Source organism: Burkholderia sp. 8Y (assembly GCF_902506145.1).
GTDB lineage: Bacteria > Pseudomonadota > Gammaproteobacteria > Burkholderiales > Burkholderiaceae > Caballeronia.
Map to the genome: position 1 here is coordinate 2,747,032 of NZ_LR733520.1, position 115,343 is coordinate 2,862,374.

Below are 115,343 nucleotides of genomic sequence, written 5' to 3' on the forward strand. Positions count from 1 at the left end.
TCATGCTGTTTCCCGGCGCGAGCACGTTCGAGCCGATCAGCAGCGCGGCCTGCGTGGACTGGCCGGCGGAGAGCTGCGTCGCGAGCGAGCTCAGCGACGTGTTCAACTGGCCGATGCCCGACACCGTGTTGATCTGCGCGAGCTGCGAGGTCATCTGCGAGCTGTCGGCGGGATTCGTCGGATCCTGGTTCTTGAGCTGCGTCACGAGCAGCGTGAGGAACGTGTTCTGCAGGTCCGAAGCAGACGTGCCGGACGTGCCGGACGTGCTGCTGGTGCTGCTCGACGCGCTCGACGCGCCGTTCATGGTGTCCAGCAGTGTCTGCGACACCGTGGTGCCGTTGCTGCCGATGGTGGTGTTCGTCGTCACGGTTGGATTCCTCAGGTTCCGATGGTCAGAGTCTTGAGCATCAATTGCTTGGCTGTATTGAGCGTCTCGACGTTCGCCTGGTACGAACGCGACGCGGAAATCATGTTGACCATCTCCTGCACCGGATCGACGTTCGGCATGGTCACGTAGCCGTCCGCGTTCGCTGCGGGGTTGCTCGGGTCGTAGCTGGTCTTCATCGGGCTCGGATCGTCGACGACGCCGGTCACCTGCACGCCGCCGACTTGCTGGCCCGAGCCGCTTTTCGCGCCGCCGAGCGGATCGACGGCGAACACGACCTGCTTCGCCTTGTACGGCTGTCCGTCGGGGCCGGTCGTGCTGTCCGCGTTCGCGAGATTCGACGCGGTCACGTTCAGGCGCTGGGCCTGGGCAGACATCGCCGATCCGGCGACGCTGAAAATGTTCATCAATGAAGGCATGGCTTTCTTAACTGTTGGACGTGATGGCGGACATCATCGACTTGATCTGCGAACTCATCACGGTCATGCCCGCTTCGAAGTGCAGCGCGTTGTCCGCGAACTGCACGCGTTCGGCGTCGAGATCGACCGTGTTGCCGTCGAGCGAAGGCTGACTCGGCACGCGATACGCGAGGCGGCCATAGTCGTCGGTCGAGCCGCCCGAAGCGGAGAGCGTCGAGGTGCCGGACAGGTGGCCTTTCGCGGTCACGGCCATCGACCCGCTCGTGCTCACCGAAACCGGCTGCGCCATCCTGAGCGTCGCCGTGTTCGAGGCGGACGCGGACGCGCCGCCGTCTTTCTTCAGCGCCCCGGCGAGCGCGGTGGAGAAATCGACATCGCGCGCCTTGTAGCCGGGGGTGTCCGCGTTCGCGATATTCGACGACAGCAGTTCCTGCCGGTAAGCGCGCACATCGAGCGCCTCGCGGCCGAACGCAAATTCCTTGTCGAGTTTGTCTAGCATTCGTTTCCTCTCCGGTCCCATCCGGGATGGTTGTCGCCTGTCGCCGCCCAGTCGCCGGGGGCTTTTTGCATGACACGCATCTTAGGAGCGGCGCGCAATAACTAATCCGATGAATAACCGGGAAACGCGGCCTCTATTCGAGGCTTGAGCGCGGCCGCGCGTATCTAGAATCTGGGTCGAGAGTGGGAAGCGGCGTTTTCATGGCCGCGACCGCATGCAGTGGCCGCCGGACGCGGCCAGATACATTCAGGTACGCCGCGCGATGCTCGGCGGGCGAGGAGAGCAGTGATGAGCAGGTCCGCCGGGCAGTCGTCGATCGTTGCGATGCGTGAAGGCGCGCTCAAACGCGGCGCGCGTGCCGGACTGCGCGGCATGGCGGGCGCGTCGCTGATCGCGGGCTTCGCGGCGGGCGCGTTCGCGCAGCAGACGGACGGCATGATCGCGATTCCGGGCAATGCGGAAACGAATCCCGCCGCAGTCGCGGAAATGGCGAAGAATCTTGGTTCGTCGAAAACCGTGGCCGCAGCCGCGCCCGCGCCGACGCCCGCTGCGGTCGCCGACATGGCGCGGGCATCGGGATACCGCGCTGCGACGCGTGCCGCCGACGCCGCCATGCGCCATGCCGCGCTCGCGCTCGAAGCGCACGCCGAAGCCGCCGACGACGCGATGGACGACACGGGCGGTTTGATCGTGGTTCCGGGCCCGGGCGAAGCGAAGGCCGCTGCCGCGCCGGCGTTGGCGAAAGCGCCCGTCGCGGCTGCATCGCGCGACGACGCCGCTACCGTTCGCACAGCGGCAACGGCGGGCGTACGCCCGATGGCGCCCGTCACGGCTGCATCGCGCGATGTGATTCCGGTCGTCGTCACGCGCGACGACGCCTCTACAGCCGGCGCGCGCGCGATCGCGGCCGCCGCTGCATCGCCGATTCGCTCGACCAATTATTCATCTGCAGCCGCATCGCCGATGAAGCGCGTGAGTTTCTCCCCGGCCACGGCCGCCACTCAGGCGCCCGCCGCGTCCGCGACGGCGCAGGACGGCGAGTCCATCCGCGCCGCCGCGCTCGCCTTTCTCCAGCAGCAGGCGGCAGGCTTGCCCGGCAAGGTCGATATCACCGTGACGCCGGTCTTCCCGCGCGGCCTCGCGCCCTGCTCGGCGCTCGATCCGTTCATGCCGACCGGCGCGCGCCTGTGGGGCCGCGTGACGGTCGGCGTGCGCTGCGTGGGCGAGCGTCCGTGGACGCTGTATGTGCAGGCGCGCGTCTCGATCAACGCGACGTACTACCTCGCGGCGCGCGCCATCGCGCCGGGCGAAGTGCTCGCGAGCGCCGACCTCATCGCCCGCGACGGCGATCTGACGGCGATGCCGCAAGCCGTCGTCACCGATCCGTCGCAGGCGGTCGGCGCGGTCGCGTTGTCGCGCGTGCCGGCCGGCTTGCCGCTGCGCTCGGACATGCTGCGCGCCGCAAGTTCGGTGGCGATCGGCCAGACGGTGCACGTCGTCGCCGACGGCACCGGCTTCTCCATTTCCGCCGATGGCGCCGCGATGAACAACGCCGCGCCCGGCCAGCAGGTTCGCGTGAAAACCGCCGGCGGACAGATCATCACCGGCATCGTGAAGGATAGTCAGACCGTCGAAATTCGCATGTAACTGGACTTGTGTGCGGCAGCAGACGTTCTGTTGCAATTTGTTGCAAAGCCGTCAAACCCTTGTGGCACAAGGCAAAGCGGCCGATGACCAGGCACCGCGCAGGTTGCGCCTCCCCCGGCAGGGTAAAGTTTTTCAAAGCCCCCGCCGATAAAGGACTCAACACGTTCGGGAATGGACATCGTGAAAATCGAATCGAATAGCAACACCTCTTTGGCCGGCCTCCAAGACGGGCCGCAACGCGCATCGCAGAGCGATGCGAAAACGGTCGCGCCGACCGCGCAAGCGAACGCCACCGCAGGCCAGTCGACGGTCAGCCTGTCGACGCTGTCCTCGGACCTGCGCGCGTCGAACGGCTCGGACATCGATACGGCGAAAGTCGAATCGATCAAGGCTGCGCTCCGCGACGGCAGCTTCAAGATGGACAGCAGCAAGATCGCCGACGGCATGCTCAGCACCGCCCGCGACCTGCTGCAAACGAGAACCCCGCCGACCGGCGGCTGAACGCAACGGCCCGGGCACGTCCCGGCGCGCGAAGTGGGCAAAGCCGGGCGGCTTTTATGAACCGCGTTTTTAGCGAACTGCAATGAAAGACGCCCTGCTTGCCACTGTCACCGAAGAAGTCGCCGCCGTTCTGGCCTTCGAAGCCCTCCTCGCGCACGAGGAGAAAGCCCTGATTGCCGCGCAGCCGCTCGCCGCGCTGCCGGAGATCATCGGCGAAAAGACGGCGCTGACCGAGCGCATCAGCGGGCTCGAAAAAGAGCGCGACGCGCACTTGAACGCACTCGGTTTTCCCGGCGGATTCGCCGGCATGGAAGCCGCCGCGGAGGGCGACGCCCGCATCGCCGAGCAATGGACGCTGCTGTGCGCCGCCGCCCGGCGCGCGAAACAAGGCAATAACAATAATGGCGTGCTGATCCGCACGCGCATGGAATACAACCGCAAGGCGCTCGCCGCCTTGCAGGTGGCGCCGTCCAAGGCCGGCTTTTATGGCCCGGACGGACGCGTGCCGGGCGTTTGAGTCCCGTTCGCGTGGATGCCAAGCGGCGCATGCCCTCTGACGAGGCGCGTGCGCCGTTTTCTTTTATCCGTCGATTAACCCCCTTTTCCCCGACTTAATCCGCCGATAGCCCCTCGACGCCTTCCGCAATAATCGTTTGCATCAGAAAGCGGCTTCATGCCGTTGGCAACGAAGCACGAAGCGGAGCACGCAGTGGCAGAAGAAAGCGATCTCGAAAAAACCGAATCAGCCACTCCCAAGCGTCTGGAAAAGGCGCGGGAGGAAGGTCAGGTCGCGCGCTCGCGGGAGCTTGCCTCGTTTGCGCTCGTCGCGGCGGGATTTTTCGGCGTGATGGCGATGTCCGGTTCCATCAGCGGGCATTTGCAGTCGATCCTGCGCGCCTCGTTCACGTTCAATCACGACGTCGTGCTGGACACGCATCAGACGATGATCGGCGCGGCCAACGCGGGCAAGGAAGGCATGCTCGCCGTGCTGCCCGTGCTCGTGATGACCGCATTCGCCGCGCTGGCCGCGCCGATGGCGCTCGGCGGCTGGCTCATCACGACGAAGCCGCTCGCGCCGAACTTCGGCCGGCTCAATCCGGTCAGCGGACTCGGCAAGATCTTTTCGATACAGGGCCCGATTCAGCTCGGCATGTCCATTCTCAAGACGCTCGTCGTCGGCGGCGTGGCGGGCTGGGAGATGTGGAGCCGCAAGGCCGACGTGCTCGGACTGCTGACGAAGCCGCTCGGTCTCGCGCTCGCCGACGCGATGCATCTCATCGTCGTGTGCTGCGGCATGGCGATCGGCGGCTTGTTCCTCGTCGCCGCCGTGGATGTGCCCTATCAGATGTGGTCGCACGCGAAAAAGCTGCGCATGAGCAAGGAAGAAGTGAAGCGCGAGCATAAGGAAAGCGACGGCGATCCGCACGTGAAGGGCCGCATCCGCTCGCAGCAACGCGCCGCGGCCCGCCGCCGCATGATGCAGGCGATTCCGACCGCCGACGTGATCGTCACGAACCCGACGCACTTTGCCGTCGCGCTGAAGTACAGCGACGGCGAGATGCGCGCGCCGCGCGTCGTCGCGAAGGGCGTGGATCTCGTGGCCGCGCGTATCCGCGAACTGGGCCGCGAGAACAACGTGCCGCTGCTCGAAGCGCCGCCGCTCGCGCGGGCGCTCTATCACAACGTGGAGATCAACCGCGAGATTCCGGGCGCGCTGTATGGCGCGGTGGCGCAAGTGCTGGCGTGGGTTTACCAGTTGAAGCGTTACAAGGAAGACGGCGGCATGAAGCCGGACGATCCCACCGATCTCGACGTTCCGAAGGAACTGGACAAGGGCGCCGTTTCCGACGCCGACGCCGATCAGGAAGCTGCCGAAGCCCTGGACGACGGTAACACTGACAAGGGAGCCGCAGCATGAACGCGCGCGCTGGATTTTTCGCCAAACGGCCCGACGCGCTGGGCACGCAGAACTTGCGCGCCCTCGCCGGCCCGATCCTGATCTGCATGATCCTCGGCATGATGATTCTGCCGTTGCCGGCGTTTCTGCTGGATCTGCTGTTCACCTTCAACATCGCGCTGGCGGTCATGGTGCTGCTCGTCAGCATGTACACGCAAAAGCCGCTCGACTTCGCCGCATTCCCGAGCGTGCTGCTGTTCTCCACGCTGCTGCGCCTGTCGCTGAACGTGGCGTCCACGCGTATCGTGCTGCTGCAAGGCCACACCGGGCCGGACGCGGCGGGACAGGTGATCGAATCGTTCGGGCACTTTCTCGTCGGCGGGAATTTCGCGGTCGGTATCGTCGTGTTCGTGATTCTGATGATCATCAACTTCATGGTCATCACGAAGGGCGCGGGACGTATCGCGGAAGTCGGCGCGCGCTTCACGCTCGACGCGATGCCCGGCAAGCAGATGGCCATCGACGCCGACCTGAACGCGGGCCTCATCAACGAGGAAGTCGCGAAGAAGCGCCGCCAGAGCGTGGCGCAGGAAGCGGAGTTCTACGGCTCGATGGACGGTGCGTCGAAGTTCGTGCGCGGCGACGCGATCGCGGGCTTGCTCATCATGGTCATCAACGTGGTGGGCGGGCTGATCGTCGGCATGCTTCAGCACGACATGGACTTCGCGCACGCGGCGACCAACTACACGCTGCTCACCATCGGCGATGGTCTCGTGGCGCAGATTCCGTCGCTCATCATTTCGACGGCGGCGGGCGTGATCGTCTCGCGCGTCGCGACCGACGAGGACATCGGCACGCAGCTGACCGGGCAGTTGTTCCAGAACCCGCGCGTCCTGATGATCACGGGCGTGATCATCGGCGTGATGGGACTGATCCCGGGCATGCCGCACTTCGCATTCATGCTGCTCGGCGGCGGTCTCATCTACGCCGCGCGCACGATGAACAAGCGCGCCGCGATCAAGAAGACGAGCGTCACCGATGTCACGCCGATTGCATCGGCTGCGGCGGCATCCGCCGAGAACGCGGAGGCGAGCTGGGAAGACGTCGCGCTCATCGATCCGCTCGGGCTCGAAGTGGGCTACCGGCTGATTCCGCTCGTGGACCGCAACGCGGACGGCGAACTGCTCAAGCGCATCAAGGGCATTCGCAAGAAGTTCGCGCAGGAAATCGGCTTTTTGCCGCCGGTCATTCATATCCGCGACAACCTCGAACTGCGGCCGAACGGGTATCGCATCGCGTTGAAGGGCGTGGAAGTCGGCGTGGGCGAGGCGTTCCCCGGCCAATGGCTCGCGATCAATCCGGGTCAGGTATCGGCAGCGCTGCCGGGCACGCAGACCACTGATCCGGCGTTCGGCTTGCCGGCGGTCTGGATCGAGACGAACATGCGCGAACAGGCGCAGGTGTACGGCTACACGGTGGTGGATGCAAGCACGGTGGTCGCGACGCATTTGAATCACCTCGTGGTGACGCATGCGGCGGAACTGCTTGGCCGGCAGGAAGTGCAGGCGCTGCTGGAGCGTATCGGCAAGGACACGCCGTCGCTCACGGACGACCTCGTGCCGAAGACGCTTTCGCTCACGACGCTGCAGAAGGTGCTGCAGAATCTGCTCGACGAGAGCGTGCCGATCCGCGACATGCGGACCATCCTCGACGCGTTGCAAGAGCATGCGCCGCGCATCTCCGATGCGTACGAACTGACGGCGGCGGTACGCCTGGCGCTGGGCCGCGCGATCACGCAGCAGTGGTATCCGGGCGCGGACGACTTGCAGGTGATGGGCCTCGATCCGACGCTGGAGCGCGTGCTGTCGCAGGCGCTATCGACGGGGCCGAATCCGGGACTGGAGCCGGGACTCGCGCAGACGCTGATGAATTCGACGCAAAACGCGATGCTGCGACAGCAGAATCTGGGACTGCCGCCGGTGCTGCTCGTGCAGCATTCGCTGCGCGCGATGCTTGCGCGATTCCTGCGCCGGAGCCTGCCGCAGTTGAAGGTGCTGTCTTATGCGGAAGTGCCGGATACGCGGAATGTGAAGGTGGTTAATTTGATTGGGGCGTGAGCGTCCGTCTCAATGTAGGACGGACCCGATCAGGCTCCGAAGATTGCGCGCATCGAAAACGACCGTCTTCCACGTGTAGTAGTTCGCGCGCTCGAACTCCGTCTTGCCGACCGCCTGCTGACTTTCCGCGATCGCCAGCACGGAGCCAGGAAGTTTCTCGGCGCGGTATTGCAGGTGAATGAGCTCGCCTTCCAGCAGCCGCTTGGCGGTGGTCGCGGCAATGACGAAGGAAGGCGTCGGCGTCTCGATCACATGGTCGGCGACGAGCCCCCCAGAGATCGGCAATTCGACTTCCGACCAGTGCTCGAGCCCGAACTCAGCGGCGATATCCGCGATCGCGCGGGTGAGCCGCGCTTTGAAATCGCTTGGCGACTGACGCTCGACGCGGGACGTGGCGACCGCGAAAAGCTGCTGGGCTGCCTCCGCCACGCGGAAGACGTAAGGCGCAAGAAGACGCTCATCGGAGGTCGAGGCACGGATGACTTCGTCCTCGCACAGCCGCGCGGGACTCAGTTGCGCGATGTCCTGCGACCAGCGTTCCACGGCGCCCGACTCCACTTCGCCGCCCATCATGCCTGCGTTGAAGCAGGCTTCTCCGTTTTCATCGATCGAATAGCCTTCCTCACACGGGCGAATGCGGATGACCACGTGATCCCCCGTTCCCGGATACTGCAGCGGCGTAACGATTCGATGCACGCCGTTGGTGTCGGCATGCACTTCGAACAACGAGCAGAGGGTTTGTTTGAGCGGGTCCGCTAACACAGTAAGTCGCTTGTCCGTCGTGTTCGTGGGAAAGGGATATGCCTACAGCCTTGCAGAAAAAAACGATCAGGGCGGCACGGTCATCCGCGGCGCGCGGGTCATAGCGTCTGGACAGCTTCAGATTGAGTTCGGGCGCGCCGGGCAACAAGCGATTCGTGTAATCGCTCGAAGCATTGCAGGGCAGCTTGCAGTGCAGACCCTTGTGACTCGGATGGTAATGCAGTTCGAACAGCGGGTACAGATCGCCACGCGGCAATGTGCAGACGAGGTGGCCGTAGAACGAGCGGTCTTCGAGCTGGTCGCCATCGCGCCACAGAAAAAGCACGGCGTGATCGTCTGAAACGGGAATCAGGTCCGTCGCCTGTACGCGGGGCCGGGCCATTCTGTTGAAGGGCTTCGGCCATCGCTGCTTGACCATGGGCCGGAACCTCGGGGCGCGGTTCAGCGTTTTACACGCATCCTTGTGCGCGGCAAGATCCATCGGTTTCAATGCGGTTCTCTCAGGTATTTCTACCGACGCATTGAGCGGCGCGCAGTCATCATGAGACGTGCATTGGAATGCGGTCGATAGATTTCGTTATGACTCTAACGATGCTAACCGCTTCAATCGACGCCGCGCGCTCCGTACAAGGAATGTTGCACTCGCAGGACGAAGCGCCTGCCAGCACGCAGCAAAGCTCAACACTCCACAATATTCACCGCCAACCCGCCGCGCGACGTCTCCTTATATTTCGTCTTCATGTCCGCGCCGGTCTCGCGCATGGTCTTGATGACCGAATCCAGCGACACGTAATGCGATCCGTCGCCGCGCATGGCCATGCGCGCCGCGTTGACCGCCTTGACCGAGCCCATCGCGTTGCGTTCGATGCACGGAATCTGCACCATGCCGCCCACCGGATCGCACGTGAGCCCGAGGTTGTGCTCCATGCCGATTTCCGCCGCGTTCTCCACCTGCGCGGGCGTGCCGCCGAGCACCGCCGCGAGGCCGCCCGCCGCCATCGAGCACGCGACGCCCACTTCGCCCTGGCATCCCACTTCCGCGCCGGATATCGACGCGTTCATCTTGTACAGAATGCCGATGGCCGCCGCCGTCAGCAGAAAATCGATCACGCCTTGCGCGTTCGATCCCGGCACGAAGCGGTCGTAGTAATGCAGCACGGCCGGGATGATGCCCGCCGCGCCGTTCGTCGGCGCCGTCACGACGCGGCCGCCGACCGCGTTTTCTTCGTTTACCGCGATCGCGTACAGGTTGATCCAGTCGATCATCGAAAGCGGATCGCGCAGCGCCTGCTCCGGCTTCCCCGTCAGCGCGCGATAAAGCTGCGGCGCGCGGCGCTTCACCTGAAACGGCCCCGGCAGATGCCCTTCCGCAGCCGGATTGCCGATGCCGCAGCCCCGCGCGACGCAATCCTGCATCACGTCCCAGATGTGCAGCAGGCCCGCGCGGATTTCGTCGGCGCTGCGCCAGACGCACTCGTTCTCCCACATCAGTTGCGCAATGGATTTGCCCGATTCGGCGCACATCTTCAGCAGTTCGTCGCCGGTCTGGAACGGATACGGCAACTGCGCGTGCGCCGTGAGCACCGCCGTGTTCGGCGCGCCCGCCGTCACGACGAAGCCGCCGCCCACCGAAAGATACGTCGCTTCGCGCAGCGACTGCCCGCTGGCATCGAATGCATGCAGTTTCATGCCGTTCGGATGCTCAGGCAGCGCCTGCCGATAGAACGCGATGTTGTCCTTCACCGTGAACGCGATCTCGTGCTTGCCGAGCAGCGCGAGCGTCTTGGTGGCGCGCACGGCGTCCAGCCGCGGCACGATGGTGCTGGCGTCGACGGTATCCGGGGCGTCGCCCATCAGGCCGAGCATGACGCCGCGATCGGTGCCGTGGCCCTTCCCGGTCGCGCCGAGCGAGCCGTACAGCTCGCATTTGACCGATGTCACCGCGTCGAGCAGCGCGTCGCGTTCGAGCCCCTGCGCGAACATGAGCGCGGCGCGCATCGGTCCGACCGTGTGCGAGCTCGAAGGCCCGATGCCGACTTTGAAGAGATCGAAAACGCTGACTGCCATGACTGCTCCTGCAAATGGAAATTACCGCGCCGGCAGCGGCAGACAAACCGCGAGCCAGGCGGGAGGCGTCGGCGCGAGCCGCAGCGCCACCGGCGCGTAGCGGCCGTCGAGACGCGCCGCCAGATAGAAAAGCTCCGCCGCGTTTTTTGGGTCCCATTGGCCCGAGAAGCCCGGCAACCCGGCCTCGCGACGTTTGGCATCGAAAGCGACGCTCGAGTGCACGAACTCGTCGTGCGTCTTCGTGCCGAGCGCGTACGGCGTCAGCCAGTTGAGCGCACCGGCCAGCGTCGCGCCCGTCGGCGCGCGCTCCGGGAGCCAGTTGCGGTTGTGCCGCCGCGCCGCGAGCGCCGCCGTCACGAGCGGCTGCAAGTCGTAGGTCACGTAGTGCAGCGCGTCGCGTTCGGCGAAATCGACCGTCGAACCGTCCGGCGCGATGTTGTCGCCGATATGCTCGACAAAAAGCCGCTGCGCCGCGTCGATGAGCTTGCGGTCATCGATGGTGAACGCGCCCATCGCGATCAGCTTCACGCGATGGCTCTGCCAGTTGTTGCGGTACGTGCCCTTGAGCGGCCGCGGCTGTTTATCGATATCGGCGACGTAGCCGTTCACCAGCCTTGCGATGAACGCGTTCGCCGCGTTGCGCGTCTTCACCGGCAGCGCGCTCGCCGTTAAATCGTAGGCGAGAATCAGCGATTCGAAGTTCGTCTCGTCGATCGGATTGAAGCTCGGCTGATAGGTCGTCGTCCAGGCGAGCAGAAAACGGTCGACGAGGCGCAGATAGCGTTCGTTGCCGGTCGCACGCCAGGCGAGCGCCGCATCGCGCATCAAGTCGAGGTCTTTCTCCGCTTCGACGCTTTCGTCGTGAATGCCTTCGTGCGGCAGCGTGCCTTCGGTGTGCAGCGTGGCGCGCGCCTTCGGTGTGTCGTTCACATGCAACTGCACCATCTTTACCAGCGCTTTCACGCCAGGGTCGGCGTTCGTGCGCTCGCTCGTCTGCATGGCCGGCGCGGCGCAGAAGTTCATCGCGGCATGCGCGGCGGGCGCGGTCATCGCAAGCGTGCAGAAGGCCGACAGCGCCGCCAGCGTTGCGCGTGTCGCCCTGAAGCGGCTCGCCTCGTTCCCCTTTCGCACCTTCGGCGCCATACGCACTCCCTGATTCGCTTCTGTCCGGGGTGAGATGTTAGCCGTTCTCGAACGCACCGCGAAACCGCCCGACAAAGCTTGACGCTTGCGGGCGGCCCGGCGCGTCGTGCGTCACGCGTCCGCGTACTCCGAAACTGGCACGCACGAACACATGAGATTGCGGTCGCCATACGCGTTGTCGGCGCGGCCCACCGGCGACCAGTACTTGCGTGCGAAGAGGGTTTTAACCGGATACGCCGCCTCTTCGCGCGTGTACGCATGGTTCCACGCGTCCGCCGTCACGACCGCAGCCGTATGCGGCGCGTGTTTCAGCACGTTGTCTTCGCGATCGGCGCGGCCTTCTTCGACGGCGCGGATCTCGTTGCGAATGGCGATCATCGCGTCGATGAAGCGGTCCAGCTCTTCCTTCGATTCCGATTCCGTCGGCTCGACCATCAGCGTGCCGGGCACGGGGAAGCTCATGGTCGGCGCGTGGAAACCGTAGTCGATCAGGCGCTTGGCCACGTCCTCCACCGAGATGCCGCTCGTTTCCTTGATCGGCCGGACATCGAGAATGCACTCGTGCGCGACCAGCCCGCCCGGGCCGCTGTACAGCACCGGATAATGCGGCGCGAGACGCTTCGCGACATAGTTCGCGGCGAGAATCGCGCTTTCGGTGGCGGCGGTGAGGCCCTTCGCGCCCATCATCGCGATATACATCCACGAAATCGGCAGAATCGCAGCCGAGCCATACGGCGCCGACGACACCGCACCGATACCTGCTTCGTCGCGTTGATAGCCCGTCGAAGTCTGGTTCGGCAGGAACTTCGCGAGATGCGCGCCGACTGCAACCGGACCGACGCCCGGTCCGCCGCCGCCGTGCGGAATGCAGAACGTCTTGTGCAAGTTCAGATGCGAGACGTCGCCGCCGAACTGGCCGGGCGCGCACAGGCCGACCATCGCATTCATGTTCGCGCCATCGACATAAACCTGTCCGCCGTGCTGATGCACGATGTCGCAAATCTCGCGCACGTTGCGCTCGAACACGCCGTGCGTCGACGGATACGTGATCATGATCGCCGCGAGATTCGCGGAATGCTTCCCGGCCTTGGCCTTCAGGTCTTCGATATCGACGTTGCCGTTCGCATCGCACGCCACGACCACGACCTGCATGCCCGCCATTTGCGCCGACGCCGGGTTCGTGCCGTGCGCGGACGCCGGAATCAGACACACGTTGCGATGCCCTTCGCCGCGCGACTCGTGATACGCGTGAATGATGAGCAGCCCCGCGTACTCGCCCTGCGAACCCGCGTTCGGCTGCAACGACACCGCCGCGTAACCCGTGCACGCGACGAGCATCTGTTCGAGCTGGTCGATCATCGTGCGATAGCCGAGCGTCTGCTCGGCCGGCGCGAACGGATGAATCTGCGCGAACTCGGGCCACGTGACCGGCAGCATTTCCGACGTGGCGTTGAGCTTCATCGTGCAGGAGCCGAGCGGGATCATCGTGCGGTCGAGCGCGAGGTCCTTGTCGGCGAGACTGCGCAAATAGCGCAGCATTTCGTGTTCGGAGTGATGGCGGTTGAAGACCGGATGCGTCAGGTAGTCGCTCGTGCGCTTGAGTCCCGCCGGAAGCGAATCGCTGATCGAGGCGTCGAGCGCGTCGATATCGAACGTCTCGGTTTTGCCCGCCACTTCCGCGAACAGCGCGAAGAGCTTTTGCAGATCGTCGCGCGTGGTGGTTTCGTCGAGCGATACGCCCACTTCGCTCGCACTCACGCGGCGCAGGTTGATATGCGCGGCGGAAGCGGCCTGATGCAGCGCAGTCGTGCTGGCGCCGCTTTCGATCGTGACCGTATCGAAGAACGTTTCGTTGGCGATGCTGTAGCCGAGCTTGGCCACGCCCGCCGCCAAAATCGACGCGATGCGGTTCACCCGCTGCGCGATCGCCTTCAAACCGCGCGGGCCGTGATAGACCGCGTACATGCTCGCCATAATCGCGAGCAGCGCCTGCGCCGTGCAGACATTCGATGTCGCCTTCTCGCGGCGAATATGCTGTTCGCGCGTTTGCAGCGCGAGACGCAGCGCGGCGTTGCCTTGCGCATCGACGGTCACGCCGACGAGACGCCCCGGCATCTGGCGTTTGAACTCGTCGCGCACGGCCATGTACGCCGCGTGCGGACCGCCGAAGCCGACCGGCACGCCGAACCGCTGCGTGTTGCCGATCGCGACATCCGCGCCCCATTCGCCCGGCGGTGTGATGAGCGTGAGCGCCAGCAGATCCGCCGCCGCGACGACATGGCCGCCCGCCGCGTGAACCGCTTCGGCAAGCGCGCGGTAGTCGCGCACGTCGCCGTTTGCGCCGGGATATTGCAGCAGCACGCCGAACGCATTCGCGCTCGCGGCGTCCGCTGCCGGACCGACCTGAACGTCGATGCCCGCCGGCTTCGCGCGCGTCTTCACCACTTCGATGGTTTGCGGCAGCACGTCGTCCGCGACGAAGAACACGTTCGACTTCGGCTTGCCGACGCGTTGCAGCAGCGTCATGGCTTCGGCGGCGGCGGTCGCTTCGTCGAGCAGCGACGCGTTCGACATCGCGAGGCCGGTCAGGTCCATGACCATCTGCTGAAAGTTGAGCAGGGCTTCCAGACGCCCCTGCGAAATCTCGGGCTGATACGGCGTGTAGGCCGTGTACCACGCCGGATTCTCCAGCACGTTGCGCAGGATCACGGCCGGCGTGTGCGTGCCGTAATAGCCCTGACCGATGAACGTTCGAAACACTTGGTTCTCGTCCGCGAGCTTGCGCAGCGCCGCGAGCGCCTCGGCTTCGCTCTTCGGCTGCGTGAACGCGCCGAGCGGCAGCGTTTCCTTGCGGCGGATCGTGTCTGGAATCACCGCGTCGATGAACGCCGCGCGCGACGCGAAACCGAGCGCATCGAGCATCGCGCGCTGGTCGGCCTCGTCGGGGCCGATGTGCCGGCCGGCGAACGCATCGTGGCATTCCAGCGCGGCGAGTGACAGGGAAGTGCGGTTCATCGGGCGATCCGGGTGTTCGAGCTTCATGTGAATTCCTGCGAAAGCGGTTCTCGCTCGAACCGCTCTCGTCTGATAGAGAGTTATTCGCCGATCGACTTGCCGTAGCCTTCGGCGTCGAGCAGTTTTTCGAGGCCCGCGTCGCTCGCGGGCTTGATCTTGAAGAGCCAGCTTTCGTACGGCGCGCCGTTCACCTGATCCGGCGACGACGTCAGCGCGTCATTGGCCGCGACGATTTCGCCTGAAACCGGCGCGTAGATGTCGGAGGCGGCTTTCACCGATTCGATCACCGCGATGGCGTCGCCCGCCGCGACGGACTTGCCCGCCGCCGGCAGCTCGACGAACACGATATCGCCGAGCGCCTCTTGCGCGTGATCGGTAATGCCGACGGTCAGCGTGCCGTCCGACTCGGTGCGGACCCATTCGTGCGATTCGGTGTATTTCAGATCGGCCGGGATGCTCATTGGATGCTCCTTGCGTGGTTCGTTCGTGAGGTTCTTGATCGGAGGAAACGGGCGCGACGGCGTTATGCCAATTCGACGAGCACCTTGCCGTTGCGCACGAACGGAAGTTTTACCACGCGCGCGGGAACTTGCTTGTCGCGGATGACGACCTGCACCGTATCGCCCGGTGCGACGGCAGCCGGGACGCGAGCGAACGCGATCGACTCCTGCATGGACGGCGAAAACGTGCCGCTCGTGATTTCGCCTTCGCCGTGCGGCGTCACGACTTTCTGATGCGCGCGCAGCACGCCGCCCGCACGACCGTTCTCCTTGATGAGCACGAGCCCGACGAAGTTCGCCTTCGATCCGTTCGCCTCCAGCGCCGCGCGGCCAACGAAATCGCGCGGGGTTTTCAGATCGACGGTCCAAGAGAGGCCCGCGTCGAGCGGCGACACGGTTTCGTCCATGTCCTGACCGTAGAGGTTCATACCGGCTTCGAGCCGCAGCGTGTCGCGCGCGCCCAGACCGGCGGGCTTGACGCTTGCCGCGAGAAGCGCGTTCCAGAGCTTTTCGATGTTCGCGGCCGGAACCACGATCTCGAAGCCGTCTTCGCCCGTATAGCCGGTGCGCGCGAGCATCAGTTCGCCGTGTTCGGTGGAAGGGAAGATGACCGCGTTGAACGGCTTGATGGCTTCGGTCTCGGCCCGCGTGTCCGGCAGCACGTTCCAGACCTTTTCGCGTGCGTTCGGCCCTTGCACCGCGATGATGCCGAAATCGCGGCGCGGCGTGATCGTGAGGTTGAAGTTGCCGTCGGCGTTCAGTTGCCCGAACCACGCGATGTCCTTGTCCGCCGTGCTCGCGTTCACGACCACGCGAAAGCGCGTTTCGGAGAAGTAATAGACGATGAGATCGTCGATGACGCCGCCGTCAGCGTTGAGCAGACATGAGTAGAGCGCCTTGCCGGGCGTGGTGAGCTTGTCGACGTTGTTGGCGATCGCGTGGCGGAAGAACGCGCGGACGGCGTCGCCTTCGAAATCGACGACACGCATGTGCGACACGTCGAACATGCCGGCGTCGGTGCGCACGGCGCGATGCTCGTCGATCTGCGAACCGTAGTTGACGGGCATGTCCCAGCCGCCGAAATCGACCATGCGCGCGTTGAGCGCGAGGTGAGCGGCGTGCAGGGGCGTGTGTTGGAGTTCGGTCATCGGGGCCTCGGTTCGCGGAGCAAAAAAGGCCACGCAGCGCGTTCTCGCCTGCGAAGTGCCGCCTTGCTCGCTGCCGGATGCAGCGTGGACAAGGCATCGACTTCGCGATGCGGTTGCGATGCGTGACCCCTCTGTCCTCGGTACCTGAGAGATTGCGCGGATTCGCGAGCGTGTGCTTGCGGGTCCATCGCGCGCCCCTTCGGTGGGCAACTGGCTTCGTGCGTGCCGTTGCCGCTCTCCAGAGTGCGAGGAATGTGTCCTCGACGCGGCCGGTCCTTTTGCCTGAGAGTTTGTGGGTGTGCCCCTTCGGCGGCGCGACTCTCGCTTGCACGAGCAGCCACGCGCTCTCCCGACGCGTGCGGCAGAATTTACGCGAGGGAAAAGGGGTTGTCAAACGGATTTGGGACGGGGGCGATTGCCCGAAACGGCCGGGCGTGATTGGCACGGTTCCGGCCCGTATCCGGCACGATTCGTTACTTTCGCGGTGCGGCCGTCACCTACACTCGGAGCTTCGCCAACGCACTTTTCAATCGATCATGGCTTCAGTCACCATCAACGGCCGGACCGTCACCGGCAGCGCGATTTCCATCCGGGGTAAGCAAGTGACCGTGGACGGCGAAGTCGTCAGCGGCGATGATCTGCCGCGCATCACCATCGAGGTTCATGGCGACGTCGAGCGGATCGACGTTGACAGTTGCGACAAGCTCACCGTGCACGGAAAAGCCGGGGCCGTATCGGTCGTGTCGGGAAACGTCTTCTGCAGCGATGTCGGCGGGTCGGTGCAGACGGTTTCGGGGAATGTCGCCTGCCGGGACGTCGGCGGGAATGTGAGCACGACGTCGGGCACGATCAACCGGCGCTGACATTCACCCCCGCACGAACTCCACCCTTCTCCCCTGCGCCTCACTGCGCATCGCCAGCTCGATCACCGTCATCACATCGACGGCATCCTGCGGCGTCACCGGAAACGGCTTGCCGTCGATCACCGACGCCGCCAGCGCGCGATAGAACTCCACATACGCGCCATCCCGCGTCGCGAACTGATGCCGCAGATCGTGGTCGCCATCGACTTCGCGCAGCAGCCCCGGCGGATTCTTGCCGAATTCCGGATTGCCCGGCCGCATGCCGGAGCGCAACTGATCTTCCTGCACGTCGAGGCCGGTCTTCACGTAGCTGCCGCGCGTGCCGTGAATCGCGAAACGCGGCGGCTCCAGCGCCGCGAGCGCGCTCGCATGCAGAATGACTTCCTTGTCGGCATAGCCGAGCACGAGGTGCACGTAGTCCGGCGCGTGCGCGTGGTCGCGATGCGCCTTGACGAACGCCGTCACCGTCTGCGGCGCACCGAAAAGCGTGAGCGCCTGATCGATCAGATGCGGCCCCAGATCGAACAGCAGACCGCCGCCGCGCGCCGCTTCTTCGCGCCAACGCTGCGGCACTTTCGGACGAAAGCGGTCGAAATGCGATTCGTAATGCGTGATGCGCCCGAGCCGCCCGCTTTCGATCAGCGCGCCCACCGTCAGAAAATCGCCGTCCCAGCGGCGATTGTGGAACGGCGCGAAGAGCAGACCGCGCTCGGCGGCGAGATCGGCGAGCGCGCGGGCATCGCGGGCGGACAGCGTGACCGGCTTGTCGACGACCACATGCTTGCCCGCCGACAGCGCACGGTGCGCAAGGTCGAAGTGCGTGTCGTTCGGCGTGGCGATGACGACGCACGGAACGTCGTCCAGCGCGATGAGCGCATCGAAGTCGGCGACGATGCGCGCATCCGGATAGTCCGCGAGCGCGCGCTCCGCCTGGCTCGTCGCGATGGCGGCGACCTTCGCGCGGCCGCAATGCTCGATGACGGGCGCGTGGAACGTCGCGCCGGCCAGGCCATAGCCCATCAGGCCGACTTTCAGTGCTGAACTCATTGTGGGCATCATCCTGTTCGAATCGAACAGTTATTGTGGCACGCGGCCAATTGGAGGCAACCGGAAAGCGAACGGGGGCCAAAACCCGCCGCGTTCTATCGTGTTAACATCGCGCTCTCGAATTTGCCGCGCGATCAACGGGTTGCGCGGCGGTGTTCGCAGTCTAATCAGGCGCGGCTGGCTCCGTGCGCCGCTCGCCTCACTCTCCAAAGTCCAGAACGATGTCCGCAGGTCTCAACGCCGCGCAAAGCGAAGCGGTGCGCTATCTCGATGGTCCCTGTCTCGTGCTCGCCGGGGCGGGCAGCGGCAAGACGCGCGTCATCACGCAGAAGATCGCGCATCTGATCGAAGGACGCGGCTTCGAGCCGAAGCATATTGCCGCCCTCACCTTCACGAACAAGGCGGCGCTCGAAATGCGCGAGCGCACCGCGAAGCTGCTCGAAGGCAAGACGCTCACGACGCCCGGCAAGGAAGGCCGCAAGGTGCCGGTCAATCAGTTGACCATCTGCACGTTTCACTCGCTCGGCGTGCAGATCATGCGGCAGGAAGCGGAGCACGTCGGCCTGAAGCCGCAGTTTTCGATCATGGATGCCGACGACTGCTTCGGCATGGTCCAGGAGCAGCTCGGCACCACCGACAAGGGCCTGATCCGCAAGATCCAGTCGATCATTTCGCTGTGGAAGAACGCGATGGTCTCGCCCGATCAGGCCGCCGTGCTCGCGAGCAACGAGGACGAGCATCAGGCGGCGATCGTCTATCGCAGCTACGCCGCGACGCTGCACGCCTATCAGGCGCTCGATTTCGACGATCTGATCCTGCGCCCCGCGCAGCTTTTCGCCGCGAACGAGCCGGTGCGCGAGAAGTGGCAGAACCGCCTGCGCTATCTGCTGATCGACGAATATCAGGACACGAACGCCTGCCAGTACGAACTGCTGAAGCTGCTGGCCGGCCCGCGCGCCGCGTTCACGGCGGTCGGCGACGACGATCAGGCCATCTACGGCTGGCGCGGCGCGACGCTCGAAAACCTCGCGCAGTTGAGCAAGGATTTCCCGAAGCTGCATGTGGTGAAGCTGGAGCAGAACTATCGCTCGACGGTGCGGATTCTGACGGCGGCGAACAACGTGATCGCGAACAATCCGAAGCTCTTCGAGAAGAAATTGTGGTCCGAGCACGGCATGGGCGACACCATTACCGTGACCGGCTGCAACGACGAAGAGCACGAGGCGGAGTCCGTCGTATTTCGCCTGTCGGCGCACAAGTTCGAGCGGCGCGCGGCGTTTCGCGATTACGCCATTCTCTATCGCGGCAACTTTCAGGCGCGCAACTTCGAGCAAGTGCTGCGGCGCGAGCGCATTCCGTACGTGCTCTCGGGCGGACAGTCGTTTTTCGATCGCGCGGAGATCAAGGATCTGATCGCGTATCTGCGTCTGATCGCGAATCCCGACGACGACCCCGCGTTCATCCGCGCGATCACGACGCCCCGGCGCGGCGTCGGCAACACGACGCTGGAGGCGCTCGGCGCGTTCGCGGGCGCGGCGAAGGTGTCGCTGTTCGAAGCGGTGTTCATGGGCGGCATCGAGGCGCGGCTGTCGGCGCGGCAAGTCGAACCGTTGCGCACGTTCTGCGAGTGGATACGCCGCCTGTCGGACCGTGCGGGACGCGATCCGGCGACCGAAGTGCTCGACGACATGATGGAAGCGATCCACTACGAAGCGTATCTCTACGATGCCTTCGACGAGCGGCAGGCGCAGTCCAAGTGGCAGAACGTGCTGGAGTTCCTCGAATGGCTGAAGCGCAAGGGCACGAAGCCGGCGGCATTGCCTGAAGCGGAGCAGACCGGCTACGACACCGCCGATGGTCTCGCCGACGAGGGCAAGAACCTGCTCGGCCTGATCCAGACCGTCGCGCTGATGTCCATGCTCGAAGGCAAGGACGAAGACCCTGACGCGGTGCGGCTTTCGACCGTGCATGCGTCGAAGGGGCTCGAATATCCGCACGTGTTTCTGGTCGGCGTGGAAGAAGGGATCATGCCGCATCGCGGCAGCTCGGACGACGACGCGCCTGTCGACGACGCGCGCATCGAGGAAGAGCGCCGGCTCATGTACGTGGCGATCACGCGGGCGCAGCGCAGCCTGCATCTGAACTGGTGCAAGAAGCGAAAGCGCGCGCGCGAGACGGTCGTGTGCGAGCCGTCGCGCTTCATTCCCGAGATGCTGCTCGACGATGCCCCGCCGCCGACGCCGGACGAGGCGCCGCTGTCGCCGAAAGATCGAATGGCGATGCTCAAGGCGATGCTGCAAAAGAACTGAGGTCGCGGCGCCTTACTTCGCTGCGTTCACCATGTAATCGACGGCGGCTTTCACGTCCGCATCCGATGCATTCGATCCACCCTTCGGCGGCATCGCGCCCTTGCCGTGCAGCGCGTAGTTGTAGACGGTGTCCATCGGGTCTTTGAGACGCGGCGCCCAGGCGGCCTTGTCGCCGAACTTCGGCGCGTTGAGCACGCCCGCCGCGTGGCACGCCTGACAGACCTGCTCGTAGAGCGCCTTCCCGGCTTGCGCGCTATCGGCGCTTTGCGCGCCCGCCGCCGGCGCCGATGCCGTCTGCGGCACCGCCGCCAGAGCGGCGACGGCGGCTGCGGCTTGCGCGTTGTCCGTCGAGCTTGCGCCCGCTGCGCCGGAAGCCGCCGCCGGCGCGGAAGCGGAAGCGGATGACGGCGCGGAAGCCGAAGCCGCCGCGCCCGGCGCGGGCTGTGCCGGCTCGGCGAATTTCGCGCCGCCGTTGTTTGCCATGTAGACGACGGCGCGCGCAATTTCGAAGTCGCTGTAGTCGTCGGGGCTGGTGCCGCCGCGCGGGGGCATCGCGCCCTTGCCGTTCAGAGCGTTGTGGACGAGCGTGTCGTAGCCTTCGCCGATGCGCGGCGCCCAAGCGCTGGCATCGCCGAACTTGGGCGCCCCTGCGGTGCCCGTGGCGTGACAGGCCGAGCAGACGGCCTTGAAGACTTCCTCGCCGGTTTTGTAGACGCGCGGCGCGTTGGCGTCGCGGATATCGACCTGGGCGGCGGGCGCAATTCTCTGCTCCACCGATGCATCGAGATTGGTGCCCGCGCCGGTGCGCGTCGTGTTGTCGACGTAGACCGCGAGCAGAACGATGATGGCGACGGGAATGCCGAACCCCGCGATGACCGCCGCGATGAGTTGGCCGGGTGTCTTGATCGGGGCTCCGTGGGGTGCTTCGCTCATGCTTGTCTCGTCTCCCGTTTTTTTAGGTGAGTCGGTTCAGTGACAGCGTGACAGCTACCGCTTCGGCCCTGCGTCGCCGAGGGCACGGTCGATTATAGACCGAACGCTTAACGGAAGGCGCGGGGCGGCGGGGGCCGTAGCGCGGGCGTTTACCCGAATCGTGTGAGGCTTCGCGCGCAGCGTCCAACCCCGCGTGATGGACGGATTCACGGAAACCGGGTATTCTCTCGGATTCGCATGGGCCTTGCAGCCGTCTTCCGGCACCCGCACGCAAGGCTTTCCGCCGAAGCGCCCGTAGCTCAATGGATAGAGTACTGCCCTCCGAAGGCAGGGGTTGCTGGTTCGATCCCAGCCGGGCGCGCCAAAACGCACATCTGTCGCGTCTTCACCAATTCCTCCGCGCTAAAACTCAAGCATCGCATCTGTCCTGCCGTTAACCCTACGGCCGCCCGCGTTCATCACAACCGCGCCGAAAAAACAATACGAATCCAGGGGTCCACCATGCAGCACGCCCACCAGCCGCCACGCTGGCCTCATGCCTTCGCATGGGCGGCGCTTCGGCATCCGGAACGCGAACAAGCCACGCTGCGCGTCGTGCTCGGGGCCGCCGTGCTGCTGGCCTACGCTGGCTACGCGTGGCTCAACCCATCGCGCGATGCGTCGATGGTCGCGCGAATCGTCGCGCTCTATGTGTTCTATGGCGCGGTGACGCTGCTGATCGTCAGCCGCATGGCGTCGCCGTCGAAGAAGCGGCTCGTGGTCACGAGCATCGCGGATCAGGCGTTCGTCGGCGCGGCGCTCGCCGCGGGCGGCGAAGTCGGCCTTCCGCTTCTGTGGGTCGTGTTCTGGTTTCTAATCGGTTCCGGCTGCCGCTACGGCAAGCGCACGCTCGCCGTGTCGTGCGCGACCGCCATCGCGGTGATCGGCGCGCTCACGCTCTGGCAGCCGTGGTGGAACGCGAACCCGTCCGCCGCGCTCGGCCTCGCGCTGAGCGTGCTGGCGGCATCGGTGTATCTGACCGTGCTCGTCGACCGGCTCGGCAATGCAAATCGCGATCTCGCGCGGCAAGCATCGACCGATCCGCTCACGGGTCTCGCGAATCGCTACGCGCTGGAACACATCGTCAATCGCACGATGACCGCCGCGCAGGACACCGTGCTGCTTCTCATCGACCTCGACGGCTTCAAGGAAGTCAACGATAACTACGGCCACGCCGTCGGCGACTTGCTGTTGCAGCAGTTCGCCAACGTGCTCGCCCGCCGCATGCCGAATCGCGACACCGTGGCGCGGCTCGGCGGCGACGAGTTCGTCGTGCTCGCGCATGAGGCGCACAACCGCTCCGCCGTGCTCGCGATCACCGAAGGCATCCACGCGGCGCTCGCGTCGATCACGTCGGTCGAAGGGCGAGCGGTCTCCGTATCGGCGAGCATCGGCGCGTGCATGCTGTCGAGCGCCGCCAACGCGCGTCACGCCGACATCAGCGCCGTGCTGCGCGCCGCCGACCGCGCGATGTATCGCGCGAAAAGTCTCGGCATCGGCAAAACGGTGTTCGCCGAAGCGCGAGACTTCGAAGCCGGCTAGCGCATCACGCCTCGACGCCCGTCCACGCCTGTTCGCGCAGCTTGGAGCGCAGACGCGCGACCGCCTGGCTGTGCAACTGACACACGCGCGATTCGCTCACTTCCATCACCGCGCCGATTTCGCGCAGGTTCAAGCCCTTCTCGTAGTACAGGCTCATCAGAAGCTTCTCGCGTTCCGGCAGCTTGTCGATGGCTTCGATCAACGCGCCGCGCAGGCTGTCGTCGAGCAGCGCGGACAGCGGGTCCGAACGGTCGACGCAATAGCGGTCGAGGAACGGCTCGTCGTCGGCGGAGCGGTCGAAGTCTTCGTAATAGATCAGCTGGCTGCCGTGCAGGTCTTGCAGCATCGACTGATATTCGTCGAGCGGCAAGTTCATGTGCTCGGCGATCTCCGTCTCGCTCGCGGAGCGGCCGAGGTTCTGCTCGACCTTGTGCACCGCCGATTCCACTTCGCGCGAGGTCTTGCGCATGCTGCGCGGCAGCCAGTCGTTGGCGCGCAGCTCGTCGAGCATCGCGCCGCGAATGCGCTGGCTCGCGTAGGTTTCGAATTGCGCGCCCTGATCTTCCTTGTAGCGGCTCGCCGCGTCCAGGAGGCCGATCATGCCGGCCTGAATCAGGTCGTCGAGGTCGACGCTCGCCGGCATCTTGGCGACGAGCTGAAGTCCCAGCCGTCGAACGAGCGGCGCATATTTCGTCAGGACGTCCGACTGAGAGAGTTTGCCTTGGGCGTTGTACATCTGAGTCACCTTGATCTTGATCACATCGACGCCGTACTGGTCAATGCATGACTGGAAAACATCGACGCCATGCGCCCCGTCTCCCGTCCGCCCTTGTCAGCCTCGCCAACCGAAAACCGCGCGTCATTCCGGACCTGCGTCTCGCGCGCAGACGGCGCGGGACGCATCGGCCAATGCAGAAGCTCCGCTGCGATCTGCCGGTAGTCGCGCGCCGCGGCTGTCGCCGGGAACGCTTCCACCGCACAACGCGAGAGCTCCTTCGCCCGAGTGACGCGCGCATCCTCGGACACATACCCTGCCTGCACGAGCGACACGGCCAGATACCGGCTCGCGACGCCCGACAGGTTGTCGAACGCGACCGCCGCGTCAGCCGGGTTCTGCACGTGATTGACAAGCACGCGGAACTGGCCGATCGCATGGGCGTAGTGCAGACGCTTGATGCACGCGTACGCCTCGGTGATCGCGGACGCGGCTACCCGCGTCACGATAAGAAAGTCATGCGCCTGCGCCGCGAGCGACGAGAGCGCGCCGTATCGATCGAGCTGCGCGTCGATTAGCACGATGTCCGCCGGACCGTCGAGCAGCGCGCGGCACTGCGCGGCGTCGTGGCTGATGCGCTCGTCGCGTGGCGCGGCGATCAGCGAGAAGCCGAACGGCGTGCGCGTCACCGCGTCCTGCAGCGCCTCGCGGCCCGACATCACCGCGGCGAGCGCGCCCGCGCCCGACAACCCGGCCATGCGCGTCACCGATGCCGCGTTCTGCCGCTCGTCGATCACGAGCACATCCTTGCCATGCACGGACAGCGCGGCGCCCAGATTCACGACCGCCGACGTGCAGCCGATTCCCGCCGGTCCGCCCGCGACCGCCACCACGCGCGAACCGGCGCGCGTGAGCAGCCTTCTCAGGCCCTCAGCCTGGTCGAGCACGAACTTATCCAAAGCGGACCTCATGCAGTTCGGTGGTGGCGCGCGCGGACAATGCGGACAGCAGGGCCGGCACTTCGTCGTCCTGCGGCACGAACGGCGAACCGTCGCGCGGAATGCAGAACGCGCTCTTGATCAGAAAACGCTTGGTGGCGACGTACAGGTTCTCCGGCACCTTCTGCCCGGTCGAGACGTAATGCACCGGCAGCTTGTAGCGGATGACGGTATCGAGCACGCCGCCGAGATTGGTCGCTTCGTCGAGCTTGGTCAGGATGCAGCCCGCGAGCGGCGGCTGATCGGCTGCGCTCTTGTACGCCTGCACCACTTCGTTGAGCGTGTCGCCGTGGCTCGTCGCGTTGAGCAGCAACAGACGCTGCACCGGATGACCCGCGCCGCAGAGCATCGAAATCTGGTCGGACACCATGCGATCGCGCTGGCTCATGCCGATGGTGTCGATCAGCACGATGTGCTTGTTACGCAGTTCGGAGAGCGCAAGTTGCAGGTCGGCGGCGTCCTTCACCGCGTGGACCGAGACGCCGAGAATCTTGCCGAAGATGCGCAGTTGCTCGTGCGCGCCGATCCGGTAGCTATCGGTCGTGAGCAGCGCGACCTTGCTTGCGCCGAAGCGCATCACGCAGCGCGCGGCGAGCTTCGCGGTGGTCGTGGTCTTGCCGACGCCCGTCGGGCCCATCAGCGCGAACACGCCGCCGCGTTCCATCAGCGCGTCTTCGCTCGCCATGACCGGCAGATTCGATTCGAGCACCTGCTGCACCCATTCCATCGCGTGCTCGGCACTCTCCATCTCGGGCATGTTGTCGACGACCATGCGCACGAGCTGCGCCGAGAAACCGGCCGCGAACAGGCGCTTGGTCAGCCCGGCGTTGCCCGGGCTGCGGCGCTGGCGCTCGCCCCACAGCAAACCGGAGAAGTGCTCCTCCATCATCTCGCGCATCGACGAAAGCTCGTGCATCACCGTTTCGTTGACGACTTGCTCCATGCGTGCGCGGATCGCTTCCGTCACGACGGCCGCCGCGTTCGCGGGCAGGCCCTCGATCGCATTGTCAGGCGACGCCTCGGCTTGCGGCGCGCCCCCGTTGATCTTGTGCGCGGCGCGGCGCGCGGCGACTTGCGCGGCTTCGCGCGCCCAGTCGGGCGTGTCGATCTTCGCCTGCGCGGGCTGGCGCATCGCGAAGTTGCCCGATTCGGGCTTGTCGGCGTGCTTGTCGATGCGCTTGTCGGCGGCCTTCTCGGCAGATGCCTTGGGCGACACCGGCACGCCAAGACCGCGAGCGATCGCGGCGGATGCCGTCAGCGGACGGTTCGACGGCATCGCGGACTGCTCGGCGATGCGGCGCGCATGCTGGATCAGCCACGGGTTGGACTCGGCCATCGTGCGCGGCGCCTCGTCGGCATAGGCATCGCGCGGGGCGTCGTGGTCGCCGGCATCCGCGTCCGCTTCCGGATTCGCGCCGAAGACCGACGAAAACACGTCGCCGCTCGCGTACGGATTCGCGGCAACCGATTGCTTCGCGGCCACGGCTGCGGCGGCTTGCGCGAGCGCGGCGCGCGGCGTGGCGCTCGGGAACGCGGCGGGCGCCTGATCGTGCGCCGCCGGCGAAATGGATGCGATGTCGCGGTCCGCCACGCCGACGATCTCGACGGAACCATCGTCCAGCGTGCGATTCGACAACACGACGGCATCGGGGCCGAGGGCTTCACGAACCTGGCGCAGTGCGTCGCGGCTGTTCGCGCCAATGAATTTACGAATGTTCAAACTTGCCCCCGATGAGGTATGAGACTGCGATCTTTGCGAGGCGGGCGCTGCCGGATGTCCGGTGCGTCCGCTTTTCAGTGAAGCCATTATTGCGAAGAAGCCCTTTGGCCTATTGCTGGATAAAGGGTGGGAAAGAGGGGTATTTCGACTGATGGACGACGCCCGGGCGATCCGGCGGCGGGAACCGGGAAAAGATTCCGCTTCTCAGCGGACAACCGGCAGCCGGGCAGCGTAAGCTGTGAGGCCGAACGCCCAACGCCCGGCTTCGCCCGGAACAACAACAGGAGACTTGACCGCATGACCTCCGACGTTTCCCCCGCTCAGTCGCACCAGACCACCGGCGCGCGTCTTGTCGTGGATGCGCTCGTGCATCACGGCGTCGAGCGCGTGTTTTGCGTGCCGGGCGAGAGCTTTCTCGCCGTCCTCGATTCACTGCACGACGAAACCGCGCAGATCCAGACCATCGTGTGCCGCCACGAGGCGGGCGCGGCGAACATGGCCGAAGCCGTCGGCAAGCTGACCGGCCGTCCGGGCGTCGCCATCGTGACGCGCGGGCCGGGCGCGACGCACGCGTCGATCGGCGTGCACACCGCGTATCAGGACTCGACGCCGATGATCCTGCTCATCGGCCAATGCGCGCGCGACCATATGGATCGCGAGGCGTTTCAGGAGATCGACTATCGCCGCATGTTCGGGCAGATGGCGAAGTGGGTCGCGCAGATCGACGATCCGCGCCGCGTACCCGAGTATCTGAGTCACGCGTTCCATGTGGCGATGGCGGGTCGGCCGGGGCCAGTCGTGCTCGCGTTGCCCGAGGACATGCTGACGGAATCGTGCGAAGCCGTGCCGCCCGCGCCGCATTACCAGCGCGTCGCGGCGGCGCCCTCGGCCGCGCAGGTGGAGCGGCTGCGCGATCTGCTTTCGAACGCGAAGAAGCCGTTCGTGATCGCGGGCGGCAGCGGCTGGACGCAAGAAGCCACGCAGGACTTCGCCCGCTTCATCGAGCGATGGAAGCTGCCGGCGGGCTGCGCGTTCCGCTTCCAGGACACGTTGAATAACGAGCATCCCAATTACGCGGGCGATGTCGGCCTCGGCATCAATCCGGCGCTCGCCGCCCGCGTGGGCGACGCCGACGTGCTCTTCGTGCTCGGCCCCCGCATGGGCGAATCGACGACGGGCGGCTACACGCTGCTCGACATCCCGAAGACGAAGCAGACGCTCATTCACGTGCATCAGGGCGCGGAGGAACTGGGGCGCGTCTACAGCGCCGATTTGCCGATCGTTTCGGGCATGCCCGAAATCGCCGCGATGCTGGCTGCGCTGGAACCGCCCGCCGAAGTCTCCTGGGCCGGAAGCGCCGAAGCCGCGCACGCCGCGTATCTCGACTGGCGCAAGCCCCGGCCGATGCTCGGCGATGTCCAGCTCGGCGAAATCATGCGTACGCTGTCGGAGCGCCTGCCCGCCGACGCGATTCTCACGAACGGCGCGGGCAACTACGCGACGTGGCTGCATCGGCATTACGCGTACCGGCACTTCCGCTCACAGGTTGCGCCGACGAGCGGCGCGATGGGGTACGGCGTGCCGGCCGCGATCGCGGCGAAGTCGCTTTATCCCGAGCGCACGGTGATCGCGTTCGCGGGCGACGGCTGTTTCATGATGGCGAGCCACGAGATCGCGACGGCCATGCAATATGGATTGGCGGCGATTTTCGTCGTGGTGAACAACGCACAGTACGGCACGATCCGCATGCATCAGGAGCGGCATTATCCGCATCGTGTGCATGGCACGGGGCTCACGAATCCGGATTTCGTCGCGTATGCGCGGGCGTTCGGCGCGCACGGGGAGTTGGTGGAGGCGACGGATGAGTTCATGCCGGCGTTCGAGCGCGCGGTGAGTTCGGGGCTTCCGGCGGTTATCGAGATTCGGATTCCGCAGGATCAGAGCACGCCGGGGGCGACGTTGGAGCAGGTTCGGGAGCAGGGGAGGAAGTGAGGTGTCGCTTCCTGACTAAGCGAGTTGAGCGTCATGGCCCGGGGCGTCGGACGCCCTTTTGAATCAATACGGCAGGGCGGCCAGTTCTTTGACTGGCCGCCTTTCTTGCGCACACGCGCGCCGGTTCAATGCCCACGTTTGGCGAAATTACAACTCTGCGACCGAAAGAACTCGGACTAACGCTTCTGCCGTGAGGCGATTCAACGGGCATCGTCAAAGTTTGTAATTTCAACGATTCCTTTGCTTTCGTCGCAATGCGACTTTTTGTTTGCTTTGTACGCTGACAGATGGCGCTTCGCATGCGGTTCTAATCAGCGAGCCGCTATCCGATGCCAACAATTAAGCATAACGAAACCAATACGAGAGGCCGCTCATGATGCGACGAATGGCAGTAGTTGGCGACAAGCTAAATAACGGCGGGGAAATCTGCCGTCAATCTGGAATGACGTTCACCATGGGCGATGGGGGACATCAGGCGGCGCTCATTGATGGGGCAGCGTACTGTCCGGTCTGCAAAACTACCGGCTTTATAACCAGAGTCGGTGGTCTACGTCGTATGACGCTTGGCAACGGTGAAATTGCGCTAGATCGCGACGCGGTGATATGCGGCTGTCCCGAGCATCCTCATATCGTGGCGAAACTCGCGGGAGAAGCGTGGTACGACGATCTGGCCGAGATTCTCGGGACGATTCGTTCGGAAAAGGCAGCCGGGATCGATAGCGCGTCGATGAAGAAAGGACCGTTTGACGAGTGCGTACACGCTTTGAACGTGCCAGAGGGCTACCCGTACTTGATCCTTAAAGCAGACGGACAAATCACGTGCGGCCGGACAGATAGCACCTGCCGTTTGCCTCGCATTTACACGGAGGACGCGGAACCTTACGAAATTCACTGGGGCGACGAAGCGTTGAGCCATAAGGATTGGAAGTAATGCCGAACGAGAAGACCATCGTCCAGACCAATCGGATTCCCGGCTCGGAAAAACTGTTGAATCTAAGGGTAGTCTCGTTCTCTGAACTATGGGCGGCCTATCCGAAATCTGCGCCCTGCGTTGATCCGGCAACCGGGAAGGCCGCGTTCGAAGACGAATGCGCGATTCGGTTCGGAGCATGTCTCTCAGGAGTCGGCATTATGAACAAATCATTCAGGGGAGAAACGTGCTGGTTCCACGGTCATCCCCGGAGCCATATGCTTCGCGCAAAGGAAGTGGCGCAATGGCTGCGCTTACGACCATTCGCCGGGTGCCCGATGCCGGAGACAATTACCGGTGAGAAATGGAAAGACAGAATCAAAGGACGTACCGGCATAGCGTTTTTCGGCAGCTATTGGCGGCGTTGGCTGAAAGAGAAGCAACCGAGCGGCGACCACATAGACCTGTGGGACGGACAGCGCCTTACGCCGAGCACAGAAACTACCTTGCGGTTCAGCCTGGGCATCTCGCACGTGTGGAACCCTCTTTCGGCCATCGGTATCGGTCCCGAGAATTTTTACTCCGACCTGTCACAGGCAAAGACAATTCTCTTCTGGGAGATAAAGTGAAGCGCGCGTTTCTCTTAGCCGGACTGTTCGTCCTTGGTGCGGTCGTGGCCGGACTAACGAGCTTGTATCTCGTACTGCCGGACTCTGCTACACCGTGCGGTGATGAGTGCGGCGGCCGGGCGCTGGCGACGGCACTCGAAAGTGCGCTAGGTGGCGCGCTCTTCTTTCTGTTCGCTGGCATTTGCCTGATGCGCCGTCGGGCACGCGATCGAAGCTAAGAAAAACAACCTGGTGGCGGCGGCCACATCGTGAACGAGCTCGTCGCTCGCCGTAGCGCGAAGGTCCGGACCGAACCGCAAGAGACAGTCTTCGCCCGTGCGGATGACGCGGCTCTTCAAAGACGGGTCTGTCCAACGCAAACAGCCCGGCGCGCACTACGCGCGCCGGGCCGTTCACATGAACATGAAGCCACCTGAACCGATTACTTCCCGCCCACGCTCTGCAACGTCGTCCACTTACCGCCGGCAACCTTATACAGCGTGATGCCGCCGTTCTTCAGATCGCCCTTCGCGTCGTACGCGAGATGGTTCGTCGTCACGCCCTGCATGTCGGTCTTCGCGAGCAGCGGCAAGTACTTCGCCGGGTCGGTCGAGTTGGCCGCCTTCATCGCGGTGAACATGGCCATTGCGCCGTCGTAGGCGTACGGCGAGTAAGTCTGCACGTCCTCGTTGAAACGCTTCTTGTACTTCGCTTCGTATGCCGCGCCGCCCGGCATTTCGTTCATTGGCAGGCCGGCGAGCGATGCCACCGTGCCGTCCGCCGCGTCGCCCGCGATCTTGATGAACGTGTCGGTCTTCACCATTTCGCCCGCCATCAGCGGCGCGCGGAAGCCGAGCGTCTTCATCTGCTTGACCATCGGAGCGGCCTGCGAATCCGCGCCGCCGTAGTACACGAGGTCCGGGTTCATCGACTTGATCTTGGTCAGAATCGCCTTGAAGTCGACAGCCTTGTCGTTCGTGAATTCACGATCGACAATCGTGCCGCCCGCCGCCTTCGCGGCCTTCTCGAACTGGTCGGCAAGACCCTGGCCGTAAGCCGTGCGGTCATCGACGATGGCGATCTTCTTGACCTTCAGGTTCTTCACCGCGAATTCGCCCGCGACCGAGCCTTGCTGCGTGTCGGAGGTCATCATGCGGAACGCGGTCTTGAAACCTTGCGTCGTGTATTCCGGCGCGGTGGCCATCGCGATTTCGGGAATGCCGGCGTTCGCGTAGATACGCGATGCCGGAATGGTCGTGCCCGAGTTGAAGTGGCCGAGCATGCCCTTGATGCCGTCGTCCACGAGCTTTTGCGCGACGGTCGTGCCCGTGCGCGGGTCGGCCTGGTCGTCCGCCGAATCCAGCACGATGCGAACCGGCTTGCCGCCGATCACCGGCTTCGTCGCGTTGAAATCTTCAACCGCGAGCGTGATGCCGTTCTGGAAGTCCTTGCCGTAGTGAGCCTGCGCGCCGGTCATCGGGCCGGCGAAGCCGACCTTGACGTCGTCTGCCTGCTGTGCGAAAGCGGTCCCCGCGAGCGACAGGCCGGCGAGCGTCATGGCGGCTGCCAGCTTGGTCATCGTGTGCTTCATAGCTTCTCCTAATACCAGGTGTGGATGGCAGCTTTCGCCGGGATCGCCGTGCCTGCTGCCGTTTGTTTTGAACTTGTCTGAACCGGGCGCCGCAAAAGTCTCAACCGATCGTCATCAAATTCGCGTTACCGCCCGCCGCTGCCGTGTTCACGCTCACCGAGCGTTCCGTCAGCAGACGTTCGAGCGCGTAGTCCTCGCCGTCGTGGCCAGCGTCGGCGAACGTGCCCGCCGCGACGCCCTGCACCGATACGATCGGCCCCGGGCGCTTCGCGACTTCCTTCACCAGCGACAGCAGTTCGTCACTGTCGCCCTCGAACAGCACGGCATCGTAGCCGGCCGCCGGATCCTTGCTCACCGACGCATGCGCCTTCAGCGGCGCCGGCAGCGATGACACCAGTTGCTCGCCCGCCGATCCCGCGAAGAGCGCCTTGTTGCCCGTCGCGAGCACGGCGGCGAACTGTGCGCGCGCGCCGCTCGCCGTCGATGCCACGCAGAACACCGTGCCGCGCGCGCTCAGCGTGTATGTGTTGCGCTCGCCCGTCGGACCCGACAGCACCGCCGTCGCGCCCGCCAGCACGTGTTGCAGATAACCGTCGCAACGCGCGGCCGTCTGCGGATCGCGTTCGCCGATGGCCCAGTCGCGCAGTGCGGTCAGCGCGGCGGCGGGCGTATCGGCGGACGGCGTTTCGTCGACGACGAGCGTGCTCGCGAGCGACTTCGGCAGACCGGTCGGGCGCTTGGCAAGCAAACGCTGCAAGTACAGCGCGCCACCCGCCTTCGGACCCGTGCCCGACAAGCCTTCGCCGCCGAACGGCTGCACGCCGACCACCGCGCCGATCACGTTGCGGTTCACGTAGATGTTGCCCACGTGCGCGCGCTGAATCACGTGCGCGATGGTTTCGTCGATGCGCGTATGGATGCCGAGCGTGAGTCCGTACCCCGTCGAGCGAATTTGGTCGAGGAGTTTATCAAGAGACGCACGGCGGTAACGCACCACATGCAGCACCGGGCCGAACACTTCGCGCTTCAGCTCGTCGATGCTGTCCAGCTCGATCAGCGTCGGCGGCACGAACGTGCCCTGCGCGCAGGCATCGGGCAGCGGCTGCTGCACGACCTTGCGGCCCTTCTCGCGCATCGCCGCGATGTGCGCGTCGATGCTGCGCTTCGCGTCGGCGTCGATCACGGGACCGACATCCACCGACAGCCGATCCGGATTGCCCACGGCGAGCTGCTTCATTGCGCCGGTCAGCATGTCGAGCGTGCGGTCGGCGACATCGTCCTGAAGACAAAGAACGCGCAGCGCCGAGCAGCGTTGACCGGCCGAATCGAACGAAGACTGCATCACGTCCGCGACGACCTGTTCCGCGAGCGCCGACGAATCGACGATCATCGCGTTCTGCCCGCCGGTTTCCGCGATGAGCGGGATCGGGCGGCCATCCGAATCGAGGCGCTCCGACAGCGTCTTGTTGATGAGGCGCGCGACTTCGGTCGAGCCCGTAAACATGACGGCACGCGTGCGCGCATCCGCGACAAGCGCCGCGCCCACCGTCTCGCCATTGCCCGGCAACAGTTGCACCGCGCCCGCCGGCACGCCGGCTTCGCGCAAGATGCGCACGGCTTGCGCGGCGATCAGCGGCGTCTGCTCGGCGGGTTTCGCGAGCACCGGATTGCCCGCCGCGAGCGCCGCCGCGACCTGACCCATGAAAATCGCCAGCGGAAAATTCCACGGGCTGATGCATACCACCGGACCGAGCGGGCGATGCGTGTCGTTCGAGAACTCGGCGCGAATCTGCGACGCGTAATAGCGAAGGAAATCGACGGCTTCGCGAATTTCGGCGATCGCGTTCGGCAGCGACTTGCCCGCTTCGCGCACGACGAGCCCCATCAGCGTGTGCATCTGCGCTTCGAGCAGGTCGGCGGCGCGCGAGAGGCAATCGGCGCGGTCTTCGACGGGCGTGGCCTGCCAGATCGGCGCGGCGGCCACGGCGTTTGCGAGCGCGGCGCTCACCTGTTGCGGCGACGCTTCGACCACGGTGCCGACCACGTCGCGGTGATCCGCCGGATTGCGGATGTCGCGCGCGACGCCGTTGTGCGGGTCGTCGCGCTCGAGCATCGGCACGGCCTGCCACGGATGATTCGCGCTTGCCAGCAGCGCCGACGACAGCGACGCCAGCCGATGCTCGTTTGACAGGTCGAGGCCCATCGAGTTGAGGCGCTCGTTGCCGTAAAGCTGGCGCGGCAGCGCAATCTTCGCATGCGGCGCACCGAGCGGCGTGATCTGCTGCGCTTCGTCGATCGGATCGCGCACGAGTTCTTTCACCGGAACGGATTCATCCGCGATGCGGTTCACGAACGACGTATTCGCGCCGTTTTCGAGGAGACGCCGCACGAGATACGCGAGCAGCGTTTCGTGCGTGCCGACCGGCGCATACACGCGGCACGGCCGGTTGAGCTTGTCGCGGCCGGTGACTTCCTCGTACAGCGGCTCGCCCATGCCGTGCAGACACTGGAACTCGTACTGGCCGGGATAGTAGTTCTGCCCCGCGAGGTGATAGATGGCCGACAGCGTGAAGGCGTTGTGCGTCGCGAATTGCGGATAGACGGCATCCGGCGCGCCGAGTAGCTTTTTCGCGCAGGCGAGGTACGAGATGTCCGTATAGATCTTGCGCGTGTAGACCGGATAGCCTTCGAGGCCGTCCACTTGCGCGCGCTTGATTTCGGTATCCCAGTACGCGCCTTTGACGAGGCGAATCATCAAGCGATGACGGCTGCGGCGCGCGAGATCCACCAGATAGTCGATCACGAACGGGCAACGCTTCTGGTACGCCTGCACCACGAAGCCGATGCCGTTCCACCCCGCGAGTTCGGGATCGAAGCAGAGCGCCTCGAGCAGATCGAGCGAGAGTTCGAGACGGTCGGCTTCCTCGGCGTCGATGTTCAGGCCGATGTCATAGCGGCGGGCGAGTTGCGCCAGCGCGCGCACGCGCGGCAGCAGTTCGCTCATCGTGCGCTCCTGCTGCGAGCGCGAATAACGCGGATGCAGCGCGGACAGCTTGATGGAGATGCCCGGACCTTCGTAGATGCCGCGCCCGCCCGCCGCCTTGCCGATCGCGTGAATGGCCTGCTCGTAGGACGCGTAGTAACGCTGCGCGTCTTCCTCGGTCGTCGCGGCTTCGCCGAGCATGTCGTAGGAATAGCGGAAACCGCGCGCTTCGAACTTGCGGCTGTTCGCGAGGGCTTCGGAGATGGTCTCGCCGGTGACGAACTGCTCGCCCATCAGACGCATCGCCATGTCGACGCCCTTGCGGATCAGCGGCTCGCCGCCCTTGCCGATCATGCGCGTGAGCGCCGACGAGAGGCCCGCTTCGCTGTTCGTCGTCACGAGTTTGCCAGTGATCATCAGGCCCCACGTCGCGGCGTTGACGAACAACGACGGCGCCTGCCCCATGTGCGAGCGCCAGTCGCCCTTGCTGATCTTGTCGCGGATCAGCGCGTCGCGCGTGGCGCGGTCGGGAATGCGCAGCAGCGCCTCGGCGAGACACATCAGCGCGACGCCTTCCTGACTCGACAGCGAGAATTCGTGGATCAGACCTTCGACGCCGCCGCCCTTGCTCTTCGCGCGCAGCGTTTCGACGAGTTTCGTCGCAAGCTTTTCGGTGTCGGCGGCGACGGTGGCCGGCAGTCGCGCCTGACCGATCAGAAACGGCACGCACTCCGGCTCCGGACGGCGATACGCCGCCGTGATGGCCGCGCGCAGCACGGATTGCGGCTGCACGCTCTGCGCGAATTCCAGAAACGGATGCAGCGCGCCGTCTTCGTCGCCATCGACGGTCGCGGCGTCGCTTAGATCAGACGCGCCGCTCACGCCCGAGAGTTCGGGCGGAAGCTGACCGTGCTCGATGCGCTCCAGATACGCGAAGATCGCTTGCTTGATCAGCCAGTGTGGGGTGCGTTCCAGTCGCGTGGCGGCGTCTTTCAGCCGGGACCGCAGCAAATCGTCGACTTTCACGCCAAGGGTTGTGCTCGCCATATTTCCTTCGTTTGCCGGTCGCGCCTACCCGGCCAGGGACCAAAAGTTGGCGAATCGTACCCCGCTGATTTAAAAGGTGCAACCGTCTTTTTCGAGACGGTTGCACCGCCTGCGAACCCTTGTGCGGCGGGCGTCCCGGCCGCTTCTAGGACGTTTGTCCGATGGCGGAAATCGCCTAGTAGTTTCCCTAACTCAAGTTTTTTGGGACAACCCCTAAGTAAATGCGCCGCCGCTGCCGATATAAACGATGCGCGCCGTCCGGCGCTACAAAAGCAGCTACGGGGAACAACAACATGAGCACGTGGATGGTGGTGGTCGGGGTTTGGGCGATGTTCGCGCTTTGCGTGGTGCTGTTCGTGCGGGGTGCGTCGTCGCGTACGCATCATGTCGACGACACGCGCGACGAGGCGGCGTCCGTTCGCGGCGGCGCGGAGGCGTCGCGCGCAAAAGTCTGAGGAGCGGCGAGCGGCCCGCCGCAATCAGACGTCGAGCGGGTCGACTTCCACGTTCCAGCGCAGCACGCCCTTGAGCGAGCGCAGCACCGGCTGCCACGCGCGCAGCGCCGATTGCAGCGCGGCGCGCGAGCCGCTTTCCAGCAGCAGTTGCGCGCGGTGGACGTTGAACACTTTCACGATCGTGAGCGGCACGGGATCGTAGACGGTCACGCGGTCCGCGCCGGGCTGCGGCGCGAACGCGGCGGCGGCCTCTTCGAGAAACGCGATCGCGGCTTCGAGCGTGCGGCCTTCGGCGCGCAGCATCGCCTGATAGACGAACGGCGGCAGGCGCGCGTCGCGTCGCTCGGCGAGCGTGGCGTTGGCGAAGCCCACGTAGTCTTGTCGCGACAGGGCAAGGTAAAGCGCGTGACGCGGATAGCGCGTCTGGATCAGCACTTCGCCGGGCAATCCCGCGCGCCCGGCGCGCCCGCTCACCTGCGTCAGTTGCGCGAACAGCCGCTCGCTCGCGCGGAAGTCGTGCGAGAAGAGCGCGGTGTCGGCGTTCAGCACGCCGACGAGCGTGACGCGCCGGAAGTCGTGTCCCTTCGCGATCATCTGCGTGCCGACAAGAATATCGACCTCGCCTGCGTGAACGTCTGAGAACAGCGCCTGCGCGCTGCCTTTGCGGCGCGTGCTGTCGGCGTCGATGCGCAGTATCCGCGCGCCCGGCACCACATTCGCGAGCGTTTCCTCGACGCGCTGCGTGCCGCGTCCCATCGGCGCGATATCGACGTTGCCGCAATCCGGGCACGCCTTCGGAATACGCGATTCCCAGCCGCAGTGGTGACACCGCAGCGCGCGCTCCGGCTTGTGCAGCACGGCATACGCGCTGCAACGCGGGCAGCCCGCGACCCAGCCACAGGCATCGCACGAGAGAATCGGCGCGTAGCCGCGTCGATTCAGAAAAATCAGGCTCTGCTCGCCGCGCTCCAGCCGCGCTTTCAGCGCCGAAATCAGCGGACCCGACAGCCCATCGACCGACGCTCGGCCGCGCCGGTGCTCTTCTTCGAGATCGATCAGCCGCACGGCCGGCAGGACCGCGTCGGCCACCGCGCGCCGCGTCAGCGTGAGCCGCGTGTAACGGCCCTGCTCGGCCTGCCACCAGGTTTCGAGCGACGGCGTCGCCGAACCGAGCACGACCGGAATCTCCAGTTGCTTCGCGCGATACACCGCGAGATCGCGCGCCGAGTAGCGCAAGCCTTCCTGCTGCTTGTAGGCGGGATCGTGCTCCTCGTCCACGACGATCATCGCGAGGCCCGGCATCGACGCGAGAATGGCGAGCCGCGTGCCGAGCACGATGCGCGCGCGGCCAGTGTGGGCCGCGAGCCAGTGGCGCGCGCGCTCGCCTTCGGCGAGACCGCTGTGCATCGTGACGATGGAATCCGGCGCGAGCGCGGCGAATCGATGCCGAAACGCGGCCTCGAATTGCGGCGTCAGGTTGATTTCCGGGACGAGGACGAGCGCCTGCGCGTCGGGCCGCGCCGCGAGCAGCGCGGCCAGCGCGTGGAGATAAACCTCCGTCTTGCCGCTGCCGGTGACGCCGTGCAGCAGAAACGGCGCGAAGCCCTGCGCACCGGCAATGGCATCGACGGCTCCGCGCTGCTCGTCCGTCAGTTGGGGTAATGGCGCCGCGCCCGTCGGGGACGAGTGCGCGTCGGCGCGGGCGCTTTCGTGACCTTGCGTCGCCCGCTCGATCCAGCCGCGGGCGAGCCAGTCGTCGAACGTCGCCGACGCCTTCGGATGCAATGCGCGGGCATCGGACAGGCTCAACGCTTCTTGTTCTGCGAGGGCTTCGGCAAGACGGCGCAGCGCGTGGGCGCGGGCGGGCAGTGCATCGGGAAGCGCGTCGCGACCGGCCGGCAAGAGCCGGAAACGCTCCTCGACGGCAAGCAGCCGGTTCCAGCGCGACGCATCGCGCAGTGCTTGGGGAAGCGCCGGCAACGCGACTTCGCCCAGGCCACGCTGGTAGTAATCCGCCGCGAAACGCGCAAGCGCAATCCAATGCGCGGAGAGCGGCGGGCATTCGTGGCAGATGCGCGTCACGTCGCGCAGCTTGTTCGGCGGCACGTCAGTGGCCGATGTGACTTCGCATATCAGCCCGACGACATCGCGCCTGCCGAACGGCACCTCGACGAGTGCGCCCACGGTCGGTTCAGTCGGCAGCGCGTAGCGGTAGTCGAACAGCACGGGCATGGGCTGATCGACGGCGACGCGCACGAACACGTCCGTCATTGTGCAAAGCGCCCGTGGAAGCCCGCAGCACGCACGCGCGACGACGGCGCAAGCGTTTGGCCACCGAAGTTAAAGTGAAACGTCAGAGTCGCCGGTAAGTGGCCGATTTTTTTTGGATTTCCAGGACTTTCCACAGCCCTGTGGATAACTTTGTTGAGAAGTTCCGCGCGAGCCGCCGCAAAGAATGTCGCGGATCGCTTATGTGCGTTTGCCCACATATCGGACAATGCTCTTATAAGTTGTTTTAAATCAGCGACTTAAACCGGAAATAGGCGCGCTTTATGACCTGTGCGCGCCGATACGTCTGATGGCGCGGCGCAACGAACAAAATGTGCATAAGTCAGTCTTGACATCGCGGAAGGCCGCGAAGGGCGGGCGATCCGGATGAGGCGCGACGCCTGCTAGCTTGGTTGCCGGCGAACATCCGCCGCGATGCAACATCGTGAATCACTGACCAACGGCGGACTCGCGAATCGTGCGGCTGTGCCGATGGACCTCGTCCACGAGTTCGGCGACGTGCTCGGGCGGCGTGAACTGCGAGATGCCGTGTCCCAGATTGAAGACGTGGCCCGGAAAATTCCCAAAGCTGTCGAGGACGCCGCGCGCCTCGGCGCGAATCGCGTCGGGCGGCGCAAAAAGCACGCTCGGATCGATATTTCCCTGCAGCGCCACGCGCCCGCCGACGCGTTCGCGCGCCGCGCCCAGATTCACCGTCCAGTCGAGACCAACGGCATCCACGCCCGTCGCGGCGATCTCGTCGAGCCAGAGCCCGCCGCCCTTCGTGAACGTGATGACCGGCACGCGCGCCCCGTCGTGCTCGCGCTTCAGACCGGCGACCACTTTCGAGATGTAATCGAGCGAAAAGCGTTGGTACGCGCCGTCGGCGAGCGCCCCGCCCCACGTATCGAAAATCATGACCGCCTGCGCGCCCGCTTCGATTTGCGCATTCAGGTAGGCCGTCACGGCTTGCGCGTTGACGTCCAGGATGCGGTGCATCAGGTCGGGGCGCGCGTAAGCCATCGCCTTCACGGTCCGGTGATCGTCCGAGCCGCCGCCTTCGACCATATAGCACGCGAGCGTCCACGGGCTGCCGGAAAAGCCGATGAGCGGCACTTTCTGGCGGCCTTGCGCGTCGGTGAGCGCGCGGCGGATCTGGCTCACGGCGTCGGTCACGTAGCGCAGCGTCTTGTCGATGTCCGGCACGGCGAGACGCTTTACGTCGTCTTCCGTGCGCACAGTGCGCTCGAAACGCGGACCTTCGCCCTGCACGAAGTTCAGGCCGAGGCCCATCGCGTCGGGCACGGTAAGGATGTCGGAAAACAGGATGGCGGCGTCGAGCGGATAGCGTTCGAGCGGTTGCAGCGTGACTTCGGTGGCGAAATCCGGGTTCTTGGCGAGGCCGAGAAAACTGCCGGCGCGCGCCCGCGTGGCGTTGTATTCGGGCAGGTAACGGCCGGCCTGACGCATCAGCCAGATCGGCGTGTATTCGGTCGGCTGGCGCAGCAGCGCACGCAGGAAGGTGTCGTTGAGAAGTGTGTGTGCCACGTCGCTCGGTGCCGAAGCCTGAAGAATCGTCCATTCTACCGGACCGGCTGCCTGTTTTCGCGGCAGCGCGGCGGCAAATCCGCGCGCGTCGCGGCATTTTCAAGATGGATTCTCAGACGCTCCGACGCTCGTTATCATCGATCGCCGCTGGCGTCGTCGCGGCTTATCACAACTAGAACAGGAGCACCGATGAAACGCATGTTTTTCAGTCTCGCCGCCTGCGCGCTCGCGTGGCCGCTTCTCGCGTCGGGCGTCGCTTACGGTCAGACCGTGCAGGGCGGAAGCGTGGTGCAGGCCGCGCCCACGTCGACCTCGCGGCTCGACGATATCCTTGCGCGCCACACACTGCGCGTCTGCACGACCGGCGACTACAAACCGTATTCGTTCCTGCGGCCGGACGGTCAGTTCGAAGGCATCGACATCGATCTCGCCGAAAGTCTCGCGAAGTCGCTCGGCGCGAAGGCCGATTACGTGAAGACGTCGTGGTCGAATCTGATGAACGACTTCATCGCGAAATGCGATATTGCCGTGGGCGGCGTCTCCACGACGCTCGACCGGCAGAAGCGCGCGTTCTTCACCGCGCCGTACATGGAGGACGGCAAGACGCCGATCGTGCGGTGCGGCGACGTCGACAAGTATCAAACCGTCGCGCAGATCGACCAGCCGAGCGTGCGGACGATCGTGAATCCCGGCGGCACCAACGAACGGTTCGCGAAGCAGTTCTTCCCGCACTCGCAGCTGATCGAGTATCCCGACAACGTGACGATCTTCAAGCAGATTCTCGACGGCCACGCCGATGTCATGGTCACGGACGCGTCCGAAACCCTGCTGCAGCAGAAGCTGAATCCGGGTCTGTGCTCGGTCCATCCGGACAAGCCGTTTCAGTTCGGCGAGAAGGCGTACTTGCTGCCGCGCGGGGACGTCGCGTGGCAGCAGTACGTGGACCAGTGGCTACACCTCGCGCGGTCGACTGGCGAGTTTCAGACGGTCGTCGACAAGTGGCTGAAGTGAGGCGTCAGCGTTCCGCGCGCAGCAGTTCGCCCGCGCGCTCGCCGATCTGCTTCAACCAGTCGAGCGCCGCGCTGGACTGCGCGTGCAGGCGACCGAAGCCGTGCGTCATGTTGTTCGCGTCGATCATTTCGACGCGGCCGCCGTTCGTCTCCAGAAACCGCTGAAGTTCGAAGGCGTCGTCGTAGAGCGGATCGTGAGCAGCCGCGACGGTCAACGCGCGCGCCGGCGTGCGTTCATACGGCTCGGCGAGCGGAAACGCGCGAACGTCGTGCGGGTCCGGGGCGACGCCGGAAAGGAACTGCGTCCAGTACCAGCGCATTTCGTCATTCGTGAGGCCCGGACCGTTCGCGTTGGCGAGGCAACTCGGGCTCTCGAACTGGCGGCGCATCACCGGATACAACAGCAGTTGCAGATTGACGAGCGCCGCCACACGCTGATTCGCGCCACGCGCCGCGACGACTGCCAGATGCGCGCCCGCGCTGTCGCCGCCGACGGCCAGCCGGTCCATCGCGAAGCCCAACCGGGAACGATGCTCGGCGAGCCACAGAAGCGCGTCGAGCGCGTCGTCGCATGGCGCCGGGAACGGGTGCTCGGGCGCGAGCCGGTAATCCACGCTCGCGACGGCACATTGCGCATCGCGCGCGAGCCGGGCGACGAGCGCGTCGTGTGTCTCGATATCGCCGACCACCCAGCCGCCGCCGTGATAGTAGACGAGCAAGGGCAGCGGGCCGCTTGCCGTCTTTGGCCGGTAGATGCGCGCGGCGAGCGTGCGGCCTGGTAGAGACACGTCGATGTCCTCGACGGCGATGGCGTCGTCGAGCTCGCGCGCGTATGCCTGCGCGACGGACTTGAACCGCTGACGAACGGCAGACGCCGCCGCGTCCGAACTGAGCGGCGGGAAAGCGTCGGCCACTTCGCGGTAATAGTTAAGGAGGTCAGAATCGATCGTCATGCATGTCTCCAAATAGTGTTTTGCGTGACGGACAGCAGCTAAAAAAGGGCTGAAAAATCGATTTCATGCGTCCATCCGTGCTATTTCTCTGAGGAATTCAGTTTGGCGCCGTCGCCATTTAAACCTCATTTTGCACCGGGTCAGCGGAAATCGAATAAATGGCCTCATTAACTAGCAATAACTGGGCAGACGAAAGCCGTTTTGCGGGAGAATGTTTAGCCGAGGGCTTTTTCTGCGCGGGTTACAACCTGAAACACTTTGTTACGGCCATCGTCAATCAATTCGCCCACAATCTGTTCAAACGGTTTCAACACGGGTGAAGTCGGATGCGTTGTGAAAGTGACAGCGCGTTTCGGTAGTCGGCATTGGTCGACGCTCTTAACAGGGGCATCCGTGTTGGGATCGTTCTTCGGTTTTGAAAGCGAAATCGAAGCTTTCCCACAGTTGGTCTCCTCGCGCTAACCCCGTAGCGTGTGGTTTTTAGCGGGCTCCAGGCCCGCTTTTTTTTCGCCTCGACAAACGTTTGCGCAGCCTTTCCGCCAAGTGTTTGCCGCATCGTTTGCCCATGACAGAAGGGAGCGCGCCGCGCTCCCTTTGTCTTTTTCTGGCCAAGGACGGTGCTCAGGCCGTCTTGGCTTCGCTCAGCTTTAGTTCGTCGATCATCCGCGCGCGCATCACGAACTTCTGAACCTTGCCCGTGACCGTCATCGGCAATTCGTCGACGAAACGGATGTAGCGAGGAATCTTGTAATGCGCGATCTGTCCTTCGCAGAACGCCCGAATCTCTTGCTCGGTCGTCTGCTCGCCGGGGCGAACCACGATCCACGCGCACACTTCTTCGCCGTATTTCGCGTCGGGAATGCCGAAAACCTGCACCGACTGAACCTTCGGATGGCGAAACAGGAATTCTTCGATCTCGCGCGGATAGATATTCTCACCGCCGCGAATCAGCATATCCTTCAGCCGCCCGACGATATTGCAGTATCCGTCGGCGTCGAGGGTCGCGAGGTCGCCGGTATGCATCCAGCCATCCATCATTACCTCGCGCGTCTTTTCCTGGTCGCCCCAGTAGCCTTTCATCACAGAATAGCCGCGCGTGCAGAGTTCGCCCGTTTCTCCGACCGGCACGATATTTCCTAGCGGATCGACGATCTTCACTTCCAGATGCGGCTGGATGCGCCCGACCGTGGACGTGCGCTTGTCGAGCGGGTCTGTCGTCGAACTTTGGAACGAAACCGGGCTCGTCTCCGTCATGCCGTATGCGATCGTGATTTCGCTCAAATGCATCTTCGACACGACGCGCTTCATCGTTTCGATCGGACACGGCGAGCCCGCCATGATGCCGGTGCGCAGGCGGCTCAGATCGTATTTCGCGAAGTCCGGGTGGTCGAGCTCGGCGATGAACATCGTCGGCACGCCGTGCAGCGCCGTGCAACCTTCTTCGTGAACGGCGGCGAGCGTCGCGGCGGGATCGAACGCTTCGCCGGGAAAGACCATCGCCGCGCCCGTCGACACGCACGCGAGCACGGCCAGCACCATGCCGAAGCAGTGATACAGCGGCACCGGAATGCACAACGAATCGGCCTCGGTCAGGCGCATGGCCATCGCGATATATCGCGCGTTGTTGACGATGTTCCGATGCGTCAGCGTCGCGCCCTTCGGATTGCCCGTCGTGCCGCTCGTGAACTGAATGTTGATCGGATCGTGCGCGTCGAGATTCGCTTCGAGGGCGTCGAGTGTGGCGGTGTCGAGCGCGGCGCGGCCCCGGCACATCACGTCGTCGAAATTCAGCATGCCGGGCGTGACGCCGCCGCCCATGCGAATCACCGCGCGCAACGCGGGCAGCTTCGCGGCGTGCAGATCGTTCGGCTCGGCATCGGCTAGTTCGGGCGCGAGTGCCTGAAGCATGTCGAGATACTTAGACGTCTTGAACTGCTCCGCCGCGATGATCGCCGTGCAGCCGACCTTCTGTAGCGCGTATTCGAGTTCAGCCAGCCGATACGCCGGGTTGATGTTCACCAGCACGGCGCCGATGCGCGCGGTGGCGAACTGCGTCAGCAGCCATTCCGCGCGATTCGGCGACCATATGCCCACGCGATCGCCCGCCTTCAGCCCGAGTTGAAGCAGCGCGGTCGCGAGCACATCAACTTCGTTGGCGAATTCACGCCACGTCCAGCGGATGTTCTGTTCGCGGAACACGACCGCCGGTCGATCAGGAAAGCGTTCGACGGTTTCAAGAAGAAAACGCGATACGGTGGCATCGCTGAGCGGGATGTCCGTCGCGCCGCGGACGTAAGAGAGGCCGTCGCGTGGTTCGATTTGCGCGCCGGCATGCGTCGGTTCGTTTGCCATCGATGGTCTCCCGCCCGGATGAAGGCTAAATGGAAGGCCATTGTGCATGGCGACGACGCCGGCGGGCATTGAGTGTTACCCGCAATTCTGCTGACTGGAATGGAGCGAGTCTGCGCGAAATCAATGCGTTAGGCGCGTACCGAAAACGCCGCGCATCCGTTATGCAGTTTTGCGGCGGCTCTCAGTCATAAAAAAAGCAGCCCGAAGGCTGCTTTCTCGAACGCTTACACACGTCTCGTTCAGTGCTTCGCGTGTGCCTTGCGCAGACGCTGGATCGCTGCGAGCTGAGCCGCCGCATACGCGAGTTCCGCTTGCGCGGTGGCGTACTCGAGTTCCGATGTGTTGTTCTGCATCGCTTCCTCGGCGCGCTTCTTCGCTTGCTCGGCCTTCGCTTCGTCCAGATCGGCGCCGCGAATCGCGGTATCGGCCAGCACGGTCACGATGCCCGGCTGAATTTCCAGAATGCCGCCCGCGACGAACACGAACTCTTCCGAGCCGTCTTCCGCCTCGATACGCACCGCGCCCGGACGAATGCGCGTGATAAGCGGCGTGTGGCCCGGCAGAATGCCGAGCTCACCGGATTCGCCCGGCAGCGCGACGAACTTCGCCTGCCCCGAGAAGATTTGCTCTTCCGCGCTGACGACGTCTACTTTGATGGTTGCCATGTTGTCCAACTCCTGGGTTGAGCGCAGTTCGGGGACGCCGGCTTTCACCGGCGTCCGCTTCGTTACACCCGACCTTTACTGGATCTTCTTGGCCTTTTCGAAGGCTTCGTCGATCGTGCCGACCATGTAGAACGCCTGCTCCGGCAGGTGATCGCACTCGCCATCGACGATCATCTTGAAGCCGCGAATGGTTTCCTTCAGCGGCACGTACTTGCCCGGCGAACCCGTGAACACTTCAGCAACGTGGAACGGCTGCGACAGGAAACGCTGGATTTTGCGCGCGCGCGCGACCGACAGCTTGTCTTCCGGCGACAGTTCGTCCATGCCCAGAATCGCGATAATGTCGCGCAGTTCCTTGTAGCGCTGCAGCGTCTGCTGAACGCCGCGCGTGATCGAGTAGTGCTCTTCGCCGATCACGTTCGGGTCGATCTGACGCGAGGTCGAATCGAGCGGGTCCACTGCCGGGTAGATACCCAGCGAAGCGATGTCACGCGACAGCACGACGGTGGCGTCCAGGTGGCCGAAGGTCGTAGCCGGCGACGGGTCGGTCAAGTCGTCCGCAGGCACGTACACGGCCTGAACCGACGTGATCGAGCCGGTCTTGGTCGACGTGATGCGCTCTTGCAGCTTGCCCATTTCTTCAGCTAGCGTCGGCTGATAGCCCACCGCCGAAGGCATACGGCCGAGCAGCGCGGACACTTCCGTACCCGCCAGCGTGAAACGGTAGATGTTGTCCACGAAGAACAGCACGTCGAGACCTTCGTCACGGAAGTGCTCGGCCATCGTCAGGCCGGTCAACGCGACGCGCAGACGGTTGCCCGGCGGCTCGTTCATCTGGCCGTACACCAGCGCGACCTTGTCCAGAACGTTCGAGTCCTTCATTTCATGATAGAAGTCGTTCCCTTCACGGGTACGCTCGCCAACACCGGCGAACACGGAGTAACCGCCGTGTTCCTTCGCGATGTTGTTGATCAGTTCCATCATGTTCACGGTCTTGCCCACGCCCGCACCGCCGAACAGACCCACCTTGCCGCCCTTCGCGAACGGGCAGATCAGGTCGATAACCTTGATGCCGGTTTCGAGCAGTTCGGTCGACGGCGACAGCTCGTCGAACGCAGGCGCTTGCTGGTGAATCGAGCGCAGCGTGGTCGAGTCGATCGGGCCCGCTTCGTCGATCGGACGGCCGAGCACGTCCATGATGCGGCCGAGCGTCGGCTTGCCGACCGGCACGCTGATGGGCTTGCCGGTGTTCTTGACCATCGTGCCGCGGCGCAGGCCGTCGGACGCACCCAGACAGATGGTGCGGACCACGCCGTCGCCCAGCTGCTGCTGGACTTCGAGCGTCAGTTCCGTGCCTTCCAGAATGAGCGCGTCGTAAATCTTCGGCATTTCCGCACGCGGAAATTCCACGTCGATAACGGCGCCGATGCACTGTACGATCTTGCCTTCTACCAAAGCAGTAGTACTCATCGCATTTCCTTTAGATACTGTGTTCTTTCACGCGGTCAGCAAAATCAGACCGCCGCGGCGCCGCCGACGATTTCCGACAATTCTTTCGTAATCGCAGCCTGACGGCTCTTGTTGTAGACGAGCTGCAGTTCGTTGATCACGGTCTTCGCGTTGTCCGACGCAGCCTTCATCGCGACCATGCGCGCCGATTGCTCCGACGCCATGTTCTCCGCGACCGCCTGATAGACGAGCGCCTCGACGTAGCGCACGAGCAGGTCGTCCACCACGGTTTGCGCGTCCGGCTCGTAGATGTAATCCCACGACGTCTTCGGCGTTTCGCCGTCGCTTGCCTTTTGATGGAGATCGTCGACGGACAGCGGCAGCAATTGCTCGATCACCGGCTCCTGCTTCATCGTATTGACGAAGCGCGTGTACGCCAGGTACACCGCGTTGACCTTGCCTTCCGAATACAAGTCGAGCTGCACCTTGATCGCGCCGATCAGCTTTTCCAGATGCGGCGTGTCGCCCAGTTGCGTGACTTGCGACACGACGCGGGCGCGCAGCCGGTTCAGGAAGCCGAGTCCCTTGCCGCCGATTGCCGACGCCTCGATGGACACGCCGCTCTGATCCAGTTCCTTGATGCGGTTCAACGACGCACGCAGGATGTTCGTGTTCATGCCGCCGCACAGACCCTTGTCGGTCGTGACCAGGATCAGGCCAGCCGCTTTCGCGCCGTCGTTCTTCACCATGAACGGGTGACGATACTCGGGGTTCGCGGCGCTCATGTGCGCTGCGATTGCGCGGACGCGGTCGGCGTACGGACGGGCGGAACGCATGCGCTCCTGGGCGCGGCGCATCTTGGATGCGGCGACCATTTCCATCGCTTTCGTGATCTTGCGCGTGTTCTGCACGCTCTTGATCTTGCCGCGAATTTCCTTCATTCCAGCCATTGCTTACTCCTTGATCGAAGCCGCGCGGCGTTCATCCGATGATGCGCCGCGCGTGGCTCCTCAGTCCCGATCAATAAGCGCCCGACTTCTTGAAGTCCTTCAGCGCGGCATGCAGTGCGCCTTCGTCGTCCTTCGACAAGTCTTTGTTGTCTTCGATGCGCTTAATCAGATCGGCATGGCTCGTCTTCAGGTATTCGCGCAGGCCCTTTTCGAACGGCAGCACTTGCGCAACTTCCAGGTCGTCGAGATAGCCGTTGTTGGCCGCGAACAGCGCCACCGACAGTTCCCACACTTGCAGCGGCTGATATTGCGGCTGCTTCAGCAGTTCCGTCACGCGGCGGCCGCGTTCGAGCTGCTTGCGGGTAGCTTCGTCGAGGTCCGACGCGAACTGGGCGAACGCCGCCAGTTCACGATACTGCGCGAGGTCGGTACGGATACCGCCCGACAGCTTCTTCACGACCTTGGTCTGAGCCGCGCCACCGACGCGCGACACCGACACGCCCGCGTTGATCGCGGGGCGGATACCGGCGTTGAACAGGTCGGTTTCCAGGAAGATCTGGCCGTCGGTAATCGAAATCACGTTCGTCGGAACGAACGCGGTCACGTCGCCGGCTTGCGTTTCGATGACCGGCAGCGCCGTCAGCGAACCGCTCTTGCCCTTCACTTCGCCGTTGGTGAACTTCTCGACGTACTCTTCCGAGACGCGAGCCGCACGCTCGAGCAGACGCGAGTGCAGATAGAACACGTCACCCGGATACGCTTCGCGGCCCGGCGGACGGCGCAGCAGCAGCGAAATCTGGCGATACGCCCATGCTTGCTTCGTCAAGTCGTCATAGACGATCAGCGCGTCTTCGCCGCGATCGCGGAAATACTCGCCCATCGTGCAGCCGGCGTACGGCGCGAGGTACTGCATTGCCGCCGATTCCGAAGCCGAAGCCGCGACGACGATGGTGTATGCCATCGCGCCGGTTTCTTCAAGCTTGCGCACCACGTTCATGATCGACGAAGCCTTCTGGCCGATCGCGACGTAGATACAGATGAGGTTCTTGCCCTTCTGGTTGATGATCGCATCGACCGCCACGGCGCTCTTGCCGCACTGACGGTCGCCGATGATCAGCTCGCGCTGGCCGCGCCCGATCGGCACCATCGCGTCGATCGACTTCAGACCCGTCTGCACCGGCTGCGACACCGACTTACGCCAGATCACGCCCGGCGCGATCTTTTCGATAGCGTCGGTCATCTTGGCGTTGATCGGGCCCTTGCCGTCGATCGGGTTGCCGAGCGCATCGACCACGCGGCCGATCAGTTCCGGGCCAACCGGCACTTCCAGAATGCGGCCCGTCGTCTTGACGATGTCGCCTTCCGTGATGTGCTCGTACTCACCGAGAATAACGGCGCCGACGGAATCGCGTTCGAGATTCAGTGCAAGACCGATGGTGTTGCCCGGAAACTCGAGCATTTCGCCCTGCATCACGTCCGACAGGCCGTGGATACGCACGATACCGTCGGTCACGGAGATCACGGTGCCCTGGTTGCGAACGTCCGCGCTCGCTTCAAGGCCCTGGATCCGGCTCTTGATCAGCTCGCTGATCTCAGAGGGATTGAGTTGCATTATTCGCTCCTGATAGTCAATTCTGTTGCGTGCCAGCTAAGGCGCTTCCAAGAAGCGTCAGGCGGTGAGCGCCGTCTGCATGCTGGCGAGGCGCGCGCGGACCGAGGTATCGAGCACTTCGTCGCCGACCGTCACGCGAACGCCGCCGATCAGCGACTGATCGATTTCGACGATCGGTTTCAGCTTGCGCTCGAACTTGCGTTCGAGGCTTGCGAGCAGGTCGTTCAACTGTGCGCCTTCGAGGGGGAACGCGCTGACGATATGCGCGTCGGCCGCACCTTCACGGGCGTTCTTCAGCTCGTCGAACTGGACGGCAATTTCCGGCAGCAGCGGCAGACGATGATTGTCCACCAGCATACGCACGAAGTTCTTTGCCTGAGCGTTGCCCTGAGCCAGCGGCGACTTCACCGCGGCAAGCAGCAAGTCGGTGATCTGCTCGCGGCTCACTTTCGGGCTCGAGGCGACCGATTCCACTTCGGGCAGACGCGCAACCTGTGCCAGCTCCTCGACGAAGGTGGACCAGCCCGCGAGATCGCCGGTTTCGGCCACGCGGAACAGCGCTTCTGCGTAAGGACGAGCGATGGTTGCAAATTCGGCCATGATCAGAGCTCGGTTTTGAGTTGATTCAGCAGATCGGCGTGAGCCTTCTGATCGACTTCGCGCCTCAGAATCTGCTCGGCGCCCTTCACGGCCAGCGCCGCGACTTCGGCACGCAGCGTCTCGCGTGCCTTGACGACTTGCTGGTCGGCGTCCGCCTTGGCCTGCGCGATGATGCGCGCGGCTTCGGCTTGCGCATTGGCCTTGATTTCTTCGGCGACGGCTGCGGCGCGCTTCTCGGCGTCAGCAATGCGCTGCTGACCGTCCGTGCGAGCCTGCGCGAGTTCCTGGTCGACGCGCTTGTGCGCCGCTTCGAGTTCCGCCTTGCCCTTGTCGGCGGCGGCGAGGCCGTCGGCAATCTTCTTCGAGCGCTCGTCGAGGGCGTTGATCAACGGCGGCCACACGAACTTCATCGTGAACCACGCGAGGATCAGAAACACGACCATTTGCGCAAACAGGGTTGCGTTGAGATTCACGGTGTTTCCTTAAACGTTGCTTGATCGGAGAGTGGAACGGTGAAAAGGCGCTAACCGGCTGTTGTGCTCGATCAGCGCCTCACCCGTTCCGTTCTGCGTCCTGTCGAAAGATGGGACGCTCACTTCCGAGAAACCTCAGCCTGCGAGCTTGGCGAGCAGCGGGTTCGCGAACGCAAACAGCATTGCCACACCAACGCCGATCAGGAACGCCGCGTCGATCAGACCAGCCAACAGGAACATCTTGGTCTGCAGCGGGTTCATCAGTTCCGGCTGGCGGGCGCACGCTTCGATGTACTTGCCGCCCATCAGGCCGATACCGATACAGGCGCCGATTGCACCCAGGCCGATGATGATGCCGATACCGATGGCCGTCAGACCCTGGATGTTGGCGATGAAAGCGTTCATGTTCACTCCTTTGATTAAAGACTTTGGAACTGGATTTATAAAAATTGAAACCTGAAATCTAAGCGATTCTGAACCTGCGGCCTGCTCTCTCAGTGAGAGTCATGCGCCTGACCGATGTACACCAGCGTCAGCATCATGAAAATGAATGCCTGCAGGAACACGATCAGAATGTGGAAGATCGCCCAGACTGTACCCGCGACCACATGGCCGATAAAGCCAAGTACAGAGGCGTCCGCGCCGAAGTGCCACATGCTGCCGAGCAGCGCGATGAGCAGGAACAGCAGTTCGCCGGCGTACATGTTGCCGAACAACCGCATGCCGAGCGACACCGTCTTGGCGACGAACTCGATGATGTTCAGCGCGAGGTTCGGAATCCACAGAGCCGGATGCGCGCCGAACGGAGCCGACAGCAGTTCGTGAACGAAGCCGCCAGCGCCCTTGATCTTGAAGTTGTAGTAAATCATCAGCACGAACACGCCGAGCGCAATGCCGATGGTGCCGTTCAGATCCGCCGTCGGGACAATGCGATGGTGCGGGATGACATTTTCGAGTCCCAGCCAGCCAATCACGCGGCCCGGCAGATCCACGGGGATGAAGTCAAGCGAGTTCATCAGCGCGACCCAGACGAACACGGTCAGCGCGAGCGGAGCGATGAAGCGGCGGCTGCCGTGGATCATCGACTTCGACTGGTCCTCGACCATTTCTACGAGCATTTCGACGGCGCACTGGAAGCGCCCCGGAACACCGGGGGTCGCCTTGCGCGCCGCAAGACCGAGAATGATGATGGTGAGCAGGCCGCATACGATGGACCAGAACAGCGTGTCCAGATTCCAGACGTGGATGTCGAAAATCGACGTCTGCGGATGCGTGGAAAGATTCTGCAAGTGGTGCGCAATGTACTCGGACGGGTCCAGAGCGTGCGTTCCTTCGCTAGCTGCCATATCGTTAAAGCCACCCAAATTGTCAAAAATCTTTCGCCGCCTTCGCTTCCGAGCCGCCGCTTCGCGTCGCGGCTCCGGGGCGAGAGGCCCGTGTGCGGAACGCGTTCCGCACTCATGTTCATGCTACTTACCGCAACGCCGCGCCGCACTTACCCCGGAGGTCATGGAGACCGGCCGGAGCAGGATTACCGCAGCGCCATCGCGACCCAGTACGCCTTCAGCGCAACGATGTATGTGACGAGCAACGGCAGCCACAACGCGCTCTTGTACCAGACCGCAACCGCGACGAACATAGCAATCGTCGCTCCCATCTTCATGCCTTCGCCGATCATCCAGCTCATGATGGTTTCGGCGCCGCTCTTTGCCTTGAGGCGCGCGGCGAACAAGGCCGCAGGCACCCAGGCGATCGCTCCTCCCAGGAAGGCTGACAGCGCAGCATCGCCCGGCGGCTTGTAGAACAGCCACCACAGCAGCGTCGCAACCAGGGACAAAACCATTTGCGCAGCCACGACCCTATACGGCGTGACACGCGATGGACGACTCACTCGCGGGCCGAACAGCTTCTCTGCCTGATCCCGGGTGAGCGGAACGATATTGTTATCTTGCGCTTCGGCATCCCACGAGTCGTCAATCGAACTGCGCGGCTGATTTCCGGTGGCGTGACGATCGCCGATTGAGCGAGCACTGTCCTGCATGTTTCGTTCGCGCATGTGCGTCGCATGTGCCTCACGCCTGCGCGCAGATGCTTCGCGCGCGGGCTTCAGCCTTCAACCCAGTGTCCGGAGAATCACCTTGCGCTTTCGTCGCGCTTTCGAGGTGGCCTAGCTGATAAATCCGGGGGATTGTAAGCGATTGTTGTCACGGATTCAATAGTTTAGGTGCGTCAAAAGCCAAGCAGACGAACCTTAAAAAACGTTCTCAGAACCGAGATTTTTCTTGCGTTGCAAGCAAATTTTCAGATTGCGCGCGAGCTTGTCCAATGGCTCAGACGAGCGCCCAGCCGATCACCATGGCCGCGATCCAGAACGGTATCGACACGACGTGAAACGGTGTCCACATGCCCTTCTCGCCTGACAAGCGCACGGCGATGAGATTCGCGAGCGAGCCGATCGCCACGCCGAAGCCGCCCACGCTCACGCCGAACGCGAGCGCGCGCCAGTCCTTCGAAAACTCCGCGAGCACGATGGCTGCCGGCACGTTGCTAATGCCCTGCGACAGCACCGCGCCGGCGGCGAATGCGCGCACCGGCGACTGAATACCGATGCTTGCAATGGCATCGTGGATCGCCGGCAGCGCGGCTGCGCTGCGAAGCACGATGAACATCAGCACGAAGATGAGCAGCAAGAGCCAGTCGATCTTTAGCACGACCTCGCGGCGCCAAAGCAGAAAAGCCACCGCCAGAACTGCCAGCGCCGGACCCGCGTGATGCGCGTCCGCGAGTGCAACAAAGACGCCGAACGCCAGAATGCTGACGCCGCACAGCGTGCGGTCCACGCGATGCGCTTCTGCATCGCCCGATAGATCGAGCGGCGTCGCGCGAAACATCGCGAACGTCACCGCCAGCAGCATCGCCATCAGCGCCGCGCACAACGGCAGCAGCTTCCAGACGAAAACGCCGAACGAGACGCCGCTCGTCTGCCAGAGGAACAGATTCTGAGGATTGCCAAGCGGTGTCAGGATCGAACCGGCGTTCACGGCGAGCGCAATGACGATCACGAGCCGCTTGATGGGCAGCGGCGCGAGCTTGTTCAGCGACAGCGCGAGCGGCACGACGGCGAACAGCGCCACGTCGTTCGTCAGCAGCGTGGACAGCGCCGCCGCCAGCGCAACGAGCAGCAGCGCGAGGCCGCGCTCGCCGTGTATGCGGTGCACCAGTCGATGTGCCGCCCACATCAGGAATCCTGACAATTCGATCGCTTTGGTCAGGATAAGCAGACCGGCGAGCGTGAGCACCGTTTGCCAGTCGACGAGGCCCGGCAGCGACGTCAACGGTCGCGGACGGACTATCTCGATCACCACCAGCGCGCACACGAGAATGGCGAGCACCGGTTCCTTCGACACTGCGTTCCAGATGCGCGTCGGAAAGTCAGGGCGCACGCCGTTTGCATCGAGCTCGGACAAGATCGATCCTTGGCTTTACGCTGCGGGCGTCGGCGTTTCGATGCTTCCGCGCAGCTTCGTCAGGATGCCTTCCAGCGCATCCAGATTGCCGAAGTCGATCGTCACCTTGCCGCGGCCCCGGCCGCCGACCTTGATCTTCACGCTGGCCGCGAGCAAGTCCGACAGTTCATCTTCCAGGCGACGCGTATCGCGCCCGCCGTCGCTCGCCGGGCGCGCTTTTGCGGGCGTCTGCTTGAGCGTCGTGGCGACGAGGCGCTCGGTTTCCCGCACCGACAAACGGCGGTTCACCACGTGATTGGCCAATTGAATCTGCGTGGCGGCATCGACGGACAAGAGCGCGCGCGCGTGGCCCATGTCGAGGTCGCCGGCGAGCAGCATCGTCTGAACGGGCGATGCGAGGTTCAACAAGCGCAGCAGGTTCGACACCGCGCTGCGCGAACGCCCGACCGCTTCGGCGGCCTGTTCGTGCGTGAAGCTGAATTCGTCGAGCAGGCGCTGGATGCCCTGCGCTTCTTCCAGCGGATTCAGATCCTCGCGCTGAATGTTTTCGATCAGCGCCATGGCGGCGGCGGCCTGATCGGGGACGTTCTTCACCAGCACCGGCACTTCGTCCAGACCGGCGAGACGCGCCGCGCGGAAACGGCGCTCGCCCGCGATGATTTCGTAGTGGTCGTCGCCCACGGAACGCACGAGGATCGGCTGCATCAGCCCTTGAGCGCGAATGCTCGCGGCGAGCTCCTGAAGCGCGCCCTCGTCCATGCGCGTACGCGGCTGATACTTGCCTGCTTGCAGCTTATCGAGCGCCAGTACCGTCGGCATGCCCTCCCCGCGCACGGCTTCCGTAATGTCGACGCTGCCGCCGAGCAATGCGTCCAGACCGCGGCCCAGGCCCTTCTTTTTCATGACAGCGTTCATTTCGGTTCCTCCGTCGGCGTTTCCTGCCGCATCGAATGGGGTTGCAGCGCGCGCACGCGCTCGATCATTTCCGTGCCGAACTGGATGTAGGCCTGCGCACCGCGCGACGCCTTGTCGAACACGACGCCCGGCAAGCCGTAACTCGGCGCTTCGGCAAGGCGGACATTGCGGGGAATCACGACGTCGAACACCTTGTCGCCGAAGTGCGCCTTGAGTTGCTCGGACACTTGCTGCTGTAGCGTGATGCGCGGATCGAACATCACGCGCAGAAGGCCGATCACCTTCAGGTCGCGGTTGAGGTTCGCGTGAATCTGCTTGATGGTATTGACGAGGTCGGACAGCCCTTCGAGCGCGAAGTACTCGCACTGCATCGGAATCACGACGCCGTGCGCTGCGCACAGCGCGTTGAGCGTCAACAGCGACAACGCGGGCGGGCAATCGATCAGCACGAAATCATAGTCATCGGCTATATCGACGATCGCGGCGCGGAGAATGCGCTCGCGATTCTCCATGCCGACGAGCTCCACTTCCGCGCCCGCCAGTTCGCGATTCGCCGGCAGCACGTCGTAGCCGACCGCTTCCGGGCGCACGCGCGCTTCTCGTAACGTCACGCCGTCGACTAGCACCTCGTAGACCGTGTTCTCACACGCAGCCTTGTCGATACCGCTGCCCATCGTTGCGTTGCCCTGCGGATCGAGGTCGATCAGCAACACTCGCTGGTCGAGGCCGGCGAGACTTGCCGCCAGATTCACCGCTGTCGTCGTCTTTCCAACGCCGCCCTTCTGATTCGCGACGCAGAAGATTTTTGCCATCGTTTAGTGTCCTCGTTTCTTCGCTGTCAGAAGATCAGCATGGCTGGAGTGCTGCGCGGTCACGCATTGAAGACGACCTCGATGAGATGCCGCTCCGCGTCGAGAAATGGCACATTCAGGCGTTCGAGACTTTTGACCGTCGCCCCCTGCGGCAAGCGGTCTATCTCTGCGTCGGGCTTGACGCCTTTCATCGCGAGGATGCAGCCGTCGTCCGCAACCAGATGTCGCGCAAGTTTAACGAAATCCGCGAGCTCTGCGAACGCGCGCGAGACGATCACATCAAATTTGTTCGCCACTTCCACGCCCGGCTGCAATGCCTCGACGCGGCCAGTCACCACAGATAAGTTCGAAAGGCCCAGTTGCGCCTTCGCTTGCGACTGAAAAGCAGTCTTCTTGTGCACGATGTCGTTCAAGGTCACGTGAACGTCCGGCAAGGCAATTGCGAGCATGATGCCCGGCAGCCCGCCGCCCGATCCGACATCGAGCACCGTGGATGCGCGCCGGGAAGCCACCGCTGGCACAATCGCGAGCGAATCAAGAATGTGCTGAATGAGCATCTGCTTCGGATCGCGGATGGCCGTCAAGTTATAGACCGCGTTCCATTTGCCCAACAGCGCGACATAGTCGAGCAGCTTCTGTTTCTGTTCGGCGGATAGCACGACGCCGAGCTCGGTCGCGCCTTGGTCCAGCAGCGTAACGAGTTCCGTCATTGCACCGCCGTCGTCGAAAGCATCGGATCGTCGCCGCTCGCAGCTTTTCCTCTGCGACCAAGGCCGCGCTTGAGATGCACCATCAGTAACGAAATCGCAGCGGGCGTGATGCCGGAAATACGCGACGCCTGCCCGATCGTCTCCGGGCGATGCTGCGTCAACTTCTGCCGGGCCTCGAACGATAAGCCGCGCACTTCGCTGTAGTCGATGCTTTCCGGCAGCCGCGTGTTTTCCTGCGCGCCGTTGCGGACGATCTCGTCCGCCTGCCGATCGATATAGCCTTGATACTTCACGCCGATTTCGATCTGCTCCTTGATCTGCGCGAGCAAGACCGGATCATCGGCGAGCGCCGCGTCGGGGCCGCACGCCCTCTCGCGCAGCGCGCAAACGCCGTCGTAGGACACGCCGGGGCGTCGTAGAAGATCCGCAAGGCTGTATTCGTGATCGATCGGCTTGCCGAGCAGCGCCGTTGCCTCATCGGCCGATAGCGTTTTAGGATTGACCCAAGTTGACCGCAGACGCTCTGTTTCACGTGAAACAGCGTCACGCTTGCGGCTGAACGCGTCCCAGCGAACGTCGTCGATGACGCCAAGTTCCCGCCCGATCTCCGTAAGCCGCATATCCGCGTTGTCCTCGCGCAGCGACAGCCGGTACTCCGCCCTGCTCGTAAACATGCGATACGGCTCGGAGACTCCGCGAGTGACGAGATCATCGACCAAAACGCCGAGATACGCCTGGTCGCGACGCGGGCACCAAGCATCGTTGCCTTGCACCTGAAGGCCGGCGTTCATGCCCGCCAACAGCCCTTGCGCTGCGGCTTCTTCATAGCCGGTCGTACCGTTGATCTGCCCCGCGAAGAACAAGCCGTTGATCGCTTTGGTCTCCAAAGAAGCTTTTAACGCGCGCGGATCGAAGTAGTCGTACTCAATCGCATAGCCCGGACGCAGAATGTGCGCGTGCTCAAGACCGCGCATCGATCGGACAAGTTCAAGCTGCACGTCGAACGGCAGGCTTGTGGAGATGCCGTTGGGATAAAACTCGTTCGTCGTCAGTCCTTCCGGCTCAAGAAAAATCTGATGCGCGTCCTTCGACGCAAACCGATGGATCTTGTCCTCGATCGACGGACAGTAGCGCGGCCCGACGCCCTCAATGACACCGGTATACATCGGCGAGCGGTCCAATCCTGATCGAATGATGTCGTGCGTCCGCGAATTCGTATGGGTCACCCAGCACGGCACCTGTCGCGGGTGCTGTTCGACACGGCCGAGGAACGAGAACACCGGCACCGGATCGAGATCGCCGGGTTGCTCGTCCAGCACCGAAAAATCGATCGTTCGCCCGTCGATACGTGGCGGCGTTCCCGTTTTGAGCCGCCCTTGCGGCAGCTTCAGTTCCTTGAGTCGCGCGGAGAGCGAGACTGCCGCTGGGTCACCTGCGCGCCCGCCCACATAGTTATTGAGGCCGACGTGAATCTTTCCGTCGAGGAACGTACCGGCAGTCAGCACGACGGCACGCGCGCGAAACCGCAGTCCGACCTGCGTGACAGCACCGACCACCCGATCTCCCTCGACCATCAAATCATCGACGGCTTGTTGAAACAGCCAGAGGTTCGGCTGGTTTTCGAGCCGATGCCGGATCGCCTGCTTGTACAGAATTCGGTCGGCTTGGGCGCGCGTCGCCCGCACGGCAGGGCCTTTCGAGGAATTGAGAATGCGGAACTGGATGCCTGACTCATCCGTCGCGGACGCCATAGCGCCGCCGAGCGCGTCGACTTCCTTTACCAGATGCCCTTTGCCGATGCCGCCGATCGACGGATTGCAGCTCATCTGACCGAGCGTCTCGATGTTGTGGGTCAAGAGCAGCGTCTTGCAGCCCATTCGTGCGGACGCCAGAGCGGCCTCGGTGCCCGCATGACCGCCGCCAACGACGATCACGTCAAATTCTGTGGGATAAAGCATGGAGATTCCGTGTGCGAACGACACGAACCAAAGAAGGAATATCGCAAGATTATATAGGCATCACGTGCATGCGTTTTAACGCTCGGGAGCGACGCGCGAAAAAATGGCGTGTTTCACGTGAAACACGCCATTCGAATCGGCCTGCAAAGCGTTCAGCCTGCTTTCTTGGCGAGTCCGAGGTACGTATCGATGACCTGCCGGTTGTGCTGGAGAGCATCTGCCTTGCCTTCCAAGGCGAACTCGCCTGTCTCCAAAACATATCCGTAATCGGATATTTGCAGAGCAGCGCGGGCGTTCTGTTCGATCAGCAGCGTCGCGACGCCCGTTTGCTTGAGCGCGCTAACGATATGAAAGATCTCCTTGACGATGAGCGGCGCAAGCCCGAGGCTCGGCTCGTCGAGCATTAGAAGACGTGGCTTTCCCATCAGCGCGCGGCCAACGGCAAGCATCTGTCGTTCGCCGCCCGATAGCGTCCCGGCCGCCTGCTTGCGCCGTTCCTTCAGCCGGGGAAACAAGTCGAACACGTGGTCGAGTTGATCAAGAAAGTTGCGCTCGCCCGCGCGCTTCCGACGATAGGCACCGAGTACGAGGTTGTCCTCGACCGTCATCGTCGAGAAAAGCTCGCGTTTTTCCGGCACCAGACACATTCCACGTGAAACGCGCCGCTCGACCGCCAGCGCAGCCACGTCGTCGCCAAGATAGCGGACGACGCCCTTCGCGTGACCTGTCTGCGGCAGCGCGCCCATGATCGCGTTGAGCAGCGTCGACTTCCCTGCGCCGTTCGGACCGATTACCGACACGATCTGCCCCGCCGCAACTTGCAGCTTGCCGTTATGCAGCGCCTCGACCTTGCCGTAACGGACCGAGAGCCCGCTCACTTCGAGAATTGGGTCAGCCATCATTCCACCCCGCCCAAATAGGCTTCGAGCACCGCAGGATCTTCCTGCACGTCCTTCGGCAATCCCTCGGCGATCTTCGTGCCGAATTCCATTACGACCAGCCGATCAGTCAAGTTCATCACGAAATCCATGTCATGTTCGACGAGCAAAATGCTCATGCCTTCCGCGCGCAGCTTTCGCAGCAGATCGGCGAGTTGCTGCTTCTCCTGATAACGAAGCCCTGCGGCCGGCTCGTCGAGTAGCAACAAAGTGGGATCGCAACAGAGCGCCCGGGCGATTTCTAATATCCGTTGCTGTCCGAGCGCCAAACTGCCCGCCTCCGCGTAGAGGTACTTCTCCAGGCCGACGCGCGAAATCTGCTTCGCCGCCTCGAACATCAAGCGCGCTTCCTCCGCAGCGTTCAGCCGAACGACGCTTCGCCACACGCCCGTGTTGCCACGCAAGTGCGCGCCGATCGCGACGTTCTCCAGCACCGTCATGCCGGGAAGCATCTTGACGTGCTGGAACGTGCGCCCGATGCCACGCTTCACAATTTCGCGCGACGTCAGCTTATCGATGCGTTCGCCGTGAAAAGTGATGGTGCCGCTCGTCGCCTGAAGGACGCCCGTCACGAGATTGAATGTCGTCGACTTGCCCGCTCCGTTCGGCCCGATCAAGCCGATGATCTCCCCGGCCTTCACGTCGAAACTTACGTCGTTCACGGCGACAAGGCCGCCGAACTGCTTTCGTGCGTTATCAACGACAAGCAACGGTTCGCCGACGGCCGGTTTGCTGCGCTGCGGCAAAGCATCGCCGTGTTCGGGCACATGCGCGCGCGGCCCGCGCGGAAACAGCCGAGCGACGAACGGCCAAACGCCCTGCCGCGCATATTGCAGGAGCAAGACCATCACGACGCCAAAAACGATGATCTCAAAATTGCCGTTCGCGCCGATCAGCTTCGGCAGCAGCGTCTGGAGATAGTCTTGCAGCACGGTGAGGATGGTCGCGCCGAGAATCGCACCCCATACGTGCGACACCCCGCCCACCACCGCCATGAACAGGAATTCGATGCCGTGATTGAGGCCGAACGGCGTCGGATTCACCGCACGTTGCAAATGCGCGTACAGGAAGCCGGAAATCGACGCGAGCACCGCCGCGTAGATAAAGATGACGACCCGCATCCACGCCGTGTTCACGCCCATCGCTTCGGCCATGGTGCCGCCGCCGCGCAGCGCCCGAATCGCGCGGCCCGGGCGACTATTAAGCAGATTCTGAACAGACACGACCGCCAGCAGCACGACAACCCAAATCAGGTAGTAAATGCTTCGCCCCGATTCGAGCTGCCAGCCGAAGACGTTCAGCACCGGAATGCCGTTGATGCCGTCGTACTTGCCGAGCAGTTCCATGTTCCCGAACAGATAGAACAGCGAAAGCCCCCACGCAATAGTGCCGAGCGGCAGGAAGTGCCCGGAAAGGCGCATCGTGACGAGTCCCAGCAGGAGCGCGATGAGCGCCGTCAACACGACGCCCGCGATCAGCGCGAGCCACGGAGAGATGCCGTAGCGCGTCGTCAGGAACGCGGTCGCATACGCGCCCACGCCGACGAACGCCGCCTGTCCGAAACTCGTCATCCCGCCGATGCCGGTCAAGAGCACAAGCCCGATCGCGACGATCGAATAGAGGCCGATGTAGTTGAGCAGCGTGATCCAGTACTCCGGCACGGCGACCGGCCGAGGCAGTACCGGCAACGCGAACACGACCAGCAGAAAGAGCCAGAAGAAGCGATATCGATGGAGAAACGTCATGGCTTATTCCTCGTCTTCATCGGAATGCGGGCTTGCCAGGCTTCGCCACAGCAGCACCGGAATGATCAGCGTGAAGACGATGACCTCCTTGTACGCGCTCGCCCAGAACGACGAATACGACTCCAGCAGCCCGACGAGCAACGAGCCCGCCGCCGCCAGCGGATAACTGACGAGACCGCCCACGATCGCGCCGACGAAGCCCTTCAGGCCGATCAGAAAGCCCGAGTCGTAGTAGATGGTGGTGATCGGCGCGACGAGCACGCCGCACAGCGCGCCGAGGCCCGCCGCGAGCGTGAACGCGAGACGCCCTGCTTGCGTTGTCCCGATGCCGACGAGCCGCGCCCCGAGACGATTCACCGATGTCGCGCGCAACGCCTTGCCGGAAATCGAGCGATCGAAATAGAAGTACAGCGCGACGATCAGCACCAGCGCCGTGCCGACGACCCAAAGACTCTGCCCGGAAATCGACACGCTGCCGAGGTTGAAGTTGGCGTCCGAAAACGCCGTCGTGCGCGATCCTTCCGCGCCGAACATCACGAGGCCCAGGCCGACCATCGCGAAGTGCACGGCCACCGCGACGATCAGCAGCAGCAGCGTGCTGGCCTCCGCGATCGGCTCGTAAGCCAGCCGATACACGAACGGCCCCATCGGCACGACGATCAAGAGCGTGAGCGCGATCTGCGCGACCATCGGCAGCGTTTGCGCGACGACCGCCTGCGTCAACGCCCACACCGCGACCGGGAACAGCAGATACTTGCCCGCGAGCACAACCAGAAAGCGCCCTGTCCGATGATGCCGCGCCGGATGCCGCACCATGCCCGCGACTTCGGCGATGAAACAGCCCACGCCCATCGCGATGAGCAGGAAACAGGTCGCGGGCAGCTTCTGCGTTTGCAGCGCGGCCAGCGTGAGCGCGCCGTAGGCGACGAACTCGCCTTGGGGAATGAAGATGACGCGAGTCACGGAGAACACGAGCACCAGCGCGAGCGCAAGCAACGCGTAGATTGCGCCCGTCGTGATGCCGTCTTGCGCGAGAATCGCCGCAATCGATAAGTCCATACTTCCTCTTCAGAGCTTCTTCGGAACGTGAGAGCCGCTATCGGCCGATGAACATGGGAAAAGCGGCGCACCATCGGCGCGCCGCTTCTCTATCTGGAAATTGCGGTGCGCGGTCAGTCGTTCAGCAGCTTCCACTTGCCGTCGACGATCTGGACCATCACGCGTGCGCGATCGTCGAAGCCGTTGTGGTCGTTCGGCGTCGTGTTCATGATGCCGTGCGCGACCGGCAAGTCCTTCAGATTCTCGAGCGCCGCGCGCAGCGCCTCACGAAACTCGGGCGTGCCCGGCTGGCCCTTCTTGAGCGCCTCCGGAATCGCGCGGGCGAGCATTTGCCCGGCATCCCACGCATGGCCGCCGAACGTCGAAAGCGAGCCCGCGCCGTAAGCCTTCTCATAGGCGTTCTTGTACGCAGCCGACGACTTCTTCACTGGATTGCTGTCCGGCAATTGCTCGGTCACGAGCACGGGACCGGCCGGCAAGATCTCGCCTTCGCAGTCCTTGCCGCACACGCGCAAGAAGTCGTTATTGGCGACGCCGTGCGTCTGATACACCTTGCCCTTGTAGCCGCGCTCCTTCAGCGCCTTGGCCGGCAGCGCGGCCGGCGTGCCCGCGCCCGCGATCAGCACGGCGTCCGGGTTCGCGCTCATCGTCTTCAGCACCTGACCCGTGACGGACGTGTCCGTGCGGTTATACCGCTCGTTCGTGACGATCTTGAGCTTGTGCGCAGCCGCCGCCGTGTTGAACACCGAGTACCAGCCGTCGCCGTACGCATCCGCGAAACCGATGAAGCCCACGGTCTTCACGCCGTGCTTTTCCATGTAACTCGCGATGGCGTCGGCCATCAGCGCGTCGTTCTGCGGCGTCTTGAAGACCCACGCCTTCTTGGCGTCCATCGGCGCGATGATCGCCGCCGACGCCGCCATCGAGATCATCGGCGTCTTCGCGCTCGACGCGGGATCGATCATCGCGAGCGAATTCGGCGTGACCGTCGAGCCGACGATCGCATCGACGTGATCTTCGTCGATCAGCTTGCGCGTGTTCTGAACGGCGCGGCTCGTGTCGGAACCGTCGTCGAGCACGATGTATTCGACCGATTTCCCGCCCATCTCCTTCGGCAACAGCGCGACAGTGTTTTTCTCGGGAATCCCGAGCGATGCGGCCGGGCCTGTCGCCGAGAGCGTCACCCCGATTTTCACCTGCGCGAACGCTGCACCCGCGCCGAACATCGCGCTGCTAGCGACAGCCAGCGCAATGCCTCGTTTGACCCATGCTTTCTTCGTTTTCATTGCTCGTCTCCAAACGCGATCCTGGCTTTCGCGCACCCCAGCGGCGCGCTGCTTCCAATTGTTATCGATGCGGCATGGCATCGCCCCGGCTGTTCAGCCGCCTCAATCTATGGACCGCCCCGGCGCATGCCTAGCCTCGTTTTCCCTGACGAATCGGGCCGTGCGCGCTCGGCTTCACGGCCTCTATTCAAGAACGAAAAAAAGGCGCGTTCGTGGAAACGCGCCTTGGTTGGAATCGACTCACATATCGACGGTCAGTTGCCCGACAGCTTCCACTTGCCGCCGACAATCTCGACCATCACGCGCGCCCGCTGATCCAGCCCGGAGTGATCGTTCGCGCTCATGTTGAAGATGCCGTGCGACGCGGCAAGATTCTTCGTGTCCTCGATCGCCGCGCGCAACGCTTCCCGAAACGCGGGCGTGCCGGGCTGCCCCTTCTTCAGCGCGACCGGAATCGCGTGCTGCAAGATAAGGCCCGCGTCCCAGGCGTGACCGCCGAACGTGGACACCGAGCCCGCGCCATACGCGCCTTCATAAGCCTTCTTGTAGGTGAGCGCGGCCTGCTTCACGGGATTGCTGTCCGGCAGTTGTTCCGCGACGAGCAGCGGCCCGGCGGGCAGGAACGTTCCTTCGCAATCCTTGCCGCACACGCGCAGGAAGTCGTTGTTCGCGACGCCGTGCGTCTGATAGATCTTGCCCTTGTAGCCGCGCTCCTTGAGCGTCTTTTGCGGCAGCGCGGCGGGCGTGCCCGCGCCCGCGATCAGCACCGCGTCCGCGTTCTGCGACATCATCTTGAGCACTTGCCCGGTGACGGACGCGTCGTTGCGCGCAAAGCGTTCGTTCGCGACGATGCGGATCTTCGCGAGGTCCGCCGCCTTCGAGAACTCCTTGAACCAGCTCTCGCCGTACGCGTCCGAGAAGCCGATGAACGCGACCGTCTTCACGCCGTGATTCGCCATGTGCTGCGCGATGGCGGTGGCCATGAGAATGTCGTTCTGCGGCGTCTTGAAGACCCACGCGCGCTTGCTGTCCATCGGTTCGACGATGCTCGCGGCCGCGGCCATCGAGATCATCGGCGTGGTGGTTTCGGCGGCGATGTCGATCATCGCGAGCGAGTTGGGAACGACCGTGGAACCGATCAGCGCGTCGACGTGATCTTCGCTCGTGAGCTTGCGTGCGTTCTTGACGGCTTGCGTGGAATCGGTGGCGTCGTCGAGCACGATGTACTGCACCTTCTGTCCCGCGATTTCCTTCGGCAATAACGCGATGGTGTTCTTCTCCGGAATACCGAGCGATGCGGCCGGGCCTGTCGCCGATACCGTCACGCCTATTTTCACGTCCGCCAAAACCTGAGTGCTGAATACCGCCGATAATCCCGCGACAACCAACGCGACCGCCTTACCGCGTAATGCCCACTTCATTGATTTGCACCCCGTGAATCGTGTGTTCGAATAGAAGTCACGCCTGAATGCCTTCTGCGGATTTATTTTTCGCGAATCGCCGACCGTTGAGTCGGGAAATGCAGTTTAGCGACGCGAGCGCCGCGCATCAAGCGTTTTGGAGGCGTTCCGCACGCAGTTTCAAGGTGATTGGCTGTGCCCGATAACCCGCCGGTATGACGGGCGCGATTGCATCCGTCAGGCGAATCGTATTATGGGCCGGGAAAATAAAAAGGCGCCGTTGGACTTATCCAACAGCGCCTTCCGATTTGGGCACTTCGTGCCTCATGTCTCCTCGTTCTCCACCTCAAAAATCTGGGTGCATCAGAACTAGAACGGATATTAATGTGCGCATCATTTCGCGACAACCTAGCATTTACCCTAGTGGTGCATAAAAGCACCTTAAAAGGGCGTGTTCTGTGCCGTTATTCCTATGTTCGCCCATGCGCTATTTGATTCGGATATCGAATGAAAAGCTAACCTTGCAACGGCCTCACGCGGGCCACGATTTCGCCCACGATGCCGCGTCTGAATGCGAGCACGCAGGCAATGAAGATGATGCCCGTGACGATCGTCACCGATTCGCCGAGCGAGTTGAACCAGGCCACGCCCGTCACATTCGCCAGCGCCGCGCCGATATCGCCGAGCCGGTCTTCCAGCGCCACGATGATCGCCGCGCCGAGCAGCGGCCCGAACATGGTGCTCATGCCGCCGACGAGCGTCATCAACACGACGAGGCCGGACATCGTCCAGTAGGCGTCGCCGAGCGTTTCGAAGCCGAGCACCAGCGTCTTCGTCGCGCCCGCGAGACCCGCGAGTCCGGCCGACAACACGAACGCCAGCAGCTTGTAGCGCGCGGTGTCGTAGCCGAGCGATATCGCGCGCGGCTCGTTCTCCTTGATCGCGATCAGCACCTGTCCGAACGGCGAATGCACGATGCGCACGATCAGCGCGAACGCAAGCAGCATCAGCACGAGCACGACGTAGTAGAGCGTCACGTCGCTGCTCAAATCGAGGACGCCGAACAGTTTGCCGCGCGGCACGCCTTGCAGGCCGTCTTCGCCGTGCGTGAAGGGCGCTTGCAGGAACACGAAGTAGACCATCTGCGCGAGCGCGAGCGTGACCATCGCGAAGTAGATGCCCTGACGCCGGATGGCGAGCAGCCCGACGATCACACCGAGCAGCGTCGCGACCGCCGTGCCGAGCACGACGCCCAGTTCCGGCGTGAAGCCGAGCGTCTGTATCGCGTAGCCCGCTGTGTAGCCCGCGCTCGACAGGAACATGGCGTGCCCGAACGACAGCAATCCCGTATAGCCGATCAGCAGGTTGAACGCCGCCGCGAACAGCGCGAAGCACAGCACTTTCATCATGAAGACCGGATACACGCCCGCGAACGGCACCGCGATCAACGCGACCAGCAACAGCGCGTAGAGCACTTTTCTCTGCATCATTTTTCCTTGCCGAAGAGTCCCGCCGGGCGCACGAGCAGCACCAGCGCCATGATGACGAAGACGACCGTCGCGGACGCTTCCGGATAGAACACGCGCGTGAAGCCTTCGATCACGCCCAGCAGCAGACCCGTGAGAATCGAGCCCATGATCGAACCCATGCCGCCGATCACCACGACCGCGAACACGGTGATGATCATCGACTGGCCCATCAGCGGCGACACCTGAATGACCGGCGCGGCCAGCACACCCGCGAAGGCGGCAAGCGCGACGCCGAAGCCATACGTCAGCGTGATCATCAGCGGCACGTTGACGCCGAAGGCTTCGACGAGCTTCGGATTCTCCGTGCCCGCCCGCAAATAGGCGCCGATGCGCGTCTTTTCGATCACGAACCACGTCGCGAAGCACACGACGAGCGACGCCACCACGACCCACGCGCGATAGTTCGGCAGGAACATGAAGCCGAGATTGGTCGCGCCCGACAGAAGCGATGGCACGTCGTACGGCTGGCCCGACGAACCGTAGATCGAGCGGAACACGCCTTCGATCACGAGCGTCAAGCCGAAAGTCAGAAGGAGCCCGTAGAGATGGTCGAGCTTGTAGAGCCAGCGCAGCATGGACCGTTCGATGACCACGCCCAGCACGCCGACGATGACCGGCGCGAGCAGCAGCATCGCCCAGTACGGGACGTTGAAGTACGCGTAGCCCATCCACGCGAGCATCGCGCCGAGCATGAAAAGCGCGCCGTGCGCGAAGTTGATGACGTTGAGCAAGCCGAAGATCACCGCGAGCCCGAGACTCAGGATCGCGTAGAACGAGCCGTTCACCAGTCCGAGCAGCAACTGGCTCATCATCGCGGCGAGCGGGATGCCGAATATTTCCATTGAACCTGCCGAGGGTTGAATCGAAGCATGGCCGCAAGCAGTCGCGCGGGACCGCTTGCGGCATCAATCGCCGAAGAACTTACTTCCAGGCCGCGCAGCGCGACTCGGCCTTCGTGCCGAAAGCCTGATCGCCCGGAATGGTGGCCGTGATCTTGTAGTAGTCCCACGGTTCCTTCGATTCCGACGGCTTCTTCACTTCCATCAAGTACATGTCGTGAATCATCGCGCCGTCCTGGCGGACGTAGCCCTTCGCGTAGAAGTCGTCGATCTTCGCCTTCTTCATCTGCGCCATGACCTTGTCGCTGTCGGTCGTGCCGGCGGCCTGCACGGCCTTCAGGTACGTCGTGACGGCGGAGTAGTCGGCGGCTTGCAGGCTCGTCGGCATCTTCTTCATCTTCGCGAAGTAACGCTTCGCCCATTCGCGCGTCTTGTCGTCCTTGTTCCAGTACCAGCTATCCGTCGCGACGAGTCCTTGCGTCGTCTCCAGACCCAGGCTGTGGATGTCGGAGAGGAAGATGAGCAGCGCGGCGATCTTCATCGTCTTCGTGATGCCGAATTCCTTCGCGGCCTTGATCGAATTGATGGTGTCGCCGCCCGCGTTCGCGAGGCCGAGCACCTGCGCCTTCGATCCCTGCGCCTGCAACAGGAACGACGAGAAATCCGATGCCGACAGCGGATGACGCACCGCGCCCAGCACCTGACCGCCGTTCGCCTTCACGACATCCGACGTGTTCTTTTCCAGCGCCTTGCCGAACGCGTAGTCGGCCGTCAGGAAGTACCACGTCTTGCCGCCCTGCTTCGTTACCGCGGAACCGGTGCCTTTCGCGAGCGCCATCGTGTCGTAGGCGTAGTGGACGGTGTACGGGGAGCACTGTTCGTTCGTGAGGTTGTCCGCGCCCGCGCCGATGTTGATGTACGGCGTCTTCTTTTCCGCCGCGACTTGCGCGGTGGAGAGCGCCGTCGCGGAGTTCGTCCCGCCGATGATCGCGTTCACGCCGTCGCGGTCGATCCACTCGCGCGCCCGCGATGCCGCGATATCCGCCTTGTTCTGATGGTCCGCATACACGAGCTCGATCGGCTTGCCGTTCACCTTGCCGCCGAAGTCCGCGATCGCCATGCGGATGGCTTCGAGGCCGCCTTGTCCGTCGATGTCCGCGTAGAGGCCCGACAAGTCGGTGACGAAACCGATCTTGACGCTGTTGCCGTCGGCTGCCTGCGCGCCGCTGCTAACCAGCGCCACACTCGCCGCCGCAGCCGCAAAGCAAAGAGTAGAGAGGCGCGCGAGGGTCTTCTTTTTCATTCCAGTCTCCGTGAGTTTTGATTGTTGCTGCGCTGCTGGTGTTACTGGTGTTGCCCTTTGGTGATCCTGGCTGCGCCGTGTGCGACGTGTCACACGCCGAGCAGTTCGTGCAGCACCGGCATCTTCGCTTCGAGTTCCCCCGCGCCGAAATGCTCGACGATATTCCCGTGTTCCATCACGTAGAACCGGTCCGCGAGCGGCGCCGCGAACCGGAAGTTCTGCTCGACCATCACGACGGTATAGCCGCGCGATTTCAGCATCAGGATCATGCGCGCGAGTGTCTGCACGATGACGGGCGCGAGACCCTCCGAGATTTCATCGAGCAGAAGCAGGTTCGCGCCCGTGCGCAGAATGCGCGCGACGGCCAGCATCTGCTGCTCGCCGCCCGACAGACGCGTGCCCTGGCTCGCGCGCCGCTCGCTTAAGTTCGGGAACATGGAGTACAGCTCGTCGAGCGGCATGGCCTGCTTCGGATCGCCGATGAGCGGCGGTAGAAGCAGGTTTTCCTCGCACGACAGGCTCGAAAAAATGCCGCGCTCCTCCGGACAATAGCCGACCCCGCGATGCGCGATCTTGTGTGTGGGCAGCCCGATGGTCTCGCGTCCGCCCACGCGGATCGAGCCCGTGCGCCGGCCGGTGAGACCCATGATCGCGCGAAGCGTCGTCGTGCGTCCCGCGCCGTTGCGGCCGAGCAGCGTGACGACTTCCCCGCGATTCACCTTGAGGTCCACGCCGTGCAGAATGTGCGATTCCCCGTACCACGCCTGCAAGCCTGCGATTTCCAGCGCGGGCGCATTCCCCGCCGCGCCGTTCGCTTCGCGCGAGCGGCGTTCTTCCGTGATCGTGCTCATGCGTGGGCTCCGGTGAGCGCCGCATCGGCGCTGCCCATGTAGGCTTCCATCACGAGCGGATTCTTCGATACTTCCGCGTAGCTGCCTTCGGCGAGCACTTCGCCGCGCTGAAGCACGGTAATGGTGTCGGAGATGCCGGCAATCACGTTCATGTTGTGCTCGACCATGAGAATGGTGCGTCCCGCCGATACCTTCTTGATGAGCGCGGTCACGCGGTCCACGTCCTCGTGTCCCATGCCTTGCGTCGGTTCGTCGAGCAGCATGAGTTCGGGTTCCATCGAAAGCGTCGTCGCTATTTCGAGCGCGCGCTTGCGGCCGTACGACAGCTCGACGGTCTTCGCATCGGCGAAATCGGTGAGGCCGACTTGCGTGAGCAGGTCCATCGCGCGGTCGTTGAGAGCGTCGAGCGAACGTTCGCTGCGCCAGAACTGAAACGACGTGCCGAGCTGCCGCTGCAAGCCGATACGCACGTTTTGCAGCACGGTCAGATGCGGAAAGACGGCGGAAATCTGAAACGAGCGGATGATGCCGCGCCGCGCGATACGCGCCGGGGGCTCCCGCGTGATGTCGGCGCCGTTGAAGACGATCTGGCCCGCAGTCGGTTCGAGAAATTTGGTGAGCAGATTGAAGCAGGTGGTCTTGCCCGCGCCGTTCGGTCCGATCAGCGCATGGATCGAGCCGCGGCGCACGCGCAGGTTCACGTCATTCACGGCCGTGAAGCCTTTGAATTCTTTCGTGAGTCCTCGCGTTTCCAGAATGGTGTCGCCGAGAATCATGTCCCCTTCCATGCGAAGTGAGGCGCTGAACGATGTGTTCGCCTGCGCTTTATTTTTCTTTCGCGCGCACCGGGCGGTGTCGCCGCCAAGATGCCGCTTCGCTTCGTAGCCGGTTGCATGCCGCTCGAAAGCAGGCACGACGCACGCCGATCATCACGTGATCCGGGGCCATTGTCGCGCCAATGATGCAGCGCAATCATTGGGATTTGCACTGAGTCATGCAAAGCTGCAAGCGGCCGTCCATGCACGCGTTCAGGGCATGACATGTGCTGACCATATTGCGTCGCTACGCGAGCGCCGCCGAATTGATCTCTTGCGTATGCACCGCGCGCCGGTCTTCGCGAATCATGTCGCTCGCGCGTTCGGCGATCATGAGCGTGGGCGAATTCGTGTTGCCCGACGTGATGACCGGCATCACCGATGCATCCACCACGCGCAATCCCTGCACGCCAAGCACGCGCAAGCGGCTATCCACGACCGCGCCCGGATCGTTGTCGATGCCCATGCGGCACGTGCCGACCGGATGAAAGATCGTCGTGCCGATATCGCCCGCCGCTTGGGCCAGCTCTTCTTCGGTTTGATACCGAACGCCCGGCAGAATCTCCTCGGGCGCATAGCGCGACAACGCCGGCGCGCTCACGATGCGGCGCGTGAGACGCAGTGAATTCGCGGCTACCTCGCGGTCGCGGTCGGTGGAGAGATAGTTCGGCGCGATGAGCGGCGCCGCATGGGCATCCGGCGATGCGATATGAACGCTTCCGCGCGATGTCGGCCGCAGATTGCACACGGACGCCGTGAACGCATTGAACGCGTGCAGCGGCTCGCCGAAGCGTTCGAGCGACAACGGCTGCACGTGGTATTCGACATCGGGCCGTCTGATCGATGCATCGGCGGGATTGGATTTGGCGAACACGCCGAGCTGCGAAGGCGCCATCGACATCGGACCGCTGCGCATCAACGCGTACTGCATGCCGATGAAAAGCTTGCCCCACCAGCGCGCCGAAAGCGTGTTGAGCGTGCGCACGCCGTTGACCTTGTACGCCATGCGAAGCTGCAAGTGATCCTGCAAGTTCTCGCCGACGCCGCGCAGATCGCGCACCACGTCGATACCAAGCCGCTGCAAGCGCGCGCCATTGCCGATTCCCGACAGTTCGAGAATCTGCGGCGAGTTGACCGCGCCCGCGCTTAGCAGCACTTCGCGACGCGCCTTCGCGATGTATTCGACATCGCCGCCGCGATACTCCACGCCCACGCAACGCGTGCCTTCGAACACGAGCCGCTTCGTGTGCGCGCCGGTGATCGTCGTGAGATTCGGGCGCTTCATCGCTTCGCGCAGAAACGCTTTCGCCGCATTCCAGCGCAGGCCGCCGCGCTGGTTCACATCGAAATAACCGACGCCCGTGTTGTCGCCGCGATTGAAGTCGTCGGTCGCTGGAATGCCGCTTTGCTGCGCGGCCTGTGAGAACGTCTCGAGAATCTTCCACTTGAGCCGCTGTTTCTCGACGCGCCATTCGCCGCCCGCGCCGTGCCACTGATTCGCCCCGCCGTGGTGATCCTCGCTACGCATGAACACGGGCAGCACCGAGTCCCACGACCAGTTGGAATCGCCCGTGATGTGCGCCCACTCGTCGTAATCCTCGCGCTGGCCGCGCATGTAGATCATGCCGTTGATCGACGAGCATCCGCCGAGCACGCGCCCACGCGGATACGACAGCGCGCGGCCGTTGAGTCCCGGTTCGGCTTGCGTCTTGTAGAGCCAGTCCGTGCGCGGATTGCCGATGCAGTACAGATAGCCGACCGGAATGTGGATCCAGTGATAGTCGTCCTTGCCGCCCGCTTCGAGCAGCAGCACGCTGACGTCGGGATCTTCGGTGAGGCGATTCGCGAGCACGCATCCGGCCGTCCCCGCGCCGACGATGATGTAGTCGAATTCGCCTTCGAGCTTGCGAGCGTCCCGTTTCATGACATGTCTCCTGTTCGGCATGGGCGTCTGCGTGTCCGCGCCCTTTGCGATGTGTCGGGCACACCGGTGCCGACAAGCGTACTGCGGCTCGCGTGCGCCGATCCAATCAGATATGTTCAAGAGCAATATAAGACGCGCTAATATCAGCCGATGGACTACACCCTGCTCCGCGCGTTTCTGACCGTGGCGCGCGAAGGCAACCTCACGCGCGCGGCGGCGCGACTGCATCTGACGCAGCCGGCGGTCAGCCTGCAGATCAAGAATTTGCAGGAGACGCTGGGCGTCGTGCTGTTCGCGCGGACGTCGCACGGCCTGTTGCTGACGCGCGATGGCGAAGCCCTGTTGCCGCACGCCGAGCGGGCGCTTGCCGCCGCCGCCGACGTGCAACGCGCGGCGGCCGCCCTGCGGCAGGACGTGAGCGGAACGCTGCGCATCGGCACCATTCTCGATCCCGAGTTCTTGCGGCTCGGCGGCTTTCTGCGGCAATTCGTGGAAGCGTATCCGCGCATCGAAACGGCGTTGCGCCACGGCATGTCCGGCTGGGTGCTGGAACGCGTGCGCTCGCGCGATCTGGACGTCGGCTATTACATCGGCGATCCGGTGCGTGACGGCACGCGCGACGCCGATCGTTTTCATGTCGTGCGGCTCACGCCGTTTTCGTATCGCGTGCTCGCGCCAGCCGGCTGGCACAACCGCGTGAACAAGGGCAAGCGCAACTGGGCGGCGCTCGCCAAGCTGCCGTGGATCTGGACGCCGCCCGAGTCCGCGCATAACCGGCTGCTTTCGCGCGTGTTCCGCGAGGCGGGCGCGACACCCGTGATCGTCGCGGAGGTGGATCAGGAGCCGTCGATGCTCGATCTGGTGAAATCGGGCGTGGGATTGTCGCTCGCGCGGGATTCCATCGCGCTTGCCGAGGCGCACGCGCACGCGCTGACCATCGTGGAAGGCGTCACCGTGCCGACGCAGCTTTCGTTCGTCGCGCTCGCCGAGCGTCGCGAAGAACCGGCGATCGCGGCGGCGCTGCGCCTGATCGATGCGCAGTGGTCCGTGTAACCCAAGCTTCACGGTTTCTTTGTTAGTCTCGCTGCTGCGCTTTCATCCGAAACACAACCGGAGACCTCGTTCATGGCACGCAACATCGAAATCAAGGCACGCGCGCATCAATTCGACCAACTGCGGGAACGCGCGGCCGCGCTCGCCACGGATGCGCCGCTCGTCTTCCGGCAACAGGACTTTTTCTACGACGTGCCGACCGGCCGCCTGAAGCTGCGCCAGTTTGACGACGGCACGCCGTCCGAGCTGATCTTCTATCAGCGCGACGACCGCGACGGCCCGAAGGTCTCGTATTACTCGCGCAGCCCGGTGACGAACCCCGAAGCCATGCACGCGCTGCTCGCGCAGGCGCTTTCGACGCGCGGCATCGTTTCGAAGGAGCGTCATGTGTTTCTGGTGGGGCGCACGCGCATTCATCTGGACCGCGTGGACGGACTCGGCGATTTCGTCGAACTCGAAGTGCTGCTCGGTCAGGACGACGACGAAGCCGGCGGTGAAGCCGAAGCGCACGCCATGTTCGAGCGGCTCGGCGTCGGACAGGCGGATCTCGTGCCGGTGGCGTACGTGGACTTGCTCAACGCCGGTCAGGGCGCGTCCGCGGCCAGGTGAGCGAGCGGCAACGGGCCGTTGCGCTTGAAGGTCGTGAGGACGATGTTCGAGCGCACGCTGTCGACGCCCGGCACGCGCATCAGCTTCTTCATGACGAAGCCGGAGAGCGCGTTCAGATCCGGCGCGACGATGCGCAGCAAATAATCGGCGTCGCCGACCGTCGCGTGGCATTCGAGCACTTCGGGCAGCTTCTCGATTTCCTGCTGGAACTGCTCGATCACCGAATCGCCGTGATGCTTGAGCTTGAGGCTCGTGAACGCGGTCACCCCAAGACCGAGCTTCTCGGGCCGCAACATCACGCGGTAGCCTTCGATCACACCGATGGCTTCGAGCCGCTGCAAGCGCCGCCCGATCTGCGACGGCGACAGCGGCACCTGCTCGCCCAATTGCTGATGCGTGGCGCGCCCGAAGCGTTGCAGGACATCCAGCAGGGCGAGGTCGAAATGGTCCAGTTCCAGCATGGCGGGCGCGCGCAAAGACAGTGGGAGATGCGACTTTAGCGCATCGCACGGGCAAAGCCGCTATAAGCAAGCGTGAAAGCCGGCGTTCGTGCACGACCTGAATATTCGCTTACGCTAACCAACAAGGTAACGTCCGTATTACCAACGATGACACTGGCGAAAGGCGCGCGACGCCGCCCGCGCCCGGCGTCGCGGGCGTTGCAAGCTAAAAAAAGCAAGACCGTAAGCCGCCGCGACGGCTATCTTTCATCCGTGTAGGCGAATTTTCAAATCGCCGTAAACTTGTTCAGCGCCGCCGGCGGCGGCCGTTGGGCTATCAGCGGGCTCGCGACATTGACGCTGTACAATCAGCAGCGCACCACGGACAGCGCAGTGCCGCTGAGAGACGGCAAGCGGCCGCGTCTTCAAGAATGGCGGCTCGACGGTGCGCCGAGTGGCAGACAGCCACGTCCAGGGACAGGCATTCGGTGTACGGCCGCTCGCGCGAACGAGGCGTCGGCGGCGCCGCATAAGAGGTAACGGTTTTGATCCGGCTCGAACCTGCGCCGCCGCGTCGTCAATCACCGGCTTGGACGCCCGGCTCGAGCGCAACCCATTGTACTGAGCGACTTCATGCGAATCCTTCTGATTGAAGACGACCGCCCCATTGCGCGCGGCATTCAAAGCAGCCTGGAGCAATCCGGCTTCACCGTCGACATGGTTCACGACGGCATCTTCGCCGAGCAGGCGCTCGCGCAAAACCGCCACGAGCTCGTCATTCTCGATCTGGGCCTGCCCGGCATCGACGGCATGACGCTGCTCTCGCGCTTTCGCCAGGGCAACCGGCACACGCCGGTCATCATCCTGACTGCGCGCGACGAACTGCACGACCGCGTCCAGGGCCTCAACAGCGGCGCCGACGACTACATGCTGAAGCCCTTCGAGCCGCAGGAGCTGGAAGCGCGCATTCGCGCCGTCATGCGCCGCAGCGGTCCGCACGGCGACGTGCCGCGTCCGGAAGTGACGCTCGGCGGCTTGCGGCTCTCCGGCGTAGATCGCCGAATCTTCAATGACGAGCGCCCGCTCGAACTCTCCCCGCGCGAATTCGCCGTGCTCGAAATGCTGCTGCTGCGTCATGGCCGCGTGGTGAGCAAGGCGCAGTTGCAGGATCATCTGACGCACTTCGGCGGCGATCTCGGCGATACGGCAATCGAAGTCTATGTCCATCGGGTGCGCAAGAAGCTGGAGAACACGCGCGTGGAAATCGTCACGGTGCGCGGTTTCGGCTATCTGCTTCAGGAGATCCGGCAGGCGGCGTGAGTCACCGGCCGCTTCTGCCCTAGAACGCTTTGCGACTTCCCACCCGGCGCGCGAGCGATGAGCGTTTCGCTCGCGAAGACTGGCTCGATCTGGCGCGATCGAAGCCCGCCCGCCCCGCCGCGCCTTCGAGCCTGCGGCGCACGCTGCTGCGCCGTCTCGCCGCGCCGCTTTCGCTGCTCGCGCTGATGAGCGGCCTCATGGCGTACTGGCTCGCCTGGCAATACACGCAGCATGTCGTCGACCGCTCGCTCGCCGATCTCGCCACGGCCATTTCGAAGCAAATTCAGCTTGCCGGCGTCGATGCGCCCGTGACCGTGCCGCCGCTCGCGCAGGCGATGTTCTCCGATCCCATCGAGCAGCTCGTCTATCGCATCAGCACGGGCGACCAGGAAATCGCCGGCGACTCGGACCTGCCGCTCACGGGCACTTCGGTCCGGCGCATCCACTATGCCTACGTTTTCGAGACGCATTATCAGGGCACCAGCGTGCGCGCCGCGCAGGTTCGCGTGCCGCAGCCGCATGGCAATCCGATCGTCGTGGAAGTGGCGCAGCGCGTCGGGTCGCGGTATCGGATCGCGGTGGAGTTTCTCGTCGCGATCATGATGCCGCTCTTGCTGTTGCTGCTCGCCGGCTGGGTCATCGTGTGGCGCGTGGTGAACCAGCAGCTCAACCCGCTCACCGATCTCGCCGACGCGCTGAATCGTCAGACGCACGTTTCGCTGGAGCCCGTCGACGAATCGCACGTGCCGAGCGAAATCCGTCCGCTCACGAGCGCGATGAACGCATTGCTCGTGCGGCTTCAGGCGGCGCTGGATGCGCAACGAAAATTTATCGCGGATGCCGCGCATCAGTTGCGCACGCCGCTCACCGCCGTGAAGCTGCACGCGGAGCAGGCGCTCAGTTCGCGCGATCCCGCGAAGGCAGTCGAAGCGGTGAGGGAACTGCGGGCGTCGGCGGATCGCGCCGTGCGGCTGTCGAATCAATTGCTGTCGCTCGCACGCGCCGAGCCGGGCGAGCAGGCTGCGCGCTTCACGGACTTCGATCTGGCGGCGCTCGCGTTCGAGACCGGCGCGGAATGGGTGCCGCGCGCGCTCGCGGCCCGCGTCGATCTGGGCTTTCAGCGCACGGACGATCCGGAGAACGAGCATCCGATGATCGTGCGCGGCAACGTCGTGCTGACGCGCGAAGTGATCGGGAATCTGATCGACAACGCGTTGAAGTACGTGCCGCCTTCACGCTACGACGGCGCGCGCATCACGCTGACAGTCGGCGAATGGCGCGATGAGCACGACGCGCGTTTCGGCGAAGTGGTGATCGAGGACAACGGCCCCGGCGTGCCGCGCGATCAGCAGCCGGACCTCTTCAAGCGATTCTTCCGTGGCGACGGACAAAGCGTGGAAGGCGGCGCGGGCCTTGGGCTTGCCATCGTCCACGACATCGTGGCGCTGCACGGCGGCAGCGTGCATTACGAGGACGCGCCCGAAGGCGGCGCGCGGTTCATCGTGCGTCTGCCGCTGAAGGCGAAAGCGCCCGCACCGAACTAAGCCGCGCGGCGCTTACTTCTTTCCTTTCTTCGCCTTCTTTTCTTCCTTCAGCGCGAGCATGGTTCCGCGGCATTTCTTCGCGCCGCAGCGGCACTCGTATTCCTTCTTGAGCTTCTTGGTGATGCGCCCTTCGATCACGAGGCCGTAGTCGTAATTCAGCTCTTCATCCGGCTCGATGTCGCGCAGCGCATGAATGAACACGCGGCCTTCGACTTCCTCGGCCTCGCAGTTCGGCGCGCAGGAATGATTGATGTACTTCGCGCTGTTGCCGTCGATCTTGCCGTCGATCACGCTTCCGTCTTCAAGCGCGAAGTAGAACGTGTGATTCGGCTCTTCCGGATTATGCGGATGCCGGCGCAACGCTTCCTTCCACGAGATGCGCTCGCCCTTGTACTCCATCACCTCTTCGCCGGCGGCAATGTGCTTCGCGGCGAACACGCCCTTGCCATGCACGCCCGAGCGGCGAACGGTGATCCTCCGTGAACTCATCGAACGAATCCTTCAATAACGAATCTGTGTGGGGTGTTCTGCTTGCGCTTCATGGACGCTTCGGCCCGCGCGGCAATAAAAAAACGCGGTGGCCGCAAAGGCGCCGCGTTCAACCATCAGCACGGTATCGTACACTCCCGCGCGCTCGAATCTCAACCGTGGCGCATCAACGTTGTCCGAACGAGATGTCGCCGAAGAGATGCTTCTGCTCGCGCGGCTGCGAGCGCCAGTACTGCGGCGGCGCGCTGACGGTCGCGCCCAGTTCGGCCGCCGCGTGCCACGGCCAGCGCGGATCGTAGAGCATGGCGCGCGCCATCGCAACGAAGTCGGCCTGACCGCTCGCGACGATCTCTTCCGCCTGCTTCGCGTCGGTGATAAGGCCGACGGCGACGGTATTCACGCCGGTCGCTTCCTTGACGGCCTTGGCGAACGGCACCTGATAGCCGGGCTCGAGCGGAATCTTCTGTTGCGGCGACACGCCGCCCGACGACACGTCGATCCAATCGACACCGCGCGCTTTCAATTGCGCGGCGAACGCGATGGTGTCATCGATATCCCATCCGCCTTCGACCCAATCGGTTGCCGACACGCGCACGCCGACCGGCTTGTCGGCGGGAAACGCGGCGCGCACGGCATCGAAGATTTCGAGCGGATAGCGCATGCGGTTCTCGCGCGAGCCGCCGTACTCGTCCGTGCGCTGATTGGCGAGTGGCGAGAGGAACTGATGCAGCAGATAACCGTGCGCCGCGTGGACTTCGAGCGCGTCGATGCCGAGCCGCGCCGCGCGCCTCGCGGTCGCGGCAAACGCTTCCTTGACGCGCAGGAGGCCGGCGGTATCCAGCGCGAGCGGCGGCGTTTCGTCCGGCTTGTGAGAAATGGCCGACGGCGCATGCGTCATCCAGCCGCCATCCGCGACAGAAATGAGCTGACCGCCTTCCCACGGCTTCCGGCTCGACGCCTTGCGGCCTGCGTGCGCGAGTTGCATCGTCACCGCGATGTCCGAATACTGGCGGATCGCGCCGATGACTGGACGCAAGGCCGCTTCGGTCACGTCGTCCCAGAGGCCGAGATCGCCCGGCGTGATGCGTCCGTCCGGCTCCACGGCGGTCGCCTCGATGAACACCATGCCCGCGCCGGACAGCGCCAGATGGCCGAGATGGATCATGTGCCACGCAGTGGCCTCGCCGCGTTCGGCGGAGTACTGGCACATCGGCGAAACGAGGATGCGATTCGGGATGTGCAGACTGCGCAAGGTGGCCGGAGTGAACAGCGCGCTCATGTGTTAAGCCCGTCGCGAAGAAATAAGCGAACGAGAATAGCACCTGCATTTTGTTCGTGCAGCGCGGGCCTCAGTCCCGATGCGCGCCGTCCGGAAAACGATCGAGCCATTCGCCGAACATCGCGCGGGCGGCGCGTTCTAGCGCGGGACCGTGCCGCGCGGTGGCTTCGCGCAATGCGGCGGCGGTCGTGCCGCCGCGGGCGAGATCGCCCGGATAGGTGACGAGCCAGTTCTCGAAGCGATCGGCCAGCACTTCGGCATGGCATTGCAGCGCAAGCACATGCTCGCCCCACGAGAACGCCTGATGCGCGCACGGCTCGGTGGACGCGAGCAGCGTCGCGCCGTCGGGCAGATCGAAGGTATCGCCGTGCCAGTGGAATACGGGCACCGCTTCGCCGCCGGCTTCGAGATGACGCAGCGGCGATGCGCGCCCCGCTTCGGTCAGCGTGAGCGGCGACCAGCCGAGCTCCAGATCCTTCGACGCATGGACGCGCGCGCCCAGCGCCCGCGCGATCAATTGCGAGCCGAGACAGATGCCGATGATGGGAAGGCCCGCCGCGATGCGCTTTTCGAGCATCGACAGAAGCGGTGCGAGATGCGGATACTGCGCGTCTTCATACGCGCCGATCGGCCCGCCGAGCACGACGAGCAACGACGGATCAAGCGGATTGGGCGCACCGATGCGCCCGCGCCCGACATCGAGATAGCGCACGAGGTGGCCGCGATCGCCCACGACGAGTTCAAGACTGCCGAGGTCTTCGAAATGAACGTGGCGAATGGCCAGGACTTCAGGTTTCATCGGCGGCTTTCCGTGAATCGGCGTGCGTGGCTCGGAACGTCTTCTCATGACGAGCCGCGCCTCGCGGCGAGGCGCGACGGGCACAGTCTAACCGACTCGCCGCCGCCTCACAGCGTGGAATGCCGCACAATGCTGCCGCGTCCGACCTCAGGCGATCTGCGCGAAGACCTTCCAGACCTTCTTCTGCGTGCCGAGATCGCCTTCTTCGTAGACCGAGCAGTCGAGACGAAGATCGGTGTCCGCCATGTCGATCTGCAACAGCGCGCAGTGGTGCGGGACCTTCTTCGGGTTCTTGCTGGCCTCGAAGTGCGTGCACGACAGACACATGCGATGCGCCGGAATCTGCTGCTGCGCTTCGAGCTGGCGAATGGTCTTGAGCAGCGTGCGATAGAACGTCGCCTGCTCGTCTTCGCGCAGCGTGCCGACCGCCTTCGACAGGAAGTCGGGCCATTGCAGCGCCTTCTTCGCCGCCGTCCGGCCGCGTGCCGTCAGGCGAACCGCCAGCGCCCGGCCGTCGTCCAGCGCGCGGCGCTTTTCGACGAGCCCCTTGCCTTCGAGCGTGCTCACGGCATCGCTCGTGGTCGCGGCGGTAAGCGCCGTTTCGCGTGCGATCTCGCCGAGGCGCATGGGCCCCTTGCGCTGCATCAGCAACACGAGAATTTCACCTTGGGTAGGCGTCAGCCCCGCTCCTTCCGCCCATTCCCAAGCCTGGCTGCGCATCGCTGTGCTCAGCCGCAGCAGGCCGTGGGTCACCCGCCCCGTCGCCTGCTCTCCGTAAACGCCTTCACTCATGATATTTCGCTTGTTTTCCGCTTTATGGGTTTCGACAGCCCGTTCGCTGATAAGCGAACACCTCGCCCCGAAAGCCGCCCCGATTCACGTTGCTCGTTCTTCGGGATAACTCCCGGTTTGTGGTCCCCGCCGTCTCAAAATTCAGGCGTACCAAGCCAATTCGGTTTGCCTGAATGGGGACATTGCAGCCCTCTTCGTTTTGCGCCTTGTTGTGTGATGCCGTGGCGCTGCATTTTCGCCGACTATACCCCGCCGTCAACGAAGTCGCCATTCTAAGCGACAGAGACCAAACGTACACCTTAATTATCCACGCAAAACTGTGGATAACCCGTGGAAAAGCGCGGTATTTCGTTGAGACTGCGCTCTGGACCACCAACTACCTGCCGCGCGAGCCAAGAAGGCTGCCCTTCATTGCCTTTAACCGTCACGGCGCCCGCGCTTTCACCACGCTGCACAGACCGTAACGCTTGTAACGTGCCGTAACCAGTTCGACCGCCACACGATTCCTGCGTTGTCCGCACTAACGCTGGACTCACGCCGCGCTTGGACAACCTTCTCGATGTATACGGACACTCCACGCAAACCTTGAGGGCAGTGCTTTCGATTCCACTCAAACGTTCGCGCGCGCATTTTATTCTCACTGCGGCATGCACGCGTTCCATACACAGCGAAAACAAAAAGGCCGCTGAGGAATCGCCCCAAGCGGCCTATGTGGGTCACCCGTCAAAGCATGACGATGCGCGATAATTCTTAAGCGTGCCTTAAGGATTTTTGTGCGTTCTTCATTCACGCGCTCTGATCACGCGCGCCACTGCAGACACTGCTGCCGCACGGCTTCGTGCAAGGACTTTTCCTTGTCGAATACACCGCGCAGCCACGTTGCATCGTTCACGCCGCCCCGCGCGATATCGGCAATCTGCGCGAGCGCGGCCTGCGATCCAAGCGCCTCCGCGTGCGGCGCGAGCACATCGAGCGTCGCGAGGATGTCTTCCGCCACGGTGCGCCGCTCGCCCGTCTGCGGATGGACACACGTGCCTTCCATCCCGAAGCGGCATGCCTCGAAGCGGTTGAACGTATAGACGAGGTAGTCGTCTTCTTGCGGCGTGAGCGGCTTGTCGAGCAGCAGATACCGCGACAGCGTCTGGATATAGCACGCGATAGCCGCCGCGCGATCCACCGAAAGCGGCGTATCCATCACGCGGACTTCGATGGTGCCGAAACCCGGCTTCGGACGAATGTCCCAATAGAAGTCCTTCATGCTGTTGACGACGCCCGTGTGCACCATCTTCGAGAAGTATTCCTCGAAGCTGTCCCACGTCAGCACGAAGGGCGCGCGGCCGGACAGCGGAAACGCGAACACGGAGTTGAGCCGCGCCGAATGAAAGCCGGTGTCGACGCCCTGGATATACGGCGACGAAGCCGAGAGCGCGATGAAATGCGGGATGTAGCGCGACATCGAATGCAGCAGGAACAGCGCGCTGTTCGGGTCCGGACAGCCGATGTGCACGTGCTGACCGAACACCGTGAATTGCTTGGCGAGATAGCCGTAGAGTTCGGAAATGTACTGGAAGCGCGGCGCGTCGTAGATCTGGCGGTCGCTCCATTGCTGGAACGCGTGCGTCCCGCCGCCCGCGAGTCCGACGTTCAGCTGATCCGCTGCGGCAACGAGCGTATCGCGAATCTTGCGCAGATCCGTGACGGCTTGCTCGTGCGTCGTGCAGATGCCGGTCGACAGCTCGATCATGCTTTCGGTGATCTCGGGCGTGATGTTGCCCGGAATCTTCTCGTCCTTGATGAGCCGCATGAGGTCGGACGCGGCCTTGGTCAGATCGTAGTCGTGCGTATTCACGACCTGAATCTCCAGTTCGACGCCGAACGTGAACGGTTGCGAGTTGATGAAGGGTTCTAGTGCCATGACGCCTCTTGTCGAATCAATGCTTTGACGGCGGGGAAATGCGTGCGTGCGCTCACTCGCGCCGCTCGCCCACAGCCGACAAACTACGGTACACCACGAACGGCGTCACGATCTGCAGGAGCACGATCGAGCACATGACGATGGCGCGCAGCGTCGGATCGTAGTCGGGATAAAGCACGTACATATCGTCGACGAGCAGATACGCGAGCGCCGACATCGGCGTCAGCGCGACGCCGAGCGCCACGCCCTGCTTGAGTTCGAGCCCGCTCGGTTTCGCGAAGATCAGCACGCCGACGAGCTTGCCGACGAAGCGCGCGAGAATCAGCCCGAGCGCCGCGACACCGCCGAGCGCGATATCTCGCCACGCAAACAATGTCAGCGTCAGCGCAAACAGAATGACGGTAAGCAGCCATCCCGCCGAACCGAAGTGCGACGGCCACAACTGCGGCCGCTCGTCCGCATTCTTGACGATGATGCCTGCCGCCAGCAGCGCGAGAATGGTCGAGAGCTTGAAGAGATGCGCGATCGCGATGGCGAGCAGCACGAGTCCGAAGAGCGCCACGAAGGAATGCTCATCGTTGGCGTTGAGGCGCCGGTAAAGCAGATTGCAACCGCGCGCCAGCAAGAACGCCAGCACGAGCGATCCGATCAGCAGATACAGCGGCTGAAGAATGGTCGCGAACGCATTGCCGTAGATCTCCTGATGCAGCACGCCTGCCGCCAGCTTCTCGACGATCACCGCGTACATGCTGTTTAGCGCGGTCAGCGTCATCAGGCGCTGCGTCACCTGGCCTTCCGCGCGCAATTCGGTCTTCAATTGAATGACCATGGCGGGTGACGTGGACATCGCGATGGCGGCGATCACGACCGACGCCATCGTCGGTACGTGGAAAAGCATCAGCGCGATCAGCACGAGACCGAACGTGAGCGTCGATTCCGCGATGCTCGACAGAATCAGATAAGGATTGCGGCGGATCCAGCGCAAGTCGAGCCGGCCGCCGAGTTCGAACAGCAACAGCCCGAGCGCGACATCGAGCAGCGGACGTGACAAACCGCCCGCGCTGGCGTCGATCACGCCGAGACCGGCGTTGCCCGCGATCAGCCCGATCACCGCATAGCCTGTAATGCGCGGCAGACGCCACGCGCGCCATAACAGTTCTCCGGCGAGGCCCGCCGTGACGAGCGCGAGACCGGCCCAGAGAATGGCGTCGGGTTCGAGCGGCCATACGGGCAGAAATGAAAATGCCGAATTCATCGTGTGGACTTCTCCTTCGTTGCTTCAGCAGAGGGCACGTCCGGCCGCGCGGTCGGCGCGATTCGCAGCGGACGGCACGCATGCGCACGGCCCGCTTCCACCGCGAGCGTGGGTTCATTCAGGCGAAACGAATGCGAACGAACACGGCGTCACGGAACCGGCCGTGCACGGATTAGACGACGCGTCCGGGTCCAATGCGACGCGTGAGCGAGACTGGCCGGACACAGCGAACGACGTTGCAGCGCGAAGACTGGAGTCTCGCCTTGCAAGCGCCGTTCCATTGAGGCGCTCGCCGTCTGAACGGCGCGACGCAGGAAGAAGCGCGATTGTGCCACACAGTCATGTCCCCGATGAAAACAGCAAGTCGATGATTCTTATGATGTAACTGCGACCGCTTGCGCGCCTCCGCGGAAAACATGACCGGCGCCGTGCGTGCGGCTTGCCGTTCCGATGACGTCGTCTTCAGGTGTTTACAGGTTTACTGTATATAAACGTAGTAGTAGTTAACAAGGCGGCGCGGCGACTGTGGACAAGTGCCTTTTCTCCTTTCGGATCAAGCTGATGTGAACCGAAAAAGCGCGCGGTAAACCCGGCAGTCTCGCGCCGTTAACTCGGAACAACTTTTGGCGTTCCGCGGGCGGCGCCCGGGTTGTCCCGTTTACGTGCACAACGGATACACAGCTCCTTCTTGCGGATTCCGCCGAGTTATCCACAGCTATTCGAGGATAACTACGACGCGCCGATTTCTCCGTGACGTAACGCTCGCAAAAAGAAACGCGCGGGATCGACGGCTTCGGCGAGTTCGCGCTCGATGGGCCACGGCTCCCCTTCGATCTGCGACGCGATCAGTTCGGCCGCGAGCGTCGCCCAGACGAGCCCGCGCGAACCGAAGGCGAACGCGCCATACAAGCCCGGCAGGCGCGGCAGATCCAGCGGCCACGCGCCGGAAAGCTGCCGCGCATCGCGGCGGGCGGCGGCTTCGTCGGCGAGCGCGCCGATCATCGGCATGCGATCGCTCGTCACGCAGCGAAACGCCACGCGCCCCTGCGCCGCCGAGACGCCGTCGAGTGCGGCAAGCATGCGCCCGACGCGTTCGATGTTCTCCGCGTGCCCGGCTTCGCGCACGTGCGGATCGGTTTCGTCGATGTCGTATGTCGCGCCGATCAGCGTGCGGCGTTCGCCTAGCGGCACCGCGTAGCCGTCGCCGACCACGGGCACGCGGAGCGCATCGAGCGGACCGCTATCGAGTATCGAAAGCTGGCCGCGCACGCCGCGCGTCGGATTGCCGTGTAGGCCGGCGAGACGCGCGGCATCGTGGGCATTCGCCAACACGAGAACTGGCGCTTTCGCGATGAGTCCGCCGTGTGCATCCAACGCGCGCCAGTTGCGGCCGTCGAATGCAATCTGGGCCACGGGGGTGTTCATGCGCGCGGTGAGGGCATCGCCGCACAGAGCGAGTTGCGCCGCGCAGACCGCAGCCGGCGAAATGGCGCCGCCGCGCGCGAAGAACCAGCCGCCGCGCGCGAGTTCCACGCCCGCCACGCGCGACGCTTGTTCGCGCGTCATCGGCGTCACGTAGTCGCGCGGATAGCCGAATCGCGCGATGGCGGCGGCGAGCGCATCGGCGTCGTCCGGCGTATCGGCGATTTGCAGCAGACCGGCGCGGCTGCGGTGCAAGTCGTGGCCAGCGGCTTCCAGCGCCTGCCATCGATGCAGCGCGGTCAGGAAGCCGGCGCGCGTCAGGCGTGCAGCGACGCTGTCGTCGCGCCAGACGATCGGGTGAAAGACGCCGGCAGGATTGCCCGACGCATCGCGCGCAAGCGACGCGTGCCGGTCGATCAGCGTCACGCGCCAACCGCGCGACGCGAGCCGCGAGGTCACGGCGCACCCCGCCAGTCCCGCGCCGATGACAATGGCTTCGCGCGTGACCGCACCCACCGGCAGCGGCGGTTCGTGACGGCGCACGCGCCAGCGGGGCGCGAAGCGTCCTGCCAGCCCATCGTCTGTCTGATGGCATTCGAAACCGGACGCGGCGAGTGCCCGCAACCACGACGCGCGAACGGGCTCGGCGGCGTTCGCAGAGAGCGTCGCGTCATCGCCGGCAAAGCGCGCGAGCGTCTTGCTCAGCTTGCGCGGATCGTCGTCGTGCGTCGCGTGGATATGGAACGCGTCGGCGCGCAGCCACAGCTTCGGGAGCATGTCGTCGCCGACGGCAAGCGTCAGCACGACGCGCCCCGCTTCGAATTCGAGGCGATGCAGGCCCGGCACGCGCATCGGCCAGGCGCGGGCGAGTTCGGCGGCGAGGGAATCGTCAGTGGCGCAAGGCGGCGTGTCGAGCGCGCTCAGCGGCGCGACGGCGATCACGTGCAGACGCTCGCAGCGGGCGGGGTCATCGCGCCAGAGACGCCAAAGCGCGAGAAAGAGACTGTGGCGGTCGAATCGCGCGGCGGTATCGACGAACGTGAAAACGCGCCTGGCGTTCCAGCGCGCGGGAAGATCGTGCAGCGCGAGAAGCGGCCCGCAAACGGGCGATGGTTCGGTCATGCGTCGACTTGTGGGGATATGCAAAAACGCGATGAGGGCAACGATAGCGCATGCCGCAGAAACGTCAGACGCAGCGGGGTTCACCGACGCGCACCACCGTTCGCACCCGCGAAAGCCAGTACTGACAAGGCTTACAGCGCGATAAGGCGTGCGGCGCGCTCACGAAACGTTGGCAAAAACCAACGGCGCGCTGTCCGATCAGGCCGCTTGCGCCGACAAGAACCCGCCTTGCGCGATCGACTTCGAAAACCCCGCCCGGAACGCCTCGTTACATAAGGGTAAATCTTTGAAACCCTTGTCCAGATTGGGTTTGCGCTGCGCTATCATACCAAGCGCCTCGTTCGAAGACGGCGCGAGGGATTTGACGGGAAGCAAGGCCGGCGACAGGGCGCGAAACCGCGCCGAATCGGCGGAACGGCGCGCCAGAAGGCCGTCCCTACTCGACTGCACGGCTTGCGCACGTATAATCGGCGCGTTCGCGCTGTTCGTGTCAACCTAAACTGATAAAGGAACCTTAATGAACAAACAGGAATTGATCGACGCCGTAGCCGCCCAGACCGGCGCCAGCAAAGCTCAAACCGGCGAGACGCTGGACACGTTGCTCGAAGTCATCAAGAAGGCTGTCTCGAAAGGTGACGCAGTTCAGTTGATCGGTTTCGGCAGCTTCGGTTCGGGAAAGCGCGCAGCGCGCACCGGCCGTAACCCGAAGACCGGCGAATCCATCAAGATTCCGGCCGCCAAGACCGTCAAGTTCACGGCTGGCAAGGCATTCAAGGACGCAGTCAACAAACGCTGAGCTGTCTGCGAATCGCGCGCTCCTCGCTACGCTGCGCGGCGCCCGGCAGCGTTCATCAGCGCCCCAGCTCGTGTTGTGTTGGTGCCTTGTTTGTATCCTGATTGCGCCCGTCTTGCGCCAGCTACTCAGGTTCTTCCGCATGCGCGGAGATAAGCCGGAGACCAAGAGGACCATGAAACCCGCCATCGGCGGGTTTTTTTTCGGCTGCGCGATCCGCGTCGTTTAGTGCCGATGGTCTTCGCAATCGCAATCCGGGCCGTGATCGTGATCGTGGTCGTGGTCGTGGTCCTCGACATCCCATGCGGGGAACGGATCGTCGAATTGCTGCCGGGCATCGCTGCCGAGCGCCCATTCCTGATCGCTCACGAGGCAGGCGTCGAACTTCCGCTGCCACGCGTCGATATCGAGATCGACGCCGATCAACACCAGTTCCTGCCGGCGATCGCCGATGCGGTTGTCGTCCGGATCGCCGAACCATTCCGCGACGATTTCCGCTTCGAGCTCGGGATCGTCCGTAGGCCATTCGCTTCGATCCTGCGCCGCCCACCACACGCCCGCCGGGCCGTGCCGCAACGTGCCGCCCGCCTGTGAAAGCGATCCGCCGACGACACTGCGCGTCGCGAGCCAGAAGAAACCCTTCGCGCGCAACACGTCCGGCCATTCCTCGTGTAGCAGATTCCACAGCCGCTGCGGATGAAACGGCCTGCGCGCGCGATACACGAAATGCCCGATGCCCGACGCGTTGGCGGGGCGGTCGGTTTCCTGTTCGTCGTTGAGAATCGCGAGCCAGCCTGCGCCGCTGCCAGTGGTGTCGAGATCGAAACGCCCCGTGTTCACTAGTTCACTGAGCGGCGCGTTGCCGTGTTCCGTCCGTAGTTGAACAGCGCGCGGGTTCAACGCATGGAGGATGTGCGCGAGCCGGTCGAGCGCGTCTTGCCCGACGAGGTCCGTCTTGTTGATGACGATGACATCGCAGAATTCGATCTGCTCGACGAGCGTCTCGACGACGGTCTTGCCCTCGTCAGCCGCTTCGCCTTCGGGCGCAATGCCGCGTTCCACGAGCGACTCGGCCGACGCGTAGTCGCGCATGAAGTTGGCGGCATCGATGACGGTGACGAACGTATCGAGACGCGCGCGGCCCGCGAGAGGCGCGTCTTCGTCGTCGCCGAAAGCGAAGTGCTCGGCGATGTCCATCGGATTCACGCCGGCTGGCGCTTCGATCACCATGGCGTCGAGCGGCTGCTGCGCTGCAAGCCGGACGATCGCCTCTTCGATGGCGTGCATCGACTCTTCGCCCGCGCCGCAACGAAAAGAACCGATAGGCACGCCCTCGCTATTGGCGCGCAAAGCATCGAGAAGCGTGGATTTGCCCGCGCCGACGAAACCCGAGAGCATGGTGACTGGCAGTGGCGTTTGGTTCATTGCGGGCGTCTGGACGAGAATCGAAGTCACGATTCTGCATCAAACGCGGGACGAACGTAGGCGAGACGCCGGGCGGCGCGACGGCTCATGCGCTAAAGAACAGGGATTTACTTCGACGCTTGCAGCAGTTTCCAGCGCCGCAGAATCTCGATGATCTGCGCCGAGTACTTGTCGCGCAGCGCAGGCGTTTCGGAATGGTAAGCACCGACGGCCTGCCACGAATTGCCGTACTTGTTCATTTTCTGGCGCAGATGCCAGGCGGCGACGTAGACGCTCTTGCACGGCTCCATCAGCGTGCCGCTGGAAATGCCGTATTGGGAGAGCGTGGTGAGGTGAATCGAGTTGATCTGCATCAGCCCGTAGTCGGTCGAGCCATTGGCGTTCTTGTTGATGGCGTCGGGCTTGTTGTGGGATTCCTGCCAGGCGATGGCGCGCAGAATGAGCGGATTGACCTTCTGATACTTCGCTGCTTCGTCGAAACAATCGGCGTGAGCGGACGCGGCGGCGAGCATGGCGCCGCAACCCATCGCAAGTATTCGCAGGAATCGCTTCATCTTCGTTCTACTCCATCCGCCTGTGCGGAACCGTCATGCCGCCAGCGCCGCTTGCGCGCCACGCCGAAATCCAATGTCCGCTTGTGTGTCTGCCGCCTGCCGGCATCGGGAAAACCCGCCCTTCATGCCGGCGCCGGGGAAACGGAACCGCCCGTATCATACCGGCTGACGTCCTGGACCATAAGTTGGCTATCCGACATAGGTCCGACGGAACGCGGATTGGACCAACAGGAATCATCTGCTGGCTATCGGCGTTTTCTTAAACGTATGAATATAAAGTGATCTAATCGGGTTACAATTCGGGTCCCGCGTGCCTCGCCTTGTCTGACAAAAGCCTCCCGATAGGGTTATCGGCAGGACTTCTGAAAGCTTGAGCGCGCTGGATTCATTGGCATGCAGCCGCCTGGCGCACGCGGCGGCGAACGAACTTGAACTATTTCGTTGCACAAAGCTGCTATCGTCACATTTTTATAAATAATCGTAGTCGGGCGGACACGCTCGTACCACGGTTGGCAGCGCCCTCGGATTGACGAACGGTGCTGCCTTAGCCGGTTTCTTGTACCCCGGCTCAGACATCACATCCATGAGAAGACAACCTATGGCACTGCGTCGCATGGCGACGGCACTGCTGGCGGCGGGACTTATCGTCGCGCAAGCCGCGCACGCGCAAGTGACGTTGAATTTCGTCAATGCCGATATCGACCAGGTCGCGAAGGCGATCGGCGCGGCTACCGGCAAAACCATCATCGTCGATCCCCGCGTCAAGGGGCAGCTCAACCTCGTCTCCGAAAATCCGGTGCCCGAAGAGCAGGCGCTGAAGACCCTGCAGGCGTCGCTGCGCATGCAGGGCTTCGCGCTCGTGCAGGATCACGGCGTCCTCAAAGTCGTGCCCGAGGCCGATGCGAAGCTGCAAGGCGTGCCGACCTATGTCGGCAATGCGCCGTCGGCGCACGGCGATCAGGTCATCACGCAGGTGTTCGAGCTGCACAACGAGTCGGCGAACAATCTGCTGCCGGTGCTGCGGCCGCTCATTTCGCCGAACAACACTATCGCCGCGTACCCCGCGAACAACACGCTCGTCGTGACGGACTACGCGGACAACGTGCGGCGCATCGCGAGCATCATCGCGGGCGTCGACACGGCGGCGGGTCGCGAAGTCGATATCTTCCAGCTGAAGAACGCGAACGCCATCGATGTTGCCGATCAGATGAACAAGCTGCTCGATCCCGGCACCGTCGGCAGCACGGACGCGACGCTGAAAGTCACCGTAACGGCCGACCCGCGCACCAATTCGCTGATGTTCCGCGCCTCCAGCAGCGCGCGGCTCGCGGCGGCCAAGGCGCTGGCGAAAAAGCTGGATGCGCCGACGGCGGTGCCGGGCAACATGCATGTGGTGCCGCTGCGCAACGCCGACGCGACGCGGCTCGCCAAGACGCTGCGCGCCATGATGGGCAAGGGCGGCGGCAATTCGGACAACTCGTCCAGCAGCGGCACCGGCTCCAATTCGTCGAACTCGTTCGGCCAGAGCGGGCTCGGCAATTCATCGACCTCGACGGGCACGTCCGGCGTTCCGCCGCTGCCCGGCGGCCTCGGCAGCAGCAGTTCGGGCACGGGCAACAATCCGATGTCCGGCAGCGGCGGCACGCGCGACACGGGCTTTTCGTCGAACAAGGACAACGACACCGGCAACGACACGGGCGGCGGCGGCATGATCCAGGCCGATTCCGCGACGAATTCGCTCATCATCACCGCGGCCGATCCGGTCTACCGCAATCTGCGCGCGGTGATCGACCAGCTCGACGCGCGCCGCTCGCAGGTCTATATCGAAGCGTTGATCGTCGAACTCTCGGCGACCACCGGCGCGAACCTCGGCATTCAGTGGCAGGGCCTGCTGCTCTCGAACGGCGGCAACAACGCGATCTACGGTAGTTCGAGCTTCGGCTCCGGCAACACCAACATCTTCGACCTGACCGTGCAGGGCAACGCGATCGCGCAGAACCCGTCGTCGATCACGTCGACCACGGGGCTGCTCGCCAACGGCCTGAACATCGGTCTGCTGCACCGCTTTGGCAATCTGTTCGGACTCGGCGGACTGCTTCAGGCGCTGTCCACCTCGGCGGATGCGAACATCCTGTCCACGCCGAACCTGATCACGCTCGACAACGAGGAAGCGAAGATCGTCGTCGGCCAGAACGTGCCGGTGGTGACGGGCTCCTACGCCACGCCGACCGCGAACGCCGCCACGTCGGTGACCGCGTTCAACACGTTCGACCGCCGCGACGTGGGCGTGACGCTGCACGTGAAGCCGCAGATCACCGACGGCGGCGTGCTCAAGCTCCAGATCTATCAGGAAGATTCGAGCGTCGATGCGACGACCAAGACCGATCCGGGCGGCGTGACCATCAACACGCGCTCGGTGCAGTCGACCATTCTGGCCGATGACGGCGAGATCGTGGTACTCGGCGGCCTGATGCAGGATCAGTACAACAATAACAACAGCAAGATTCCGCTGCTCGGCGACATTCCGTTCATCGGCAGCCTGTTCCGCAGCGAGAGCAAGACGCGCACGAAGACGAACCTGATGGTGTTCCTGCGCCCGGTGATCGTCCGCGATCAGGCGACGGCCTCGCAGATCGCCAACACGCGCTATGAATACCTGCGCAATCAGCAGTACGGTTCGACGACGGACAACCGCCTCATCAAGGACCAGAATGTGCCGGTGATGCCGCCGAAGCCGCTCGGTCCGAGCGAAGGCGGCGGCGCGCCGGCCCAGAATCTGCTCGACTGGAACAATCTGACGCGCGGCGTGCCGAGCACGACGCTGCCGCAGGACCCGAACGCGGGCCCCGCGCCGCAGCCGTATCAGACCGCGCCGCAGAGCAGTTACCCGGCGCCCGCGAACGGCGCGACCAACGCGATGCCCGGCAACGCGGCGACGAACGCCCTGCCCGGCAACGCCGCGACGGGCTACGCAGTGCCGAACAATGCGCCGAGCGCCGCGCCGCTCGGCGGCCATCAGACGGGAGGACAGCCGTGAACACGCTGAACGCCGAAGCCGAAACCACGAACGCCACGGCCGCATCGCCGCTCGCTGCGCGGCTCGTGCCTTACGGCTTCGCGCGTACCGGCCAGATTCTGGTCGCGCAACGGCATGCCGACGGCATCGAAGTATGGATCAGCGAGCGCACGAACGACGCGGCGCTCGCGGAAGTCGCGCGCAATTTCGGCGCGCTGTCGATTGTCCGCAAGCCCGGCGACGAGCTTGCCGCCGCGATCAACTCGGCCTACGCCCGCAACGACGGCAGCGCGGCGCAGGTGGTCGGCGAAGTGGAAGGCGAAGTGGATCTGTCGCGGCTCATGCAGGACATTCCGGAAGTGGAAGACCTGCTGGAGTCCGAAGACGACGCGCCGATCATCCGCATGATCAACGCGCTCTTGACGCAGGCGGCGCGCGAGCAGGCGTCGGATATTCACATCGAGCCGTTCGAGAACGCGTCGGTGGTGCGGTTCCGCGTCGACGGCACGCTGCGCGATGTCGTGCGCCCGAAGAAGGCGCTGCACGGCGCGCTGATCTCGCGCATCAAGATCATGGCGCAGCTCGATATCGCCGAGAAACGTTTGCCGCAGGACGGGCGCATCACGCTGCGCGTCGGCGGCCGTCCGGTCGATGTCCGCGTGTCCACGCTGCCGACCGGCCACGGCGAGCGCGCCGTGCTGCGTCTGCTCGAAAAAGACGCACAGCGCCTGAATCTCGAAACGCTCGGCATGGCGCGTGACACGCTCGTCCAGTTCGACAAGCTGATCGGCCGGCCGCACGGCATCGTGCTCGTGACCGGGCCGACGGGCTCCGGCAAGACGACCACGCTCTACGCGTCGATGTCGCGCCTCGAGACGACGACCACCAACATCATGACGGTGGAAGACCCGATCGAATACGATTTGTCGGGCATCGGGCAGACGCAGGTGAACGAGCGCATCGGCATGACGTTCGCGCGGGCGCTGCGCTCGATTCTGCGTCAGGACCCCGACATCATCATGATCGGTGAAATCCGCGACCTCGAAACCGCGCAGATCGCGGTGCAGGCGTCGCTGACCGGTCACCTCGTGCTCGCGACGCTGCACACGAACGACGCCGCGTCCGCCGTCACCCGTCTGACCGACATGGGCGTGGAGCCGTATCTGCTCGCGTCGTCGCTGCTCGGCGTGCTCGCGCAGCGCCTCGTGCGCCAGTTGTGCCCGGCGTGCAAGGAAGAGCGCGAGGAAGAAAATGGCGTAAAGCACTGGCATCCGGTCGGCTGCGACCGATGCGGCCAGTCGGGTTACGTGGGCCGGCGCGGCGTGTACGAACTGCTGCTGATCGACGACGCCATTCGCCCGCTGATTCACCGCAACGCCGCCGACGCCGAGATTCTCGCGGCGGGCCGCGCGCACGGCATGCGCACGCTGCGCGAAGACGGAAACCGCTGGCTGAACGCGGGCGTGACATCGCTCGAAGAAGTGCTGCGCGTGACAGGCGGAGACTAAGCGTATGCCGGCGTTCCGTTTCGAAGCCATCGACCAGGCGGGCAAGACGCAGACCGGCGTGCTCGACGCCGACAGCGCCCGCGCCGCGCGCAGCCACCTGCGCACGCAAGGACTGACGCCGCTCGTCGTCGAGGCGGCGGGCACGCGCACGCGCGGCGAACGGCAGCAGCGGCTGTCGCTCGGGCGCCGGCTGTCGCAGCGCGAACAGGCCATTCTCACGCGCCAGCTCGCGAGCCTGCTAATCGCGGGCTTGCCGCTCGGCGAAACGCTTTCGGTGCTCACGGAGCAATCCGAGCGCGATTACATCCGCGAACTGATGGCCGCGATCCGCGCCGAAGTGCTCGGCGGCCATTCGTTCGCCAATGCGCTCGCGCAGCATCCGAAGGACTTCCCGGAGATTTATCGCGCGCTCGTCGCGGCGGGCGAGCACACCGGCAAGCTCGGGCTCGTGCTCTCGCGTCTCGCGGACTACATCGAGCAGCGCAACGCGCTCAAGCAGAAGATCATTCTGGCGTTCACATATCCGGGCATCGTGACGATCATCGCGTTCGGCATCGTCACGTTCCTGCTGAGTTATGTCGTGCCGCAAGTGGTGAACGTGTTCGCGAGCACCAAGCAGGCGCTGCCTTTTCTCACCGTGATGATGATGGCGCTCTCCGCCTTCGTGCGAAGTTATTGGTGGGCCATGTTGATCGGCGTGCTGCTGATCGCGTGGCTCGTGCGGCGCATTCTCTCGCGGCCCGGACCGCGCCTGGCGTTCGACCGCTGGCTCCTGACCGCGCCGCTCGTCGGCAAGCTGGTGCGCGGCTATAACACCGTGCGCTTTGCCAGCACGCTCGCGATTCTCACGGCCGCCGGCGTGCCGATCCTGCGCGCGTTGCAGGCGGCGGGCGAAACGCTGAGCAATACCGCGATGCGCAATAACGTGGACGACGCCATCGTGCGCGTGCGCGAAGGCTCGGCGCTGTCGCGCGCGCTCGCCAATACGAAGACGTTTCCGCCCGTGCTCGTGCATCTGATCCGCTCGGGCGAAGCCACCGGCGACGTCACCACGATGCTCGACCGCGCGTCCGAAGGCGAGGCGCGCGAACTCGAACGCCGCACGATGTTCCTCACGAGCCTGCTCGAGCCGCTCCTGATTCTCGCGATGGGCGGCGTCGTGCTGGTCATCGTGCTCGCGGTGATGCTGCCGATCATCGAACTGAATAATCTGGTGCAGTAATGAACGCCCTGCAAACCCGCCTGCTCACGCTTGCCGCCCTCGCGCTCTTTTGCGTGACGGTGACATATTGGGTCGTCACGCTGACTTCGCGTCAGACCGCGCCGTTGCCCGCCGCCGCCGCGACGCGCACGCCGTCGGTCGAACAGGCCGCGACGATTTTCGGCGGCCAACTGGAGCGGCAAGCGAATTCCGACGTGCATCTGTTCGGCATACTCGCGCTGCAAGGCGGCGCGGCGGCGATCGTCAGCTACGGCGGCGAGCCGGCGCGGGCGGTGTCGCTGGGCGGCCCGCTCACGCAGGGCGTGAAGCTCTCGCAGGTGAAAGCGCGTTCGATCATCGTCGAGCGCAACGGCGTGAAGTCGGAAATCTTCCTGCCGCCCGTTCCGCCCGGACCGACGATCTACGTCCGTTGACCGCCGGGCGCCGCGCGTTGACCGCGGTCACGGCGCGATGAAAGCCGGTCGATAAAATGCTCGGCGGCTTCGGTCACACGAGCCGCATGTTTCTTAAATCAACAGCGGGCGCAAGCCCTGAATTATCACGAGGTAGCAGTCATGCAAATGTGGACGCAACGCCGCATGGAAATCAACCAGGCCAAGGCGCGCCGTCAACGGGGGTTCACGCTCATCGAAATCATGGTCGTGATCGCGATTCTCGGCATTCTCGCCGCGCTGATCGTGCCGAAGATCATGAGCCGCCCCGACGAAGCGCGCCGCGTGGCCGCGAAGCAGGACATCGGCACGATCATGCAGGCCATGAAGCTCTACCGGCTCGACAACGGCCGTTATCCGACGCAGGAGCAGGGTCTGCGCGCGCTCGTCGAGAAGCCGACGACGGAACCGGTGCCGAACAACTGGAAGGACGGCGGCTATCTGGAGCGCCTGCCGGCCGATCCGTGGGGCGGCCAGTATCAATATCTGAATCCGGGCGTGCACGGCGAAATCGACGTCTTCAGCTACGGCGCGGACAACAAGGCGGGCGGCGAAGGCAACGATGCCGACGTCGGCTCCTGGCAGTAAAAGGGACGTGAAGTGAACAGGCACGGCAGGCACACGGCGGCGCGTCGGAATGCGGGTTTCACGCTGCTGGAAATGCTCGTCGTGCTGGTGATCGCGGGCTTGCTCGTGTCGCTCGCGTCGCTGCAGCTCACGCGCAATCCGCGCACCGATTTGAACGAAGAAGCGCAACGGCTCGCGCTGCTGTTCGAATCGGCGGGCGACGAAGCGCAAGTGCGCGCCCGGCCTATCGCGTGGCAGCCCGTGGAAGGCGGCTTTCGCTTCGACATCCGCACCGAGGACGGCTGGCGCCCGCTGCGCGACGATCTCTTGCGCGCCCGCCGCTGGGAAGGCGGCGTGACCGGCGTCACCATCCAGTTTCTCGATTCCGACAAATCCGTGAGCCGGCTCGTGTTCGGCACCGAAGCCATCGACACGCCCATGGAAATCACGCTCGTCTCGGCGGTGGGGCGCGCGACGATCATCGGCAGCGGCAACGGCCGCTTTCAGGTGCGGTGATGCGTGCGCCATCCAGACAACGCGGCACACAACGCGGCTTCACGATGATCGAAGTGCTGGTCGCGCTGGCGATTCTCGCGGTGGCGCTCGCGGCGTCGCTGCGCGCGGTCGGGTCGATGGCGACGAGCGAAGCGGACCTGCATCGGCGTCTGCTCGCGGGCTGGAGCGCGGACAACGAACTCGCGCAGATTCGCCTCGCGCATGTCTTTCCGGATATCGGCTCGCGCACGTTCGACTGCTCGCAGGGCAACTTGAAGCTCGTCTGCACGCAGCGCGTCTCGGCCACGCCGAACCCGATTTTCCGGCGCGTGGAAATGTTCGTCGCGACGCCCGGCCGCTCCGGTTATCTCGCGCAAATGGTCACGGTGGTGGCGAATGAAACGACCCGGTCGCTCTGAGCCCCGCCGCGCGGCGCGGCGGCAGCGCGGCTTCACGCTGCTCGAAATGCTCATCGCCATCGCCATTCTCGCGGTGATCGCGGTGCTGTCGTGGCGCGGGCTGGACCAGATCATCCGCGGCCGCGCGACCATCACGAACGCGATGGAAGACGAGCGCGTCGTCGCGCAGTGTTTCGACCAGATGCGTATCGACGCGCGTCAGGCCGCGACCGACGACGAAGCCGGCCAGCCCGCCGTGTCGCTCGGCAACGGGTCGCTGCAAATCGTGCGCGGCGTGTTCGCGCCGGCTGCCGCGCCGCGCCTGCAAGTCGTGCGCTATCGGCTGTCGAACGGGCGCATCGTGCGCTACGCGTCGCCGCCGCTGGAGAACGTCGGCGAAGTGCGGCGCGCGCTTTCATCGAGCGATACCGCCGATGGCTGGAGCGCCGTGCCGTTGCTGGGCGGCGTCGGCTCGCTCGCGACGCGCGTGTACATTCCGCAGAAAGGCTGGACGACGCGCATGAGCGACGTGCTTGGCCGGATCAACGAGAACGACAACAATCTGAAGGTGCCGCAGCTCGGCAACGCGCCGCTCGCGCGGGCCGTCTCGGGCATTCAGGTGGCGGTCGGCGCGCCGAATCTGCGCGTGCCGATCACGCGCGTGTTTCTGGTCGGAGAATGAAGATGCGTGCATCGGTCCGAAACAGAAAACAACGCGGCGTCGCAATCATCAGCGCGTTGCTGGTGGTCGCGCTGTCGTCCATTCTCGTGTCCGGCATGCTGTGGCGTCAGCAGGTCCAAGTGCGGCGCATCGAGAATCAGCGGCTGCTCGCGCAGGCGCAGTGGATCTCGCGCAGCGCGCTCGACTGGACGCGGCTGATTCTTCGCTCCGAAGCCGATACCTCGCCGACCGTCACGTATCTGGGGGGCGTGTGGGGCGTGCCGATCGCGAAGACCAAGCTCTCGGATTTCCTCGGGCAGATCGGCGAAGTGCGCGCGCAGCAAGGCGCGCAGACGTTTCTGTCCGGCTCCATCGAAGACGCGCAGGCGAAGTTCAATCTGCGCAATCTGGTCGCGACGCCGACTCCCGGCGTCCTGACCATCAACGTCGAGCAGATTCAGTCGTTCCAGCGGCTTCTGACGATGCTCGGCATCAACGGATCGCTCGCGAAGACGGTGGCCTTGCAGATGCGCGCCGGCCTCGCGCGGTCCGCGACGCGCTTCCAGACGCAGACGGGCAACGGCACGACCGCCGCGAGTTCGCCGGCGGAAGCGATGGCGGCGATCGCGCAAGGCGGCGGCACGGGCGGCGGCAATTTCACCGACGATCCCGGCCTGAAGGACGCCGACAACGACGCGCCCGTCGCGCCGCTGCAAATGATCAGCGTGGATTCGCTGCTGGACGTGCCGGGCTTTTCGCCCGAAGCGGTCGCGAAGCTGCGGCCGTTCGTGACCGTGCTGCCGACGACGACCGCGGTCAACATGAACACCGCGCCCGCCGAAGTGGTCGCCGCCGTGGTGCCGGGCATGAGCCTGTCGCAGGCGCAGGCGTTCGTCGCCCGGCGCGAGACCGTGTTTTTCCACGATACCGGCAACGTGCAACTCGCCCTAACCGGCGCGGGCGTCCGTTCGACGTCGCTCGACACGAACGAGATCGACGTCACCACGCGCTATTTCGTGATTCACGGGCGCGTCGAGCACGAGCGGGCGCAACTGGAGCGCACGACGCTCGTGTACCGCGATCCGACGACGCACGCCACGCGCATCGTCTATACGCGCGACGCGCTCTGATGACGCTGTTACTGACAAGAGGAAGTGGCCTTTGAGCACACTGATCGTTCTATTACCGCCGCGCGATCCCGGCGTGCGCTCGCAGGAGTGGCAACTGCCGGACCTGCCGTTCCTGCTGCTGGACAAGCGCGGCGAGACGCAGCGCGCCGGCCGCGCCGCGGTCGGCCTTCTGCCGCGCGCCAACGCGACGGTGCTGATCGTCGCGGCGCGCGACACGCTTCTACTCGCCGCTACCATTCCGCCGCTGAAAGGGCCGAGGCTGCGTCAGGCGCTGCCGAACGTGGTCGAAGACCAGTTGATCCAGGATCCGCAGACGTGCCATATCGCCGTCGATCCGGCCGCGCTCGCGGATGGGCGGCGCGTCGTCGCGGTGATCGATCGCGGCTGGTTCCGCTTCGTCTGCGACGCATTGACGAGCACCGGGCATCGCAATCTGAAGGCGGTGCCGGCCATGCGCTGCCTGCCGGTTCCCGCCGCCGCGCCTGTCGTCGAGACGCCCGAGGGCGAAAAAGCGCCCGAAGCGCCGCCGACGCCCTTCATCGCGGGGTTGCTGGGGAACGTCGTTTCGACCGCGCCCGCGCTGATCGGTGAGATCGAAGCGACGGCGCCCGCGATCAGCACCGCGCCGCGCGTCGAAATCGCGATTGCGCGCGGCGAGCGCGCGGCGCTCGGCGAAGGGCTCGCGTTGCCCGTCGATTCCATTGCGCCGACGCTGGAAGCACTCGCGGGCGAGCATCCGCTCACGCTCTATTCGCTTGTCGATCTTCCCGGCGACGAGCCGCGCCTTGCCGGATCGCGCAAAGAGGCGGCGCTCGCGGGCGGGCATCCGCTCGCGTTCGAGGCGCTGGCGCGCAATGCGCTCGCCAGCCGCTTCGACCTGTGCCAGTTCGAATTCGCGGCCCAGCCGTGGCGGCTCGACCGCGCGACGATGCGCCGCCTGCGCGTGCCCATCGCGCTCGTGGCGGCATCGGTGATCGTGTCGGTCGTTGGCATCAACGTGCAGTGGATTCAGCTCGCGCGCCAGCGCGACGCCATCAGCGCCCAGATGACCGAACTGCTGCTCAACGCGTTTCCGAAGACGACGACCGTGCTCGACGCGCCCGATCAAATGGCGCGCAATCTCGACCGCCTGCGCGTGGCGTCGGGCGAGCTGTCGCCGTCGGATTTCCTGTCGCTCGCCGACGGCCTCGCGCGCTCGCTCGGTCCGGTGCCGGTGAACGGCATCGCCGGGCTCGACTATCGCGACCGCCATCTCGAAGTGACTTTCAAGCCGGAAACCAAGGTCGATCCCGATCTCGGCAAGCGCCTCGCGGCGAACGGGCTGAACGGCGCCATCGACACGAACACCGGCAAATGGACGATCAGGAGCGGCCAATGAAAGCAGAAATCGGACGAACGCTCTCCGAGTTCTGGGAGGCGCGCACGCCGCGCGAAAAGACGCTGTTGATGTGGGGCGGCCTGCTGCTCGGCATCGCGCTGGTTTATCTCGTGCTGTGGGCGCCCGCTTACGAAGGCCGCGCGCGCCTGCGCGACACCTTGCCGACGATGCAGCGCCAGCTCGCCACGATGACCGCGCAAGCGAACGAAGCGCGCTCGCTCGCCGGCAGCGCCGAGGGCGTGACGCCGACGGGCGGCGCGCTGCGCGATGCGCTCGCGAAGTCGCTCGCGGACAACGGCATGCAGCCGACGCAGGTGCAGGTCATCGGCTCGGCGGTGCAGATTCAGCTGAAGAACGCGTCGTTCCCGAACTGGACGATGTGGCTCGACGACGCGCGCAAGCAATTCAAGGTGCAGGTGTCCGAAGCGCACGTTCAGGCGCTGAAGCCGGACGGTCAGGTGGATCTGACCGCATCGCTGCAACCGGCCAGCGTCAAATGAGCTACTGGACTCGCCGACTCAGGCTCGCGCTGCCGGGACTTGTCGTGATGGTGTTGTCGGTGGCGGGCACGCTGCTCGTGATGATGCCCGCCGCGTGGATCACGCCGCAATTCGCGAAGGCGACGGGCGGTCACGTGAACCTCGCCGACCCGTCCGGTTCGCTCTGGCGCGGCTCGGCGACGCTGATGCTCGCCGCGAGCACCGACGGCTCGGGCGCGACGCTGCTGCCGGGGCGCATCGAATGGACGACGGCGTTCTGGCCGCTCTTCACCGGCCGCGTGCACATGACCATGCGACAGACGGAAGCGATGCCCGATCCCGTGATCGTCGATGCCACCACGCGCGGCGCGACCCTTTCGGCGGGCGGGATCGCGGTGCCGGCGACGCTGCTCGCGGGTCTTGGCGCGCCGTTCAATACGCTGAATTTCGAAGGCACCGTGCGGCTTTCGTGGACCGAATTCCGGCTGCTCGGCAGGAATGCTTACGGACAGTTCGTCGTGACGCTGGACGACATGGCGTCGCGCGTGTCGCGGGTCAAGCCGCTGGGTTCGTATCGCGTCGCGTTGCAGGCGCAGGGTGCGACCGCGAGCATCGATCTTTCGACGACTAAAGGCCCGTTGCTGTTGACGGGCAGCGGCGTGATCTCGCAGGACGCGACGACGTTCGAAGGCACCGCGAAAGCTGAGCCGCAGCAGCGCGAAAACCTGGCGGGACTGCTGAATCTGCTCGGCCGGCACACCGATCCGGATACCGTCGCGCTGACGTTCGCGCGCTGACAACGCGCGGCGTCAGCCGCCCGCTGCGCTCTTCTCCGTCGCGGACATCGTGTCGGGCGCGGAAGCCGCCGCCGGCGCCTCGACCCCGCCCGTCTCGCGATTCATCTGCGCGACGTCCCAGCCGCCGCCCAGCGCCTTCACCAGCCCGACCGACGCCACCATGCGCTGGCCCGCGATATTCGCGAGCTTCTGTTCCGCCGTGAACGCCGTGGTCTGCGCGGTCAGCACGCTGATGAACGCGACCGTCCCCGCTTTGTACTGATTGTTGATGATGGCGAGCGCCTGCTGCGCGGACTGCACAGCCTGCTGCTGCACGACGATCTCTTTCTCCAGAATTCGCAGGGACGCGAGGTTGTCTTCCACGTCCTGGAACGCGGTCAGCACGGTTTGCCGATACGTCGCGACGTTTTCGTCATAGGCGGCGCGGGCGGCTTCGGTGCGCGCGGCGCGCAAGCCGCCGTCGAAAATCGTCGCGGCAATACTCGGCCCGAGCGTCCAGAAACGCGACGGCGCGCGCAGCAATTGCGACAACACCGAGCTTTCGAAGCCGCCCTGCGCGGACAGCGTGAGCGTGGGAAAGAACGCGGCGATTTCGATGCCGATCTGTTCGTTCGCCGCCGCCGCCTTGCGCTCGGCCGACGCGATATCCGGACGCCGCTCCAGCAGCGCCGACGGCATCGCGGTGGGAACGGTCGGCGGCGTGGCGTCGAGCGGCATCGCGGGAAGCGAGAAGGTCGAAGCCGGTTCGCCGACGAGCACCGCGATGGCATGTTCGTATTGCGCGCGCGCGACGCCGTTCTCGATGGCGGAAGCCTGCGCGGACTGCAATTGCGTCTGCGCCTGAATCACGTCCGAGCGCGCGACGATGCCTTGTGCGTACTGATTCTGCGTGAGCTTGAGGGACTGCTGATAAGCGGCGACGGTATCGTCGAGCAGCTTCTGCTGAGCGTCGAGCGAGCGCAACTGAAAGTATGTTTGCGCGAGCGTGGCCTGCGCGGACAGACGCGCGTTGGCGAGATCCGCTGCCGCGCCCTGTTGCCCCGCCTTCTGCGCGGTCACCGTCCGGCCGATGCTGCCCCACAGATCCGGCTCCCACGAAGCGTCGAGCGCCAGGTTGTAGTCGTTGCTGACCGTGCTGCGGTTGGCGAACGCGGCGGTCGACGTGCGACTGCTGGTTCCCGACCCGGCCCGCGATGCCGACGCGGACGCGCCGATGGTCGGGAAATATGCCGCCCGCGCCTCACCGACGAGGGCGCGCGCCTGACGATACGCCGCCGCGAACTGCGCAATGCTCTGGTTCGACTGGTTCAGGCGCGCTTCGAGATCGTTCAGCCGCGCGTCGTCGTAGACGGTCCACCAGTCGCCGCGGTCGGTGCGGTCGGCGGGCTGCGCGACTTTCCAGCCTTCGGGCGCTTCCTTGTAGGCGGCGGGCATCGGCGTCGTGGGACGCTGATAATCCGGGCCGACGGCGCAACCCGCGATGGACATCGCGCAGGCGGCGGCCATCGCGATGGCGCTCAGTTTGCGCGCAGTGCGGCGAGCGGCGGGACGGCGGGGCCTGGCGGAAACAGAAGCGGAAACGGAAACGGCGGGGCGATACGGCATCTGCGTGTCGAAAATCCTGTCGGCGTGGGTTCGTCCGGTGCGGCGAACGCGGTCAGCCGAGATAGTAACGGAACGCCCGCAGCGCAGTTCGCAGCGGGCGTCGGGCAGACGTTAGGGTAACGGCTTCGCCGTAAGGCGGGTGTTACGTGCGGGAAGAAATCGGTTACGGCGCGTTACTCCCGATGAGTCACGCGCTTTACCGGCCCGTCGAGCCGCCGCCGGCCGGGCAGCCCTGGCATGGCGCGCCGAGCAAAGGGCGTGACGACGTGCTGCCCGCTTTCCCGGAAGCCTCGCCTTTGCTCCGATGCCTGTTTTCGAACCAGCCCATTGCGAGCACCGCCAACGAGCCGCCCGGCAGCAGGAACACGATCATATACACCGCGAGCTTCCACGGATTCAGCTTCGTCGGAACGAAGTGACGGGAAGCACTGGCGAGCGTGCTGCTGACTTGGCCGATGCGTCGGCGGGCGGTGCGGGCAGTGTGGGCGAAGCGGGTCATTGGCGGTCCTTCAGGCGTCGATCGAACGACGCAGATGGCATCAAAACATGGTCTCGGGCGGCGCATTTAAGCGCGTAACGCGTTGCTTAGAATAATATTGACTATGCAACTACTTTTCAAGATACTGGCGATTGCTTTTTTCTCGAACTGTTGTTTCGCGGCACGCCGCGCCGACGTCAAACCGCATGGACCGCGATCCGCTCTACGACCCCGCCACGATTCGGCTCGAAACCAGCCTCGGCTACTACCTCGCGAAGGCGCGCAACGTGTTGATTGCGCGAACGGACGAGGCGCTGAGACCGCTCGATCTCACGTCGCAGCAGATCGGCGTGATTCTCTCACTGGCGTCGGGGCGTGCGCGCACGCCGTTGGAGCTATCGCGGGAGATGTCGTATGACAGCGGGTCGATGACGCGCATGCTCGACAGGCTCGAAAAGAAAGGCTTCGTCAGCCGTGCGCGCAGCGACGCGGACCGGCGCATCGTCGAGTTGAAGCTGACCGAGCGCGGACAGGAAGCCGCAGCGCGACTGCCGGCCATCGGCGCGGCAGTGCTGAACGAGCAACTGCACGGCTTCAGCCGTGCCGAACTGGATCTGCTCATCGCGATGCTGGCGCGCATCATCGGTAATTCGCCGGCGGAGGACCACGGCGTCTGCGCACTGGACGACGCTGACTAGAGCAATCTATCGAATCAACACCGTACGAATTGCCCATTTCACTGTCTGGGCAGAGAATGCCGCGACACGAATAATTCAAGCGCTGGAGTACAACAACAATGTCAACGACCGCGACCGCCGAACCAAACGACGCCCCCGCCGTACCGCCCGCCCCGGCTCCGCTTGCGGGCGGCATTCTCGCGCTTCTGACCATGGGCCTCGCGCTCGGCACGTTCATGGAAGTGCTCGACACATCGATTGCCAACGTCGCCGTGCCGACCATTTCCGGCAGCCTCGGCGTCGCGACGAGCGAAGGCACGTGGGTGATTTCGTCGTATTCGGTGGCGTCCGCGATTGCGGTGCCGCTGACCGGCTGGCTCGCGCGGCGCGTCGGCGAGGTCAAGCTCTTCACCATTTCCGTGCTGCTGTTCTCGATCGCCTCGGCGCTGTGCGGCTTCGCGCAGAACTTCGAGTCGCTGATTGCGTTCCGGCTGCTGCAAGGTCTCGTGTCCGGCCCGATGGTCCCGCTCTCGCAAACCATCCTCATGCGCAGTTATCCGCCGGAGAAGCGCGGACTCGCGCTGGGTCTATGGGCGATGACCGTGATCGTCGCGCCGATCTTCGGCCCCGTGATGGGCGGCTACATCACCGATAACTACACCTGGCCGTGGATTTTCTATATCAACGTGCCGATCGGCGTGTTCTCGGCCGCGATCGCGTATTTCCTGTTGCGCGGCCACGAGACGAAGACGACGAATCAGCGCATCGACGCAGTCGGCCTGGCGCTGCTCGTGATCGGCGTCGCGAGTCTGCAAATGATGCTCGACCTCGGCAAGGATCACGACTGGTTCAATTCGAACTTCATCGTGTCGCTGGCGATCATCGCGGCCATTTCGCTCGCGTTCATGTTCGTGTGGGAGATCACGGAGAAAGAGCCGGTCATCGACTTGTCGCTCTTTCGCGACCGCAATTTCGCGATGGGCGTGCTCATCACGTCGCTCGGCTTTCTTGCGTTCTTCGGGTCGGTGGTCGTGTTGCCGCTGTGGTTGCAGACGGTGCTCGGCTACACGCCGTGGCTCGCCGGCCTCGCCACCGCGCCGGTAGGCATCCTCGCGCTCGTGCTGTCGCCGATGATCGGGCAGAACATGCACCGCATGAATCTGCGGGTGGTGGCGAGCTTCGCGTTTATCGTGTTCGCGTTCGTGTCGTACTGGAACTCGACGTTCACGCTCGACACGCCCTTCCACGACATCGTGTATCCGCGGCTGATTCAGGGCATCGGCGTGGCGTGCTTTTTCGTGCCGATGACGACGATCACGCTTTCCAGCGTCTCCGACGAGCGGCTCGCGGGCGCGGCGGGATTATCGAATTTTCTGCGTACGCTGTCGGGCGCAATCGGCACGGCGGTGAGCACCACGTTCTGGGAAAACGACATGATCCGCCATCACGCGGTGCTCACGGAATCCGTCACGCCGTACGCGCAGACGACGACCGCCTATTCCGACCTGCTTTCGGGCCTCGGCCTGTCGGGACAGGCGCTCGCGGCGCAACTGGATCGCGTCGTGGCCGCGCAGGCGTACATGATGTCGACCAACGACTTCTTCCGCATCTCGTTCTATGCGTTTCTTGTGCTCGCCGCGATGGTCTGGCTGACGCGTCCGCGCAAGGGCGCGTCGGCGTCGATGGGGCATTGATCCGCGCGCGTCACTGCGGCGGCAGCGGCGTGACCGATTGCGCCGGCTCGCTGTCCAGATTCAGCGGAACGGACTGCATCTGCTGCGGCTGCTGAACGGCTTGCGGCGTGGCGTTCACGGGCCGCGCCGTGCCGTAGCGCACGAATTGCTTGAAATCCGCGCCCGCCTGCCACGGATTCGGATCGCAGCCGAGCGGACTGTCGCAGTGCGCCGCGAAGCCGATGGTCGCCGTGCCTTCGTTGCTCGGCGTCTTCGTGACCTGATACGCGAGGGCGCGCTTTCCGCTCGACGGGCCAGCCGTCTGGATGACCGAATCCGTGATGGCCTGCAACTTGTACTCCGAATGATTTGTCACCCAGACTTGAGCGCGCGCCCACCATGCGTCGCATTCCAGCTTGCTCATGCAGGTGAGCGGCGCGGTGGCCTGTTCGATCGTCTGGCTGCTGACCTGCGTTTCGGCCGCGCAGCCGGCGATCAAGGCGAGCGACGCGGCTGCGCTGATGAGTCGGTAGTTCATCGCATTCCCGATAGTCGATAAAAAGCCGATTTTCGGCCCGCACGCGCGTACGGTGTTCCGCGCGTTTCCCTCTGTTGCAAAACACGTCGGTTTTGCCGCACGCGCCCTATCTCAGCAGTAAAAAATTGCCCGTTTCCCTTGGTCAGACGCCGACGCTGTTCGGCTTGTAATCCTGATACGCCGCGATGAACGCATCGAACGGCTCGGTCTGCTCGCGCTCGATGGCGGCTTGCTCGGCCAGCGACTTCGCGGCAAGGGCCTCCATGTCGCGCTCTTCGTCAGGCGGCAACGGACGGCGGCGAAAGTACTCCGCGTGCTCACGGCTGATATTCAACGCAAAGTGCTCGAACGATTGCTGCTTGTCGCGCATCGTCTGAAGGACGCGCGCCGACGGCGTCAACGAAGCATCCGCGATGCGCGGACGGAGCGCCGTCAGCGCGCGCATGTGGTCGTCGCCACCGGAAAGCGCGTCGAGCGTGCTCGCGACCGGCCCGATCGCGTCGAATAGTTCGTTCGCCCAATCCTGCATGGAAACCAGCGCGCCGTCGCGACGAAGCGTGAGGCCCGGCTTGCGTCCTTCCTTCGTGATGGCGCTGAAGTTGTCGTTCGCTTCGATGCTCGCTTCGCGCGGCAGGGGCGGGCTGTCTTCCAGCGCGCAATACAGCAGATACGCGTCGAGAAAGCGCGCCGTTTCGAGCGCAATGCCAGCGGGCGCGAAGGGATCGATATCCAGGCAGCGCACTTCGATGTACTGCACGCCGCGCTCGGCCAGCGCCTGTAGCGGGCGCTCGCCGGAGCGCGTGACGCGCTTCGGGCGAATGGTCGAGTAGAACTCGTTCTCGATCTGCAGCACATTCGTGTTGATCTGCACCCACTCGCCGTCGCGCTGCGTGCCGATGGCTTCGTAAGGCGCGTACGGCTGGCTCACCGCTTTCGCGAGCACGTCGAGGTACGCGTCAAGCCGGTCGTAGCTCGGCAGCAGATCGGCCTGCGCCGGATTGTTCGTGTAGCCGAGGTCGCTCATGCGCAGGCTGGTCGCGTGCGGCAGATAGAACGTGTCGTCGTCGAACGTTTCGAGCCGATGCGTCTTGCCTTCGACAAAGCGTTTATTCAGCGCGGGCGACGCGCCGAAAAGGTACATCAACAGCCAGCTCGTGCGGCGGAAATTGCGAATCAGCGCGAAGTAACGCTCCGAGCGGAAGTCCTGCAACGACAGCGCGTTCGACGGATCGAGCGCCTGCCATGCGCGCCACACGTTTTCGTCGAGCGAATAGTTGTAGTGGATGCCCGCGATGCACTGCATGGTGCGGCTGTAGCGCAGCGCGAGTCCGCGGCGATACACGTGCTTCAGCTTGCCGATGTTCGACGTGCCGTAATTGCCGAGCGGAATCTCGTTCTCCCGCGGCAGCGCGTTGGGCATCGAATGATTCCACAGCAGCTCGTCGCCGAGATGCGCATAGGCGAAGCGGTGAATCGCGTCGAGACGCTCGAGCGCGCGCGCGGCGTCCGGCTCGGCGGGCGTGATGAGTTCGACGAGAGCTTCCGAGTAGTCCGTCGTGATCAACGGATGCGTGAGCGCCGAGCCGAACGCCCGCGGATGCGGCGTCATGGCGAGCTTGCCGTCGGCCGTCACGCGCAGACTTTCCTTTTCGATGCCGCGCAAGCCTTGGCGCAGGGCGTCGGCGTGCGGCCCGGACGCGAGCGCGGCAAGCCTGCGCCGATATGCGCCGGTTACGGAGTGAGCGGAATTCGTGTTTGCCATTGAAGCGTTTTGCGAGGAGCGCGAGAAGCCCGCGCCCGGTCATATTTTCGGGTAGCGGGCACTTTAACATCTCGGTGTTGCCCGTGCTCGGGGCCCCGATCCGCGCGGTTCGCGGCGCTTTTGAACGCGATCGCAGACGCAATGAAAAACGCCCGCGCGTCTTTCGACGCCGGGCGTATCGGCAAACTACGGCTTTTAGGCAACCTTTCCCGCGTCGCCATGCGTGCGCTCGGCGTCGAGCAACGCTTCCTTGCGTGACAAGCCCCAGCGATAGCCGGCGATCGCGCCATCCTTGCCGATCACGCGATGACACGGAATCGCCAACGCCACCGGATTCGACGCGCACGCGCTCGCGACGGCCCGCACCGCGCCCGGCGATCCCACCGACGCCGCGACGTCCGTATAGCTGCGCGTTTCGCCGTAGGGAATGCGGCGCAGCGCATCCCACACGCGCTGTTGAAACGCGGTCGCGCCGATGTCGAGCGGCAGGTCGAAACGCTCGCGCGTGCCTTGCAGATACGCGCGAATTTGCGCGATGAACGGCGCCATGCGCGCGTCGTCCTGGATGCGCTCGGCGAGCGCGAAATCGGCGGCGAGCTGGTCGATGAGCGTCTCGCGATCATCATCGAATGCGATCTTGCAGACGCCCTTGTCGGTCGCCGCGACGAGCACCGTGCCGAGCGGCGTGGCGGCGGTCGCATAGCGTAGCGTCAGCCCCGCGCCTTTGCGCCGATACGCCGATGGCGTCATGCCCAGTTCCGCCGGCGCGGCCTCGTACATGCGCGACGGCGAGCCGAAACCGGCGTCCTGCGTGGCGCGCGTCACGTCGTGGCCGCGCTGTAAGGCGTCGCGTAGCACGCCCGCGCGCCGGGCCGCCTGGTACTGTCGCGGCGAAATCCCGACGATGCGCGAAAACAGCCTTTGGAGATGAAACGGACTGACGTGGACGGCGTCGCTCAGTTGCGCGAGCGTCATGCGCTGCTGCGGATCGGCGTCGAGCACCTTGCAGGCGCGCTCGACGATGGCGAGTTCGCGCGGCAGGCCCGTCGGCTGGCACCGCTTGCATGCGCGATAGCCGGCGGCTTCGGCTTCGCCGGTCGTCGTGAAAAACGACACGTTCTCGCGGCGCGGCGCCCGCGACGCGCACGACGGCCGGCAAAAGACGCCCGTCGTGCGGACGGCGAAGAAGAACGCGCCGTCCGCTTGCGCGTCGCGTTCGGCGACGGCTTGCCAGCGGCTTTCGTCCGTTTGATAGTGGGAGATTTCTGCGGCGTTCATGATGACCTCGGCGGCTTTTAGGTACGCGTCCAATGTAAAGCCGTGCCGACGAGGTTACGCGCCGTTCCTTGCTCTGTCATTGCTGCGGCTGTCCCGCGTTGCGACAAAAAGTGATGCGCAGATGCTACACATCGACGCCATAGGGGTTTTTACTAAAATTTCTATTGCGTCGCATCAACCCGCTGTGTATGATTGGAACTGTCTCCTCCATGTCTCCTCCTGATATGGATTCAGCCCGCCGACTAGGCGGGCTTTTTTTTGCCTGTGCGCCCAGTGCGTTACCGCATGCGGGCGAAAAAAAACCGGGCGCATGCGGCCCGGTTTCGTCTCAGTCGCCCGAGGTTACAGCACGTAGCGCGACAAATCCTCGTCTTCGGCGACTTCGCCTAATGCGCGATCCACATACGCCGCGTCGATTTTCACCGGCTGGCCCGCGTGGTTGCCCGCCGCGAACGACACTTCCTCCAGCAGCTTCTCGATGACCGTGTAAAGCCGCCGCGCGCCGATATTCTCCGTCTTCTCGTTCACCGAAAACGCGATTTCGGCCAGGCGCCGGATGCCGTCGTCGGCGAAATCCAGTTCCACGTCTTCGGTCGCGAGCAGCGCCTTGTATTGCTTGACGAGACTCGCATCGGTCGAATTCAGGATGGACTCGAAGTCGCCCACGGAGAGCGAGTCCAGTTCGACGCGAATCGGGAAACGCCCTTGCAGTTCGGGAATCAGATCGCTGGGCTTCGCCAGATGGAACGCGCCGCTCGCGATAAACAGGATGTGATCCGTCTTGATCATCCCGTACTTGGTGTTGATGGTCGTGCCTTCGACGAGCGGCAGCAGATCGCGCTGCACGCCCGCCCGCGACACTTCCGCCCCGCCGACCTCACTGCGCGACGCGATCTTGTCGATTTCGTCCAGAAACACAATGCCGTTCTGCTCGACGTTCTGCACCGCCTTGTTCTTGACCTCTTCGTCGTTGAGCAGCTTGCCGGCTTCTTCGTCGGTGAGCAGCTTCAGCGCCTCTTTCACCTTCACCTTGCGGCGCGTTTTCTTGCCGCCGCCGATGTTCGCGAACATCGAACGAATCTGCTCGGTCATGTCTTCCATGCCCGGCGGCCCCATGATGTCCATGCCGACTTGCGGCAACTCGACATCCAGTTCGATTTCCTTGTCGTCGAGCGCGCCTTCGCGCAGGCGCTTGCGGAACGTCTGTCGCGTGGCGTTATCGCCTTCGCCGTTCGCTTCAGCCGCGCCGAAACCGACCGGGCGCGCGCTCGGCAGCAGAATATCGAGGATGCGGTCTTCGGCGCGATCTTCCGCCTTGGTGCGCACCTTCTTCATTTCCGCTTCGCGCGTCTGCTTGACCGAAATTTCGATCAGATCGCGCACGATGCTGTCGACATCGCGGCCCACGTAGCCGACTTCGGTGAACTTCGTCGCTTCGATCTTGATGAACGGCGCGTCCGCGAGCTTCGCCAGACGCCGCGCGATCTCGGTCTTGCCGACGCCCGTCGGCCCGATCATCAGGATGTTCTTCGGCGTGATTTCCTGGCGCAGCGGCTCGGCGACCTGCTGGCGACGCCAGCGGTTGCGCAGCGCGACGGCAACCGCCTTCTTCGCGCGCCCCTGACCGATGATGTGTTTGTCGAGTTCCGAGACGATTTCGGAGGGAGTCATGGTGGTCATCGCTGGGTTCCTTTATTCGATCGTCTCGATGACGCGATTGTGATTGGTATAGATGCACATGTCGCCGGCGATCGTCAGCGCCTTCTCGACGATCTCGCGCGGCGAAAGCTCGGTGTTTTCCGCCAGCGCCTGCGCGGCGGCTTGCGCATAAGCGCCGCCCGAACCGATCGCGCAGATGCCGTTTTCGGGATCGAGCACGTCGCCATTGCCGGTAATGACGAGCGTGGCCTGTGCGTCGGCGGCGATCAGCATGGCTTCGAGCCGGCGCAGCATGCGGTCGGTGCGCCAGTCTTTCGCCAGTTCGACGGCGGCGCGCGTCAGATTGCCCTGATGCTTCTCCAGCTTCGCTTCGAAGCGATCCAGCAGCGAGAACGCGTCGGCGGTGCCGCCGGCGAAGCCGACCAGCACCTTGCCGCCATAGATGCGGCGCACTTTCTTGGCGCCGCCTTTCATGACGATGTTGCCGAGCGTCACCTGACCATCGCCGCCCAACGCGACTTTGCCGCCGCGTCGCACGGAGACGATGGTCGTGCCGTGAAATTGTTCCATGTGCGTTCCTTAAGAAAACCAGAAGAACGCGGGCGGCCTGCAACCATTGACGAGCCGCCACGCAGTCGAGAATTCGATGGAGTGCACGGCGCGGGGTTCCGCCCGGCCGGAAGGCTCGAAGCGAACGGCGCCGCGCGCGCGCCTTCGCGATGAGCGGGCGCGTCGGATTCAGTTTAGGGCGCGGTGGAAATTATCAAGGTGCGGGTCTTTCGATCGCCCGGAAAGCAAAAAGGCACACGGTTCACGTGTGCCTTTTCCGATCCCAAGCGTCAGACTTGCAGTTTTTCGCGGCGGCGCGTTCCCCGTTGCGGGCGGTCCCGCATCGTTCGCCGCGCGGTTCCCGCTTCAGTCGCCGAAGAGTTTCTGGCGCAGTTCGCGGCGCTCTTGCGCTTCCAGCGAGAGCGTGGCCGTGGGGCGCGCGAGCAGACGCGGAATGCCGATCGGCTCGCCGGTTTCTTCGCACCAGCCGTAGTCGCCGGACTCGATGCGCGCGAGGGACTGCTGCACCTTCTTCAGAAGCTTGCGTTCGCGGTCGCGCGTGCGCAGTTCCAGTGCATGTTCTTCCTCGATGGTTGCGCGATCCGCCGGGTCCGGCACGATCACCGTTTCCCGCAGATTTTCCGTCGTCTGGCCGGCATTCTTGAGAATGTCCGCTTGCAACTGCTCGAGCCGGTTCTTGAAGAAGGCGAGTTGTTCCTCGTTCATGTAGTCCTTCTCGCTCATCTTCAGGATTTCGGCTTCGGTCAAGAGTTTCGTTGTCATCTGCTTGCTTCTTCAATGTAAGGCGATGTCTTGGCAACGCCCGCACTTGCGTTGCCCGCATGCATGCAGCGTTTTGGCGTCACGCGACACTCGATGCGGGGCCGAACTCCTCTGGAAACCGATATTGGCTGCTCCGATAACGTTCGCCTCGTGGCCCTCGCGGCCTATCAGCAGATCGTCCGCCGGGGCATCCCTTTCTGATATCCGCCGGCCAACGCCCGTAACGATGCGCCGAACGGATTCGCCCTTCTCCAGTGGGGCTGTATTGTAACTGAACCGCAATTTCCGACGATAACCGAGGAAAACCCTGTCGAAAGCCGCCGGAATTCCAAAAATATAACGCCTGAACACGCAAAAAGCGACGGCGCTTCGTGGGCCCGACTACATTCCGCGACGATAATCGCTCACGAAAAACGCCGCCGGCGAGACTCGCGGGCGGCGCTTTTCTTCGGATCGTCTTCGCGTCGTACATTTCGCGTTCTTGCCGCGCCATAGCGCAAGCAAAGAATAGCGAAATGCGTGCCGCGCTTGTTTCTGCGGTTACTTCACCAGGCAGGCGTTCAGGCCGTCGGTGATCAGATCCTTCGGCAGCTCGATACCGATGAACACCATCTTGCTGTTCTTCTTCTCGATCGGCATCCACTTCGCGGCGAGATCGCTGCCCATCATCTGATGGACGCCCTGAAAGACGACCTTGCGATCGACGCCCTTCATATACAGCACGCCCTTGTAGCGCAAGAGCCGCTCGCCGTAAATCTGCAAGATGCCGCCGAGGAAGTCTTCGAGACGGTTCGGGTCGAACGGCTTGTCGCTGCGATACACGAAGGACTTGATCTTGTCGTCGTGGTGCGCGTGATGATGGTGATGATGGTGCTCGTGATCGTGGCCGCACGTGGCATGGTCGTGATCGTCGTCATGCGCGTGTGCGTGATCGTGGTCGTGGTCGTCTTCCGCGAGAAAGTCCGGGTCGATTTCCAGCTTCGAATTCAGATTGAAGCCGCGCAGATCGAAGATTTCCTTGATGTCCGCATCGCCGAAGTTGACGACCTTGATCGCGGCGCGCGGGTTCATGTGCACCAGCCGATGCTTCAGTGCTTCGAGCGCCTCCGCGTCGACGAGATCGGATTTCGTGATGAACAGGCGGTCCGCGAAACCCACTTGCCGCTGCACCACCTCGTGCTGATCGAGCTGCGCGTTCGCGTGCTTCGCGTCGACGAGCGTGATGATCGCGTCGAGCAGGAATTCGTCGGCGACCGTGTTATCCATGAAGAACGTCTGCGCGACCGGACCGGGATTCGCGAGACCCGTGGTTTCGATCACCACGCGGTCGAAATCGAGCGTGCCCGCCTTTTTGCGATTGGCGAGGTCTTCGAGGGCGCGCGCCAGATCGCCGCGAATCGTGCAGCAGATGCAGCCGTTGCTCATCTGGATGATCTGCTCGTTCGTTTCCTGCACGAGAATTTCGTTGTCGATGTTCTCTTCGCCGAACTCGTTTTCGATCACGGCGATCTTCATGCCGTGCTTTTCATTCAAGATGCGCTTGAGCAGCGTGGTTTTGCCGCTGCCCAGAAAGCCGGTCAGGATGGTTACGGGAATCATGGTGTCGCCTGTTTCCTTGTCAGTGTTCGGAGTCGCGCGGCCGGTCGGTGGCGCACTGAATCGGTTATTGAAACATATTCGCCGGACAGGCGCTTCGCGCCGCGTGACCTTGCCGCAGCCAGATAGGGCCGCTTACGCGATTTGCAACAGCAGGCCCTTCAGGTACTCGCCTTCGGGAAACGCCGTGAGCAGCGGATGATCGACGCCCGCGCCGAGCCGCTTCAGGATGCGTGCATCCACGCGCGCATCCGCCGCCGCGCCCGCGACGATCTTCTGAAAGAGGTCCGCATCGATCGCGCCCGAGCACGAGTACGTGAACAGCAGCCCGCCCGGGCGCAGCAGCTTGAAGCCGCTCAGATTGATGTCCTTGTACGCACGCGCGGCGCGGTCCACGGTTTCGCGCGACGGCGCGAACTTCGGCGGATCGAGCACGATCAGGTCGAAACGCTCGCCTTCGTCGACCAGACGGCGCAGCGTCTTGAACGCGTCGGCGTCGAGCCATTCGGCTCGTTCGGCGTCGAAGCCGTTGGCCTTGACGTTCTCCCGCGCGAGCGCGAGCGCCTCGCCGGACGAATCCACCGACACCACGCGCGTGGCGCCGCCCTTCAACGCCGCGAGCGAGAAGCCGCCCGTGTAGCAGAAGCAGTTCAGCACGTCGCGGCCTTGCGCGTTCTGCTGCACGAGCACGCGGTTGTCGCGCTGATCCACGTAGAAGCCGGTTTTGTGGCCGTGCTTCACGTCGACGTGATAGCGCACGCCGCATTCGTTCGTGATGAGCGTGTCCGGCGGCGGATCGCCCGCGAGCACGCCGGTCGTCTGTTCGAGCCCTTCCTTCTGGCGGATCGACACGTCGGAGCGTTCGTAGACGTTCGGGCAGCCGGTCGCGGCGATCAGCGCATCGACGATGGCTGCCTTCCACGTTTCGACGCCCGTCGCCATGAACTGACAGACGAGCTGCGCGTGCGACCCTTGATCGGCGATGTAGTAATCGACGATGAGGCCCGGCAAGCCGTCCGCTTCGCCGAAGACGAGGCGCGTCGCGCCGGTGTCGCGCACCATCGTCTGCCGATGCGCGACCGCCCGCTGCACACGGCGCTTGAAGAACGCGTGATCGACGGGCTCGGCTTCGTCGAACGTCCACACGCGGGCGCGAATCTGCGAATGCGGACTGTACGACGCGCGAGCGAGGAAGCGGCCGTCGGCGGCGCGCACGGCGACGGTCGCGCCGGGCGCGGGATTGCCGTCGATGCGCGCGATGGCGTTCGCGTAAATCCACGGATGGCGGCGAACGAGCGACTTGTCCTTCGCCGGTTTGAGCGTGATGGTGTTCATTGCGATGAGGAAAGCAGCGCGCGCGGCGCCGCGGTGTTAGTCGCGCTTCTTCGCGCGCGGATGCGCCGAGTCGTAGACGCGAGCAAGATGCTGAAAGTCCAGCGATGTGTAGATCTGCGTCGCAGTGATGCTCGCATGGCCGAGCAGTTCCTGCACCGCGCGCAGGTCGCCGCTCGACTGCAAAACGTGCGTGGCGAATGAATGCCGCAGCACGTGCGGATGCACGTTCGCGGGAATGCCGGCGAGCAGCGCCATGCGTTTGACACGCTCGCGCACCACGCCCGGCGACATGCGATTCCCGCGCACGGAAAGAAAAAGCGCGTGCGGGTCGAGCTTCACGAATTCGCCGCGCACGTCGATCCACGCGCGCAGCGCATCGATCGCCTTGCTGCCGACCGGCACCTTGCGCATGCGCTTGCCTTTGCCGAGCACGGTGACTTCGGCGGCGGCGAGATCGAGCCAGCCGGCGGATTCATGTTCGATCGTATCGACGTGGCGGACATCCAGCCCGACGAGTTCCGAAAGCCGCAGCCCCGACGAATAGAACAGTTCGAGCATGGCGTGGTCACGCAGCGACTCCGTGGTGTCGGCGCGCGGCGCGTCCATCAGGGCCATTGCGTCGTCGACGGAAAGCGCCTTCGGAAGCGTCTTTTCGCGCTTCGGCGCGCGCACCGTCGCGACTGGATTGGCGGCCATCTCGACGCGTTCGGCGAGCCAGCGATAAAACGCGCGCCACGCCGACAGCCGATGCGCGATGGAGCGCGGCGACAGTCCCGCCGAGTGGGCGCGCACGACCGCGCCGCGCATGTCGGCGGCCGTCAGCGTTTCCAGCGCGCGGCCCTTGGCGAGCGCGCGCAGTTCGCCTAGTTCGTACGTGTAGCCGCGCAGCGTGTGTTCCGACAGACGCCGCTCGTGTTCGAGCATCGCGAGATAAGCGGCGATGTGATCGGCGGGCTGCACGTTGGCGTCGCTCAGTTCGGCAGCAGGCGGCTCAGCGCCGCGCTCGCCAGCACGCCGATCTGCGCGAGGAAATCCGTCGCCATGCCGTCGTGGAAGCGCCGCGCGTCGGGCGAGCCCATTACGAGCAGGCCGAACGCGGGCGCATCCGGGCCGGCTTGCGGATCGCGCAGCGCGACGAGCGCAATCGACTGGATGCCGCTGTCGCCGGACGCGGCCTCGGCCGAGCCGCCGATCGCGGAAGCCGACGCCGAATTCGCCACGCCGAGCCACTGCG

Annotated in this window: 100 protein-coding genes, 1 tRNA gene and 2 riboswitches (2 of these 103 only partly in view); of the genes, 34 read left to right on the forward strand and 67 right to left on the reverse strand. The window is 64.2% G+C overall.

Annotation, left to right across the window (positions count from 1 at the left end; translation table 11 throughout):
• The 3 genes in view from GV035_RS23535 to flgB are tightly spaced (at most 11 nt apart) and all read right to left on the reverse strand, a layout consistent with a single transcriptional unit that may run on beyond the window.
• A protein-coding gene (locus tag GV035_RS23535) for a flagellar hook assembly protein FlgD (RefSeq protein WP_159837308.1) crosses the window boundary here: on the reverse strand, positions 1-367 show its 5' portion. Its footprint begins 359 nt before the window's first position; only the first 367 of its 726 coding nucleotides appear in the window; the start codon lies at positions 365-367; its stop codon lies beyond the left edge, outside the window.
• Between the two features lie 11 nt (positions 368-378).
• Positions 379-804, reverse strand: coding sequence for a flagellar basal body rod protein FlgC (flgC, locus tag GV035_RS23540; protein WP_159837309.1), 426 nt, complete (start codon positions 802-804; stop codon positions 379-381).
• Positions 805-811: 7 nt separating this feature from the next.
• The gene (flgB, locus tag GV035_RS23545; protein ID WP_159837310.1) at positions 812-1,303 is read right to left on the reverse strand and encodes a flagellar basal body rod protein FlgB; all 492 of its coding nucleotides are present in this window, start codon (positions 1,301-1,303) and stop codon (positions 812-814) included.
• 288 nt (positions 1,304-1,591) lie between these two features.
• Between flgB and flgA the strand changes: the two genes are divergently transcribed.
• The 5 genes from flgA to flhA all read left to right on the forward strand — a co-directional run bounded on the left by flgA (position 1,592) and on the right by flhA (position 7,465).
• Positions 1,592-2,950 carry a flagellar basal body P-ring formation chaperone FlgA gene (flgA, locus tag GV035_RS23550; protein ID WP_159837311.1) on the forward strand — a complete coding sequence of 453 codons (1,359 nt, stop codon included), beginning with the start codon at positions 1,592-1,594 and terminating at the stop codon, positions 2,948-2,950.
• Positions 2,951-3,130: 180 nt separating this feature from the next.
• Positions 3,131-3,451, forward strand: a complete 321-nt coding sequence (gene flgM / locus GV035_RS23555; RefSeq protein ID WP_236572770.1) for a flagellar biosynthesis anti-sigma factor FlgM — start codon at positions 3,131-3,133, stop codon at positions 3,449-3,451.
• Positions 3,452-3,533: 82 nt separating this feature from the next.
• Positions 3,534-3,968 carry a flagella synthesis protein FlgN gene (locus GV035_RS23560; protein ID WP_159837313.1) on the forward strand — a complete coding sequence of 145 codons (435 nt, stop codon included), beginning with the start codon at positions 3,534-3,536 and terminating at the stop codon, positions 3,966-3,968.
• A gap of 192 nt (positions 3,969-4,160) precedes the next feature.
• On the forward strand, positions 4,161-5,369 hold the full coding sequence (gene flhB, locus GV035_RS23565) for a flagellar biosynthesis protein FlhB (protein WP_159837314.1): 1,209 nt from the start codon (positions 4,161-4,163) through the stop codon (positions 5,367-5,369).
• Entirely contained in the window at positions 5,366-7,465 is a 2,100-nt protein-coding gene (gene flhA, locus GV035_RS23570) for a flagellar biosynthesis protein FlhA (protein ID WP_159837315.1), read from the forward strand. Before flhB ends, flhA begins: the two co-directional genes overlap by 4 nt.
• A 9-nt stretch (positions 7,466-7,474) precedes the next feature.
• On the opposite strand, the gene GV035_RS23575 is transcribed toward flhA, so the two are convergent.
• On the reverse strand, positions 7,475-8,161 hold the full coding sequence (locus tag GV035_RS23575) for a hypothetical protein (RefSeq protein ID WP_236572702.1): 687 nt from the start codon (positions 8,159-8,161) through the stop codon (positions 7,475-7,477).
• Positions 8,162-8,237: 76 nt separating this feature from the next.
• Between GV035_RS23575 and GV035_RS23580 the strand changes: the two genes are divergently transcribed.
• Positions 8,238-8,567 carry a hypothetical protein gene (locus tag GV035_RS23580; protein WP_159837317.1) on the forward strand — a complete coding sequence of 110 codons (330 nt, stop codon included), beginning with the start codon at positions 8,238-8,240 and terminating at the stop codon, positions 8,565-8,567.
• A gap of 338 nt (positions 8,568-8,905) precedes the next feature.
• On the opposite strand, the gene GV035_RS23585 is transcribed toward GV035_RS23580, so the two are convergent.
• The 5 genes from GV035_RS23585 to gcvT all read right to left on the reverse strand — a co-directional run bounded on the left by GV035_RS23585 (position 8,906) and on the right by gcvT (position 16,100).
• On the reverse strand, positions 8,906-10,294 hold the full coding sequence (locus GV035_RS23585; protein WP_159837318.1) for an L-serine ammonia-lyase: 1,389 nt from the start codon (positions 10,292-10,294) through the stop codon (positions 8,906-8,908).
• Between the two features lie 21 nt (positions 10,295-10,315).
• Positions 10,316-11,344, reverse strand: a complete 1,029-nt coding sequence (locus GV035_RS23590; RefSeq protein ID WP_236572772.1) for an alginate lyase family protein — start codon at positions 11,342-11,344, stop codon at positions 10,316-10,318.
• Positions 11,345-11,548: 204 nt separating this feature from the next.
• Positions 11,549-14,479 carry an aminomethyl-transferring glycine dehydrogenase gene (gcvP, locus tag GV035_RS23595; RefSeq protein WP_159837319.1) on the reverse strand — a complete coding sequence of 977 codons (2,931 nt, stop codon included), beginning with the start codon at positions 14,477-14,479 and terminating at the stop codon, positions 11,549-11,551.
• 53 nt (positions 14,480-14,532) lie between these two features.
• Positions 14,533-14,913, reverse strand: coding sequence for a glycine cleavage system protein GcvH (gene gcvH, locus GV035_RS23600; RefSeq protein WP_159837320.1), 381 nt, complete (start codon positions 14,911-14,913; stop codon positions 14,533-14,535).
• Positions 14,914-14,975: 62 nt separating this feature from the next.
• Positions 14,976-16,100 carry a glycine cleavage system aminomethyltransferase GcvT gene (gcvT, locus tag GV035_RS23605; protein WP_159837321.1) on the reverse strand — a complete coding sequence of 375 codons (1,125 nt, stop codon included), beginning with the start codon at positions 16,098-16,100 and terminating at the stop codon, positions 14,976-14,978.
• Between the two features lie 121 nt (positions 16,101-16,221).
• Positions 16,222-16,352: riboswitch (glycine riboswitch) on the reverse strand.
• A 7-nt stretch (positions 16,353-16,359) separates the two neighbouring features.
• Positions 16,360-16,462: riboswitch (glycine riboswitch) on the reverse strand.
• Positions 16,463-16,636: 174 nt separating this feature from the next.
• Here gcvT and GV035_RS23610 point away from each other — a divergent pair.
• A complete protein-coding gene (locus GV035_RS23610; protein ID WP_159837322.1) occupies positions 16,637-16,963 on the forward strand; it encodes a hypothetical protein in 327 nt (108 codons plus the stop codon).
• A gap of 3 nt (positions 16,964-16,966) precedes the next feature.
• On the opposite strand, the gene GV035_RS23615 is transcribed toward GV035_RS23610, so the two are convergent.
• A complete protein-coding gene (locus GV035_RS23615) occupies positions 16,967-18,010 on the reverse strand; it encodes an oxidoreductase (RefSeq protein ID WP_159837323.1) in 1,044 nt (347 codons plus the stop codon).
• 221 nt (positions 18,011-18,231) lie between these two features.
• On the opposite strand from GV035_RS23615, the gene GV035_RS23620 reads away from it, so the two are divergent.
• Positions 18,232-20,319: a UvrD-helicase domain-containing protein gene (locus GV035_RS23620; protein ID WP_159837324.1), complete on the forward strand. Its 2,088-nt coding sequence runs from the start codon at positions 18,232-18,234 to the stop codon at positions 20,317-20,319.
• 12 nt (positions 20,320-20,331) lie between these two features.
• Here GV035_RS23620 and GV035_RS23625 read toward each other — a convergent pair whose 3' ends face one another.
• Positions 20,332-21,252: a c-type cytochrome gene (locus tag GV035_RS23625; RefSeq protein ID WP_159837325.1), complete on the reverse strand. Its 921-nt coding sequence runs from the start codon at positions 21,250-21,252 to the stop codon at positions 20,332-20,334.
• A 288-nt stretch (positions 21,253-21,540) separates the two neighbouring features.
• Here GV035_RS23625 and GV035_RS23630 point away from each other — a divergent pair.
• Both GV035_RS23630 and GV035_RS23635 read left to right on the forward strand, forming a co-directional pair.
• Positions 21,541-21,616, forward strand: a tRNA-Arg gene (locus GV035_RS23630).
• 137 nt (positions 21,617-21,753) lie between these two features.
• Positions 21,754-22,833, forward strand: coding sequence for a GGDEF domain-containing protein (locus GV035_RS23635; RefSeq protein WP_159837326.1), 1,080 nt, complete (start codon positions 21,754-21,756; stop codon positions 22,831-22,833).
• Between the two features lie 4 nt (positions 22,834-22,837).
• On the opposite strand, the gene GV035_RS23640 is transcribed toward GV035_RS23635, so the two are convergent.
• Genes GV035_RS23640 through flhF form a run of 3 tightly spaced genes read right to left on the reverse strand, consistent with a single transcriptional unit; the run spans position 22,838 to position 26,266 of the window.
• The gene (locus GV035_RS23640) at positions 22,838-23,569 is read right to left on the reverse strand and encodes an RNA polymerase sigma factor FliA (RefSeq protein ID WP_159838175.1); all 732 of its coding nucleotides are present in this window, start codon (positions 23,567-23,569) and stop codon (positions 22,838-22,840) included.
• A 20-nt stretch (positions 23,570-23,589) separates the two neighbouring features.
• Positions 23,590-24,507 carry a MinD/ParA family ATP-binding protein gene (locus tag GV035_RS23645; protein ID WP_159837327.1) on the reverse strand — a complete coding sequence of 306 codons (918 nt, stop codon included), beginning with the start codon at positions 24,505-24,507 and terminating at the stop codon, positions 23,590-23,592.
• Complete coding sequence (flhF, locus tag GV035_RS23650) at positions 24,500-26,266, reverse strand: flagellar biosynthesis protein FlhF (protein ID WP_159837328.1); 1,767 nt, start codon at positions 26,264-26,266, stop codon at positions 24,500-24,502. Before flhF ends, GV035_RS23645 begins: the two co-directional genes overlap by 8 nt.
• A 297-nt stretch (positions 26,267-26,563) precedes the next feature.
• On the opposite strand from flhF, the gene GV035_RS23655 reads away from it, so the two are divergent.
• The 3 genes from GV035_RS23655 to GV035_RS23665 all read left to right on the forward strand — a co-directional run bounded on the left by GV035_RS23655 (position 26,564) and on the right by GV035_RS23665 (position 29,797).
• Positions 26,564-28,258: a thiamine pyrophosphate-binding protein gene (locus GV035_RS23655; protein ID WP_159837329.1), complete on the forward strand. Its 1,695-nt coding sequence runs from the start codon at positions 26,564-26,566 to the stop codon at positions 28,256-28,258.
• Positions 28,259-28,631: 373 nt separating this feature from the next.
• A complete protein-coding gene (locus tag GV035_RS23660) occupies positions 28,632-29,189 on the forward strand; it encodes a PAAR domain-containing protein (protein WP_236572703.1) in 558 nt (185 codons plus the stop codon).
• Positions 29,189-29,797 carry a T6SS effector amidase Tae4 family protein gene (locus GV035_RS23665; protein ID WP_159837331.1) on the forward strand — a complete coding sequence of 203 codons (609 nt, stop codon included), beginning with the start codon at positions 29,189-29,191 and terminating at the stop codon, positions 29,795-29,797. Before GV035_RS23660 ends, GV035_RS23665 begins: the two co-directional genes overlap by 1 nt.
• A 421-nt stretch (positions 29,798-30,218) precedes the next feature.
• On the opposite strand, the gene GV035_RS23670 is transcribed toward GV035_RS23665, so the two are convergent.
• Together GV035_RS23670 and putA are read right to left on the reverse strand one after the other, a co-directional pair.
• Positions 30,219-31,367, reverse strand: a complete 1,149-nt coding sequence (locus GV035_RS23670) for a branched-chain amino acid ABC transporter substrate-binding protein (RefSeq protein ID WP_159837332.1) — start codon at positions 31,365-31,367, stop codon at positions 30,219-30,221.
• Positions 31,368-31,467: 100 nt separating this feature from the next.
• Positions 31,468-35,397, reverse strand: a complete 3,930-nt coding sequence (gene putA, locus GV035_RS23675; protein ID WP_159837333.1) for a trifunctional transcriptional regulator/proline dehydrogenase/L-glutamate gamma-semialdehyde dehydrogenase — start codon at positions 35,395-35,397, stop codon at positions 31,468-31,470.
• A gap of 293 nt (positions 35,398-35,690) precedes the next feature.
• Between putA and GV035_RS23680 the strand changes: the two genes are divergently transcribed.
• Positions 35,691-35,852, forward strand: a complete 162-nt coding sequence (locus GV035_RS23680; RefSeq protein WP_159837334.1) for a hypothetical protein — start codon at positions 35,691-35,693, stop codon at positions 35,850-35,852.
• A 24-nt stretch (positions 35,853-35,876) separates the two neighbouring features.
• Here GV035_RS23680 and GV035_RS23685 read toward each other — a convergent pair whose 3' ends face one another.
• Both GV035_RS23685 and hemE read right to left on the reverse strand, forming a co-directional pair.
• On the reverse strand, positions 35,877-38,123 hold the full coding sequence (locus tag GV035_RS23685; protein ID WP_159837335.1) for a primosomal protein N': 2,247 nt from the start codon (positions 38,121-38,123) through the stop codon (positions 35,877-35,879).
• 447 nt (positions 38,124-38,570) lie between these two features.
• Positions 38,571-39,668 (reverse strand): uroporphyrinogen decarboxylase, encoded by a 1,098-nt coding sequence (gene hemE / locus GV035_RS23690; RefSeq protein ID WP_159837336.1) that lies wholly within the window; start codon positions 39,666-39,668, stop codon positions 38,571-38,573.
• Positions 39,669-39,857: 189 nt separating this feature from the next.
• Here hemE and GV035_RS23695 point away from each other — a divergent pair, with 189 nt between their 5' ends.
• Positions 39,858-40,679 carry a transporter substrate-binding domain-containing protein gene (locus tag GV035_RS23695; RefSeq protein ID WP_159837337.1) on the forward strand — a complete coding sequence of 274 codons (822 nt, stop codon included), beginning with the start codon at positions 39,858-39,860 and terminating at the stop codon, positions 40,677-40,679.
• A 4-nt stretch (positions 40,680-40,683) separates the two neighbouring features.
• On the opposite strand, the gene GV035_RS23700 is transcribed toward GV035_RS23695, so the two are convergent.
• The 27 genes from GV035_RS23700 to GV035_RS23830 all read right to left on the reverse strand — a co-directional run bounded on the left by GV035_RS23700 (position 40,684) and on the right by GV035_RS23830 (position 71,283).
• A complete protein-coding gene (locus GV035_RS23700) occupies positions 40,684-41,631 on the reverse strand; it encodes an alpha/beta hydrolase (protein WP_159837338.1) in 948 nt (315 codons plus the stop codon).
• Positions 41,632-42,252: 621 nt separating this feature from the next.
• Positions 42,253-43,983 (reverse strand): AMP-binding protein, encoded by a 1,731-nt coding sequence (locus tag GV035_RS23705; protein WP_159837339.1) that lies wholly within the window; start codon positions 43,981-43,983, stop codon positions 42,253-42,255.
• Between the two features lie 239 nt (positions 43,984-44,222).
• The gene (locus GV035_RS23710) at positions 44,223-44,648 is read right to left on the reverse strand and encodes a F0F1 ATP synthase subunit epsilon (RefSeq protein WP_159837340.1); all 426 of its coding nucleotides are present in this window, start codon (positions 44,646-44,648) and stop codon (positions 44,223-44,225) included.
• A gap of 75 nt (positions 44,649-44,723) precedes the next feature.
• Complete coding sequence (atpD, locus tag GV035_RS23715; protein ID WP_159837341.1) at positions 44,724-46,118, reverse strand: F0F1 ATP synthase subunit beta; 1,395 nt, start codon at positions 46,116-46,118, stop codon at positions 44,724-44,726.
• Between the two features lie 44 nt (positions 46,119-46,162).
• Positions 46,163-47,047 carry a F0F1 ATP synthase subunit gamma gene (gene atpG, locus GV035_RS23720; RefSeq protein ID WP_159837342.1) on the reverse strand — a complete coding sequence of 295 codons (885 nt, stop codon included), beginning with the start codon at positions 47,045-47,047 and terminating at the stop codon, positions 46,163-46,165.
• 70 nt (positions 47,048-47,117) lie between these two features.
• Positions 47,118-48,659: a F0F1 ATP synthase subunit alpha gene (gene atpA / locus GV035_RS23725; protein WP_159837343.1), complete on the reverse strand. Its 1,542-nt coding sequence runs from the start codon at positions 48,657-48,659 to the stop codon at positions 47,118-47,120.
• Positions 48,660-48,716: 57 nt separating this feature from the next.
• Positions 48,717-49,259: a F0F1 ATP synthase subunit delta gene (locus GV035_RS23730; protein ID WP_159837344.1), complete on the reverse strand. Its 543-nt coding sequence runs from the start codon at positions 49,257-49,259 to the stop codon at positions 48,717-48,719.
• A 2-nt stretch (positions 49,260-49,261) separates the two neighbouring features.
• Entirely contained in the window at positions 49,262-49,732 is a 471-nt protein-coding gene (locus GV035_RS23735; RefSeq protein WP_159837345.1) for a F0F1 ATP synthase subunit B, read from the reverse strand.
• A 135-nt stretch (positions 49,733-49,867) separates the two neighbouring features.
• Entirely contained in the window at positions 49,868-50,137 is a 270-nt protein-coding gene (atpE, locus tag GV035_RS23740) for a F0F1 ATP synthase subunit C (protein ID WP_116560771.1), read from the reverse strand.
• 89 nt (positions 50,138-50,226) lie between these two features.
• Positions 50,227-51,078, reverse strand: coding sequence for a F0F1 ATP synthase subunit A (gene atpB, locus GV035_RS23745; RefSeq protein ID WP_159837346.1), 852 nt, complete (start codon positions 51,076-51,078; stop codon positions 50,227-50,229).
• Positions 51,079-51,263: 185 nt separating this feature from the next.
• Complete coding sequence (locus GV035_RS23750) at positions 51,264-51,773, reverse strand: ATP synthase subunit I (RefSeq protein WP_236572774.1); 510 nt, start codon at positions 51,771-51,773, stop codon at positions 51,264-51,266.
• A 289-nt stretch (positions 51,774-52,062) separates the two neighbouring features.
• Positions 52,063-53,199 carry an SLC13 family permease gene (locus GV035_RS23755; RefSeq protein WP_159837348.1) on the reverse strand — a complete coding sequence of 379 codons (1,137 nt, stop codon included), beginning with the start codon at positions 53,197-53,199 and terminating at the stop codon, positions 52,063-52,065.
• Between the two features lie 15 nt (positions 53,200-53,214).
• A complete protein-coding gene (locus tag GV035_RS23760) occupies positions 53,215-54,114 on the reverse strand; it encodes a ParB/RepB/Spo0J family partition protein (RefSeq protein ID WP_159837349.1) in 900 nt (299 codons plus the stop codon).
• Positions 54,111-54,926: a ParA family protein gene (locus GV035_RS23765; protein WP_159837350.1), complete on the reverse strand. Its 816-nt coding sequence runs from the start codon at positions 54,924-54,926 to the stop codon at positions 54,111-54,113. Before GV035_RS23765 ends, GV035_RS23760 begins: the two co-directional genes overlap by 4 nt.
• 59 nt (positions 54,927-54,985) lie before the next feature.
• The gene (gene rsmG, locus GV035_RS23770; RefSeq protein WP_159837351.1) at positions 54,986-55,636 is read right to left on the reverse strand and encodes a 16S rRNA (guanine(527)-N(7))-methyltransferase RsmG; all 651 of its coding nucleotides are present in this window, start codon (positions 55,634-55,636) and stop codon (positions 54,986-54,988) included.
• Positions 55,633-57,594 (reverse strand): tRNA uridine-5-carboxymethylaminomethyl(34) synthesis enzyme MnmG, encoded by a 1,962-nt coding sequence (gene mnmG, locus GV035_RS23775; protein ID WP_159838177.1) that lies wholly within the window; start codon positions 57,592-57,594, stop codon positions 55,633-55,635. The genes rsmG and mnmG overlap by 4 nt, the downstream gene beginning before the upstream one ends.
• Positions 57,595-57,746: 152 nt before the next feature.
• Positions 57,747-58,496, reverse strand: coding sequence for an ABC transporter ATP-binding protein (locus GV035_RS23780; protein ID WP_159837352.1), 750 nt, complete (start codon positions 58,494-58,496; stop codon positions 57,747-57,749).
• On the reverse strand, positions 58,493-60,277 hold the full coding sequence (locus GV035_RS23785; protein ID WP_159837353.1) for a branched-chain amino acid ABC transporter ATP-binding protein/permease: 1,785 nt from the start codon (positions 60,275-60,277) through the stop codon (positions 58,493-58,495). The genes GV035_RS23780 and GV035_RS23785 overlap by 4 nt, the downstream gene beginning before the upstream one ends.
• Before the next feature lie 3 nt (positions 60,278-60,280).
• Positions 60,281-61,336 carry a branched-chain amino acid ABC transporter permease gene (locus GV035_RS23790; protein WP_159837354.1) on the reverse strand — a complete coding sequence of 352 codons (1,056 nt, stop codon included), beginning with the start codon at positions 61,334-61,336 and terminating at the stop codon, positions 60,281-60,283.
• Between the two features lie 113 nt (positions 61,337-61,449).
• Positions 61,450-62,622, reverse strand: coding sequence for an ABC transporter substrate-binding protein (locus GV035_RS23795; RefSeq protein ID WP_159837355.1), 1,173 nt, complete (start codon positions 62,620-62,622; stop codon positions 61,450-61,452).
• A 254-nt stretch (positions 62,623-62,876) separates the two neighbouring features.
• Positions 62,877-64,043, reverse strand: a complete 1,167-nt coding sequence (locus tag GV035_RS23800; protein ID WP_159837356.1) for an ABC transporter substrate-binding protein — start codon at positions 64,041-64,043, stop codon at positions 62,877-62,879.
• Positions 64,044-64,537: 494 nt separating this feature from the next.
• Positions 64,538-65,509, reverse strand: a complete 972-nt coding sequence (locus GV035_RS23805) for a branched-chain amino acid ABC transporter permease (RefSeq protein ID WP_159838179.1) — start codon at positions 65,507-65,509, stop codon at positions 64,538-64,540.
• Positions 65,509-66,393, reverse strand: a complete 885-nt coding sequence (locus GV035_RS23810; RefSeq protein ID WP_159837357.1) for a branched-chain amino acid ABC transporter permease — start codon at positions 66,391-66,393, stop codon at positions 65,509-65,511. Before GV035_RS23810 ends, GV035_RS23805 begins: the two co-directional genes overlap by 1 nt.
• Before the next feature lie 79 nt (positions 66,394-66,472).
• The gene (locus tag GV035_RS23815; RefSeq protein WP_159837358.1) at positions 66,473-67,693 is read right to left on the reverse strand and encodes an ABC transporter substrate-binding protein; all 1,221 of its coding nucleotides are present in this window, start codon (positions 67,691-67,693) and stop codon (positions 66,473-66,475) included.
• Positions 67,694-67,782: 89 nt separating this feature from the next.
• Entirely contained in the window at positions 67,783-68,544 is a 762-nt protein-coding gene (locus GV035_RS23820) for an ABC transporter ATP-binding protein (protein WP_159837359.1), read from the reverse strand.
• Positions 68,541-69,320: an ABC transporter ATP-binding protein gene (locus GV035_RS23825; protein ID WP_159837360.1), complete on the reverse strand. Its 780-nt coding sequence runs from the start codon at positions 69,318-69,320 to the stop codon at positions 68,541-68,543. Before GV035_RS23825 ends, GV035_RS23820 begins: the two co-directional genes overlap by 4 nt.
• Before the next feature lie 286 nt (positions 69,321-69,606).
• Positions 69,607-71,283 (reverse strand): GMC family oxidoreductase, encoded by a 1,677-nt coding sequence (locus GV035_RS23830; RefSeq protein ID WP_159837361.1) that lies wholly within the window; start codon positions 71,281-71,283, stop codon positions 69,607-69,609.
• Between the two features lie 150 nt (positions 71,284-71,433).
• Here GV035_RS23830 and GV035_RS23835 point away from each other — a divergent pair, with 150 nt between their 5' ends.
• Positions 71,434-72,336: a LysR family transcriptional regulator gene (locus GV035_RS23835; RefSeq protein WP_159837362.1), complete on the forward strand. Its 903-nt coding sequence runs from the start codon at positions 71,434-71,436 to the stop codon at positions 72,334-72,336.
• Positions 72,337-72,408: 72 nt separating this feature from the next.
• On the forward strand, positions 72,409-72,945 hold the full coding sequence (locus GV035_RS23840; RefSeq protein WP_159837363.1) for a class IV adenylate cyclase: 537 nt from the start codon (positions 72,409-72,411) through the stop codon (positions 72,943-72,945).
• On the opposite strand, the gene GV035_RS23845 is transcribed toward GV035_RS23840, so the two are convergent.
• Positions 72,921-73,406, reverse strand: a complete 486-nt coding sequence (locus tag GV035_RS23845) for an Lrp/AsnC family transcriptional regulator (protein WP_159837364.1) — start codon at positions 73,404-73,406, stop codon at positions 72,921-72,923. The genes GV035_RS23840 and GV035_RS23845 overlap by 25 nt on opposite strands.
• A 612-nt stretch (positions 73,407-74,018) precedes the next feature.
• Between GV035_RS23845 and GV035_RS23850 the strand changes: the two genes are divergently transcribed.
• Together GV035_RS23850 and GV035_RS23855 are read left to right on the forward strand one after the other, a co-directional pair.
• The gene (locus GV035_RS23850) at positions 74,019-74,705 is read left to right on the forward strand and encodes a response regulator transcription factor (protein WP_035962098.1); all 687 of its coding nucleotides are present in this window, start codon (positions 74,019-74,021) and stop codon (positions 74,703-74,705) included.
• 89 nt (positions 74,706-74,794) lie between these two features.
• Complete coding sequence (locus tag GV035_RS23855) at positions 74,795-76,249, forward strand: sensor histidine kinase (protein ID WP_159838181.1); 1,455 nt, start codon at positions 74,795-74,797, stop codon at positions 76,247-76,249.
• A gap of 12 nt (positions 76,250-76,261) precedes the next feature.
• Here the strand turns inward: GV035_RS23855 and GV035_RS23860 are convergent, their stop codons facing one another.
• From GV035_RS23860 to mnmC, 7 genes are all read right to left on the reverse strand, one after another.
• Positions 76,262-76,738, reverse strand: a complete 477-nt coding sequence (locus tag GV035_RS23860) for an SET domain-containing protein (RefSeq protein WP_159837365.1) — start codon at positions 76,736-76,738, stop codon at positions 76,262-76,264.
• Positions 76,739-76,904: 166 nt separating this feature from the next.
• Positions 76,905-78,017 carry an NADH:flavin oxidoreductase/NADH oxidase gene (locus GV035_RS23865; RefSeq protein ID WP_159837366.1) on the reverse strand — a complete coding sequence of 371 codons (1,113 nt, stop codon included), beginning with the start codon at positions 78,015-78,017 and terminating at the stop codon, positions 76,905-76,907.
• Between the two features lie 70 nt (positions 78,018-78,087).
• On the reverse strand, positions 78,088-78,816 hold the full coding sequence (locus GV035_RS23870; RefSeq protein ID WP_159837367.1) for a glutamine amidotransferase: 729 nt from the start codon (positions 78,814-78,816) through the stop codon (positions 78,088-78,090).
• A gap of 147 nt (positions 78,817-78,963) precedes the next feature.
• Entirely contained in the window at positions 78,964-79,608 is a 645-nt protein-coding gene (locus GV035_RS23875; RefSeq protein WP_159837368.1) for a MarR family winged helix-turn-helix transcriptional regulator, read from the reverse strand.
• A gap of 799 nt (positions 79,609-80,407) precedes the next feature.
• Complete coding sequence (locus tag GV035_RS23880) at positions 80,408-81,523, reverse strand: YbdK family carboxylate-amine ligase (RefSeq protein WP_159837369.1); 1,116 nt, start codon at positions 81,521-81,523, stop codon at positions 80,408-80,410.
• A gap of 52 nt (positions 81,524-81,575) precedes the next feature.
• Complete coding sequence (locus GV035_RS23885; RefSeq protein ID WP_159837370.1) at positions 81,576-82,778, reverse strand: cation:proton antiporter; 1,203 nt, start codon at positions 82,776-82,778, stop codon at positions 81,576-81,578.
• Positions 82,779-83,507: 729 nt separating this feature from the next.
• Positions 83,508-85,322: a bifunctional tRNA (5-methylaminomethyl-2-thiouridine)(34)-methyltransferase MnmD/FAD-dependent 5-carboxymethylaminomethyl-2-thiouridine(34) oxidoreductase MnmC gene (mnmC, locus tag GV035_RS23890; protein ID WP_159837371.1), complete on the reverse strand. Its 1,815-nt coding sequence runs from the start codon at positions 85,320-85,322 to the stop codon at positions 83,508-83,510.
• 517 nt (positions 85,323-85,839) lie between these two features.
• Here mnmC and GV035_RS23895 point away from each other — a divergent pair.
• Positions 85,840-86,118, forward strand: coding sequence for an HU family DNA-binding protein (locus GV035_RS23895; protein WP_008352404.1), 279 nt, complete (start codon positions 85,840-85,842; stop codon positions 86,116-86,118).
• A gap of 222 nt (positions 86,119-86,340) precedes the next feature.
• On the opposite strand, the gene GV035_RS23900 is transcribed toward GV035_RS23895, so the two are convergent.
• Entirely contained in the window at positions 86,341-87,540 is a 1,200-nt protein-coding gene (locus tag GV035_RS23900; RefSeq protein ID WP_159837372.1) for a GTP-binding protein, read from the reverse strand.
• Positions 87,541-87,647: 107 nt separating this feature from the next.
• The gene (locus tag GV035_RS23905; protein WP_159837373.1) at positions 87,648-88,094 is read right to left on the reverse strand and encodes a lytic transglycosylase domain-containing protein; all 447 of its coding nucleotides are present in this window, start codon (positions 88,092-88,094) and stop codon (positions 87,648-87,650) included.
• Between the two features lie 583 nt (positions 88,095-88,677).
• Between GV035_RS23905 and gspD the strand changes: the two genes are divergently transcribed.
• From gspD to GV035_RS23965, 12 genes are all read left to right on the forward strand, one after another.
• Complete coding sequence (gene gspD, locus GV035_RS23910) at positions 88,678-91,131, forward strand: type II secretion system secretin GspD (protein WP_442859584.1); 2,454 nt, start codon at positions 88,678-88,680, stop codon at positions 91,129-91,131.
• On the forward strand, positions 91,128-92,618 hold the full coding sequence (gspE, locus tag GV035_RS23915) for a type II secretion system ATPase GspE (protein WP_328699424.1): 1,491 nt from the start codon (positions 91,128-91,130) through the stop codon (positions 92,616-92,618). The genes gspD and gspE overlap by 4 nt, the downstream gene beginning before the upstream one ends.
• Before the next feature lie 4 nt (positions 92,619-92,622).
• Positions 92,623-93,840, forward strand: a complete 1,218-nt coding sequence (gene gspF / locus GV035_RS23920) for a type II secretion system inner membrane protein GspF (RefSeq protein ID WP_159837374.1) — start codon at positions 92,623-92,625, stop codon at positions 93,838-93,840.
• A complete protein-coding gene (locus GV035_RS23925) occupies positions 93,840-94,253 on the forward strand; it encodes a general secretion pathway protein GspC (protein ID WP_159837375.1) in 414 nt (137 codons plus the stop codon). Before gspF ends, GV035_RS23925 begins: the two co-directional genes overlap by 1 nt.
• A gap of 141 nt (positions 94,254-94,394) precedes the next feature.
• A complete protein-coding gene (gspG, locus tag GV035_RS23930; RefSeq protein WP_159837376.1) occupies positions 94,395-94,859 on the forward strand; it encodes a type II secretion system major pseudopilin GspG in 465 nt (154 codons plus the stop codon).
• A gap of 12 nt (positions 94,860-94,871) precedes the next feature.
• Positions 94,872-95,354 carry a GspH/FimT family pseudopilin gene (locus GV035_RS23935; RefSeq protein WP_159837377.1) on the forward strand — a complete coding sequence of 161 codons (483 nt, stop codon included), beginning with the start codon at positions 94,872-94,874 and terminating at the stop codon, positions 95,352-95,354.
• A complete protein-coding gene (gspI, locus tag GV035_RS23940; RefSeq protein WP_159837378.1) occupies positions 95,354-95,752 on the forward strand; it encodes a type II secretion system minor pseudopilin GspI in 399 nt (132 codons plus the stop codon). Before GV035_RS23935 ends, gspI begins: the two co-directional genes overlap by 1 nt.
• On the forward strand, positions 95,730-96,413 hold the full coding sequence (locus GV035_RS23945; RefSeq protein WP_159837379.1) for a PulJ/GspJ family protein: 684 nt from the start codon (positions 95,730-95,732) through the stop codon (positions 96,411-96,413). The genes gspI and GV035_RS23945 overlap by 23 nt, the downstream gene beginning before the upstream one ends.
• On the forward strand, positions 96,410-97,522 hold the full coding sequence (gene gspK, locus GV035_RS23950; RefSeq protein WP_159837380.1) for a type II secretion system minor pseudopilin GspK: 1,113 nt from the start codon (positions 96,410-96,412) through the stop codon (positions 97,520-97,522). The genes GV035_RS23945 and gspK overlap by 4 nt, the downstream gene beginning before the upstream one ends.
• A 31-nt stretch (positions 97,523-97,553) precedes the next feature.
• Positions 97,554-98,900 (forward strand): type II secretion system protein GspL, encoded by a 1,347-nt coding sequence (gspL, locus tag GV035_RS23955; protein ID WP_159837381.1) that lies wholly within the window; start codon positions 97,554-97,556, stop codon positions 98,898-98,900.
• Positions 98,897-99,400: a type II secretion system protein GspM gene (gene gspM / locus GV035_RS23960; protein ID WP_159837382.1), complete on the forward strand. Its 504-nt coding sequence runs from the start codon at positions 98,897-98,899 to the stop codon at positions 99,398-99,400. Before gspL ends, gspM begins: the two co-directional genes overlap by 4 nt.
• Entirely contained in the window at positions 99,397-100,176 is a 780-nt protein-coding gene (locus GV035_RS23965) for a type II secretion system protein N (RefSeq protein WP_159837383.1), read from the forward strand. Before gspM ends, GV035_RS23965 begins: the two co-directional genes overlap by 4 nt.
• 12 nt (positions 100,177-100,188) lie before the next feature.
• On the opposite strand, the gene GV035_RS23970 is transcribed toward GV035_RS23965, so the two are convergent.
• Positions 100,189-101,781 carry an efflux transporter outer membrane subunit gene (locus tag GV035_RS23970; RefSeq protein WP_159837384.1) on the reverse strand — a complete coding sequence of 531 codons (1,593 nt, stop codon included), beginning with the start codon at positions 101,779-101,781 and terminating at the stop codon, positions 100,189-100,191.
• 196 nt (positions 101,782-101,977) lie between these two features.
• Positions 101,978-102,280 (reverse strand): hypothetical protein, encoded by a 303-nt coding sequence (locus tag GV035_RS23975; protein ID WP_159837385.1) that lies wholly within the window; start codon positions 102,278-102,280, stop codon positions 101,978-101,980.
• Between the two features lie 185 nt (positions 102,281-102,465).
• Here GV035_RS23975 and GV035_RS23980 point away from each other — a divergent pair, with 185 nt between their 5' ends.
• Both GV035_RS23980 and GV035_RS23985 read left to right on the forward strand, forming a co-directional pair.
• The gene (locus tag GV035_RS23980) at positions 102,466-102,957 is read left to right on the forward strand and encodes a MarR family winged helix-turn-helix transcriptional regulator (RefSeq protein WP_159837386.1); all 492 of its coding nucleotides are present in this window, start codon (positions 102,466-102,468) and stop codon (positions 102,955-102,957) included.
• A gap of 98 nt (positions 102,958-103,055) precedes the next feature.
• Positions 103,056-104,630 (forward strand): DHA2 family efflux MFS transporter permease subunit, encoded by a 1,575-nt coding sequence (locus GV035_RS23985; protein ID WP_159837387.1) that lies wholly within the window; start codon positions 103,056-103,058, stop codon positions 104,628-104,630.
• 10 nt (positions 104,631-104,640) lie between these two features.
• Here GV035_RS23985 and GV035_RS23990 read toward each other — a convergent pair whose 3' ends face one another.
• The 10 genes from GV035_RS23990 to GV035_RS24035 all read right to left on the reverse strand — a co-directional run.
• Complete coding sequence (locus GV035_RS23990; protein ID WP_159837388.1) at positions 104,641-105,147, reverse strand: hypothetical protein; 507 nt, start codon at positions 105,145-105,147, stop codon at positions 104,641-104,643.
• Between the two features lie 142 nt (positions 105,148-105,289).
• Positions 105,290-106,909 (reverse strand): glutamate--cysteine ligase, encoded by a 1,620-nt coding sequence (gene gshA / locus GV035_RS23995; RefSeq protein ID WP_159837389.1) that lies wholly within the window; start codon positions 106,907-106,909, stop codon positions 105,290-105,292.
• A 195-nt stretch (positions 106,910-107,104) separates the two neighbouring features.
• A complete protein-coding gene (gene ada / locus GV035_RS24000; RefSeq protein ID WP_159837390.1) occupies positions 107,105-108,187 on the reverse strand; it encodes a bifunctional DNA-binding transcriptional regulator/O6-methylguanine-DNA methyltransferase Ada in 1,083 nt (360 codons plus the stop codon).
• Between the two features lie 342 nt (positions 108,188-108,529).
• Positions 108,530-109,867 (reverse strand): ATP-dependent protease ATPase subunit HslU, encoded by a 1,338-nt coding sequence (gene hslU, locus GV035_RS24005; RefSeq protein WP_159837391.1) that lies wholly within the window; start codon positions 109,865-109,867, stop codon positions 108,530-108,532.
• A 12-nt stretch (positions 109,868-109,879) separates the two neighbouring features.
• Positions 109,880-110,416, reverse strand: a complete 537-nt coding sequence (gene hslV / locus GV035_RS24010) for an ATP-dependent protease subunit HslV (RefSeq protein ID WP_159837392.1) — start codon at positions 110,414-110,416, stop codon at positions 109,880-109,882.
• A 345-nt stretch (positions 110,417-110,761) separates the two neighbouring features.
• Positions 110,762-111,178: an RNA polymerase-binding protein DksA gene (dksA, locus tag GV035_RS24015; protein ID WP_061122132.1), complete on the reverse strand. Its 417-nt coding sequence runs from the start codon at positions 111,176-111,178 to the stop codon at positions 110,762-110,764.
• A gap of 540 nt (positions 111,179-111,718) precedes the next feature.
• The gene (locus GV035_RS24020) at positions 111,719-112,777 is read right to left on the reverse strand and encodes a CobW family GTP-binding protein (protein ID WP_159837393.1); all 1,059 of its coding nucleotides are present in this window, start codon (positions 112,775-112,777) and stop codon (positions 111,719-111,721) included.
• A gap of 132 nt (positions 112,778-112,909) precedes the next feature.
• Positions 112,910-114,109, reverse strand: a complete 1,200-nt coding sequence (locus tag GV035_RS24025) for a class I SAM-dependent rRNA methyltransferase (RefSeq protein ID WP_159837394.1) — start codon at positions 114,107-114,109, stop codon at positions 112,910-112,912.
• 36 nt (positions 114,110-114,145) lie between these two features.
• On the reverse strand, positions 114,146-115,033 hold the full coding sequence (xerC, locus tag GV035_RS24030; protein ID WP_236572777.1) for a tyrosine recombinase XerC: 888 nt from the start codon (positions 115,031-115,033) through the stop codon (positions 114,146-114,148).
• Positions 115,034-115,080: 47 nt separating this feature from the next.
• Positions 115,081-115,343, reverse strand: partial view of a DUF484 family protein gene (locus tag GV035_RS24035; RefSeq protein WP_159837396.1) — the final stretch only. The gene runs 460 nt beyond the window's last position; only the last 263 of its 723 coding nucleotides appear in the window; its start codon lies off the right edge, out of view — the gene reads right to left on this strand; it ends in the stop codon at positions 115,081-115,083.

What these genes read in the sequence shown, in the direction of transcription:
- flgC (WP_159837309.1), bottom strand. Translation starts at nt 804, where the DNA reads ATGCCTTCATTGATGAACATTTTCAGCGTCGCCGGATCGGCGATGTCT.
- flgB (WP_159837310.1), bottom strand. Translation starts at nt 1,303, where the DNA reads ATGCTAGACAAACTCGACAAGGAATTTGCGTTCGGCCGCGAGGCGCTC.
- flgA (WP_159837311.1), top strand. Translation starts at nt 1,592, where the DNA reads ATGAGCAGGTCCGCCGGGCAGTCGTCGATCGTTGCGATGCGTGAAGGC.
- GV035_RS23560 (WP_159837313.1), top strand. Translation starts at nt 3,534, where the DNA reads ATGAAAGACGCCCTGCTTGCCACTGTCACCGAAGAAGTCGCCGCCGTT.
- flhA (WP_159837315.1), top strand. Translation starts at nt 5,366, where the DNA reads ATGAACGCGCGCGCTGGATTTTTCGCCAAACGGCCCGACGCGCTGGGC.
- GV035_RS23585 (WP_159837318.1), bottom strand. Translation starts at nt 10,294, where the DNA reads ATGGCAGTCAGCGTTTTCGATCTCTTCAAAGTCGGCATCGGGCCTTCG.
- GV035_RS23590 (WP_236572772.1), bottom strand. Translation starts at nt 11,344, where the DNA reads ATGACCGCGCCCGCCGCGCATGCCGCGATGAACTTCTGCGCCGCGCCG.
- gcvP (WP_159837319.1), bottom strand. Translation starts at nt 14,479, where the DNA reads ATGAAGCTCGAACACCCGGATCGCCCGATGAACCGCACTTCCCTGTCA.
- gcvH (WP_159837320.1), bottom strand. Translation starts at nt 14,913, where the DNA reads ATGAGCATCCCGGCCGATCTGAAATACACCGAATCGCACGAATGGGTC.
- gcvT (WP_159837321.1), bottom strand. Translation starts at nt 16,100, where the DNA reads ATGACCGAACTCCAACACACGCCCCTGCACGCCGCTCACCTCGCGCTC.
- GV035_RS23610 (WP_159837322.1), top strand. Translation starts at nt 16,637, where the DNA reads ATGGCTTCAGTCACCATCAACGGCCGGACCGTCACCGGCAGCGCGATT.
- GV035_RS23615 (WP_159837323.1), bottom strand. Translation starts at nt 18,010, where the DNA reads ATGAGTTCAGCACTGAAAGTCGGCCTGATGGGCTATGGCCTGGCCGGC.
- GV035_RS23620 (WP_159837324.1), top strand. Translation starts at nt 18,232, where the DNA reads ATGTCCGCAGGTCTCAACGCCGCGCAAAGCGAAGCGGTGCGCTATCTC.
- GV035_RS23625 (WP_159837325.1), bottom strand. Translation starts at nt 21,252, where the DNA reads ATGAGCGAAGCACCCCACGGAGCCCCGATCAAGACACCCGGCCAACTC.
- GV035_RS23635 (WP_159837326.1), top strand. Translation starts at nt 21,754, where the DNA reads ATGCAGCACGCCCACCAGCCGCCACGCTGGCCTCATGCCTTCGCATGG.
- GV035_RS23640 (WP_159838175.1), bottom strand. Translation starts at nt 23,569, where the DNA reads ATGTACAACGCCCAAGGCAAACTCTCTCAGTCGGACGTCCTGACGAAA.
- GV035_RS23655 (WP_159837329.1), top strand. Translation starts at nt 26,564, where the DNA reads ATGACCTCCGACGTTTCCCCCGCTCAGTCGCACCAGACCACCGGCGCG.
- GV035_RS23660 (WP_236572703.1), top strand. Translation starts at nt 28,632, where the DNA reads ATGATGCGACGAATGGCAGTAGTTGGCGACAAGCTAAATAACGGCGGG.
- GV035_RS23665 (WP_159837331.1), top strand. Translation starts at nt 29,189, where the DNA reads ATGCCGAACGAGAAGACCATCGTCCAGACCAATCGGATTCCCGGCTCG.
- GV035_RS23670 (WP_159837332.1), bottom strand. Translation starts at nt 31,367, where the DNA reads ATGAAGCACACGATGACCAAGCTGGCAGCCGCCATGACGCTCGCCGGC.
- putA (WP_159837333.1), bottom strand. Translation starts at nt 35,397, where the DNA reads ATGGCGAGCACAACCCTTGGCGTGAAAGTCGACGATTTGCTGCGGTCC.
- GV035_RS23680 (WP_159837334.1), top strand. Translation starts at nt 35,691, where the DNA reads ATGAGCACGTGGATGGTGGTGGTCGGGGTTTGGGCGATGTTCGCGCTT.
- GV035_RS23685 (WP_159837335.1), bottom strand. Translation starts at nt 38,123, where the DNA reads ATGACGGACGTGTTCGTGCGCGTCGCCGTCGATCAGCCCATGCCCGTG.
- GV035_RS23695 (WP_159837337.1), top strand. Translation starts at nt 39,858, where the DNA reads ATGAAACGCATGTTTTTCAGTCTCGCCGCCTGCGCGCTCGCGTGGCCG.
- GV035_RS23700 (WP_159837338.1), bottom strand. Translation starts at nt 41,631, where the DNA reads ATGACGATCGATTCTGACCTCCTTAACTATTACCGCGAAGTGGCCGAC.
- GV035_RS23705 (WP_159837339.1), bottom strand. Translation starts at nt 43,983, where the DNA reads ATGGCAAACGAACCGACGCATGCCGGCGCGCAAATCGAACCACGCGAC.
- GV035_RS23710 (WP_159837340.1), bottom strand. Translation starts at nt 44,648, where the DNA reads ATGGCAACCATCAAAGTAGACGTCGTCAGCGCGGAAGAGCAAATCTTC.
- atpD (WP_159837341.1), bottom strand. Translation starts at nt 46,118, where the DNA reads ATGAGTACTACTGCTTTGGTAGAAGGCAAGATCGTACAGTGCATCGGC.
- atpG (WP_159837342.1), bottom strand. Translation starts at nt 47,047, where the DNA reads ATGGCTGGAATGAAGGAAATTCGCGGCAAGATCAAGAGCGTGCAGAAC.
- atpA (WP_159837343.1), bottom strand. Translation starts at nt 48,659, where the DNA reads ATGCAACTCAATCCCTCTGAGATCAGCGAGCTGATCAAGAGCCGGATC.
- GV035_RS23730 (WP_159837344.1), bottom strand. Translation starts at nt 49,259, where the DNA reads ATGGCCGAATTTGCAACCATCGCTCGTCCTTACGCAGAAGCGCTGTTC.
- atpE (WP_116560771.1), bottom strand. Translation starts at nt 50,137, where the DNA reads ATGAACGCTTTCATCGCCAACATCCAGGGTCTGACGGCCATCGGTATC.
- atpB (WP_159837346.1), bottom strand. Translation starts at nt 51,078, where the DNA reads ATGGCAGCTAGCGAAGGAACGCACGCTCTGGACCCGTCCGAGTACATT.
- GV035_RS23750 (WP_236572774.1), bottom strand. Translation starts at nt 51,773, where the DNA reads ATGCAGGACAGTGCTCGCTCAATCGGCGATCGTCACGCCACCGGAAAT.
- GV035_RS23760 (WP_159837349.1), bottom strand. Translation starts at nt 54,114, where the DNA reads ATGAACGCTGTCATGAAAAAGAAGGGCCTGGGCCGCGGTCTGGACGCA.
- GV035_RS23765 (WP_159837350.1), bottom strand. Translation starts at nt 54,926, where the DNA reads ATGGCAAAAATCTTCTGCGTCGCGAATCAGAAGGGCGGCGTTGGAAAG.
- rsmG (WP_159837351.1), bottom strand. Translation starts at nt 55,636, where the DNA reads ATGACGGAACTCGTTACGCTGCTGGACCAAGGCGCGACCGAGCTCGGC.
- mnmG (WP_159838177.1), bottom strand. Translation starts at nt 57,594, where the DNA reads ATGCTTTATCCCACAGAATTTGACGTGATCGTCGTTGGCGGCGGTCAT.
- GV035_RS23780 (WP_159837352.1), bottom strand. Translation starts at nt 58,496, where the DNA reads ATGATGGCTGACCCAATTCTCGAAGTGAGCGGGCTCTCGGTCCGTTAC.
- GV035_RS23785 (WP_159837353.1), bottom strand. Translation starts at nt 60,277, where the DNA reads ATGACGTTTCTCCATCGATATCGCTTCTTCTGGCTCTTTCTGCTGGTC.
- GV035_RS23790 (WP_159837354.1), bottom strand. Translation starts at nt 61,336, where the DNA reads ATGGACTTATCGATTGCGGCGATTCTCGCGCAAGACGGCATCACGACG.
- GV035_RS23795 (WP_159837355.1), bottom strand. Translation starts at nt 62,622, where the DNA reads ATGAAAACGAAGAAAGCATGGGTCAAACGAGGCATTGCGCTGGCTGTC.
- GV035_RS23800 (WP_159837356.1), bottom strand. Translation starts at nt 64,043, where the DNA reads ATGAAGTGGGCATTACGCGGTAAGGCGGTCGCGTTGGTTGTCGCGGGA.
- GV035_RS23805 (WP_159838179.1), bottom strand. Translation starts at nt 65,509, where the DNA reads ATGCAGAGAAAAGTGCTCTACGCGCTGTTGCTGGTCGCGTTGATCGCG.
- GV035_RS23810 (WP_159837357.1), bottom strand. Translation starts at nt 66,393, where the DNA reads ATGGAAATATTCGGCATCCCGCTCGCCGCGATGATGAGCCAGTTGCTG.
- GV035_RS23815 (WP_159837358.1), bottom strand. Translation starts at nt 67,693, where the DNA reads ATGAAAAAGAAGACCCTCGCGCGCCTCTCTACTCTTTGCTTTGCGGCT.
- GV035_RS23820 (WP_159837359.1), bottom strand. Translation starts at nt 68,544, where the DNA reads ATGAGCACGATCACGGAAGAACGCCGCTCGCGCGAAGCGAACGGCGCG.
- GV035_RS23825 (WP_159837360.1), bottom strand. Translation starts at nt 69,320, where the DNA reads ATGATTCTCGGCGACACCATTCTGGAAACGCGAGGACTCACGAAAGAA.
- GV035_RS23830 (WP_159837361.1), bottom strand. Translation starts at nt 71,283, where the DNA reads ATGAAACGGGACGCTCGCAAGCTCGAAGGCGAATTCGACTACATCATC.
- GV035_RS23835 (WP_159837362.1), top strand. Translation starts at nt 71,434, where the DNA reads ATGGACTACACCCTGCTCCGCGCGTTTCTGACCGTGGCGCGCGAAGGC.
- GV035_RS23840 (WP_159837363.1), top strand. Translation starts at nt 72,409, where the DNA reads ATGGCACGCAACATCGAAATCAAGGCACGCGCGCATCAATTCGACCAA.
- GV035_RS23845 (WP_159837364.1), bottom strand. Translation starts at nt 73,406, where the DNA reads ATGCTGGAACTGGACCATTTCGACCTCGCCCTGCTGGATGTCCTGCAA.
- GV035_RS23850 (WP_035962098.1), top strand. Translation starts at nt 74,019, where the DNA reads ATGCGAATCCTTCTGATTGAAGACGACCGCCCCATTGCGCGCGGCATT.
- GV035_RS23860 (WP_159837365.1), bottom strand. Translation starts at nt 76,738, where the DNA reads ATGAGTTCACGGAGGATCACCGTTCGCCGCTCGGGCGTGCATGGCAAG.
- GV035_RS23865 (WP_159837366.1), bottom strand. Translation starts at nt 78,017, where the DNA reads ATGAGCGCGCTGTTCACTCCGGCCACCTTGCGCAGTCTGCACATCCCG.
- GV035_RS23870 (WP_159837367.1), bottom strand. Translation starts at nt 78,816, where the DNA reads ATGAAACCTGAAGTCCTGGCCATTCGCCACGTTCATTTCGAAGACCTC.
- GV035_RS23875 (WP_159837368.1), bottom strand. Translation starts at nt 79,608, where the DNA reads ATGAGTGAAGGCGTTTACGGAGAGCAGGCGACGGGGCGGGTGACCCAC.
- GV035_RS23880 (WP_159837369.1), bottom strand. Translation starts at nt 81,523, where the DNA reads ATGGCACTAGAACCCTTCATCAACTCGCAACCGTTCACGTTCGGCGTC.
- GV035_RS23885 (WP_159837370.1), bottom strand. Translation starts at nt 82,778, where the DNA reads ATGAATTCGGCATTTTCATTTCTGCCCGTATGGCCGCTCGAACCCGAC.
- mnmC (WP_159837371.1), bottom strand. Translation starts at nt 85,322, where the DNA reads ATGACCGAACCATCGCCCGTTTGCGGGCCGCTTCTCGCGCTGCACGAT.
- GV035_RS23895 (WP_008352404.1), top strand. Translation starts at nt 85,840, where the DNA reads ATGAACAAACAGGAATTGATCGACGCCGTAGCCGCCCAGACCGGCGCC.
- GV035_RS23900 (WP_159837372.1), bottom strand. Translation starts at nt 87,540, where the DNA reads ATGAACCAAACGCCACTGCCAGTCACCATGCTCTCGGGTTTCGTCGGC.
- GV035_RS23905 (WP_159837373.1), bottom strand. Translation starts at nt 88,094, where the DNA reads ATGAAGCGATTCCTGCGAATACTTGCGATGGGTTGCGGCGCCATGCTC.
- gspD (WP_442859584.1), top strand. Translation starts at nt 88,678, where the DNA reads ATGAGAAGACAACCTATGGCACTGCGTCGCATGGCGACGGCACTGCTG.
- gspF (WP_159837374.1), top strand. Translation starts at nt 92,623, where the DNA reads ATGCCGGCGTTCCGTTTCGAAGCCATCGACCAGGCGGGCAAGACGCAG.
- GV035_RS23925 (WP_159837375.1), top strand. Translation starts at nt 93,840, where the DNA reads ATGAACGCCCTGCAAACCCGCCTGCTCACGCTTGCCGCCCTCGCGCTC.
- gspG (WP_159837376.1), top strand. Translation starts at nt 94,395, where the DNA reads ATGCAAATGTGGACGCAACGCCGCATGGAAATCAACCAGGCCAAGGCG.
- gspI (WP_159837378.1), top strand. Translation starts at nt 95,354, where the DNA reads ATGCGTGCGCCATCCAGACAACGCGGCACACAACGCGGCTTCACGATG.
- GV035_RS23945 (WP_159837379.1), top strand. Translation starts at nt 95,730, where the DNA reads ATGAAACGACCCGGTCGCTCTGAGCCCCGCCGCGCGGCGCGGCGGCAG.
- gspK (WP_159837380.1), top strand. Translation starts at nt 96,410, where the DNA reads ATGAAGATGCGTGCATCGGTCCGAAACAGAAAACAACGCGGCGTCGCA.
- gspM (WP_159837382.1), top strand. Translation starts at nt 98,897, where the DNA reads ATGAAAGCAGAAATCGGACGAACGCTCTCCGAGTTCTGGGAGGCGCGC.
- GV035_RS23965 (WP_159837383.1), top strand. Translation starts at nt 99,397, where the DNA reads ATGAGCTACTGGACTCGCCGACTCAGGCTCGCGCTGCCGGGACTTGTC.
- GV035_RS23970 (WP_159837384.1), bottom strand. Translation starts at nt 101,781, where the DNA reads ATGCCGTATCGCCCCGCCGTTTCCGTTTCCGCTTCTGTTTCCGCCAGG.
- GV035_RS23975 (WP_159837385.1), bottom strand. Translation starts at nt 102,280, where the DNA reads ATGACCCGCTTCGCCCACACTGCCCGCACCGCCCGCCGACGCATCGGC.
- GV035_RS23980 (WP_159837386.1), top strand. Translation starts at nt 102,466, where the DNA reads ATGGACCGCGATCCGCTCTACGACCCCGCCACGATTCGGCTCGAAACC.
- GV035_RS23985 (WP_159837387.1), top strand. Translation starts at nt 103,056, where the DNA reads ATGTCAACGACCGCGACCGCCGAACCAAACGACGCCCCCGCCGTACCG.
- GV035_RS23990 (WP_159837388.1), bottom strand. Translation starts at nt 105,147, where the DNA reads ATGAACTACCGACTCATCAGCGCAGCCGCGTCGCTCGCCTTGATCGCC.
- gshA (WP_159837389.1), bottom strand. Translation starts at nt 106,909, where the DNA reads ATGGCAAACACGAATTCCGCTCACTCCGTAACCGGCGCATATCGGCGC.
- ada (WP_159837390.1), bottom strand. Translation starts at nt 108,187, where the DNA reads ATGAACGCCGCAGAAATCTCCCACTATCAAACGGACGAAAGCCGCTGG.
- hslU (WP_159837391.1), bottom strand. Translation starts at nt 109,867, where the DNA reads ATGACCACCATGACTCCCTCCGAAATCGTCTCGGAACTCGACAAACAC.
- hslV (WP_159837392.1), bottom strand. Translation starts at nt 110,416, where the DNA reads ATGGAACAATTTCACGGCACGACCATCGTCTCCGTGCGACGCGGCGGC.
- dksA (WP_061122132.1), bottom strand. Translation starts at nt 111,178, where the DNA reads ATGACAACGAAACTCTTGACCGAAGCCGAAATCCTGAAGATGAGCGAG.
- GV035_RS24020 (WP_159837393.1), bottom strand. Translation starts at nt 112,777, where the DNA reads ATGATTCCCGTAACCATCCTGACCGGCTTTCTGGGCAGCGGCAAAACC.
- GV035_RS24025 (WP_159837394.1), bottom strand. Translation starts at nt 114,109, where the DNA reads ATGAACACCATCACGCTCAAACCGGCGAAGGACAAGTCGCTCGTTCGC.
- xerC (WP_236572777.1), bottom strand. Translation starts at nt 115,033, where the DNA reads ATGCTCGAACACGAGCGGCGTCTGTCGGAACACACGCTGCGCGGCTAC.